Here is an 84,966-nt window from a genome sequence, read left to right as displayed (position 1 = left end):
CGTGAGCAGCCTGGCCGATGGCGAGCTGACGGTGACCATGACGGTGACCGATGAAGCCGGAAACCAGGGCAGCGTGGATGACACCGCGACGCTGGATACATACGCGGATGCCGGCACGGTCAGCGTGAACGACATCACCAATGATGACGTGATCAACGCGCAAGAAGCGGGTGAGACCATCACTGTCACCGGCAGCGCGAGCGGCGGCGACATCGCCGCAAACGATCCGGTCACCATGACCATCAACGGCACCGAGTACACCACCACCGTGGATGAAAATGGCCAGTGGAGCGTGGACGTGGCCGGCAGCGACCTGGCAGCGGACACCGAGTTCGAGGTTGTCGTGAGCTCGTCGGATGACGCGGGCAATACGGTAGACAGCACCGCGACCTCCACGCACACGGTTGATACCACCGTCCCCAATCCCCCAGTCATCACCAATATCACCGATGACTCAGCTGGTAGTGATTACAGTGACGTCACTATGCACGGAACGGGTGAGCCTGGTGAGACGATTTCGATTTATTTCGAAGGTGAGACTGGGACACCACTCGCTCAGGCAACAGTACAGGCAGACGGTTCGTGGACTGTTGATCTAGAAAGTATTGCCAGTATTGGCATTAACGAAAATGTTCGTTTAGAGGCGGTACAAAGTGATGATGCAGGAAATCAAAGCGAACTGTCGGAGGCGGTTCATTACTGGCACGGCAACTGGGCCAATGCCAATACCGAAACAGGTGATGATTACGTACTGACCGGCGGAGACAATGATACGGTTAATATCATTACTGATGATGCTAACGATCAACTCGTCATTGACGGTGGCGCAGGGAATGACAAGGCGGTATTTAATGCGAGTGTCGACAACCTATCGTTCAGCAAAGATAGTAATGGTTACGTCATTGTTGAAAACAGTGACACCGGAGATCGTGTTGAGCTGCGTGATTTTGAATCGATCAATATAGATGGCGATGACAAGAATATCGATGAACTCTTCACGCCGACTGTCGATATTGTCGAAGATGCCGATGATGATGGCGTGATTAGCAGTGCCGAGCTCGATGGCCAGGTCGACGTTAACGTCGAGTTGCCAGCCGGTGCGGTGGCCGGTGACACCATCCGTGTCAGCGATGGCACCATCACCAACGAGATAGTGTTGGTCGAGGGCGACATCGACAACGGCAGCGTATCGACCTCGTTCGATGCGCCAGCGGAAGGTGAAACCCTCACCGTGACCGCAGAGCTGGAAGACCAGTTCGGCAATACATCAGAACCAGGCAGTGATAGCGCCGTGATTGACACCCAGGCGGGTGACGACAACACTGCGCCGACGGTCACCATCACCGAAGACGCCAACAATGATGGCGTGATCAGCAGTGACGAGCTCGATGGCCAGGTCGACGTTGAAGTCGGCTTGCCAGCCGGAGCCGTGGCCGGTGACACCATCCGTGTCAGCGATGGCACCACCATCAAAGAGATAGTGTTGGTCGAGGGCGACATCGACAACGGCAGCGTATCGACCTCGTTCGATGCGCCAGCGGAAGGTGAAACCTTCACCGTGACCGCAGAGCTGGAAGATCAGTACGGCAATACATCAGAACCAGGCAGTGATAGTGCAAGAATAAACGCGACACCTGATTCAGACGACATACCTGTGTCGACTGATGAAGATAGCGTGTTAACGGGTAACCTTTTACAAGACGGTAATGCAACAGATAGCGATGGGGATTCGCTCACCGTCACCTCCTTCACCATTACTGGTCAAACTGAAACCCACGCCGCGGGTGAGTCAGTCGCGATCGCTGATGTCGGTGAAATTACCATTGGCGAGAATGGAGATTATACCTTTACACCAGCAGAGCATTGGAGTGGTGACGTACCGGATATCACCTACGTCGTTCAAGATGAATACGGCGACACCACGGAGGCAACGCTCGATATCAGTGTGACGCCTGTGGCTGATGCCCCTGAGCTCTCACTGGGTACGCTCGAGTTGGACTTTGTTTCCACATCTCTTAACGCATCAATTTGGAATTCGGTTGATGTGGGTAGTCCAAATGGTGCAGGTCAAGGTGTTGATGCCGAGACGCTGATCAATGCCGTGAATGGCGCTGGAGATCCAGACTCTGAGTCAACGACCAACGGCGCTTCTGTCGACTCCAGTTCGGGGCTCGATGCGAGCCAGGCCATGGTGACTTCAGGATTAATCTATCTAGAGGCAGGTAAAAGCTACAGCTTTGGCGGGTATGCGGATGACAGTGCTGCAATCGTCATTGGTGGCGAAGTGGTTGCGGAGGGTCGATTTGGCAGTCACGGTACCTCTCCAGGTGGTGCAAGTGGAAGGGGGCAATTCAGCGGCGAATTTACGCCATCAGAAAGTGGCTATTATTCGTTAGACGTTTACACCCATAACCAAAATGGTCCGGGTGGGTTCGACATTGAAGTCGCCGTAGACGATGGCGCTGCCGTTGATTTAAATACCAGCAACTTTGATCTTGTGCCCAATGTCGATGCGCTAGAAGACGGTGGCTTAAGTGTCAAAGATTACGAAGGCGATGGCACCGGCGGCTATTACATTATTAATGAACCGGGTGAAGGGCACGCTGGCCAACCGATTAAGTTACCACCAATCAATGCTAGCTTGGTAGATCAAGATAACTCTGAGACGCTGAGCCTCACGTTAGGTAATATTCCTGAAGGATCGACATTGTCCGACGGTAATCAGGAAGTGATTGTCGAAAATGGCTCTGTCTCTATCAAAGATTGGGATTTGTCTAATCTTTCCATCTCTGTGTCTGAACCGCATGAAGGCGAGATCAACCTGCAAGTGACGGCAACTAGCACCGAGAGTGGCAATGGTGACACGGCGAGCGTTACGGAAGAGATTCCAATTTCTGTACTGCCGATCTCGAACGGTTTGTCGGTCTCTGCTTCGTTGTCGTATTCAGGCGATAACCACTCGGCAAATGAGCTTATCGATTACGCAGAACAGCATGATGGTGGGTCATCTGACCAATATGATCAAATAGTTAGCGTTGGTGATAGTAGCTCAGGTGCTGTTGATGTAAATACGGGCAATGGGAATGATCTTATTGTTGGTGGTAATGGCGATGGTTCATATGCGTTGCGTGGAAATGATGGTGATGATGTCTTTGTATCACGAAATGCGAGTGCTGCCTCAACGGCTTATTATGGAGGAAGTGGTGATGACACTGTCTACCTCCAAGGAAACCGTGAAGATTATCAAGTAGAGACTTTTAACGGTTTTAACGATGCGGTTCGCTTAGTTTACCAAGATGACCACACGCAAAATGCTAATCATGATCTATACAGTATCGACACTGTCTATTTTGCGGATGGTAAGTATGTCGTTGACGATGGTGAGCTGACCAAAGTTGCGGATATTGTGCAGCTAGATGTTGATGTGACGTTGAACGATAACGACGGCTCTGAACAAATCACATCAGTGATTATATCGGGGCTGCCGGAAGGAGGCAGCGTACCAGATGGCGAGCAGCTTGATTCAGGTGATTGGCAAGTGCCGATTGATGCATTGCAGCCAAACCCAGGCTCGGATGCTGGTTTCTCCGTCACGCTTGAGTTGCCTGAAGGAAGTGCGCCTGATTTATCCGTGACTGTTGGTGCGACAGAAGTTGATGAAAACGGTAACCCTGTCGACTTGCCTGAATATACAACGGCGCAACCAGGCACAACCGTGCTGCCACCGAGTGATCCTAATGGTGATAACACAATTGAAGGAGGCTCAGGTGATGATGTTATTCTTAGTGATATTGGAGGGGTGGAAGATAACTCGACCGCACCAACAAACTACAATATCGCATTAATTGTTGATACATCAGGCAGCATGGGAGACCGCCTTGAGGATTGGAGTCATCAGTCTAAGCTCGATGTACTCAAAGCGTCGCTGAAATCAATGCTGGCGAATATCGCCGATCATCCTGGTGAGATTAACTTGTCGTTGGTGGACTTCAATAGATACGCAGATATAAAAATTGATGTTGATGATTTCACGGGATTGAGTGAGCACCAGTTTGAGCAGCGTATCGATAATGTGATCGACCAATTGCATGCTGGCGGAGGGACCAACTACGAAGCTGCCTTTAACAAAGCATCTGATTGGTTTAACAGTCATTCGAATGCTAACAGTGAAAATCTGTCTTTCTTCTTAACCGATGGCAAGCCTACTTTCTCAACCAGTAGTGGTATGCAGACTGGATGGGAAATGGATCGCGCTGAGCTCGTGGACTCCATTCAGGCCTATCAGCAATTAGCGCAACAGTCGACGGTGAGAGCCATCGGCATCGGTGATGGTATAAACGCTGATGTGCTAAAGTATTTTGATAATACCGATATATCAGGTACAGACACTGTTTATGATGAATACTATCACTCTCATACAGTTAATGTGGGTGAGGTTGAGGTTGTTTATACTGCCAATGATCTGAGTGCAGCACTCGATGAAGGCGCTAAAGAGATCAATATGCTTCCGGTCGGTGATGATGAGGTAATCGGTAATGCCGGTGACGATATACTCTTTGGCGATGTCATTAACACTGACAACCTACCTTGGGGTGAAAATGGTCTGACACGGCCTGAGTCGCTACCAGATGGATCGGGCGTGGAGGCGTTGACTACATTCCTTGAAATGAAAAATGGCGCAGCGCCTTCTGACATCGAGCTGTATCAGTACATTAAAGATAACCACGCGTTATTTAATGTCGATGGGGATACCCGAGGTGGCGACGATACTCTCGAAGGCGGAGAGGGTAATGATATCCTCTACGGCCAAGGCGGTGATGACACCCTCATTGGTGGGCGAGGTGAAGACACATTAATCGGTGGTACCGGTAGCGATAAATTCCAGTGGTCTCTCGAGGATATGCCATCTTCTGCCGACGGAGATGAGTTAGAAACCGATGTGATCATTGATTTTGACAACCAAGGTGATTCACAAGATACCCTCGCGTTTGTCGATGATTTAACCCAGCTCATTAAAGATGGCCAGGTATCTATTTCATGGCAAACCACAGACAGTGGTGAGGCTGAGGGCACGTTAACTATCGGTATTGATGCCGACGGCGATAGCCAAATGGATCAACATATTGATATTGAAAGCCTGAGCGTCGTCACCAACGGTGGTCAACAAGAAGTCGTGATCAACACCTTGATTGGTGGTCAAGAAGGAGAGCTACGATTGACGCAAGGTGATGATCATGCTGAACTTTCAGTAGGAGACAGCCAAGACCTCGAAATCAAAGTAGATACGGCGGACTGGTAATCGCCATCAGGCAGCGGCTATCATGTCGCTGCCTGTTATTTTTCGGTCAAAAGAGAGACGTAAGTGACTGACCAATCAAGTAATAATCAATCCGTGCAATGGAAGATAGCCGCGGGTGAGCAGCCTACCGACGATCCCTTGCTGGATTGCTTGGTATTGCTTACCGAACACTATGGCACACCCTGCTCGGGCGATGCGTTAGTCGCGGGCTTGCCGATGACCAATGCGTTACTCACTCCAGATATGTTTCCGCAAGCGGCGGGCCGAGCGGGTCTTGCTGCGCGTTTGTCACGCCGTAATTTGGATAATTTAGGGCCACTGCTCTTACCCTGTGTGCTCTTGCTCGCCGATCAAAAAGCCTGTGTATTACGAGAGATCGATAATGAAGCGGGTACCGCGTTGATTCAGTTACCAGAAAATGGTGGCGAACAAACCATGCGGCTCGAGGCGCTCGAGTCGATGTATGTGGGTTACTGCTTTTTGATTAAGCGGCAATATCGCGGCGATCAATCGGTCGACTTGCACCTTCACGACAATAAAATCCACTGGTTTTGGCAAACGGTCAAAGACGCAGCACCTATCTATCGCGATGCGTTATTAGCCTCTGTGCTAGTGAACCTATTCGCGCTGGTCTCGCCGTTGTTCGTGATGAACGTCTACGACAAAATCGTCCCCAATTTGGCGTTTGAGTCCTTGTGGGTGTTAGCCAGTGGCGCGACGCTTGCATATTGTTTTGACTTTTTAATGCGCAAGCTTCGTTCATATATGATTGATATGGCGGGTAAGAAGGTCGATATTATCGTCTCCTCTCGCCTGTTCGCGCGGCTGATGGGCACACCGCTTGTCAATCGAGGAAGCAGTGTCGGTGCAACCGCAAAGCAATTGGGTGAATTTGACTCAGTGCGCGATATGCTGACGTCAGCGACCATCACGACCTTGGTGGACCTCCCGTTTGCCGTCTTTTTTGTTGCCATTATCTATTTGGTGGCTGGGGATCTTGCGATCGTCCCTGTCGTGGCGGGTTTATTGATCTTAGGGTATACCGTCTCGGTGCAGCCTAAACTACGTGCGGCCATTGAAGAGAGTAACAAGTACGCGTCCGAGCGCCATGGCCATTTGATCGAAAGCCTCTCGGCACTAGAGGGCGTTAAAGCCAGTGGTGCGGAAGGGATTGTGCAGCGTAGTTGGCAACAAATGACCGCGCATACAGCCAATTGGAACTTTAAAGTCAAACAAATCACCAATAATGTCTCTTACATTGCTACCTTTATCACCCAAATGATGGCAATCGCGGTGGTGATCCTGGGGGTATACCGGGTGGCGGACGGGGATATCTCCATGGGCGGGATCATCGCTGCAGTGATGCTTTCCAGCCGGGCGGTGTCACCGATGGCGCAAATGGCCAGCTTGCTCAATCGTTGGAATCAAACCAGTACGTCACTGCGGCAGCTAAATGCGATGATGGAGCAAGAGGACGAATTTGCTGACAAAGGACACTTGGTCAGTCGCAAGCGCTTAAAAGGCGAGCTCAGTGCGGATAATCTGGCTTTTAACTATCCAGAGACAGAAAAGCCTGCCCTATATCCGCTTAACTTTCGGATTCAACCGGGTGAGGTGATTGCCATCTTGGGGAAGAATGGCTCAGGAAAAACGACCTTACTGAAGCTGTTAGCGGGGCTTTTTCAACCTAACCAAGGTAGCTTACGGTTTGATGGCGTGGATAGTCGCCAGATACATCCATCAGACCTGCGTCGCAACGTGGGCTATTTGGCCCAAGATGTGACGCTGTTCCACGGCACCATTCGCGAAAACATCATGTTTGGAACACGCCAAGTGACCGAACACCAACTGATGCGTGCGGTTCAGCTGTCAGGCGTGAGTTTGTTTACTGCGCAAGATCATGAAGGCTTGGACAAACAAGTCGGGGAGCGCGGTGAAAGACTGTCTCGCGGCCAACGGCAAGCGGTTTCCTTGGCGCGAGCATTACTTAACGAGCCCCCCATGCTCGTCATGGATGAGCCGACGGCCAGCCTAGATGCACATGCCGAAAACCAGTTTATTAAAGCGATGGAAGTCGCTGCGAAGTCGCGCACCTTGGTCATGGTGACACACAATATGGCCCTCCTTAACATGGCGCAGCGTGTGATTGTGATGGATAAAGGTCGAATTGTAATGGATGGCCCGCGCGATAAGGTATTGAGCAAGCTCAATAAAGGAAGTGTGTAATGGGCAAAATGGTTAAAAAAACGAGTCAACCCACCGATCTCGACATGGTTGATGACGTTTATGGCGCCATGATGACAGACACGCCGCTCAAGTACAGAGCCGTCGTTTGGGTGGCTTTGCTCCTTATCGTCAGTTTTATTGTTTGGGCCGCTTTTGCTGAGCTTGATCGTGTGACGCGCGGCAATGGCAAGGTTATTCCGCCGTCTCATGTTCAGCTTATTCAGAGCCTAGATGGTGGCATCTTACAAGCCATGTATGTGGATGAAGGTCAACTGGTTGAAAAAGGGATGCCTTTAGCGCGTATTGATGACACACGCTTTCGCTCTGACCTTGCTCAACAAGAGCAAGAGGTTGATAGCCTGCGCGCGTCGGTGACGCGGATGTATCATGAGCTTGATAGTGTCACGCTACAACCGGCCAGTAAGCCGTGGCAACAACAAATCGATGTCACCATGCGGCCGATGACGTTTCCTAATGAATTAACCAGCAGAAAACCGAATTTGGTTGCACGACAAAAATCGGAATACCGCAGTCGTCTTGAGAGTCTCAGTAACCAATTAGAAATCCAAGCTCGTCAAATTGTACAAAAAAAACAAGAGCTGGAAGAGGTCGCCTCTAAAATAAAAACCTTGACCAACTCGATGTCAATTATGCAGCGTGAGATCAATATCACACGTCCTTTAGTGGAAAAGAAGATTGTCTCAGAAGTGGAACTTCTCAAACTAGAAAGACAGATCAATGATATGGACGGTGAGCTGACCAACTTAAAGCTTTCACGGCCAAAGATAAAAGCCTCATTGGATGAAGCGATATTAAAACGCCGAGAAGCGGCTTTGCAATTTATCAGTGAAACACGGGCTAAACTGAGTGAAACAGAGGCACGTTTATCACGATTAACAGAAGCGAAAGTAGGCGCTCAAGACAAGGTGAATAAAGCGGTTATCACCTCTCCGGTTGATGGCACGGTGAAAACAATACATATCAATACCCTCGGTGGGGTCGTTGAGCCGGGCGAAGATGTGATTGAAATTGTGCCAACAGAAGATCAGCTGCTCGTCGAAGTGAAAATTTTGCCAAAAGATATCGCCTTTCTTCATCCTGGCCTGCCAGCGGTGGTGAAAGTAACCGCCTATGACTTTACTCGTTACGGCGGCCTGGACGGCACCGTCGAGCACATCAGTGCGGATACGACGCAGGATGAAGAAGGCAATAGCTTTTATTTAGTACGGATAAGAACGGAATCATCACACTTAACCAGGGAAGATGGTACGCCTATGCCGATTATCCCCGGCATGTTGACGTCGGTGGATATTATAACCGGGAAGCGTACCGTGCTTGAGTACATACTCAATCCTATCTTACGAGCAAAAGAAAACGCACTACGTGAGCGCTGAGAAATAGACTAGTAGGAGTAACAACGTGCTGAATTTCTCGCATGTGGTCAATAAAAAGCGTATCGCGACGCTTACCCTGGCAATGAGCTTAAGCTCGCCGGCTGTGATGTCGCAAACCCTAGAGCAAGCGGTGGCGCGCTCTTTGGAATCTCATCCGCAAATTCGCCAAGCGTTTGCACGATATAAAGCCAGTGAGCAAGCTATCGAGCAAGCACAAGCGGGGTATTACCCTACCTTGGATGCAACCGCGGGTATGGGCTGGGAGCGCACAGACTCACCAGCCACTCGCCGAGATACCACCACCGACGATGAGGTTGATTTGACGCGCCGTGAGCTGGGCGTGTCGTTGCGTCAGGTACTTTTTGATGGCTTTCGCACACAAAACGAGGTCTCTCGCACCGAGAATGAAGCCACTGCTGAACAGTGGGCACTGATAGCGACCGCTGAAGACAAGGCGTTGGAAGTGGCACGCGTGTATTTAGATGTACTTGTGGCTGATGAAGTGGTGACGTTGGCGGAGAAAAACTTGGAGAATCACCAAGAGATTTACGATGCCATCAAAGAGAGCAACGAAGGTGGATTTGCTAAAGCCAGTGATTTATCGCAGGTAACAGGGCGTTTAGCGCGAGCTAACGCTAATTTAATGTCTGCACGTAATAATTTAGCGGACGCGCGCAGTGCGTTCACTAAAATGGTGGGTGTAGCCCCTGAAGATCTTCACCTGCCGAGGCCAGATGAATCCATGTTGCCTTCGTCATTAGATGCGTTGCTGGCGCGCGCACTGGAGACACATCCAAGGCTACGCTCGGCACAAGCGGATATTGCGGCGGCGAATGCGGCTCGTGACGGCTCGCGTGCGGCTTACTTGCCTGAGTTCAATTTAGAAGTAGACGCTAACTGGAACGATAATGTGGGGGGAGAAGACGGTGCCGGCCCGCCAGATGTTGGCGGAGAGAACAACAATGTCCAGGCAATGGTGCGTATGCGTTACAACTTGTTCAACGGTGGCGCTGACCGAGCGCGTGAACGACAAACGGCCTATCAAACCATTGAGGCGCGTGAAATCAATGAAATGGCGCATCGTGATGTCATTGAGGGCGCAAAATTGGCTTGGAATGCTCGTACCTATCTTGAACAGCAACGCGATTTTATGCGTCAACATGTCGAAGCGGCAACGGACACCCGTAATGCTTACCGAGAGGAGTTTCGTCTGAATGCGCGCACATTGTTGGATGTGCTGGATTCGCAAAATGAGCTGTTTGAAACACGCCGAGAGTACCTGAGCAAAGAAGCGGACGAACGTTATGCGCAGTATCGTATTTTGAACGCAACAGGGCAGCTTTTAGCCTCCTTACGGGTCGATGTGCCTGCAAGTTGGGATACAGAGTCTTTGACGGGCCAGGAGCGTGAACAATGAAACAGCTAAGCATCGTTTTAATCACTGGACTATTGCTTGGTGGCTGTGCCCCGCAAACTGTTGAACCTATGGAAGACACTGTGACGCAAACTCGTGATCTAACGGATAGCGATAAAGACGGCGTGATTGCCGCTCGCGATCAATGTGGTGACAGTGTTGAACAAGCCAAGGTGAACAATGAGGGTTGCCCAAGTCAGCGAATCGAGCAAGAGTCGTTTGAACTCAACGTTCAGTTTGCGACTGCGTCTGCCCAAGTTCGCGAAGATCAGTATGCAGATATTCGCCGTCTTGCTGACTTTATGCGTCGCTATCCCCAAGCAACCGTGACAATAGAGGGTCATGCGAGCAAGGTGGGCAATGCGTCTTACAATATGCAGCTGTCTCAACGCCGAGCGGAAGCCATTGCCAATGTGTTAGTGACACAGTTCTATATTGATAAAAACCGCGTAGATGCGCAGGGATTTGGGGAAACCCAACCGCTGATTGATGACGAGAGTGACCGAGCGAATGAACAAAATCGCCGTGTGATAGCGTCTGTGTCAGGCGAACATGGGGTAACAGAGAAACGATGGACTATATATTCGTCAGAAGAGCAATAGTTCAGCGAGATAACCTAAACATGAAAAGAGGCGTGGAATGACGCTCCATCAACGTGTGCTCTCGTTTGTCATCACCGCTGCCGTGGTCATCCTTTTGGTGACCACGGCAGTGGTCTTTCATTTTGGTGTCGAACAGATAGAGCGAGAGCAGCAGCAACACTCACGTTTATTAAGCCAGTCACTCGCAGAGGCGTTACCTGTGGTGCTTGAACAGGGTGATACGCAAAGGCTCAATAAACTGGTTTCTCACTTTATCACGATGCCTCAGGTGGAGAAGATTATTGTCAAACCTATGCTCTCGGGAGACCGTCAAGTGTGGGAGTCTGACTCACCGAGCCTGGACGCACCGGGATGGTTTACCCAACTGACAGGGCTCACAACCCGTACCCGCTCAGTCTCAGTGACTAATGGTTGGACTCAGTTAGCGCAATTGACCATAGCGATAGGGCCACAGCGAAACATTGAGACCCTGTGGAGTCGGCTTTTACAGCTGGTCCTAGGGTTAATGGCAGTGAGTGTACTGATAAGCTTAGGGGCGTCGGTCATGTTCCTTAGCGTGACTGCACCGCTGGGTGAGCTACGAAAACGGTTGAAAGCATTAGGTCATGGTGATTTTCATCCCGCGCGGGCTAGGACGCGTGTTAATGATTTGGCGGCCTTACAAAGTGCGTTTAACCTTGCCGGTCAGCAAGTTGCCAAAGTCCAGCAATCGCAGCAAGAAGAATTGGCACGCTTGCGCGATAAATTGATGGTTGACCCTGTCTCAAGATTACCTAACCGAGGCTACTTCCAGCATCAGTTACAAAGTTACATAAAAGACGGCGTGGGTTGTACGCTTGTGCTCATCGAAGTTTCTTGGTTATCGCGACTGCGCGCACGTTATGGTTACCAATATCGTGATCAGTGTTGGCGCTTGCTGGGAGAAGCGTTAACACAAGGGGAGCTGGCACAAAGCCATCAATTAGTGGCGCGTCTAAGTCATAACGAGATCGCGATACTGCTGACGATTGATGAAGAGAGCATAGTGCGTCGCTACTTGAGGCAACTATTGCGCGCCATAAACCAAGAGCTGGAGCATATTGCTTTGCCTGTTAACCAAGGGTTTCATCTTGGTTTGGCGCAAACCCGTACGGATGATACGGCCAGCCTGATGGCCAAAGCGGATAATGCCTTACAACAGGCTAAGCGCCAAGGTGACGTCTATTTCTGGCCCTCTGATGAACAAGCTGACAGTCGTACTCGAGAGCAATGGCGGCAGATATTACTTGATGCGCTGAATAAAAATCCACTCGCGCTTTATGCCCAGCCGGTTCGCCATCGCGATAATCAACATAACTGGCACCAAGAGGTGTATGCGCATCTTTGGGTTGATGAGAGTTGGCTGGCCGCGGGGCAATTGTTGAACCGTATCTCGATGTACGCACTGGGTGAAGAGTTTGATAGGCATGTGTTGGCTCGGGTCGATGAATACGTAAAAGCCAACCCTGTTACGGATAAGTTAGCGGTCAACCTGACGTTAGAAAGTGTTAAAAGCCAGGCCTTCCATGATTGGCTGCAAAACTTTTTGTTGAAAACCTACTTGGCCAATAAATTGACATTTGAGGTGGCAGAAAGGGCAGTGCATCAAGACCTAGAAGCTTGCCAGGCGTTGTTTCAACTCATTCGTGATCAAGGCTTTGAGGTCGGCGTGGACCACTTTGGGCGTGATATGGATAACGTCGAATACATTAAAAATATCGAGCCTGACTACGTGAAGCTCGATATTGGTTTTGGTCAGCCGTCGAGTGATGTTGACGATGTGTTTATTCGTATGTTGGTGAATATTGCCGCGTCTCGGGAAATAAAGGTGATTGCCACGGGAATCGAGCAGTCAGAGCAGCATCAGTATTTTCATCGGTTGGGCTGCCAAGGGTACCAGGGATATATTCTCCCTCCCATTCGGCTTGATAGTGACCACGCGCACGGTGGTCACGAGCGTCGCGACTAAGTCAGTCGCTTTTCCATTATCCAAGCATCTTCACGGTGACCGTCGGCACAGCGGTAATACTGTTGCCGGCGGTGAACCACTCGGAAACCATGCTTTTGATAAAGTGCTTTGGCAGGTATGTTACTCTCTCGTACTTCTAGCCAAATACTGTCCGCCCCAGCACGACGTAGTGTCGCTATCATCCCGTTTAAAAGTACCCATCCCCATCCTTGCCCCTGATAATCAGGATCGATAGCGATATTCAACACTTCGCCCTCACCCGCGATACAGCGTGCATAAAAATAACCGATGATGGTTGAGGGCGTAGTGGCCAAGCGCAGCACGTAGTGATAGTCAAACTGGCGAGGCGAAACCGCCAATTGTGACGCAGACCATGGAAAGAGGTGGGCGCGCTGCTCGATAGCGCTGATCCTCTCAATATCGTCATGATCGAGTGGGGTAATCTGGTAATCACTCATACTGACAAATCTGACGCCAAAGATCGCGCTTAGCCATCGGGTTATCGTGCATCTGCGCTAAAGGAAGTGAATACAAGCTCTTGACGCCATCGACAATGATCTCGGGCGAGTCAATATACCAACACCAGCTAAGATGATGATCACCCAACGCAGCCAAGGCGGCATGGGGGAGTTGACGAGCTTGATCAGCGCTTAGTTTGATACTTTTGAGAATATTGCCAAATAGCCATGCGTCTTGATCAGTGAGTACGTGATCGCAGACCAACAATAATTGGCAGTGGTCAGGCAATTGAATCACTTCTTGCTCTCGGCCGTAGATTTCTGGGTGTCGCAATTGCCACACATCGAGATCCATGGCTTGTAAACGTTGGATATCCGTTAACATGGTTTGGTGACTCTTACGTTGAAGTCGCGGCGGCGAGTTGTTTATACCACCAAGTATCATCCGGGTCTAAGGGGGCAAATTCTGCCTTTTCGGCAACGTCACTGGGCGCAATTTTTAACAGGCTATAGCCCAGTTCAAACAAAGTAGACTCAGCCTCGTCTAACAGTGGCATCACCAAGTCTGCATCTGGGCTATGCCATAACGTAATTTCTTGGGTGTTATTGGCGGTTTGAGCGTCGGTGATGGCAATGTGCCCTAATATCTCTCCCATATCATCAGTTGCAAGGAGAGAAAGCGAGATCTGCCCCGTTTCGCGCAGCTGTTGGAGCTGATCGGCTTGCATGGGGCGCATTAGCGTCTCTCGCCACCAACCGTCTAGTCGAACCAGGTCGGCGGGCGCTTCTGTACGAATCATCATCACAGAGGTAGTGGTTATTAAATGGTGTAGCCAGAATAACGGATTCCCGATCCCGTGCAAGAGGTGACTGTCGTTTGTGTTTGATGCTTACGCAGCTAAATGCATAAATAGTCAGCAAATTGTGCAATATGGCGACACAGTCTCCCCTGTTTGCTGATTTTGAGTCCTTTATCTATTTTTACAGTAAAATATGCGGTATATAGTGATAAAAGCTTGAACCCATGACGCGTGCCTCATAAAGTGCTACTGACAACAAAGTTAAAAGTGTCTAATATATGAGACGCTTGTCTCGACAATGAGATGGTCGAGAGTGATTCCCAGATGTGAGCTTTTCATGCCAATATCGTCGTTAAATGATTGGTTCTACTGCTTAACCGATAACAGTCCGTTTCTTTTTGCCATTCTCGACAGCAATGATTGCTATCTTTACGCCAACCAACGCTACAGCGAGCTGTCTGGCTTGGCCTTGCCGTCGTTAAAGGGGTTATCCGATATCGATACCCTAGGCGAGGCGTTTTATCAGTCGGTCAAACCGCATTATGACAAAGCCAGACGGGGTGAATGCGCCGAGGGAGAGGTGCTTCTTACTGACAACTATCATAGTGCTAGCTTTCACTTCAGTGTTGCACCATTACCAAATGTCGCTGATGAAAGTGGTAAGCCCTGCGTGATCTTTCATGCCGCAGATACATCCGAACGCCAAGTATTAGCCAGTGCGCTCGAAGAGGCGGAGGAAAAATACCACCATCTTAGTCAACTTATCGATGACGGCTGCTGCGTGGTTGAAGATGGCTGTATATTATCAGCGAACCCTGCGGCGGCTGGGCTACTGGGCGTCGGTAGTATCGACGCGCTGATGGGTGAACCTTTATCAGACTATCTTGTGGTGGCAGAGGCAACGACCACCACTATTGACAGCCTATTGCGTGCGCCCCATGGGCAAGGTGTGTCGGTGGTGAGTGCAAAAAACAGCGTGCCGCTGACCGTGTGCCAATCACCGATCCACCTTTTGGGCAAAAAAGCGCATATGCTGCGCCTACAGCCGACAATCACTGACTCGTCGGTTAAGCGCCTAAAACCCACTGAAAAAGAGGATGTCAGCAAAGTCGGTGAGCAACAATCCGCTTATACGGATGCATTAACAGGTCTATATAACCGCTACGGCTTCAGTCGAGAGCTGGATAGGCTAATAAAAGCACAAACGCCATTGGCCATGTTGTACCTTGATGTCGATAATTTTAAAAATATCAATGACTCTCTCGGACACCATGTCGGCGATCGTGTGCTTCAGGATATTGCTCAGCGCTTACGCGCCTTGCTCTCGGCAGATACTATCATTGGCCACTTAGGCGGTGACGAGTTTGCGGTGTTGCTTCCTAAGCCTGCAACGGAAGATGCGCCTGATCAGTTGGCTGACAAAGTGGTCGGGGCCATTAGTCAGCCTTTTGAATTGCATTATTTTAGTAAGTACTTGGCGTGTTCAGTGGGGATGGTGCGTTATCCCAACGATGGAAAAGACGCCCGCCAGCTGCTGCAAAATGCGGATACCGCGATGTATGAGGCTAAAGAGCAAGGTCGAAACCGTGTGGTCGCCTATCATGACAGCATGAGTAAAGAGGCACGGATGCGCCTGTGGTTGGAAATCGAGCTACAAAAGGCCTTACAAAATAACGGCCTGGAAGTGTGGTATCAACCTAAGGTCAGTGCCAGTGATTATCGTATCAACGGTGCTGAAGCCTTAGTGCGTTGGAAACACCCAGTTGAGGGCTATATCAGTCCTGGGCGTTTTATTCCGGTCGCAGAGCGCTGCGGACTGATTGAAGCGCTCGGCCGTCATGTGATGCGCGAGGTCTTCCAAAACGTGCGTCGCTGGCGTCAACAAGGCATATTGCCGGGACGGGTAGCGATTAACTTATCGCCAGAGCAATTTAGCAGCCCCAAGCTGACCGAGCACATGGAAAAGCTGATTAAAGCCACGGGGGCGAAACCAGAAGATATTACTTTTGAGCTAACGGAAAGCGCGGTGATGAAAAACGATGAGCATGCGCTGAATATGCTCAATGCGATAAAATCACTGGGCTTCGCCCTCTCGATTGACGATTTTGGCACCGGCTACTCATCCTTGTCTTACCTTGCCCGTTTTCCGCTTGATGAGCTTAAGATTGACCGTGCGTTTATTCACGATATGGATGCCTTGAGTAAACAGGTGACGCTGGTGGAAAGCATTATTCATCTCGGCCGAGCCATGGAAATGACCGTGGTGGCAGAGGGGGTCGAAACCCGTCAGCAGGCGTCAGTGCTCACTAACCTGCACTGTGACACGATTCAAGGGTATTATTTTCATTCGCCCATGCCTAAGCATGAGTTTGAAAAGCTATTGCTGAAAAGTAAGCCCCACAAGCAACCACCACAGGCCTTGGCGCCCAGTGCGCAGACAAGCTAACCGGATACCTGTTGGTATTACTCATGATCAAAAATAGAGCAGTGAACCTGCTCTATTTTTATGCTTGAGGCGCTATCGAGTGAGGCGCTATGGTCGACGGTAGGCGAGTCGGTTGAGCTCAAGTAACGCATAGCGGTGTTCGACAAACTCATACACGTTGCCCGACATGGCAAGCTTATACAATGCCACGGCGCGATCGTTGTCGCCCTGGAATTGATAGCGTTTAGCAAGGTAAAAGTAAGCTTCACATAAACGTTCTGCTAGCAGTTCATTGTCTTCACCTTGCGAGGCAAGTTGCTCCAGCAGCTCACGCTCACTGAGCTTACCGAGGTACATATCGACAAGCTGCCAACCCCAACCCGAAGCTTCTGCATTCGCTTTTCGCGTTGCCAGCGCTTGTTGCGCCTTGGTTTCCCCCTTCCAATCGCGTTCCACTAAATAAAGCCAAATGAGGCGATAAGGATCGTCGCGATCTTCTTGGTAGTGATGGAGTAAGTCTTGATGGGCCAGGCGATAGCGACCGCCGTAGTACAAGGCGATCCCACGATTACGCGCGGCATAGCTGTGGCTATTATCCAGCTCTAACGTCGAGTCAAAGGCCTCGTAGGCAGCATCATAGTGGCCGTTTTGAGTAAAATAGACCCCAAGAATATTGAACACATCAGGTTGATCCGGCTTTAGTGAGAGAGACTGGTTAAAGTCCAATCGTGCCAAATCGCGCATCCCCAAGCTGTCGTGCATCAGCCCACGCTCATAATGCAATTGGGCGCGTGCGTCGTCACTCAAATCATTGCGCGCAAGCAGCTGATCAATCCGTGCTAGGTGCACTTCCTGCTGCAGGGTAGGCTGTAAAGGGACGGCCATAGGAGGAAATGTCCACTGGCTGGTGCAGCCTGTTAATAGTAACAGCGCCAGTATCGCCAGAGGCTTGTAAAACACCGCCCGTGGCTGAATAAAAAAGGTCATGAAGGCGCATCTCCGTGTAAAAAAAAGGGGGCCTCAGCCCCCTTTATACCATGAATGACGATATGACTCTAAGCGTCAGTGCTTGGTGCTTCTTCTGCTGGCGCAGCGTCAGCAGCGGGAGCTTTTTCTGCCGCCGCTTCTTTCATGCTCAAGCGGATACGACCTTGACGGTCAACTTCCAGCACTTTCACGTCCACTTCTTGGCCGATTTCGAGATAATCAGACACCTTCTCAACGCGTTGATCAGCGATTTGAGAAATGTGAACCAGACCATCTTTGCCGCCAATCACTGAGACGAAGGCACCGAAGTCAACGATACGCTGAACCTTACCGGTATAGATACGGCCCACCTCGACTTCTGCAGTGAGTGCTTCGATGCGTGAAATGGCATCTTTGGCGGCTTCACCGTCAGTGGCCGCAATTTTCACTGTGCCGTTGTCGTCGATTTCAATGGTGGTGCCAGTTTCTTCGGTAAGCTGACGGATCACGGCGCCACCTTTACCAATGACATCGCGGATCTTATCTGGGTTGATGCTCATGGTGTGGATACGAGGCGCGAACTCAGAGATATCGTCGCGTGCCGAGCCGATGGCTTGGTCCATCACATCCAGGATGTGTAAACGTGCGCCTTTAGCTTGGTTCAATGCGATTTGCATGATCTCTTTAGTGATCCCTTCGATTTTGATGTCCATCTGCAACGCAGTGACACCGTCATCCGTCCCGGCCACTTTAAAGTCCATGTCACCTAAGTGATCTTCATCACCCAAGATGTCAGAAAGCACAACGAAATCGTTGTCTTCTTTCACCAGACCCATGGCGATACCGGCCACTGATTTTTTCACCGGTACACCGGCATCCATCAGCGCCAAGGAGGTGCCGCAGACAGAAGCCATTGAGGAAGAGCCGTTGGATTCTGTGATCTCAGATACCACACGCAGTGTGTATGGGAATTCATCTTGGCTTGGTAGAACCGCTGCAATACCGCGCTTCGCTAGGCGACCATGGCCGATTTCGCGGCGCTTTGGCGAGCCAACAAAACCGGTTTCACCGACACAGTAAGGAGGGAAGTTGTAGTGCAGCATGAAGCCTTCTTGGCGCTCACCCATGATCGAGTCGATGGTTTGCGCGTCACGCTGAGTACCGAGTGTGGCGGTGACCAATGCTTGTGTTTCACCACGGGTAAACAAGGCGCTGCCGTGAGTACGTGGTAATACGCCCGTACGTACGTCGAGGGCACGAACCATGTCTTTTTCACGGCCATCAATACGGGGTTCACCCGCAATGATACGGCTACGCACGACTTTCTTTTCCAGGTCGCCAAGCATGCCTAGGATTTCACGTTCATCCAAGGTCTCGTCTTCGCCGAGTAGTGCAGCCACCACTTCCTGCTTCACCTGACCAATTTGCTCGTAACGGGCCATTTTTTCAGTGATTTGGTATGCCTGAGCCAGTGGACCTTGTGCCATTTCAGCCACACGGGTTTGTAGCGCAGCGTTAACTTCCGGCGCTTGCCAATCCCAAGTAGGCGTTCCCACTTCGGCGGCAAATTCTTTGATTGCGTTGATCGCGGTTTGCTGTTGCTCATGACCAAACATCACAGCTTGCAGCATTTGCTCTTCGCTTAGGCGGTCAGCTTCAGACTCTACCATCAGCACCGCACCTTCAGTCCCGGCCACAACGAGGTCAAGTTTACTCTCGTCTAGCTCTGCTGGGCTTGGGTTAAGCACGAGTTCATCATTGATGTAGCCGACGCGTGCAGAGCCGATAGGGCCGTTGAATGGGATGCCTGAGATGGCCAGTGCTGCCGAGGTACCCAGCATGGCAACGATATCAGGGCTAACCGCTGGGTTAACAGATACGACGGTTGCGATGACCTGTACTTCGTTTTTGAACGAGTCCGGGAATAGCGGACGGATAGGGCGGTCAATCAGACGTGCGGTCAGTGTTTCTGACTCAGAAGGGCGGCCTTCGCGCTTGAAAAAACCACCTGGGATTTTACCTGCGGCGTAGGTACGCTCTTGGTAGTTGACTGTCAGTGGGAAGAAACTTTGGCCTTCAGCCGCTTCTTTTTTACCGACGACAGAAACGAATACCGAGGTATCGTCCATGCTGACCATGACAGCACCATTGGCCTGACGTGCCATCACGCCTGTTTCCAATGTCACTGTATGATTGCCGTATTGGAATGTTTTTACGATTGGATTCACAGATTATTTCCTTGTTGCTAAGGGATAAACCCGTTGGTTTATCTCACTAAGTGTTGGCTTTCAGCTGCTCACCATCGCGACTAATGACAGCACGCTGCGCGGGTGTTTGGCCTTCGTGGGCGGTATGCTGTCAATAGTCGCGACCTTATGGTCGACGTTGTTGACTGTGTTACAGCTGAAAGTGGCGCTAATTATACACGTGCTTGGCCGATAACGACACCACGAGGCGGTCAAATGGCAACATTTGTGATGTGTTTGGCAAGCAATATTGACCCTAAAGGATGCAGATAACACGGCGAAGTCAGATTTGTGAATTGAAGCTGACTACAAGATCAGCGAAAATACGCCACCTTTGTGAATGACCTCCTCAGCTGGCGCCTGATTGCCGCCTGAAGCCAACAAGAAGATAACCTGCTATGTCAAATACACTGCTGCAACAGGAAGTTGATAAACGCCGCACGTTTGCGATTATCTCGCACCCAGATGCGGGTAAAACCACCATCACCGAGAAGGTGCTGTTATTCGGACGTGCCATTCAAACGGCAGGCACCGTGAAAGGGCGTGGCTCTAACCAACATGCGAAGTCTGATTGGATGGACATGGAAAAAGAGCGTGGTATCTCTGTCACCACCTCGGTGATGCAGTTTCCTTACAACGACTGCTTAGTGAACCTGCTTGATACCCCAGGGCACGAAGACTTTTCGGAAGATACGTACCGGACACTGACTGCTGTCGATTCGTGTTTAATGGTGATTGATGCGGCGAAAGGTGTCGAGGATCGTACCCGTAAGCTGATGGAAGTCACCCGTTTACGTGATACTCCGATCATCACCTTCATGAACAAACTTGACCGTGATATCCGCGACCCAATGGAGCTGCTTGATGAAGTAGAAAGTGAGCTCAATATTGCGTGTGCGCCGGTATCTTGGCCGATTGGTTGCGGGAAAGGTTTCCAAGGTGTGTATCACATTCATCGTGACGAAAGCATTCTATATCAATCTGGCCAAGGCCATACCATCCAGGAAGCACGTATCATCAAAGGCTTGGATAATCCTGAATTGGATGATGCGATCGGTGCAGACATTGCGCAAGATTTGCGTGATGAGCTGGAACTGGTGATGGGCGCGTCTCATGCGTTCGACCATGAGCTGTTTTTAAGCGGTGAACTCACGCCTGTTTTCTTCGGTACCGCACTGGGTAACTTCGGTGTGGATCATATGCTGGATGGCTTGACTGAGTGGGCACCCAAGCCCATGGCGCGCCCGACCCATGACCGTGAGGTCAAGGCTGACGAGGAGAAGTTCTCGGGATTTGTGTTTAAAATTCAAGCCAATATGGACCCACGTCACCGTGACCGGATCGCGTTTATGCGCATTGTTTCCGGCAAGTATCAGCAAGGAATGAAACTGCGCCATGTACGTTTAGGTAAGCAAGTAAATATTTCCGATGCGGTGACCTTTATGGCAGGGGATCGGTCACGGGCTGAAGATGCGTTTGCTGGCGACATTATTGGTTTGCACAACCATGGCACCATTCAAATTGGTGATACCTTTACGCAAGGAGAAGATCTGAAATTTGCGGGGATCCCGAATTTTGCCCCAGAGCTTTTCCGTCGGATCCGCCTCAAAGATCCATTGCGTCAAAAGCAGCTGCTTAAAGGTTTGATTCAGCTGTCTGAGGAAGGTGCGGTACAGGTGTTCCGTCCGTTGCAATCGAACGACTTAATTGTCGGAGCGGTTGGTGTCCTCCAGTTCGATATGGTGGTGGCTCGCTTGAAAGCCGAATACAACGTGGATGCCTTGTATGAGCCGATTAATGTGGCCACCGCGCGTTGGGTGGAGTGCAAGGATGAGAAGAAGCTGGACGAATTTCAGCGTAAAAACCAAGCGAACTTGGCTTTGGATGGTGGCGACAACTTGACGTACATTGCGCCGACCATGGTTAACCTGAACCTTACGCAAGAGCGCTTCCCGGATATTGATCTCAGAGCGACCCGCGAACACTAATCGGTAGAGGGCGAAGACTGAGTCACCCCCGTGTGGCGAAAAACACGAACCAGGGAAAGATAACGCTCTCCAAGTGCGCCCCCATGCTATACTGCCGTCTGTAACCAGACGGCTTTTTAATGGCATAAGGTTTACAAAGCAAGGATGCCAATAATGATGATTGCGCGTATTAAACGTTGGGTGGCACGTTACGATGCCTGGTGTCAGCGAATGGGGCTTGGCGAGGATAACCGCCGAAGCTGTGTGCCTATCAAGCGTTCAGAAAATACACCCCCCACACAAACGTCTCAGCATGATTGATACCCATTGCCATTTTGACTTTTCTCCGTTTCGAGACGCCCCGGAGCGATACTGGCAGGCGGCACGCGAAAGCGGTGTGATGCGGATGGTGGTCCCCGGTGTTAGCGAGAGTAACTGGTCAGCAGTGCTGTCGTTGACTGAACGCTTACAAGGCGTTTACGCGGGGCTAGGGCTGCACCCATGTTTTCTCGATGTTCACACTGACACCAGCCTAGATAAACTTGATCAGGCACTGGCCGCGCGTCCTGCGCGCTGTGTCGCTGTCGGAGAAGCCGGGCTCGACTTTTTTGTCGCGAACCAGGATGCCGCTCAGCAGCGCCAGCAAGCGCTATTGGAGGGGCAGCTTTGGCTCGCACGCCACTATGATCTCCCTATTATTCTGCATAGCCGCAAAGCGCATAACCAATTATTACGCACCGTTAAAGCCTACCCAGGCGTACGCGGGGTGTTACATGCGTTCAGTGGCAGTGAACAGCAGGGTAAACAGTTTATTGATGCGGGTTTGATGCTCGGGGTTGGCGGCACCGTCACCTATTCTCGCGCGCAAAAAACTCGCCGCGCCATTGCACAGCTACCTTTGGAGCACCTCGTCCTTGAAACCGATGCCCCCGACATGCCTTTGGCAGGATTTCAAGGAAAACCGAACACACCCTCTCAGGTATCACGGGTTGCTGATGTGGTGGCAGCGTTAAAAAGCTGTGACAGAGATCATCTGGTGGCTGAAACATCAGACAACACTGAAAGATTGTTTGGCTTTGATTGAGCGGGAACGGGCAAAAGACAAACGTTTGCGGTTGCATAAGCTCACAAAACTAGATCAAAGTCATACTTATTGATGCATTACAAAATAGTTTTACAGCGAACTGTGATTGGAATATTACTTTAATGTGACTGCGATGCGTATAATCTCTCCCGGAAACCAAATTCCACTTTGTCGAGACGCCAACTTTTTACTTTGAGGATGCCAATACTATGAGCCTGCTGATGAGCGTGATCGGGATGGTTGTACTGCTAGGGATAGCTGTTCTTCTTTCCGATAACCGCAAAGCCATTAACCTCCGTACCGTGGGTGGCGCATTTGCTATCCAACTCTTTTTCGGTGCTTTCGTACTGTATGTCGATGTCGGACGCGACATTCTTTACGGCGCATCACAATACGTTGCTAACGTCATCGCATACGGTGACGAAGGGATCAGCTTCATCTTTGGTGGGCTGGTTTCTGACAAAATGTTTGAATTGTTCGGCGGTGGCGGTTTCGTCTTCGCACTGAAAGTTCTGCCAGTTATTGTCTTCTTCTCATCACTGATCAGCGTGCTTTACTACCTGGGTATTATGCAGGTTGTGATCAACGTGCTCGGTGGTGGTCTACAAAAAGCACTGGGTACCTCACGTGCCGAGTCTATGTCAGCAACCGCTAACATCTTTGTCGGACAAACCGAAGCGCCATTGGTGATCCGTCCATTCGTACCTCGCATGACACAGTCAGAGCTGTTCGCAGTCATGTGTGGTGGTCTGGCCTCGGTTGCTGGTGGCGTACTGGCCGGTTATGCCTCTATGGGTGTTCCGCTTGAGTACTTGATTGCGGCATCATTCATGGCCGCACCAGGTGGTCTACTGTTTGCGAAAATCATCAAACCTGAAACCGACGAGCCGGTCGAGCAGATGGCTGACGCGACCGCTGAAGGCGCAGAGAAGCCAGCGAACGTGATTGATGCAGCCGCAGGCGGCGCTTCATCAGGTATGCAACTGGCGCTTAACGTTGGTGCTATGCTACTTGCGTTCATTGGTTTGATTGCCCTGATTAACGGCATGCTAGGCGGTATCGGTGGCTGGTTCGGTTACCCAGACATCACGCTGGAGCTGATCTTGGGTTACCTGTTCGCCCCGTTTGCATTCCTTATCGGTGTGCCATGGGAAGAAGCGGTGGTCGCAGGCTCTTTCATCGGTCAGAAGATCGTGGTTAACGAATTCGTGGCTTACCTGAACTTCACGCAATACCTTGGTGAAGGTGCGCAAGTTGTTGCGGCAACAGGTATGGAAATGACAGAGAAAACCAAAGCGATTATCTCCTTTGCTCTGTGTGGTTTCGCTAACTTGTCGTCTGTGGCTATCTTGCTAGGTGGCTTGGGTGGTCTCGCGCCAAACCGTCGTCCAGAAATTGCACGCTTCGGTGTGAAAGCGGTGATCGCCGGTACCTTGTCTAACTTGATGGCAGCGACCATTGCGGGTCTATTTGTTACCTTAACCTTGGCGGGCTAATCGTCTTATCGCGATAGCACATCATGTTAAGCAAAACGCCACACAGGCTGCCTGTGTGGCGTTTTTTTATTGCAGCCATTGGCGTGATACGCTCAGCCCACATCCTCTAGGGGTGTATACTCAGAGGTAGATACGAGCGAACAAAAAAGGTAACGATATGCAGGAAGTCCTTCTCGCCTTGGTGGCTGGTTTTTTGGTTGGCGTACTGTTTAGCGCGATAAAACTCCCCATACCCGCACCGCCTGTTTTATCCGGTGTGATGGGCATCGTCGGGGTGTATTTGGGCGGCGTCGGCTATCAGTGGATTGTGGCGCGTTTTTTCAGTTAGAAAGATTGGTTCCACCGCGCAACAGTGTATTTTTCAACATAAACGGTAAAATCTAGTTTTGCTGAAACGGCGTTGGTAAAATAAGTGAACGCCGTCAAAGTTTGCTGGCGCCACAATCCTTATTTTCCTCTCATGGTTAGCAACAAGGTGTGGCTAGCCCAATCGGAAACGTCCAACGGCGGAACCGCAAGCACATAGGTGTTTGCACGCGGCAACAAGGATGGTTGGTTGAAGGCGGCGCGATGTCCAGCCTCAAACTTCATGGAGCCAAGTCCGCTGAGCAATGACCGGAAAACAGAACCGGTTGTTAATACAGTGGCCAACCCTATACCTGTTTGGCAAAAGAATGAGGACTGGAGATAACCCATGAACGAATTACAAACCGCGGCCCTACGCGCACTAAAACTGATGGATCTGACGACACTGAACGATGATGATACCGATGAAAAGGTGATCAGCCTGTGTCAGAACGCGAAAACCGCCGTTGGCAATACTGCAGCGATTTGCATCTATCCGCGCTTTATCCCTATCGCCAAGAAAACACTGCGCGAACAAGGCACGCCAGAGGTGCGTATCGCCACCGTGACGAACTTCCCTCACGGTAATGATGATATTGATATTGCGGTGGCAGAAACGAAGGCAGCCGTCGCTTACGGCGCCGATGAGGTTGATGTGGTGTTCCCGTATCGCGCGCTGATTGCAGGTGATGAACAAGTAGGTGCTGAGCTGGTCAAACAATGTAAAGCCGCGTGTGGCAGTGATGTATTGCTTAAAGTGATCATCGAAACCGGTGAACTGAAAAGTGAAGCACTGATCAAACGCGCCTCAGAGATTGCCATTGATGCAGGCGCTGACTTTATCAAAACCTCCACGGGGAAAGTGGCGGTGAATGCCACTCCAGAAGCGGCGGAGATCATGCTCAACGTGATTAACGATAAAGGCGTGGCTGAGACTGTTGGCTTTAAACCTGCGGGCGGTGTACGTACCGCTGAAGACGCACAGCAATACTTGGCAATGGCTGACCGTATTCTTGGTGAACAATGGGCTGATAGCCGTCACTACCGTTTTGGTGCTTCTAGCTTACTGGCAAATCTGCTGCACACCTTGGGCGAAGGTGAAAAAGCAGCTGAAGGCGGTTATTAACTGTCGATTGTCAATCGATACCCAGGGCAAGGTAGGCCTTGCCCATTTGCCGGTAAGGAGGAAGCATGATCTTACCTCAAGAGATTATTCGTAAAAAACGTGACAACCTTGCGTTGAGCAAACAAGAAATCTACGCGTTTATTCAAGGTGTCGCCGATGAGTCGGTCTCAGAAGGGCAAATTGCCGCGTTTGCGATGGCGATTTACTTTAATGACATGACCATGGATGAGCGAGTGGCACTGACCTGTGCGATGCGCGACTCTGGCATGACCTTAGATTGGTCTCACATGCAATTTGATGGCCCTGTGGTTGATAAGCATTCAACCGGTGGGGTGGGCGATGTCACCTCACTGATGCTGGGGCCCATGGTTGCCGCCTGTGGGGGATATGTGCCGATGATCTCAGGTCGCGGTTTGGGCCACACTGGCGGCACGCTGGACAAACTGGAATCCATTCCTGGTTATAACATCATGCCAAGCAACCAAGTGTTTGGTGATGTGACCCGCGATGCCGGTGTGGCGATCATTGGGCAAACCGGCTCATTAGCGCCTGCGGATAAACGTGTGTATGCCACCCGCGATGTGACGGCCACGGTCGACAACATATCTCTGATCACCGCGTCGATTCTGTCTAAAAAGCTGGCCGCAGGCCTGGATGCTTTGGTGATGGACGTCAAGGTTGGATCGGGTGCGTTCATGCCGACGTATGAAGATTCAGAGGCATTGGCCAAATCGATTGTAGGTGTGGCAAACGGTGCCGGCACTAAAACCAGTGCGTTGTTGACGGATATGAACCAAGTATTAGCATCGTCGGCCGGCAACGCCTTAGAAGTCAAAGAAGCCGTTGACTTTTTGACCGGTCGTTACCGTAACCCACGTTTGTACAATGTGACTATGGCGCTATGCGCCGACATGTTGGTGGTCAGTGGATTGGCAACCGATGTGAATCAAGCAAAACAAAAACTGGATCAGGCACTGGATAGCGGTCGTGCTGCCGAGTGTTTTGCCAAGATGATCGCAGGACTAGGTGGCCCGGCAGATTTTGTTGAGTCGCCGGATCAATACCTCGCGACTGCATCCGTGATTAAGCCTGTCTATGCTGAGCAATCAGGCATTGCCAGTGCCATGGATACACGGGCATTGGGCATGGCTATTATAGAAATAGGTGGCGGCCGTCGGGTTGCCAGCGATAAAATTGATTATGCCGTTGGGTTGAACGAAATGATTCGTCTGGGGCAACAAGTGGATGAGCACACCCCGCTCGCCATGCTCCATGCTCAGACTGAAGAGCAATGGCAACAAGCGGCGAATGCGGTGCGAGCCGCAGTGAAAGTCGCTGATGAGGCGCCGAGTGCAACGCCAGACGTTTATCGTCGCATCAGCTTACAAGACGTCTAATGGAGGCGATCATGAAACGCGCAATTGTATTAGTTTTAGACTCATTTGGTATTGGCGCCACTGAAGACGCCGTCAAATTCGGTGACCAAGGTGCAAACACCTTGGGCCACATTGCACAAGCGTGTGCGAAAGGCGAAGCGGATAATGCGGATCGTCAAGGCCCATTATCTTTGCCTAACATGACCAAATTGGGCTTGGGTAAAGCGTGTGAAGAGTCGTCAGGTTACTTCCCTGAAGGCTTGGATTCACATGCAGAGATTATCGGTGCTTACGCACATGCTAAAGAGCTGTCTTCTGGTAAAGACACACCGTCTGGTCACTGGGAAATTGCCGGTGTGCCTGTCTTGTTTGACTGGGGCTACTTCTCAGACTTGACGAACAGCTTCCCGCAAGCGCTGCTTGATCGCATTGTTGAACGAGCGGGCGTACCTGGCTATCTCGGTAACTGCCATGCATCGGGCACGCAAGTGCTGGACGATCTGGGCGAAGAGCACATGAAAACAGGTAAGCCGATTTTCTATACCTCGGCGGACTCGGTGTTCCAAATCGCGTGCCATGAGGAAACCTACGGGCTAGATAACCTGTATGAGCTGTGCCAGATCGTGCGCGAGGAACTGGAAGACTATAACATCGGTCGTGTGATCGCCCGTCCTTTCATCGGGCCAGCGAAAGGTCAGTTTGAGCGTACCGGCAACCGCCGTGACTTGTCTGTCGAGCCACCTTCTCCTACCGTGCTACAAAAGCTGGTGGAAGAAAAAGGCGGTGATGTGATCTCGATTGGTAAGATTGCAGACATTTACGCGCATTGCGGTATCACCAAGAAAATCAAAGCCACAGGCCTAGAAGCGTTGTTTGATGCAACCAAAGACGCGATCAAAGAAGCAGGCAACAATAGCTTGGTTTTCACCAACTTTGTTGACTTTGACTCGGCGTACGGCCACCGCCGCAACGTTGCCGGTTATGCCGCGGCACTGGAGTACTTTGACCGTCGCTTACCCGAAATCATGGACATGCTTGAAGAAGACGATGTGCTGTTGCTAACGGCTGACCATGGTTGCGATCCAACTTGGCCTGGTACTGATCACACCCGTGAGCATATCCCTGCACTGGTCTACGGCAAAAAAGTGCCAGCGGGCTCACTCGGTCGCCGCGAAACGTTCGCGGATATTGGTCAGTCCTTGGCGGAATACTTTGATGTATCACCAATGGATTACGGGAAGTCGTTCCTGTAACGCGTTGACCACTTCCCTAGATAAAAAGAGATGGCGAACGGCCATCTCTTTTTTTATCTCGGTTTATTGCCCTGATCGCCGTGTCTTTGCCGTTTTACCAATTTGCCGTTTTACCAAGATAAACGCGCAGAACGACGAGTGAGTATTGCCATCAATAGCGCCCCCAATAGGAGTGCGAGGCCGATGAGGAAGCGAAATTCGGTCATGTTCGATTGCAGCTGCTTTTTGGCTTCATTGATAACGGAGTGATGCTCAACGGTGAGGCGGAGAAAACCGACAATGTCGCCATCACGGCTGATTGGTGTCATCAGTTGCTGTCGTCCTTGGCTTTCCAACCCCAGCGGAGTGGTCAACCCAACGGCTGTTTCCAACGGTAAGGCGTTGGTTGAGCGCACGACAGGGCTGCCGTTGAGCTGATAGAAACTGGCATCGCGAATTAACGGCTCGGTTGCCAGCTCATCAGCCATGGCTTGTAAAGGCTGATAATTCTTATCCACTAAGGCATCATAGGCTTGCACACCCACTTGGCGGGTCATTAGCTGGGCTAATTGGTCCGTTTGCTGGTATAGCGCTTGGTACTGACGCTGGCTGAGTGTGGTGCTGTAAAGCATCAAAGCGGCAATAGTCCCCATGGTCATGAGCAAAAGACTCCACCAAGTCACCCGCCGTAGTGTTTTGCGCGAAATTGAAAACATACCTTCCTCAAAGCCAGATAAACAGAGTCAATTAGCACTGGAGCTTACTACGGTTTTTATGGTATCACAGCCTCATTGTGATTGATTCATTCACCAAGCTTGCTTGGAAACCGAAAGGAAAATATTGACCATGGACAAGGCCAAACCGTTGGCAATTCACCGTTCACCGCAACTCTACTGTCGCTTTCCTTCCATCACCACGCCGTTTTTCTCTCGCCACCGGCATGGCGGGTGGATTGTGTTTGCTAAAGCCATCGACCCCCGTCAGCTTGACGATATCCGTTTTTTTACTGGGGAGGCGCTAGAGGTCGTCGATGGATGGCGTGTCGGGCCGTATGAGGTGTTATTGATCCGCGGTGAATTGACGGCTGAACATCGCACCGTGATTGAGGCGCTCAAGCTCGACTGCGCGGACTTACAGGCTCTGCCGGATTTAAGCAGACCTGGTTTGGCGGTGTTTGACATGGACTCCACCGCGATAGAAATAGAATGTATTGATGAGATTGCGGCACTCGCTGGGGTTGGAGACGCGGTGTCTGCGGTCACCGAGCGCGCCATGTTGGGCGAACTTGATTTTGAGGCAAGCTTACGTCAACGCGTGGCGGCGTTGAAAGGCGCTGACGCGGCGATACTTGAGACAGTGAAAGCGCAGTTGCCGTTGATGCCAGAAATGGCGAGCTTAGTGGCCAGTTTAAAAGCCCACGGCTGGTATGTGGCGATTGCCTCTGGCGGTTTCACCCATTTTTCTGATCATCTTCAACAACAATTAGGCTTGGATTATGCCGTGTCGAACCAGCTTGGATGCCGTGATGGTCAACTCACCGGCGAGGTAGACGGGGCAGTGGTGGATGCGCAACGAAAAGCGGATGTGTTAACCATGTTGGCACAAAAGTACGATATCGCCCCAGAGAACACGTTAGCTGTAGGCGATGGCGCCAATGACTTGGCGATGATGGACGCTGCGGGTCTCGGCATTGCGTATCATGCGAAACCCAAAGTGAATGCGAAAGCGCAAGCTGCGGTCAAACATGCGTGGTTGGGGGGTGTGTTGTGCGTGCTCTCTGCCAGTATTCGAAATCGCATTAGTTGGCAGCCACGCTAATAGGGTAAAGGGTGTGGCACCCACTTGGTGTGGCACTCACTCGGTGTGGTACCCACTGGGTGCCATCCTCTCTTTGCTGTTGCCCCGGTCGATATCGTGCCGATTCATTCGTATGTCGCCTGCGGTTATCGTCCCAGGCGCATTAGCACTTCATCGGTCACATCGACCAACTCACCGTAGGCACACAAGGCAACAAATTCGTCTTCTAGCTGGCGTGCTTTGTGGGTATCGCGTTTGAGTAACGTGGATAACTGCGTGGCATCAATATCTTGTTCAGCATGGGCTAGCGGTGTCATCCGATTGCGTAGCACCGCGAATGCGCCGCCTTTTTGCGCCAACTGGATGAACTTACGCCTTGCGTCGTCTGATTCAAATTCACTATCGGCAAAGGTATGGACGGCGCGCACCTTATCATCTTGCATGTCTATCCAGACAAAGTATTCGCGCACCAGCTCTTTAAGAGGCTGCGAGGGGCGAGTGACTTCATGAGTGCGGGTGAGAATCTTGTCTCCGAACACCGGATAAAAAGACAGTTGGCGACCGCCGCCTGCGCGCTCGAGAAAGCGGTGCAAACGGCTGGGTGGCAGGTTGATACCCACTGCGGGCACCGAGAGTACACCGTTGTCGCGTCGAATAAAGTAGGGTTGTACGGTTAAGCGCGTAAGCAATAATTGGTGCATGGCCCAAACCAAGGGAGGGTCGGGTAAACGCTCATCCAGCACGGTCAGTTTGTCGAGGTTGTGTTCAATCAAGCGGCGAAGGTACTGGCGACGACGGGTGTTGGGCGCTTCAGTGGTAAGCTTGAGTTGGATATTGTCTCGTTTGGGACTCACTCGAATGACTTGATACGGCATATCGACGAGAGGCGCACGAGGGTCAATATTGACAAACGCATCGAGTGATACAGACACCAAGTCATCTTTCGCACCTTGAAAAGGCTGCGCCAGTTTCAGGTTCAACCCACCCGAGGAAAAATCGACCAGTTTTCCCTTCAGCGCACCCTGTTCTGAATGCACCAGTGATACCTCAGAGCGATAGGCATAACGTGGTTCACGACGTTGTGGTTGACGGTCAGAAGAGATGAGCTGGGCAAGACAAACTGGATTACGTTGGTGTAAAAAGCGTCGCAAGGCTTGACTGGATAACGACGGTTTGGGGTGGGTTAAATAACTCTCCTTGCTTTCGGTATGAGTCACATCTTGCACCAACGCGACATGAGTCAGGGTTTTGAGCGTATTCAGCCAATCAGGCGACACATCTTGTAGCCGTTCAATGTCACCCGCGTTAATGGCTGACATGGTCACCTTAAACACCCGCCATGAATGGCGCTTGGCACCCAGTTGCCAGAACAGGTGGCGCTCATCTTCGCTCATTTCGCTGGGCGAAGCGGAATAGAAAAAACGCTGTTTGTTTTTCTCTACATAAAAGCAATATAACAATAGCTGGCTGGTTGACGCCCCTTCCACTTGCAGCAGTGACAAGCGCTGTGCATCGAAAATATGATTAATGACAGGTTGATTGCGGCTGTCGTGCCAGTAATCCCATAGCTCTCGATTTTGCCGCGTTTGTAATACGTACTCTAACTTGTCTTGCGCAAAGTAAAGCGGTAGCACGCTGGTGTGATGCAAGAAGGATTGTTCATAGCTTTGCAGCTTGAGAGTGAGTAGCTTGTCCTCCCCATCTTGTTTGCCACGAAAGTCGGGCGAGGCCATTTCTGCATCGAGGGCCTGCTTAATCGCGTCACTGCTGGTGTCAAGCCGTAAGCGTAGCCAAGCACTGCTGGTGGACTCTTTGTTTTGATCGACGCCAATAATGCGATAACTCAGCCCTTGTTCCAGATCGGGGTCTTGATACTTTTGCGCCAGTGCTGTGAACCGAACGATGACTTCAGCGCTAGGCGGGTAATCGAATGCCGCGGGGACACGTACTCGGCAGCCTGAGTTAGACAAGTCGCTGGTGACCCCATGTATCTCATAGCCGGTATTCAGTGTTATTAATACTTGGGTAGCAAAATGGATGCGGCTTTCACTACGCGCTAAATAACGTCCAAAGGTGAGTTTCTCGGGTAATAATGCCGCCTGGGCGCTATCACTGACTGGGCCTTTTCCTTGTTGCTGCGTCTGCTTTTCTTGTTCGTGTTTGACGCGAAAGTTATTAGGGGTATTGTGCAAATCTTCCCACAACCCTTGAGTCATTTGCCCGTTGTATAAAGGCAAACGCTCGTAATAGCGGTTAATCGCGACATCATCCAGCCAATGCTTTTTGCCGTTGAGCTCGTATTGATGACACTCACCATCCACTTTGCCACGCAGGTCGATGGTACGGTTGCATGGCGTCATCAAACGTCTGATCTCCATTTTGATCAGAAGTTTGGCAGAGCTTGGCTCGTTGGCGGTTAGCTTATCGAGCAGCACCTCAAATTTTGGGGTTTGGGACATCGGAAGCAGTTGCTCAATCAGTCCCTGGTAATCATCCTGCTTCATGGCAAAGTCTGGTAAAGTATTGTCCTTGTATATTAACGGCACGCGTCGGAAAAAGTGTCGGAATAATTAATAAGATAGCAATCATTTTGTGAATTAGCTGACATCATACGTCTTGGAGAGCGAATGGCAAAAACAAAACGAGCCTACGTATGTAACGACTGTGGCGCGGATTTTCCCCGTTGGCAAGGGCAGTGCTCAGCCTGTGGCGCGTGGAATACCATTACAGAAGTAAGACTGGCAGCATCGCCCCAGGTCGCGCGCAATGAAAAGTATGCCGGGTATGCAGGTAGCGCAGAAGGACAAGTACAAACCCTGCAGGATATCGATTTACAAGAAGTGCCACGCCTGAGCAGTGGTTTTAAAGAGCTGGATCGTGTGCTCGGCGGGGGGATCGTCCCTGGTGCCGCTATTTTGATTGGTGGTAACCCAGGCGCGGGGAAAAGTACCTTGCTGTTGCAAACTATGGTCGGGCTCGCACACCATTTGCCGACCTTGTACATCACAGGGGAAGAGTCATTACAGCAAGTGGCGATGCGCGCTGATCGGTTGGGGCTTGCCAAAGACCGCTTGAAGCTGTTGTCAGAAACGGGCGTAGAAACCATCTGCCAGGTGGCCAAAAAAGAACAACCGAAAATCATGGTGATTGACTCGATACAGGTGATGCATGTCGCGGATGTGCAATCCGCGCCCGGTAGCGTGTCGCAGGTGCGGGAGTCTGCCGCAGCCTTGACCCGTTATGCCAAGCAACACAATGTGGCGATTTTCATGGTGGGGCATGTGACGAAAGATGGCACACTGGCTGGCCCCAAGGTGCTGGAGCACTGTATTGATTGTTCGATTTTGCTCGATGGCTCCAGTGATAGCCGTTTTCGTACGCTGCGCAGCCATAAAAACCGCTTTGGTGCGGTCAACGAGCTTGGCGTGTTCGCGATGACAGGGCAGGGTTTAAAAGAGGTCAGTAACCCCTCCGCTATTTTCCTTTCACGTGGTGAGGAGCAAACCTCCGGTAGCTCGGTAATGGTGGTGTGGGAAGGCACGCGCCCTCTATTGGTAGAGTTACAAGCCTTGGTCGACTATTCACAATTGGCCAATCCACGCCGGGTGGCGGTGGGGCTAGAGCAAAACCGTCTTGCCTTACTTCTGGCCGTCTTACACAAACACGGCGGGCTGCAAATGTCTGACCAAGATGTGTTTGTGAATGTGGTTGGTGGGGTTAAAGTCACCGAAACCAGTGCCGATCTTGCCCTGCTGTTAGCGCTGATATCGAGCTTTAGGGATCGCCCGCTGCCGAGAGAGCTGGTGGTCTTTGGTGAAGTCGGTTTAGCCGGGGAGATCCGCCCTGTTCCAAGTGGGCAAGAACGTCTGATGGAAGCGGCAAAACATGGCTTTAAAAAAGCAGTCGTGCCCAAAGCAAACTTGCCGAAACAGCGTATTGAAGGGATGACGGTTTATGGCGTTAGCAAACTCTCCGACGCCCTGGATGTGTTAGAAGACTTGTAGTCGAGCGCAAGTACCAATAGCGAAGTGGTGGGCGATGATACGGCCAGTTAACCGAACAAAGACGCTCGGTTTTATCATCGCGCTACGGCCTCCATTACATGGAGGCTTTCGTCGGAGTGGTTTGTACATCGGCCTCACGCTGCTGCGCGGTGCTCAGTGGCGGCTCAGCGTCTGGCATATTGGCGACTTGTACCTGTGTTTCGACCAAGTTTTCCACCACCGCGACTAAATGTCCCCAACTGACGCGCTTCTCGTTTTCGAGCAAGGTATCAAACTGTTCAGCACTCCACTTAATAAACCGGCGCGGGTTAAGCGCCCGTCCTAAAAAACGCACTTCGTAATGTAAATGAGGGCCAGTGGATAAACCTGTGTTGCCTGACCAAGCAATCAAGTCCCCTTTTTTCACGAATTGCCCACTGCGTACGTTGAACTTATCAAGGTGGGCGTAGAGGGTCATAAAGCCAAAGGCATGGTCTATTTTTACAAAGTTGCCATAGCCTTTGCGACGGCTGGGTCTGACGTATTCCACCACGCCATCGGCCGGGGCATACACCGGGGTGCCGATGTCTGCGGTTAAGTCTAACCCCATATGGAATTTTTCTTTGCCAGTGACCGGATGCGTCCGTGAGCCATAACCGGAGGAGCGCCGATAACTCTGGATGGGTTTACCATTAGGAATGAGCTGAAGCATGGTGTAGCGCACAGCGGAGTTAATCGCTGCCACATCAAGCCGATGGGTCAGTGAGGCGTCTTTGGCCACCGATTGCAGCCCTAACATATCTTCTACCGTCACGACGCGTTGGGTGAGAGCGGTTAGCTCGACATCTTTGTTTTCGATGGTTTGTGACAGCTCATCGCGTTTTTGTTGCAGCATGGCCACTTCGTTATTCAATGCAGCACGCTCTTCACGTAAACGGTTAACGGCGGCTTCAGCTTCAGTAGAACGCTCGGAGAGTAAATAGAGGCTGGCGAAGGTCACGGTGAGAACGGCCAACAATACCAACGCCAACGTCTGCACTACCTTTTTGCGGGTAGGGCAAAGCGTATAATGCTTCACACCGTTTGGGTGTGAGATGGCGATGTGGATGTGATCTGTCATGACTGGTTACTGCTGGCCTGCGTTTGGTACCGCCCATGACGACACGGAACTAAGACTCGGGCTCCGTCATAGGGTCGGTCAACTGCGCTAGCTCGCGATGAAGGAGCTCATCGTTGCCAACGTTAAGTTCAACAAGCCTTTTTAAATGACTGGCACTATCAATGTCAATGTGATCAATATAAAGATGGAGGTAATTCTCGCAGTTATTGACGAGAATGCAGTCCATGTCTAATTCTACGTCAGAGTCATGCAGATAAAAGATCAGCGAAAACGTTGTCTGTTGTGGGTTGGCTTGCCAATTATCTGGGCGAGACAAAAGCACCCCTTTCAAAGAAAGGTCGAGTACATGTGCGTGCCACGACTGTTCATTTTGCTTGAGTATCGCGGGGGCACGATACATCACGCGGGAAAATTTTCTACGCTCTGGCATGATCGCATCTCCTCATTCCTTTGCTTAAAGTGTAGGCGATGCATGGCGAGCGACCTAATAATCTGTGTGGGCGTATCGATTCTGAAACATTTTTTGATGTCTTGGCGTTATTAAACGGATGGAATGCGGTTTGTGGGTGGGGAAGTTGGCCATATGACTGCGAGGGCGTGAGGCGCCTATTACATCGCCCCGAAAGAAAAAGGGCAGCGTTGGCTGCCCTCATGAGTGCGGCGTTACTTGGCAACGCGCTTGTATTTGATGCGGTGTGGCTCAGCCGCTTGTGCGCCCAGCGTTTTCTTCAACCAATCGGTGTATTCGGCAAAGTTACCTTCGAAGAAATTCACTTGGCCTTCATCACGATAGTCAAGAATGTGGGTGGCGATACGGTCAAGGAACCAGCGGTCGTGCGAGATAACCATCGCGCAGCCTGGGAACTCGAGCAGAGCTTCTTCCAAGGCGCGTAGGGTTTCAACATCCAGATCGTTGGTTGGCTCATCGAGCAGCAGTACGTTTCCGCCTGCTTTCAATAGCTTGGCCAGGTGGACGCGGTTGCGTTCACCGCCGGACAAATCGCCGATACGTTTTTGTTGATCGCTTCCTTTGAAGTTAAAGCGAGAGACATAAGCACGCGCAGGCAACTCAAAGTTATTGATGCGAATAATATCGGCACCTTCCGAGATCTCATCGTAAACGGTTTTGTTGTCGTCCATACTGTCACGGAACTGATCCACCGAGGCCAATTGCACGGTATCACCGACCTCTACTGTGCCCGCATCCGGTGTTTCGGTACCACTGAGCATTTTGAACAGTGTTGATTTACCCGCACCATTGGGACCAACGATACCGACGATAGCGCCTTTTGGAACGCTAAACGACAGATCGTCAATCAAGACGCGATCACCAAACGACTTGGTTAGGTTGTTAACTTCAATGACTTTATCACCAAGGCGTGGGCCGGGTGGGATAAACAACTCATTGGTCTCGTTACGGCGTTGGTAATCGGAGGTGTTAAGCTCTTCAAAGCGTGCCATACGCGCTTTTGATTTGGCTTGACGGCCTTTCGGGTTTTGACGTACCCACTCAAGCTCTTTCTCAATGGTTTTCTGGCGGGCTTTTTCTTGTGAGGCTTCTTGCTTCAAGCGGACATCTTTTTGCTCAAGCCACGATGAGTAGTTGCCTTCCCAAGGGATGCCTTCACCACGGTCTAGCTCAAGGATCCAACCAGCAGCGTTATCGAGGAAGTAGCGATCGTGCGTAATCGCCACAACCGTGCCGGTATAGTCGACCAAGAAACGCTCTAGCCATGCCACTGATTCGGCATCCAAGTGGTTGGTTGGCTCGTCGAGTAGTAGCATATCGGGCTTCTCGAGTAGCAAACGACAAATCGCCACACGGCGGCGCTCGCCCCCAGACAGGTTTTTGATTTGTGCATCCCACTCGGGCAGACGCAGGGCATCGGCCGCACGCTCTAACGCATTATCAAGGTTATGGCCATCTTTGGCTTGTATCAGTGCTTCAAGCTCACCTTGCTCTTGCGCCAAGGCGTCGAAGTCGGCGTCAGGATCGGCATAGGCCGCATAGACAGCGTCGAGACGCGTCAATGCATCCTTCACATCCGAGACCGCTTCTTCAACGGTTTCACGCACGGTTTTGTCTTCGTCTAGCGCAGGCTCTTGCGGGAGGTAGCCAATTTTAATGCCTGGTTGCACACGGGCTTCACCCTCAATCTCGGTATCGATACCGGCCATGATGCGCAATAGACTCGATTTACCGGCCCCGTTGAGGCCTAGCACCCCAATTTTGGCGCCTGGGAAGAAACACAAAGAAATATCTTTAAGAATTTGGCGCTTAGGTGGCACGATCTTGCTCACCCGCGACATGGTATATACGTACTCAGCCATTTCTGCTCACGCTAATTGTTGTGGTGTAAAAGACGCTATTCTAACGTTAACTTTGCCAAGTTTAACAGTGATTGTCATATTCGCTGGGTAATATAGCTCATGGGCGGCAAACCATTTGCCACAGCGCGAGGGAATTTGCTGATGGGATTGTTGTCTATTCGTTGTCACACATTTTGGATGTGACACATTCGTCACGGTGTTAATTGATTAGGAGCGACCTTTAACATGGAACGATTCATCGCTTTGTCCGGGCCTTTGCGCAATGCATCTTACGCAGCGCGTCGTGGTGTCCGTGCCTTCTCCCGTTCACTGCTACCAGGGCTTATTCTAGGGGCCGCTTTTTCTCCTTCTCTCACGCTGGCGTCGGCCAGTCCAGACAGTGGGCAAATGACGCCTGCACAGCGTCAATATGAGGCGGCCATTGATGCGATTGAGCGTGGTGAATTACGTCAATTTCGCCGTCTCAAAGCCAAGTTGCGTGATTATCCACTTTATCCATATTTAGATTATCGTGACTTTACTCGCAACCTTGCAGAAAAGTCGCATGACTCGGTGACCAACTTTATTCAGCGTTACACCACCATGCCGTTTGCTAATAGTTTGCGCGCCGATTACCTCACACTATTAGCAGATCGAAAAGATTGGGCAACCTTGGTCGCTTTCCAGCCCGATGTGCCAAGGGGAGAGCGTTATCAATGTCAGTATTACTATGCTCACAGCCAAGCTGGTAACCGAGCGTTGGCGCGCAGTGGTGCCAAGTCTCTGTACTTATCCGGCCAATCGGTCGACAGTGCATGTGACCCCTTGTTTGATTACCTCTCCGAGCAAAAGCAACTCACTGGTGATTTAATCTTACAGCGGATGTTGCTGACCTTTGAAGGGCGCAATCGCAGTTTAATGCGTTACCTACAAGGACAACTTCCCGACACCCACCAAGCGACGGGAAAGCAAATCATTGATCTTTACGACAAGCCTGATCAAGTCGCTGACTTTTCCAAGCGAAGCAAAGTGACCCCCTTTAACCAAACGCTTACTCGTCTCGCGTTTGAGCGACTGGCGCGCAAAGACGAAGCACAAGCCATTCGTCATTTCCGCCGCACCGTAGAAGGGCAACATTACGATAAGGATGAACGACAAGCCATTGCCGATTATCTTATTGGCCAATTGATGAATGACGATGAGCCTGCATTAGCTGCGTGGCGCGATCGTATGCTGAGACAAAGCGACGATGATGGTCTGCTCGAGCGACGGTTTCGCTTGGCGCTGGTGGAGGGTGATTGGCACGTATTGAATCAATGGCTTTCACTGCTCAGTGATGAGGCAAAACAGTCATTAAAATGGCGATATTGGCAGGCGCGAATTCAATTAGAGCTTGGCGACAGTCACGCGGCGAACCAGGCGTTTGAAACCATGTTGGGTGAGCGTAATTTTTACAGTGTGGCTGCCGCTCAGCACCTGGAAAAGCCGATTCATATCCCTTCGCGTACCGCCGTGTTAAAAGAGGCGGGACTGATGCCTGTCAATGATGTGCTGGCGCGAGTCGATGAGCTGATTGCGCTCGATAAAATCTACGCGGCTAAGCGCGAGTGGTATTATGTGTTGCAGCGCGCCAGTGATGAGCAAATTGCGCTACTGGCCGCCTATGCCAATAAACAGCATTGGTATCATCTCGCGGTACAAGCCACCATCGCTGGAAAAATGTGGGATCACTTGTCGTTGCGTTTTCCGCTTGCCCATCAGTGGTGGTTTGAATTTTTCAGTCGCGAGCGCGGGGTGGATAAAACCACATTGATGGCGCTATCACGCCAAGAAAGCGCTTTTTTCACTCGTGCGGTCTCTCACGTGGGTGCAAGAGGATTAATGCAATTGATGCCGCGTACGGCACGTGAAACCTCTCGTCGATTAGGGTTTGATTATCAAGGGCCGGCCAGTCTTAGCGATCCTGGCGTGAATATTCGCTTGGGCAGTGGCTACTTGAAAATGATGCTTGATCGCTTCGATAGCAATCGCGTTCTCGCTTTTGCGGCATACAATGCCGGACCACATCGAGTGAGTCGTTGGCTGGCACGTTCGAAAGGGCACATGGATGCCATTGCCTTTATCGAGTCGATCCCGTTTTATGAAACGCGCCATTATGTGCAGAACGTGTTGATGTTCGATATTTACTATCGCCAACTTTTAGGTGAGCCCGTGCAATTTTTGCGAGCCCACGAGTTGGCACAGCGTTATTAATGTTACAATCGCGACCATCACGTAAAGAGCGAGAGGAACCCATGTCGCAATCGCCTGCATTTTCTGGTTGGCAAGATGTTATCGCGCTAGTGCGCCGTGCTGGACAAGATGATAATGATGATGCCTTGTTGACGGCGTTACTGACCCCCGATGAGCGAGATACCTTGGTGGCCCGGATTAATATCTTGCATGAGTTGTTAGAAGGGAGAATGAGTCAGCGCCAGTTGAGTCAGTTGCTAGGCGTGGGGATCGCGACCGTGACACGCGGCTCTAATGAGTTAAAGCGGATGGATGACGAAACCAAAAACTGGCTGGCTGATTTATTGAAACGTGAAGCTGAACAGTCCACCTCATCGACCTAATCAACAAAGCCTTAAATAGACAAACAACGGCGCCACAGGGCGCCGTTGTTATTGGTGTTAGCGATACAAGTGTGGGTGCATAAACGGAATCAGCGCCATGATTAGCGCTTGATGGTAAACGCTTGAACGTGTAAGCCGATGCCCGGTGAGCATGCCAATGGCGCCCCCTTTTTGTTTTACATTTTCAGTGGCAAACATTCTGTCCATCACATCGCCAAGCTCTTCGCCTTGATGGAGAGCGTCTAACGCCTCTTGCGGCAGAGGCAGTGAGGCTGAGCACGCCTCGCCTTGCGTTGTCCCATCATCTATCACCATCCAAGCAAAGGTATGTTGGCCGTCTAAGCCGGCTTCTACTCCGACGTAAAAGTCTCCGTCATACTCCGCTTTGGCGTGACGAACGCGGTTACAGGCACCGGCATAGGTCTCTTGCGCGGTCATTGGTTGCTCTGCGACACCACTGGCAACGGAAACGCCCGTGAAGGTGAAAAGGGTATCGGGAAAAGCGTCACGAAAGGCGGCTTCAACGGCGGATAGTTTCGCGGGATTTTTGGATGTGACGATCACCTGGTTCATGCGCCCAGTGCTCCTTTTTATTCTGATAGGCGCGCTGCAGTATACGCCAACGGAGAGGTAAACGCAGCATTCCCCAAACACGACTAGCGTCCGTCGCTTGGCCGACTTCGTTTAGACCAATTCGCATGCCTTGATGCCCTTTACGTGGCTGTGGCACATAGCTATTAAACCAGCGATCCCAGCACGATAAATTAAAGCCGTAGTTAGCGTTACACTCATGAAACCGGGTGGAGTGGTGCACGCGGTGCATATCTGGCGTGACGATAACGCGACGCAGCCAAGCGTCTAGACGCTTGGGGAGGCGCACATTACTGTGATTGAACATTGCCATCCCGCTGAGTAGCGTTTCAAACACGATCACGGCGACAACAGGTGCACCCAGTAGCGCGACTAACACGCACTTAATGGCCATCGACAGCCAAATTTCCACCGTGTGGAATCGCGCGCCTGTCGTGACATCAATGTCCATATCGGCATGATGGACTAGGTGCAGCCGCCACAACCATGGTATCTGGTGGAAGAGTTTGTGTTGGTACCAAATCGCCATATCCATCACAACTAATGTGACGAAAACCGCGACCCATTCAGGGTGCGAAAACTGATTAAAAATGCCAAAACCAGAGGCGGCGGCAAGACTGGCCGCGCCCACCGCAGAAACCGGGGCGAGTACACGTAGCGTGAGAGTATTAAATACAGTCAGTAAGATATTACCGGACCAGCGTTCTCGCCGCGTCCGAGTCAGTTTGCGTTTTGGCCAGCGCCATTCGGCGACAAGCATCACCACAAGGACGGCAACGAAAAGGCTGAGTCTAAAACCGGCTTCGTGCGCTTCAATCCAATTCATAAGTACTCCTTATCCGCTTGTAGTTTACGCGATAAGTACGTGTAACGTTTCATTTCACGGCGAAAATAGTGGGTTGGATCCTCAGCGATTGGGCAACTAATCTGTTTACTAACCGTGCTGTATTTCTCCGCGCTAACTGACCAAGCAACGCGAACGAGGAGGGAGTGTGTCACCGAGCTTGCATGATGTATACCTTGCCCGCCAAGCGATACAAGCCGTGGCGGCGCGCACACCGCTTGTTTATTCCCCGATGCTGTCTCAGCGTTATCATGCCCAAATCTGGCTCAAGCTCGAAACAAGCCAGCCGACGGGCGCGTTTAAGTTACGAGGCGCGACCTATGCATTGAGTCGGTTGCCCAAGGCGCTGCGTGAGCGTGGTGTGATCACCTGCTCGACAGGCAACCATGGCCGTGCACTTGCCTATGCGGCCAAGCAGCTTGGGATCCCGGCGACCGTATGTCTCTCTTCGTTGGTGCCTGACAATAAAGTGGACGCTGTTAAAGCAATGGGCGCGCGAGTGTGGGTAGTGGGTCGCTCGCAGGATGAAGCCGAACAAGCCGCGCTTGAGGCCGTTTCGCGTGATGGTTTGTGCTATATCCCTCCCTTTGACCATCCCGATATTATTGCCGGCCAAGGGACCATTGGGCTTGAGATCCTCGAAGATGCGCCAGATGTTGATGTGATTGCTGCGGGCTTGTCGGGGGGCGGCTTGGTGGGAGGAATTGGCTTAGCGGCGCGTACCATCGCCCCACATATCGACCTGATTGGCATTTCCATTCGAGACGGGGCTGCAATGCATGAAAGCATCATAGCGGGGAAGCCAGTAGCTGTGCCTGAATCTGAATCGTTGGCAGATAGCCTCGGGGGAGGCATTGGCCTTAATAACCAATATACCTTTGCCCTGGTGCCCCAAGTGATGACGCAACATTATCAAGTGGATGAAGCGTATATCGCCCGTGCGATGATCGATATGTGGCAGTGCGAAAATAGGTGGGTAGAAGGTGCCGCGGTAGTGGGATTGGCCGCTGCGCGTCAACACCAGTTAGATTGGCAGGACAAGAAAGTGGTGATCGTGGTCAGTGGAAACAATGTGTCAACCGACACCCTAGCAGCGGTCACAGCATTAAGTGAGCAGGTTTGTCCTTAGCTCGTCGTTGAATCTTGATGCGTTTCAAAGGAGCCCGTATGCAGTTATATCACCGTCAGCAAATCGAATCTGTCGCCACGTTTAATCGGCACAGTCTCAGCGTGATTGAAAATGCGTTCAGTGCTTTAGGACGTGGCGAGGTAACTATGCCACCAGTGTTAAGCATGGCCATTCACGAGCACAACGGCGAAGTTGATGTGAAAACCGCTCACATTCAAGGTGCTGAGCGGTTTGCGATTAAAGTCAGTCCCGGCTTTTTCGACAATCCGTCGATAGGTTTGCCGAGCCTCAATGGTTTAATGGTGGTTTTCTCGGCGTCCACCGGTGTAGTGGACGCCGTGCTGTTTGATGAAGGGTATCTCACGGATGTACGCACGGCACTCGCGGGGGCGTTAAGTGCCAAGTATTGCGCGCGTGATAATGCCAAAACGGTCACTGTATTAGGCGCGGGCACGCAAGCAAGGTTGCAAGTGGCCGCGCTGAAACTGGTTAGAGAAATAGACACGGTTCATGTTTGGGCGCGAGACAGTGCACAAGCAAAGCGGTATCAAGCGGAGGTTGAAACTCTGCTGGGGGTGCGAGTGATCCCCCACCAAGATGTGGCGCAGGCTTGTCAACAGGCCGATATTATTGTTACCACGACGCCGGCTAAACAGCCGATTTTGCATTGGCAAGATATTCCTCAGGGTGCCCATGTCACGGCAATGGGCTCGGATAGCGCAGAGAAGCGCGAGCTTGATCCTCATATTTTACACAATGCGGATTGGGTGCTGGTGGATAGACGTGCTCAGTCGGAGGTGCTGGGTGAGCTTAAAGGGTTGGCACTGTCACGATGTGTGGAAGAATTAGGAAACACAGTGGCATCGGGGCGTCCCATTGCGCGAAGTGATGCGGCGATCACCGTGTGCGATTTAACAGGGACAGGGGTACAGGATACCGCGATTGCAAATTATGTGGTCAGTGAATTGTGTAAGACGGAGGGGTGACCCAGTGATTGATGCTGTCTTATAAAACAAAAAGGTATAACTTATTACATGATAAGTGTTTTCCACTTCACATTCCTTGCATGCCTATGTAACAAAGAGGTTAATTTTTGCAGGTTTTGTTCAACTAATTAGATCTTGTGCTCTAATAATTAGGCATAAGATCACGTTTCTTGTAATAGCCTGTTTCTATTGAGGTTGTTTCTTTTTACTAATGATGGGTCTCTCAGAATTGAGACACGTCTAGTTAGTGTAAAAAGGAATGATAAATGCACAAACACAGCTCTCTTGCGCTGATTATCAGCGCACTATTTCATACCTCAGGGGTATGGGCGATGGCCCAAGTGCCAGATCCTGTCGATCCTCCTACCGAACCAGACCCACAAGCTTGTGTCTCACTGGTTGGCAATAATAGCATCGATGGCAGCCGCACCAGTGAAGAGCGTTGCTTGCCCGGTGACGATCCCTTTACGGCCGAACAATGGCATTTGCTTAACCGTGGTCAAAATGCCTTTGCTCGCGAAGGAGGCCAACCTGGCAATGACCTCAACGTATGGTTAGCCCATCGTCAAGAAGTGCTTGGACAAAACGTTAACGTCGCCGTTGTCGATGATGGGTTAGAAATTGCGCATCCCGATCTGGCCGCTAACGTCCGCGCTGGAAAGTCCTATGACTTTGTAGAGCGTGATGATGATCCTACACCAGAGGGGTGGAGCAGTCGCAATACTGCCCATGGTACGTCGGTCGCGGGGATTATCGCGGCGGTTCGTGATAATGGTATTGGTGGGATGGGGGTTGCACCGCTTGCCAACCTGCAAGGCTATAACTATCTCGAGTACCAAAGCCAGAATGCGTGGGAAATCAGCCATGGTCGCGAAGGCTATTCGGATGATGTCCGCGTATTCAACCAAAGCTATGGCGGCTCTGGTATCCGCAGTTATCCTTACAGTGATGATCCGATGAGCTATGATGGCCGTCAAAACGCCCAGTACAAAAAAATGAGCACGGAAGCCTTTGGCGGACTTGGCGCAGTTTTCATCAAATCAGCGGGAAATGGTTATAAGCGTACCTCATTTAATCGTGAGCGCTTCCGTCCAGCGGACGATAACCATGGGTTACCGTGGCAAAACAGCAACCAATCATCCAGCAATGCGAATTACTGGAACGTGACGGTGAGTGCGTTGAATGCCGATGGTGAGCGTTCATCCTATTCCTCAGTAGGCAGCAGCGTCTTCTTGACCGCGCCGGGTGGCGAGTATGGGACCGATAAACCGGCGCATATCACCACAGATTTGACCGATTGTACCATGGGCTATAACCGCGACGATCGTATTCCTTATGAGTCACACGATCTACACGGTGGGACAGAGATAGACAACACCTGTGATTTCAACAGTGTGATGAATGGTACGTCTTCTGCAGCGCCAAATACCTCAGGGGCATTTGCGTTGATGATGTCAGCCTATCCAAATCTGTCGCAGCGCGATATTCGCCACCTATTGGCGACAACCGCGACACGCGTGGATGCAGACGATGCCGATGTGCTTTTAACCTATCAAACGGCACTTGGTGGCGAGCGCACGGTGACTGGCCTAGAAGGTTGGAAGCAAAATGCCGCGGGGCGCTGGTATAGCCCAACCTATGGATTTGGTTTGATTGATGTTAATGCGGCACTCGAAGCCGCGAAGACATATCAGCCACTTCCTGCACAAGTGTTCACCGATTGGGCGTGGTCTTATCACAACCAAGAGGGTGAAACTGGACTCGCGATTGCAGATGCTGGGGCGGTGGCGACAGCAGACAGTGTGCAAGTCGCTGATAACCTCACTATCGAGGCGGTACAAGTGCGGGCTTCGATCGAACACAGCCGTATGTCTGATCTGCTCATCGAGTTAGAGTCGCCCGCAGGGACTCGGAGTGTATTGATGTCTCCACGCAATAGCATGCTATCGAATACGCTAGATAGCACCTACCCAGAAGGCTTTACTGACCACTTGATGCTCAGCCATAAGTTCAATGGTGAAGTATCGCAAGGGCAATGGACACTCTACGTCACAGATACAGACGGCAAGACGCGTCAATACAGCCTAGGGGGTGAGGTGAAGTCGATGGCGAATAACAGCGTGAATGGTAAATTGACGCAATGGTCACTGCGTGTCATTGGTCACCGTGGTTAATAGGAGACGAAGTATGAAAAAATTAATGATAGCCCTCGCCGTCATGGGTATCAGCCTTGGTGTAAGCGCAGGCACGGTACAGCTAAATGGCAAAGATTATGTGGTCGTCGAAACCGACAGCAACGCGCGTAATATGAGTGGCGAGCAAATGGGTGTCATGGTCGGCGATAAAGTCGCTGTATCGGCACAAAGCACACCATTAACGGTCACTGGCTCGATTTTGGTCAAAGTCAGTGAGGCAAGCGCCAGCCAGCTCGCACAAAAATACGGCCTCGACTTTGTCAGTTACCTTGATGGCGTGGCGTTGCTGGAAGCGACCCCAGGCACCAATGTTGCTGAGTTAGAAAAAGCGTTGAACCAAGAGTTAGAGACCCCTGTTAACCTTGAGCTCAATCCGCAAAATCAGCGTCCCCAATAAGCAAAAATAGTGCTTATCAACAAGCCCGTCTTTTTAGGCGGGCTTTTTATCATTGTCTGTCCCCATTTTGTAGCGAAAAGTGTGGCCAAACTTTCCAACTAACCATTTTGTTACTAGATATTCCAGATTGTTCATAATTTTTACATGAGCCCAGTCTGACAGCTTGGTATGCTTTATCGCTTCTTGGCGCCAAAAAAATAGACAAATCATCATTATGCAGCTGCAATGCTGCCAGTAGGGAAAAGACAATGTGGAAAACCCTTAGACATTCTTTGCCATTGCAAATTGCGGTGGCGGCCGCACTAGCTTGGCTGGTGGGCACGGTATTCGGCCCCATTGAGAACGCGGAACAGACCACTTGGTATCCGTTGCTTATGCTTGCCAAGGTCAGTTATATCGGTCTACTCAAAGCCGTGGTCGGCGTGATGGTATTGCTCTCGTTACTGGAAGGGATCAGTAATATTGGCAATGTGGTTCGCCTTAAGCGCTTAGGTGGTGCAACACTTTTGTTTTACGGTTTTACCACCACCATTGCGATCACCATTGGTCTTGGTGCAGCGCTGATGATGCCCGAATGGCAACCGCTCACCAATGCACCGCCTGTGGATGAGAGCATTAGCTTTATCAACCAAGAGGCCGCGGGTGCCGGAGCCATTGCCACCAAACTTATCAATATGGCGTTGGTGAACCCGTTTGCCGCGGTGACTCAGGGTAACCTTTTGGCAATTGTAGTGTTCACCATTTTGTTCGGCATTTCGCTGATTGTCGCGCTGCCAGAGTCGCACCCATTATTCGAGACCATTCGCGGGCTGAATAAAGGCATTAACACTATGGTGGCAGGGATTATCAAGCTGGCGCCGTTTGCGGTGTTTGCAATTGTTTTCCAATTCTCCCATCAAGGGGATAACGATCTATTTGGCCAGTTATTCAGTTTCGCCGCCCTGGTGTTTGGACTCACGATGGTCCATGCAGTGATCGTGTTGCCGCTTATTGCACGCGTTGCTGGCGGCATTGGCTTTGTGAGCCTGTTTCGCGCCATTTCTGCACCGCTGGCGATGGCGTTTGCCACCTCATCCAGTGCTGCGACACTGCCCGTTTCGATGCAGGCGGCTAAAGACGAGCTCAAGGTTACCTCGTCGACCGCGAGCATGGTCTTGCCGTTGGGCGCGGTGATGAATATGGATGGCACCGCGTTATTTGAAGGCATTGCTGCAGTGTTCTTGGCACAACTGTTCGGGATTGATCTGTCAACGACCGGCATTGTGATGATCTTCATTATGGCGATGGTTTCGTCGGTAGGCGCGCCGGGCATGCCGTCAGGCTCGATGTCGGGTATGCAGTTGGTGTTGCTGGCTGCGGGGATCCCACTGGAAGCCATTGCTATTTTGCTGATCATTGAGCGCCCACTCGACACCTTCCGTACTGCGGTCAATGTGCAAGGCGATTTGATAGGTGCCACGGTGATTGATAAGTGGCAAAAGCGCTTTGGCTAATGGCTATATCGCAAAAAACCGCTCCCAACCACGGAGCGGTTTTTTTAGCCCTCTTCAATCACATGAAAGGCGCGGTATTCGTCGAAAGCGTATTGGTCCGTCATACCGCTGATATAGTCAATCAACAGGCGAGTACGAAAATAGAACTCTCGCGCAGTAGAAGAAGGGATCTGCTCCGCCAGTGCCTGTTTTCGTACCGCGTCGCGATAGGCTTTTTTATGTTTTTCAGGCAGCTTTTTAAATAGCCGCTGGGTGTATATCGACGCTTGTAGCTTGACCGGCTCGCCGTTGACTAAAGCCGTAAACACCTCACTGGGTAAGGTGAGGAGTGGACGATAGATGCTCATCAAACCATGGATGACGCGATAACCTTGTAGCTCGCGGCGTTCCACTTCAGGGTGGCAAAAGGCATGCGCTTTGGCGACGTTTTTAAAGGTTTGCACAAGTAAATGATTGACGCTGTTATCTTCAATTAGCGCGTGATTAAAGGTGCCATCAATAACAGCGGGTAAATGGTCGATAAAGCGTTGGGCGGCATGGCGAGGCAGGCGTTTATTGACCTCCACACGCAAGAAGACAAAAAACTGACTGTCACTACCGTGGCTGCGCTTTTCCGCGTTCTCTAACATGGTCGCCATGGTGTTGGCGTCATGCCCTTCACTGGCCTGGGTAAGCTGTACAAAGGTTGCTTTTAGGGCCGCTTTCAAATCCGCGAGAGTCAGTACGCCTTTTTCAACGGCGTCCTCTAAATCGGCAATGCCATAAGAAATATCGTCGGCCGCTTCCATGATGTAACTGACTGGGGCCCGACAGCCGGGCGAGATGGCGAGCGTTTCTTGTAAATCGCCGATGTACGCTTGTTCACTGAGAAAATAGCCGACCTTCTTTTTCAGGTAAGCGCGCGCGTCGTCATTCGCAGGTTTCGGCTCGCTACCACACCGAGTGTATTTAAGAATGCCGGAGACTTGCGAATAGGTGAGGTTCAGCTGTTGTAAGGTATGGATCAGCCGTATGCCTTGTGCGTTGCCTTCAAAATGACAGAGGTCGCGCTGTACCTCTTCAGGCAGTTCGTCATTAAAATGTTGGCGGTAGATAGACGGGACGTGCTCACTGAGCCAATCACTGAGCGCTTGTTCGCCAAAGTGTCCAAACGGTGGGTTACCTATGTCGTGCATGAGGCAAGCCATCTCAACCAAGGTCTCCAAGCAGCGGTCGAGCGGGGGAGCGAGTTGCGAGGCAGACAGTTTGTCGGCAATCAGTTGACTGATATAGCGCCCGACTTGCTGGACCTCTAAAGAGTGGGTGAGACGGCTGCGCACGGCGGCATTGCGTTCAAGAGGGAAAACTTGGGTTTTTTGTTGCAAACGGCGCACGGCAGCAGAGTTAATGATCCGTCCACGATCGCTTTCAAACTGCTTCATCAAATCGCCGTTTGTTTGCGTTCTAAAAGGCCGATCTGGACGGATTTTTTGCTTAAAATTCACAGTCATCATGACACCCAGCTTGTCCACTTTTTAAGATAGAGTGCGGCGGATTTCACTGACTGTCAATCCGCCGCTTGGCATAGCAAGACGGCGGCGACATAGATTAATGCATATACATCTGCGCCGAGCGGGCAGGAATGGTGATGGTGTGAAAATCCGATGAGACGGTGGTGGTCGCATCACTTAACACATCATAATAAGGGCGATACCAGTTAAGTGGGTATTCGCGTGTATTGATGGTGTAAGATTGAGGCTCTCCACACTTATTGATCGCCACAATACCGGCTTGGTCGCGCTTAAATAACAGCAGACATTGGGTGCTGCCAATTACCGTCATTGGCTCACCATGCATTGCATTATGAAAGCGGAGCATGGCCTTCATCGCAGGCTGCTTCCACACGCCTTGCCACCGGCCGTTATCTTTGTCTTCGTTTGCAGAAAGCTCATCACTATAGATCAGAGGACTCCCTCCGTCTTTGCCAAGAATATAGGCATAGGCGAGCGCTTCATCAGTGGGGTTCATGATTTGGTAGCGAAAGCCATCGTTAGTCGGTATGTCGTGGGTAATGGTAAAGGTGATCGCGCGGTGTTTATCCAGCGCTTGACCAACACTTTCAGGATGATGCAACTGAGTGAGGCTACCTTGGAACGAAAACGCGCGACGCATTTGTGAAAATAAAGGAAAGTCATAAGCGCTATGGGTGGTTTGTTGTAAATAAGGCAAAAGAAACGCCTCATAGCTTTGATCGCCGGCCCCACCGCTGGTGATCACCTCGCCAAAAATATGCATGCCTTCACGAATGGCATCCGTAAAGACCTGATTGATGTGATACATGCTCATATGTTTGACTGCATCGACCCGAAAACCTTTCACGCCCATGGCTTTTAGTGCTGATAGATACGTACGCTGTTGTTCAACCACCCACTGATTCGGGTCTAAATCGGGTAAGCCTGCATCTCCCTCTCCACCACACAAACGCCAATATTGCACATGGCCTGGGTCATGCCACTGAGTGATACAGCCTTCAGGATGAAAGTCCGTGCTGGAAAACAAATGCTGCGAGAGCTGCCCAAACAGCTTTTGCTGCTCGAACGCTTCTTGGTTTTGTGCGTAGTGTTCTAAGACGTGTGCGCTGGGGTAATTAAGATCGTCACGTAATCCGCTTTCATTCGCCATGTGGTTGAGCACCACATCGGCATAAACAGCCACACCATGCTGGTCGAGGGCAGTGATCATGGCTTGAAAGTCTTGTTTATTTCCGAGAGGAGAGTCGATAACACGCAGATCTTGAGGTTGATAGCGTGCCCACCACGCTGTGCCGGACGACTTCATGGCCGGCGCCACTAACACCTTTTTGTAGCCAGCCTCAGCAATGTGTTCCGCTCTTGCTTCTACAAGCTGATACGGCCAATTAAAAGCGTGTAAAATGGCTGTCGCGTTGGTGTTTAAGGATACAAAGAAAAAAAGAGGAATTAACGCATAGTGTATTATTTTCATTATAAGCACCTTAGTTATTGGATGTGCTTATAATGTATTGACTATTTTGTTTTTAGGCGCGAGATAAAAACTGAGTCTAGAAGAAAAATCACATTCGGTAGGGGAGAAAAAATCGATAGTTTGACTGACTTATCAAATGTGGTGTTGGTAGAGGAGAAAAGAAGCACTGCAGGAAAAAGGCAGTGAATTTGCCTGCAGTGTATAGCGTTTACTTGATGGTGAAGCCTAAATAAGCTTGGAACTCATTATTATCGAAGATATCTTTGTCTTTTTCATTTCCTTGGGCATCTTTGAATTCCCAGTTAAATGCTTCATAGGAAACACCTGCATGCCAAGAGAAATGTTCATTTACCGCTTTTTTAAATTCTAATTCAGGCTGGATATGCGCATAGGCCAATGTTGTATCTGAGTCTGGCGTATGATAGGCCTCAACATAGTTCTCGATATTAAACATGAAGCCAGCAGGAAGTGGTAGCGAGTAAGTTAGATAGTTTTCGGTACCAATCTGATAGTCGTACTCTTCCTCCTCTGTGTCGTAGTAATCGAAGTTATACCAAGCGAGTTCGAGGTTCCAGTGCTTAGACAGATCGCCGGATAGGTAAAAGTTAGTTTCGACGCCACTTTTATTTTTCAAACTATCATCATTAGCGTTACCAAGCTGAGCCCATAATTCGATACCGAATGAAAAATCTTTTCCACCCAGAGTGACATCTTTACTGAAGTAAGGTGCAATAATATATTGTTTAGTATCTGAAGAGTCGGACTCATCACTGGCTTTCCATGATGCGTCGTAGCGGAATAAATAATACATGGTTGCATCAAAACTGCCGACACTTCCTGCACCTTGTGCTAAGCCAAATTGGGTATCCCAACCTTCTTTTCTTGCTTCACCTTCATTTTTAATGAAGTCTTTGTCGACATCAAAAAGAAAGCTGTAATCGTCGCTGAGTTTATAAGACCCTTTACCAATAGTGACTTCGGTTTTAGTGAGGCCTTTTTCATAATCATTAATCTTGACTTCACTAGTCAGTGAACCGAGCTCTCCAGCAAAACTGGTGGCACTGACAAGCGTGATTGCAGCGGCAACCGCTGTTTTTTGGATAGTATTACTCACTTTAAAGTATCCCTTCTTTAAAAAACATCTGAGTACTGTCGCGTTTTAATTATTCCTCGTGCACGCATTACTCCATTGAACGCAACGATACACGTATCGGCTTTTTATCCGATAAATAACACTTAGCGACAGTCTATTCCTTGACGTTCGCTTATGTATTAGCGATGTAAGCGTCATCCACTTGTGTCGAGTGAATGTGGATTTATGCTAGCAATGCGTCAGTAACATGACAACGGTGTTAATAATGAGTTAAGTGTCAATTAGTATTTTTGCTCTATTTTTTCTGCTGGAAGTCGCACCAATCACCATTCAGGTTTTGTTCAGCTCGAATAAATGACCAATATAAGGGATAAAAAAAGTACTAACCTCTATGTGATTGAATTTTTAGTAATCGATTACTCGATAAGTGCTCTTTTTAGTAGTGATAAGCATCGTTTGTGAATTTTTATTCATTTATAGCAGTAAAGAGAGTAGAAGGTTCTCTTTATAATTAGGAGTTATATAAAAATGGAAAGCATAATTATCCAGCGATTAATCAGGCCATAGTGGAAGCAGGCTGAAGAGTAAGATGATAATTTTGTGTACTCTCCGAGCGTTTGTTAACCCAACGCATACCAAGAGGGTGTGTTTTGTGGTGTATTGGAGAGACTATTCATATTGGATTGTCATGTAAGTGTGGCTATGGAAGTAGAAGAGATCTATCGGCGAGACTTAAACCTGCTGGTTGCACTGCGCATTTTAGTCGAGGAGCGTAGTGTGAGTCGTGCGGCAATGCGCTTAAACTTGAGCCAATCGGCAATGAGTCGCGTGTTAGGACGGTTGCGTGATTTGTTAGCTGACCCATTGTTTAGTCGTCAGGGGCAGTCGCTTATCCCGACAGAAAAAGCGTTGTCAGTCAATCGTGCTCTGGATGAACCGCTCGCATCGTTACAGCAAATGTTAGCACCGAGTGATTTTAACCCCGGCACGTGTGATCATACCTTTACCATCGCGACAACTGACTATGCGATGCAAACAATCTTGCCATTTGCGCTGCCGCGTATCTATCAGGAAGCCCCTCAAGTGGCATTTGATTTTCAACCGTTGCAGAACGAACAGTTAAAAGAGCAATTGACATACGGCCGAGCGGATTTGGCTATTTGTCGGCCGAGTAACCCGCTTGATCCCCTTCATCATGAGACGCTTGGGCGGGTTGGGGTACAATGCTTGGTCTCACAGCAGCATCCACTGGCAGGAAAGTCCATGACGCTGGATGACTATTTGCGATTCCCCCATGCGATGATTGCCATCAGTGATGGGGTGAAAGCACTGATTGAAAGCGCGCTAGCTGATAAACCGAAACGAAGAATGGTGCTCCGAGCTTACCACTTAGAGGCAGCACTCGCGATTATCGACACGATGCCTTTAATTATTACCGTGCCAGCTGACCTAGCTTATCTCGTCGCGGAGCGTCATCAACTGGTGGTAAAGTCGCTACCATTTCATTTTACCCCCTTTGACTACTCGATGATTTGGCATCCACGCTGTGAATATTCACCTGAACATGAGTGGCTACGAAGTGTGGTGAAAGAGGAGTGCGGGAAGTTGATAGCGAAGCGAGTCGAAGACATACAGTTAGACCAAGTAAGGCTCTAATGAGCCTTACTTGCGAGTACTCAGACTATTAAAGCTTTATCACGGTGCGACCAGAGATTTGTCCTCTAATAATTTTTTCTGCAAATTCAGGAGCCTCACTTAAATTGATCTCATGGCACGCTTGCTCAAAGTAGCTCTCAGGCAAGTGGTTTACCAATGCTTGCCACGCGGCGATGCGCTTTTTTCTTGGGCAGCTGACGGAGTCAATGCCTTGTAGGCGTACATTACGAAGAATGAACGGCATGACGCTGGTAGGAAGGTCAAACCCACCGGCTAAGCCACAGGCAGCCACAGTACCGCCATATTTGACTTGGCTGAGTGTTTTAGCCAAGACTTTGCTGCCTACGGTATCAATAGCGCCTGCCCAGCATTGTTTTTCTAATGGTTTTGCCGGTGTTTCCATCGTACTGCGTTCAATAATCTCTGAGGCGCCTAATGCTGTGAGGAACGGTTGGTTCTCGTCAGCTCGGCCTGTGACTGCGCCGACTTGGTAGCCGAGTTGAGCTAATAAGGTGATCGCGACCGATCCCACACCACCACTGGCTCCTGTAACCAATATCGGTCCATCTTCTGGTTTGATATTGGCATCGAGTAAGGCCTGAACACAGAGCATGGCGGTTAAGCCAGCGGTACCTACCATCATGGCTTGCTTAGGTGTCAGTGCATCGGGCAAAGGAACAAGCCAATCGGCTTTTAAACGCGCTTTTTGAGCCATTCCGCCCCAATGGGTTTCACCGACCCCCCATCCTGTCAGAACGACATGGTCGCCTTCTTGGTAGCGGCTGTCTTCAGAGTGGATTACCTGACCAGCAAGATCAATGCCTGGTACCATAGGAAATTCGCGAACAATTTTCCCTTTGCCAGTGATAGCCAAGCCATCTTTATAGTTAAGGGATGAATAATCGACAGCAACGAGTACGTCACCATCAGGGAGTTGAGACTCATCAAGTTGCTCGAGAGATGGAAGGGTTTGCTTGTTTTCTTGCTTAAGAACGAGCGCATTAAACATATCAGTCTCCTAGACGATAGCAATGGTGGAATGGCTCTCAGTCTAACGCTGACACATCTATGAACTAAATGAAACTTAAGCATTGCCTGTATGCGTTTTAGTCATGACTTGCTCGCTTGAGAGTAACGATGTGCTACTTTCCCAGCTTGTATCACAGGTATGTAGCTCACTGGCATACAATGTGGCGACCCAGGGCGAGATTGCGAACGCTTTTTGACCTGCTCTTTGCTTCATTGTGTGCGGTTATTGTGGGGGTTAAACAGATATTAGATGCAACCCCTCCATATAAAAGCTGGTTGGATTCAGTATCGATTTATATTTGGTTATTTGATTCAAGCGTCCGAAAGGGCGCTTTTTTGTTAGAGGTCGCTGTCACCACAAGAGCCGTAAGGTACAATCTCCCCAATTTTCGTCAGTTTGATTATAAGAACTTATGACCAACAACAACTTCTCCCAAACCGCTGCCTTCATTTGGTCGGTGGCTGACCTGCTTCGCGGTGACTTCAAACAATCTCAATACGGCCGTGTGATCCTGCCATTTACCCTGCTTCGTCGTCTTGAGTGTGTGCTTGAGCCAAGCAAAGATGCCGTGGTTGCCGAATATGAGCGCATCAAAGCGATGAGCCTGCCAGAGGATGCGCAGGAAAAGTTCTTGCTGCGTGCAACAAAATCGCCAGCTCAGCCTGATGGTTTGTCATTCTTTAATACCTCGCCAATGAACCTTGGCAAGATGGGACAAAGCAACATCAAGGCGAACCTTGATAAATACGTGCAGTCATTCTCAAAAGATGCGCGGGAGATCTTCGAGCACTTCAAGTTTGATGAATTTGTCGGGCTGCTGGAAGATGCCAACCTGCTTTACAAAGTGGTGAAGACATTCGCCACCACCGACCTTAGCCCAAGGAAAATCTCAAACTATGAGATGGGCTTGGTGTTTGAAGAGTTGATCCGCCGTTTTGCGGAGAGCTCGAATGAAACGGCGGGTGAGCACTTTACGCCGCGTGATATCGTGCGCCTGACCACCTCGTTGGTCTTTATGGCCGATGATCAGGCGCTCAGCCAAGATGGGATTATTCGTACCATTTACGATCCAACCGCCGGTACGGGCGGTTTCTTGTCTTCAGGCATGGAGTATGTGGCGGAGATGAACCCTAACGCGGTGATGCGCGCGTTTGGTCAAGAGCTAAACCCAGAATCCTACGCGATTTGTAAAGCCGATATGCTGATCAAAGGGCAAGACGTTGACCGAATCAAGCTAGGTAATACCTTATCCAATGATCAACTGCCTGCCGACAAATTTGATTATATGTTGTCCAACCCGCCGTTTGGAGTGGATTGGAAAAAAATTGAAAGTGACATCAAAGATGAGCACCAGCAAAAAGGCTTTGATGGGCGCTTTGGCGCAGGCTTACCGCGTGTGTCTGATGGTTCGCTGCTGTTCTTGATGCACCTTATCAGCAAAATGCGTGACAAGAAGACTACGGACAACCAAGTTACCGATGGTGGTCGTATCGGCATTATCCTCAATGGTTCACCACTCTTTACCGGTGGCGCGGGTAGCGGTGAGAGTGAAATACGCCGCTACATCCTTGAAGCGGATCTACTTGAAGCGATTGTCGCGCTGCCAACCGACATGTTCTACAACACCGGCATTGCGACCTATGTTTGGGTACTGACTAACAAGAAAGACCCAGAGCGTAAAGGCAAGGTGCAGCTTATCAACGCGGCTAACCTCAGCACGAAAATGCGTAAATCATTAGGATCTAAGCGTCACTATTTAACGGATGACGAAATTCGCACCATCACCAAAAACTTTGGTGACTTTGAAGAAATTGATACATTGACCCAAGATGGTGTGACGGACAATAAAAAACACTTCGCCAGCAAAATCTTTAATACGCATGAGTTTGGCTATCGTCGCCTCACCATCGAGCGTCCATTGCGTCTCTCCGCACAAATCACCGATGAAGCAGTAGAATCATTGCGCTTTGCACCTAAGCCGTTTAATGCCGTCATGCAGGCGGTCTTTGAGCAATTTGGCACTGAGTGGACGGAAGACACCTACGGCTCATTGATTGACGTGGAAAAGGAAGTTCGCGTCTTGATCAAAGCCGACTTCCCAGAGCTGAAAGAAAAGCAAATCAAAGACGTGCTGGATAGCAAGCTGTGGCTCAATCAAAAAGCCCTGATGGATGCGGCAAAAGCCCTGCAAATTGCTGTGGGTGACAGTCTTGGTGGAAAATCGCAGCAATCCGACGATTTCAACCAGTTTGAACTGACGCTAAAAGGCGCGTTCAAGGCTACAGGCATCAAGTTCGATGCCAAGCAGAAGAAGCAATTTATTGATGCGGTAACGTGGAAGAACCAAGATGCCGAACCTGTGATCAAAAAAGTGCTGAAAGAAGAGGCACAGCCGCTATACGGTGCATTTGATTACAAAGGCAAAGTGGTTGAGTTCCAACAAGATGGCGAACTGCGTGATAACGAGAATGTACCGCTTGACCCAAGTGTCACCACCATTCGCTTGATTGAGAGATACTTTGCACGCGAGGTGCAACCACACGTTGCCGATGCGTGGATCAACGCGGATAAGCGTGATGAAAAAGACAATGAGATTGGTGTGGTGGGTTATGAGATCCCATTCAACCGCCATTTCTATGTTTACCAACCACCACGTGCACTGGAAGCCATTGATGCTGAGTTGGATGCGGTCAGTGCAGATATTATGAAGTTACTGCAAGAGGTGCATTCGTGATCCATATGTATCGTCTAATTGCTTCATTTCGTGTTGCTAAACGGTTTTGTCAACAATTTTACTTGACTAAAAATGACGGTGTGGTCGATAATGTTACTAACACGCCCACCAAGCCTATGCACTGCAAGCTCAAATTGAGTGGGCTTTTTTCTGCCTATAATTTTCCTCAACTGGCTATTTGTTTCGCACCACTCATGGAGGCGAACTGATGGCAACCTTTACCAAAACCGCTAAAGCATTAGATGAACAAATCGCTTTGTTGCAAGAGCGTGGTCTAACAATTCGCGATCCAGAACGCGCCAAGCGTTACCTTGAGGTGATTAGCTTCTTTCGTCTTTCTAGCTACATGCGCCCTTTCCAAGTACCGAATGATCAGACTCACCAGTTTAAAGCTGATGCAGAGTTTAAATCAGTGGTTGAATTGTATGCTTTTGATCGTGAATTGCGCTTACTTATCATGGATGCGATTGAGCGCGTTGAAGTCGCTGTACGCGCAACATTTAATAACCATATGGGGACGAAATACCAAACCGAAGAACCGCATAGCGGCTCACATTGGTACTTGAACGAATCTCTGTTTAAGCGTGATTACAACCATAAGCGGATGTTGAGTGAGGTCGAACGATGCCAAAGTCGTGACACCAGCGATTTGCAAAAAGACATCAATAAGATTAACCGCAGCAGACAAAGCAAAGAAGAAAAAGCAAACAGGATTGAGAAAAGAGTGCGTGAGCGCTACCCACGCTTTTATCAGCACAACTATCAACATCCACGCTTGATGCCAAGCTGGGCAATGGTCGAAGAGTTGACCTTCGGCACCATATCACACCTCTATGAAGGGCTAGCGAAAGATGCTGATCGTAAAGGCATCGCCAAACGTTTTGATGTACCTCAAGAAGTGTTTGAGAGTTGGCTGCGTACCCTTAACTTTGTTCGTAACTGTTGCGCGCACCATAGTCGTCTGTGGAACCGTGAACTTTCTATACCGCCCAAAGTGCCTCATGGCGAGCACTGGCAGCTTCCGCATCGATTAGAGCCAAGCAAGGTGCAACCTAGCCGTCGTATCTATATGGTGATGTTGATGCTGGCGCATTTGATGCGGCAAATTAGCCCAGATAGCCAGTGGCATAACAAAGTCAAAGCTTTAGTAACCGTAATGTACCCAAATGTGCCTCTCGCACCGATGGGATTCCCTGAAGATTGGCGTACACATATTTTTTGGGGTGGGGAAGATGAGTAAGTATCAGGCGTATCCAAAATACGAACCAATAAACGCAGAGTGGCTGAGCGAGATTCCGATAGGTTGGAGTACAACACCACTTAAACATGTCGCAAGTATCAACATGGGTCAATCGCCAAGTTCGGACGATTGCAATATTGATGGTATTGGTGTTCCTTTCTTACAAGGTAACGCTGAGTTTGGTGTTAAATCTCCGACAGAAAAGCAATTCTGCCCTATTCCCAAAAAAGTGGCTAAGGCAGGAGATTTGCTGTTTTCCGTTCGTGCTCCAGTAGGGTCACTGAATTTCGCCAATAAGGATTTTGGTATAGGTAGGGGACTTTGCAGTATTAGAGGAACCAATGCGATATCGCAATCTTTTCTTTGGTGGGTATTGCCATCATATAAATATCAATTTGATGCAATAGCAACAGGAAGTACATTTGAGGCAGTATCTGCGGAAGAGGTAGGAAATCTCAACTTAGCGTTACCACCTATTCTCGAACAAACCCAAATCGCCAACTTTCTCGATCACGAAACCGCCAAAATCGATACCTTGATCGAAAAGCAGCAGCAACTGATTAAACTGCTGAAAGAAAAGCGCCAAGCGGTGATCAGCCATGCGGTGACTAAAGGCTTGAACCCGCACGCACCGATGAAAGATTCTGGTGTGGAGTGGTTGGGGGAAGTGCCAGAGCATTGGGGTGTGCTGCGTCTAAAGCATCTAATTGAATCATTAGAGTCAGGAGTTAGTGTAAACGCTGCTGATATTCCCGCTCGCACTGACGAAGTTGGTGTTTTAAAAACTAGTTGTGTATATACGTGTACATTTAGGGCTGAAGAAAACAAGACAGTTGTGCCAGAAGACCTCCATCGCGTGAAGTGCCCTGTTAGGAAAGGGGCGATTATTATTAGCCGAATGAATACACCTGAACTTGTCGGAGCTAGTGCACTCGTCACCGAAGATGTTTCAAATGTCTACTTGCCTGATCGATTATGGCAAACAAACTTTAATCAAAAGGTTGATTTAGATTCTGAATACTTAGCTCATTTTATGACTGTCGAGGGTTTTCGGGTTCAGATTTCTCTCGCAGCAGAGGGGGCAAGTAGCAGTATGCAGAATATTGCAAAAGAGGACTATTTAAGTATCAACTGCCTTCTTCCACCATTGAGCGAACAGCAGCAGATAGTCCAACACATTAGACAGCGACTTGAGTATTTCTCAAAGTTGGATAGTAATGCCAATGATGCTGTAAGTCTTTTAAAAGAACGCCGCACCGCCCTAATATCAGCTGCGGTCACTGGCAAGATTGATGTGCGCAACTGGCAAGCACCAACATCTCAAGAGCAAGCGTTGGAACAAACCGCCTAATTAGAATAAGAGAATGGTTATGAAAGACACCACACAAGAACGGATATTTCAGGACGACATCATCCGCCAGATGGTGGCTAATGGCTGGGTGCAAGGTACTGGCGAGGGCTACAACCGCGAATCAGCACTCTATGAAGCGGATGTGCTGACCTTTATCAAACAGACGCAGCCGAAAGAATGGGAGAAGTTCTGCAAAGTCTTCCCAACCGACTCAGAGCGTCACTTCCTTGATGCCTTGGTGGCTCAGCTTAAAAAAGCCGATGAGAACGCCACTGATCGTGCGTCACGTACCTTTGGCACTTTGGGCGTTTTGCGTCATGGTTTGAAAATCCGTAATGCTCGTTTTGAATTGTGTCAGTTTAAGCCCGAGCATAACCTCAACCCTGAAACCTTGGCACGTTACCAACAAAACATCTGCCGTATTGTGCCAGAGCTGGTTTATAGCCCGTATGCCACGCAGGCGGAATTTGAAGCGACAGGCAAGCAAGCCAAGAAGTGGCGTATTGACTTGGTGTTGTTCGTTAATGGTTTGCCCGTCTCTACCCTTGAACTGAAATCCGAGTTCAAACAAGCAGTCGAAAACGCCATTGCGCAATACAAGCTAACCCGTTTACCGAAAGACCCAGCCACCAAAAAGCCAGAGCCGCTTTTAAGCTTTAAACGCGGTGCGTTAGTGCATTTTGCGGTAAGCCAGTATGAAGTCTACATGGCAACCAAACTCGCGGGCACCAATACCTTCTTCCTGCCGTTTAACAAAGGGACGCATGATGGCGGTAAGGGTAATGATATTCCTGAAGATGAAAATCGCTACGCCACCGACTACCTGTGGAATGAAGTATTAACCCCAGATAACCTGCTCAACATCATCGGGCGGTTTATCCACCTTCAAATAGAAGAAAAGGAAGATTGGGAAGGGCGCAAAACCAAGAAAGAAACCCTGATCTTCCCGCGTTACCACCAGTGGGATGTAGTCACCAAGCTGGTTAATGCCGCAATTGAAGAGGGCACTGGCAATAAGTACCTGATTCAACACAGTGCAGGGTCGGGTAAGTCCAACTCGATTGCATGGACAGCGCATCAACTCTCGACCTTGCATGATGCCAAGGGCAACAAGCAATTTGATTCGGTGATTGTGGTGACTGACCGCACCGTATTGGATGACCAGCTACAAGACACCATCTATCAGTTTGAACATGCTGATGGCGTGGTGGGGCGCATCAACCGTAAAGAGGGCGATGGCTCGAAATCAGAGAAGTTGGCTTCGGCTCTGGAAACCTCTCAACCAATCATCATCGTGACCATTCAAACCTTCCCGCATGTTTTAAAAGCGATTGAGAATTCAACGTCATTGAAAGCGCGTCGTTATGCCGTCATTGCCGATGAAGCGCATTCGTCACAAACAGGCGCAACCGCTCGTCAGCTTAAAGAAGTGTTGATGACGGATGAAGTCGATGATGACATCGAATTATCGTCTGAAGATATTCTCGATGCTACTGTTGCGGCTCGTCGAGGCAGTGCCAACCTGAGTTATTACGCCTTTACCGCCACACCAAAGCAAAAGACGCTGGCGTTGTTTGGTCGCAGGCCTGATCCAGAGCAGCCAGCATCTAAACGCAACTTGCCGGTGGCTTACCACATTTATTCGATGCGTCAGGCGATTGAAGAAGGCTTTATCCTTGATGTGCTGAAGAACTACACCAACTACAAGGTGATCTATCAGCTCAAGCAAAAGCTGGAAGCGGAAGATAAAGAAGTGGATGCCGGCAAAGCCAAGGTGAAGCTTAACAACTGGGTACGCCTGCATGACCACAACATTTCACAGAAAGTGAAAGTGATCATAGAGCACTTCAAAAAGAACGTGATGGGCTTGTTAGGTGGTCAAGCTAAGGCCATGGTAGTCACCAGTTCACGTAAAGAAGCGGTGCGCTACAAACTGGCGTTTGATAAGTATGTGTCTGAGCATGGCTACGCGGGCATTCGCGCCATGGTCGCCTTCTCTGGCGAAGTCGAGTTTAACGCTTCCGATCCAGACAGCACAGCGTTTATGGATCAGAAGTTTACTGAGCATAGCATGAACCCTGACCTTAAAGGGCGTGAGATGCGCAAAGCCTTTAACACTGATGATTATCAAGTGATGCTGGTTGCCAATAAATTTCAAACGGGCTTTGACCAACCGAAGCTCTGCGCCATGTATGTCGATAAAAAGCTGGCTGGCGTTGAGTGTGTGCAGACGCTTTCTCGCCTCAACCGAATCTATCCGGGCAAAGCGGAGTGCGGTACGTTTGTGCTTGATTTCTACAACGAACCGCAAGATATTTTGGATGCTTTCCAGCCTTATTATCAAGTGGCAGAGCTTGAGGATGTCACTGACCCTGACAAAATATTCGATCTATCAGAGAAGCTACGCGCTAGCGGTATCTTCCTTTGGTCGGAGGTCGAGCAGTTCATTGATGCCTTCTTTACCAAAAACAAGTCTAATGCGGCGATCAGTAATATCTGTAAGCCTGCGATAGACCGTTGGCGCAAGCGCTACACTTCTGCAGTAGACGAATACATTCACGCCAAAAATGTGTTTGAACGCACCAAGAAAACAGGCGATGCGGTATTAATCGCTAATGCGGAAAATGCCTTCAAAGAGAGCAAGCAGGAGAAAGACCGTCTTGAGATCTTTAAGAAAGACTTAGGCAGCTTCGTCCGCTTCTATGAGTTTATGTCCCAGATTGTCGATTACGACGATAAAGAGCTAGAGAAGCTGAGCCTGTATGCGCGTCACTTGCGCCCAATGCTGCGCGAGAAGGTGATTGAAGAGGATGAACTAGATCTTGGTGACGTGGTAATGAGCCACTATCGCTTATCAAAAATCCGTCAGCAGGACATTCAGCTTCAAGAGAATACGCCTGAGTATAAGTTGCACCCAAGTAACGATGTAGGTACAGCTAAGCCAAAAGACAAGAAAGAAGAGTTTTTGTCTCACATCATTGAGCGATTGAACGAAGTATTTCTCACTGACAACCTGACCGACAAAGACATGATCAACTATGCCTTTACGGTGCGTGACAAGCTCACGGAAAACGAAACGGTGATGAGCCAAATCGCCAACAACACTCGCGAGCAAGCCATGCTGGGTGACTTCCCACGTGCGATTGATGATGCGATCTTGAATAGCAATGAAGCCCACCAAGAGCAGATGATGCAGTTGTTGTCTGATCCGAACAAAACCAGACAATTTGCGCGGGTGATTTTTGATATGTTGAGTGGCGTTAAATAGTGGCTATCTATCAACTATCGAATGATGAGCTAGTTTCTGTTGAAACAACTTCATTTGAGGTAGAACAACTCAAGGAAAGGCAAGACATTCAGCGGCTATTAAGAACTAATATTGCCGCTATCAGCGAAGAAACGTTGGTTATAGCCGAAGAGTATGGTCACTTCGTGGATTCTAACCGACGTATTGATCTTCTTGGTATCGACAAAAATGCCAATCTCGTTGTTATCGAGTTAAAGCGCGATGATGATGGCGGACATATGGAGCTTCAAGCAATCCGCTATGCTGCCATGGTTGCAAACTTAACTTGGGAGCAAGCGGTCAGTGCCTATGGCGACTTTCTTACCCAGACTGAGCAGGATTTGGATGCTCAAAGCTCATTGCTTGACTTTCTCGGTTGGGATTCCCCGCAAGAGGATGATTTTGGTAAAGAAGTACGCATCGTGCTTGCTGCTAGAAACTTTTCAAAAGAGATCACTACCTCTGTCTTATGGCTTAACGATATGGGGCTGGATATTACCTGTGTCCGCCTTAATCCCCTTCGTTTGGGAGAAAGGTTGTTGCTTAACGTTGAGCAAATAATTCCTCTGCCTGAGGCCCTAGACTATCAAATTGAAGTTCGCCATAAAAAGCGTGAAGAGAGGGCGGCGCGCAGTGGTAGTAAAGATAGGTCAGTGCTAAGCCTGTTCGTTGGTGGTGAGTTGTTTGAGAAAGACTTTAAAAAGTCGGATGTTGGTTTGTTTACAGTCTTAGCTCTCGCCCAAAATAACCTGATTGACGAAGACGCTTTTCAATTCCTACGTCACAACAAAACCTGCTCTTTCCAGCTTTTGAAAAAGCGCGAAGAGATCAAAGCTACTGAAGATAAATATAAGAAGTATCGTACTCATCTCGAACCTGAATTTACTTATCAAGGGCAGGAATATTATGTAGCTCGCAACTGGGGATTGCCAAACACGAAGCGATTTATGGAAGAAATCCAAAACAGGTTCTCCAGCTTGCGCTTTGAGTGGGGGGTAGGCTGCCTATGACATGTCAAAAAGGGCGAGAAGTCAGTGACTTGTCCTTTCCAATCGATTGGTGGGCTGGCGTAACTTGAGCTCGTGATATAAGTTCATGTGTTTGCTAATTTCTCCCGGCTTGACTTTCGTAAGGTTTACCATTGGGTTGAAAGTGAAATAGATGAGTGTTTAGCTGGAAGGTGACTTCGTGCCTCTTTTTTTCAGAGGGAGTCGTCACACTCTATCATTCTTCTTACATTCTCTATCGCCTTATGCAACCAGGCTGTATATCATCGTAAATTAATGATGTTTGATGGTAGTGTAGGTTTTGGTTAGTGGAGAATAGAAAAAAAAGCTTAGTTAATGTATTGAAGTCCTGGCATTTAGTAGAGTTTTTTCAAGCCTACACAGTACCAGACAAAGACGACAGTAAAATTGCTCCAGTAAACGTGGCTGGTCACGAACTGCAGTCGTACGGTAATTACTTACTTCCGTGGTTAAATCCCGCCGCTCGTGACAAGCTCGGCCTCACTCCGGGAAAAAGGTGTGTTTATACCCTATATCTAGGGTTGTTCGATAAATCGGCGATAGATAAAAAAGTTTCAGAGTATTTTTCTACCAACCGCCAGGAGGACTGCTTCTCTGAAGAGGTAGAGCAAAGAAGAGACAATGAAGGGGCATCTTGCTTTGCCAAATTGATGTTGGATGAGTTTGGTTCTCCCCGACTCGATACCTTTTCGGTAAGTACACTACCATGGGCTTTAGCCGAGTTACTCGGGGGAAGGGCTGGGTCGATATCTCAGGAACGATTTGAGAGTCGGTGCGACGATCTTAATGAATTTGTGGATCGCTGGTATAAAACTTTGCCAAGCCATCCTCGCTCAGAGGGAAGACATACTCTTTGTGTGAAAAGCCTAATGAACTTGATTGAAGGGCTTTATCAATGGGCTGGTATTTCCAATCAGGAGTTATTGCTTTCAGATAATTCAAAGGTTTACCCGCTTCAGATGGCTTTTTATGAGTACGAGGCGAAGTCAGACAATCTTTTGGAGAATAAAAACAAGTCAGCAAAAGCTGAAGACGATAACGAAGATGACCCTAGCGATGACGAATCTCAGTTACCCATCCTGAACAGCTTTTACATTCGAGATATAGAACGTGCCATTAATGCAATTTCTACTAGCAGGACTAGCAAGCCCCTTCAAACCTATCTGGGGCAATCCGGTCACAAGCATGTCGATCTGTACACAAACGATTCTATGCCATTGATTCATAAGAATCTTAGCCCTAAAGAAACGCCAGAAGGAAGGTGGTTGACAGAACCTGCGCACAACATGTCCTTAATGCAGCAGTTTGCTATAAATACCGTATTCAAAGAGCTAGATACTGGCGGTCTTATCTCAGTTAATGGTCCGCCAGGAACAGGTAAAACGACGTTATTGCGGGATATAATTGCGCAAAATATTGTTGAGAGAGCGAAAGTATTAGCTTCCTTTTCGAAAGCTCGTGACGGGGTAAGTCCTGAAGGATTTCTTGTTGAAGAACTTGCTGATTTTGAAATGGTCGTAGCGTCCTCTAACAATGCCGCGGTTGAAAATATCTCAAAGGAGCTTCCTCAAGTAAAGTCGGTAGCTGGCAGGTATGCTGATACTGGTTTTTTTCGCTCTGTTGCCAATCAAGTAAGTGCTGATGAAAAGAAAGGTCGTTTACAGCCTTTGGACGACAAAAAGCAGAGCTGGGGGAATATTTCAGCTGTCATGGGAGCTTACAAAAAGAGGTATAAGTTTCTTGATCGTTTTTTCTTCAAGAATCATTACGAAAAAGGCAAAGAACCAGCAGTTAGAGAACCTTCTTTAGACTTCTTGAACTTTTGGAAATATCGCTCAACTTATGCAGGACCTTCTTTTAACACGGCTAAAAAAAATTTTAAAGAGAAGTTATCTCGTTTCCATGAACTGAATGACAAGTTAGCCTATTTTGATAGCCTGAAAAATACTTTCGATGCACATAAATTTGATGGTGAACTACATCGGATGAACCTAGCTCTCAATGAGCTAGAGAACTACGTTCATTCGCTTTCTATGGAGTTAGATGCCCTTAATTCGATAAGAAATGCTGAAGTAAAAAGGGAAGAAGAAATTGCAGTCTCCATAGAGTTGATGAAGGTGAACACGCCTAGTTGGTTTAGTCGGCTCTTTAACACTAAGAAAAATAAACAATATAAGGCCTCACTATCCCAAAAGCTTGGCGAGTTCGAAAGTGTCAAAAAAGCTATCCGGTCGGCTGTTGGTGATGTTGAAGCCAAAGAAATCGAGATAAAAACATATACAAAGAAAATTTCACAGCAGCAGGTTGATATTCAAGCTTTAGAGCTTGAAAAGAAGAAGCTTCTAGATGAGTTAGGAGCCTATAGAAAGGAGTTTGAAGAGTATCATTTACCTGAAATTACTGATGACATTGAGGGGCATGACAGACAGAGGCACGCATGCTGGCAGCACGAAGAGATCAATGCATTGAGGTCTGATGTATACGCGGCAGCGTTACTGCTTCACGAGGCTTGGTTGATAGAGGCTAGCAATCTGAATAGTTTTCTCTCGCAGATACATAAAATTAATGATGTTGTATTAGGGAAGAGTCGCGAGAATGCTCTGGCGATTTGGCAGATACTATTTATGTTTGTCCCTGTGGTTTCGACGACTTTTGCTTCATTGGGAAATATGTTTTCTAAGTTGCCCCCAGAATCTCTAGGTTGGCTCATGATTGATGAGGCCGGGCAAGCAATACCCCAAGCAGCGGTTGGTGGATTGCTTCGTGCTAAGAGGGCTGTGGTTGTTGGAGATCCTCTGCAAATCGAACCTGTTTTTACTTCTCCACCAGAGCTTATTGACTATCTAATGCAATCTATGTTGCAAGAGGAATCCGAGAAGTGGGACCCTTGTAAGTGGTCAGTTCAGACGTTAGCCGACCGCGTTAACCCATATGGCTGTATGATAGATATGGACGGTGAAGACCAATGGATAGGTATACCGTTGTGGGTACATCGTCGATGTATAGAACCAATGTTTAGCATTTCTAATGAAATAGCTTACAACAATCGAATGATACATGGCTCTGAAAACAATAAAGATGTTGAGCCAAGAAATCATAAAGCCTTAGGACACAATCGATGGAATGATTCACAAGGAGACTGTGTACTCAAACAGTACAAACGTGAGTTGGGGGAAGATGTTAAAGCTCTTTTACTCGAATTAGCAGCGCATAATGGTGACTTAAGCAGCATCTACCTGATAACACCGTTTAAAGCGGTAAAAAAAGAATTGAGAGAAGATCTACGGCGTAACAAGTCTGAGCTGTTGAGTAACTCGAATTGGAAAGAGAAGGATTTTAATAACTTTTTGAAACACAACGTGGGGACTGTTCATACCTTCCAAGGCAAGGAGAACGATACCGTTATTTTGGTACTTGGTTGTGACACAAGAAACAGTGGTGGGGCGTCTTGGGCTTCTTCAAAACCAAATTTGTTGAACGTAGCGGTTACCCGAGCCAAAAAACATTTGTATGTCATCGGTGATCTTCAGGTTTGGTCCGACAAGCGCTATTTTGATATAACATACATGAAGTTAAGCTACGTTAGCTCATGTAACCCTCCCCAAAAAACTGGTCATTAGCAATTAGAGTTTTCCGTTTATACTAAAACAATCTCAAACGTATAGATACAAAAAGCCCCGCTGGACTAGGAGCTCAGCGGGGCTTTCAAACGTTCTAGAACGTCTTCGTATACGAATTTGGTGGAGCTGGCGGGAGGCTATTTCCCAATCCAGCACGCTGCACATAACCTTTTGATTTAAAGGCTTTATTTCGTGTGTCTTCGAGCGTGTGATACCAAATTTTCCCCGAATTGTAGCTCAGCTATGTAGGTGAGTAAATAGTTAAGCTGATTGGCTGTCTTGTAATGAGTACAGATGGGCTTTCAATCACAGCATGCTTGCTATGTTGATGGTCTAATAAAAAAAGCAAATGTATTAAAGCTGTTGCATCTGCAAGCACACTGAAGCAGATATAAGGAGAGTGAAATGGACTTTATAGAGCGACTACAAGCTTTGTCCAAAAAGGTGGGACAGCTATCTGACTCGATAGAAACAGAAGAGGCGACAAAGACTGCTTTGGTGATGCCATTTCTTCACAATGTGCTTGGATACGATATCTTCGACCCCAGCGAGGTTATCCCTGAGTTCACTGCTGATACAGGCACGAAGAAGGGAGAGAAGGTTGATTATGCTCTGATGAAAGACGGGGATGTTCAGATCTTAATCGAGTGTAAGAAAGTGAATGAAGCGCTCTCACCAAAACACTCTAGCCAACTATACCGATATTTTTCAGTGACCAATGCTCGTATAGCTGTATTGACTAACGGTTGTGAGTATCAGTTTTTCACTGACCTCGATGCGCCAAATAAAATGGATGACAAACCGTTCTTGATTCTAGATATGTCCGAGGTCGACGAGCATGTAGTCCCAGAGCTGAAAAAACTGACGAAGACTTCTTTCGATGTCGATTCCGTGGTCGATGCGGCTGGTGAATTGAAGTATCTCAATCAAATAAAAAAGGTGTTAGCAGAGCAGTTCCAAGATCCAGAGGAAGACTTTGTAAAGCTTTTGACTGCTAGGGTCTACGATGGTAAGCAAACAGGCAAGGTAAAAGCGCAGTTTACCGAGATAACTCAGAAAGCTCTAAAGCAATTCCTCAACGACAGCATAAACGCTCGTTTGAAGTATGCCATAGGCAGTGAGGAGCGTGAGGCGAGAGGAGCCAACGAACAACCAGAGCCGGATGAAAGTGCTTCCGAAGCTGATGGTAGCAACCCTAAGATAGTCACCACAGAGGAAGAGCTCGACGGTTATAATGTCGTCAAAGCTATTCTGAGAGAAAGAGTCGATGTATCGCGAGTCGCTCATCGAGACACACAAAGTTACTTTGGGATTCTGCTTGATGATAATAATCGTAAGCCATTGTGTAGGTTACACTTTAATGGTCGACAGAAGTATGTAGGAATCTTTGACTCAAACAAGAAAGAGACTAAAACTCCCATCGACAGTGTTGATGACCTTTTCCAGCTGGCTGGAGAATTAAAGGCATCGGTAGACCTTTACGAGTAAAACTCGTTGGTAGCTCTAGGTAGCCGCAATGAGCTACCTAGCGGCACCCGATGGCGTGACATTAACTATTTACGAGTCCTTTGCTCTTCTTTTTCGCTTTGTCGCGTCAAGAGTCTTTACTACGCCAAAAAGAGAGTTCGCAGTCATATGAGTATACCTAGCTGACATGGACGGCGTCTTATGTCCGAGCCATAACATTATTTTTTGAACAGAAACATCATTCTCGGCCAATCTGGTTGCGCAGGTGTGGCGCATCATGTGAGGTACAAACTCTTGACAACTACCAAATCCTAATGACTCTCTCATTACTTTCCAGTGCCAACTCAGTGAGTCTGGTGTAATATAAAAGATTGGCTGATTTGGATCGCTGTCTTCCCTCTCGAGTAACTTTCTTTCAAGCACCTGCCTCGACCTTTTAACAAGTGGTATGGTTCGTGACGTTTGGTTTTTTGAGTTCTTAATGAATATAGAGCTATTCTCCTCATTGTAGTCTTGCCATTTTAGACGGAGGAGCTCGCTTACCCTTGCCCCTGTGTCGATTGCTAAGCTTATAAAGTCAACAAAGTCTAAGTATCCTCTCTTTTGGAAAAACTCTAATATTTTTTCTTCCTCTTTTATTGTAAGAATTCTTGTGCGAGCATTATTTTCTCTTGTCCATGGGAATAGAGGGATATTGTCAATGAAACCGAGTAAAACAGCATGCTTTAATACGACCCTTATCTTGCTGAGATTTCGGTTAATCGTTGCGTTTGACAAACCCCTTGCCCTTAAATGTGCTACATAATCAACAATCTTTCTTGATGTCACATCGGCTGGTGGAGTGTCACAGCCAAAATACTCAATGCAAAGATAAGCCTTTCTTCTTGTTGCTCTGTAGTCTTTAATGTTTTCTGGTGTCCACCTTGTTTTACAGGCTGACTCGTACGCCTCTTGTAATGTCCCCTCAGATGTTTTACTCGCCTCGACCACTCGAGGGTCTAACATGAATGATTCACTGAAATATAGTTGCTTTTTAGGGTTTAGCTTTAAGAATTTCAGATTGTTTATTAGGTGAAATGCCTTTTCATTCTCGCCTCTCTCATTGATGATTTCCCGAATGGCATGTCTTGGGTTATCCCTCGAAATAACCTTATTCTCTCCATCTATTTGGTAGTCTAATATATAGGTGTTGCCTGACTTGTCTAAGTGTATGTCGTAGTGTTCTAAGATTCTTTTAACGTTGGAATGTATTGGTTGTTTCATTTTTCACCTCGTTATCTGAGGGTTTTATTTTTGTTTTTATTTATATATTTTTGAACCTATGAAATATATTTCATTCACTTGTGACATTTTATTTTCTAAGGGGAGTTTGTTTTTATTTCAACGACATAAATTAGTTTTTAGGTTTTTTGTTATTAGTATTTTTCATGGTTTTTCTGCTTTGTTTTTATGTAAAAAATCCTCTCTCGTTTTTGATAATACATAGTGTATTAAATTTCCCCCATACGCCCTGTAATAAATTTAACTATCTGTATTGGTGGTGTGGAAAATATTTTTATGAGTGCTAATGCCCCTAATGAGAACCTTTGGTTATTTATTGCTCAGATTTATAGGTCTCTTAATGTTGCCTTTTGAACCTACCTCAAACAGCTACGGCAGGGTGGTCTATAAGTCCCATTTGACAGTTTTAGACCTATATGAAATTATGAGTCCATCTTATAGACCAAGATGAAGAGTAAGAAATGGCTGTTATTGCGTATTACCGTGTTTCAACTGACGACCAAACAATCGAGAACCAACGAAGAGAGCTCAATAAGACATACCGTATAGACAAGGAGTTCGCTGATTGTGGAGTGAGCGGGACAGTTAGCACTGAGAAGAGGCCAGAGTTTAAGAAGTTACTCGACTATGTGCGCGAAGGAGACACACTTGTGACGGTCGATCTTGATAGATTGGGGAGAGACAGCATTGATGTGCAAAACACCGTGAGAGAGCTTCTGAGAGGCGGTGTGAACGTCATTGTGACAAGGTTAGGGGTAGACCTCAGCACAGACGCAGGAGAGCTTCTCTTGACCATTCTGTCCAAGGTTGCAGAGATGGAAAGAAGGAAGATGTTAGAACGCGCAAATGCAGGCAGAGAGCGTGCAAAGGCAGAAGGTAAGCATATGGGTCGCCCTCACACTATAAGCAAAGAGCAGGTGCATGAGCTTCGCTCAAAGGGGTACTCTATTAATGCCACAGCTGAGGCCTTGGGCTGCTCTGTGTCGTCGGTGAAGAGGTTACAAAAGTCATAGGTGAAATATCGATCGATGCATCGCTGACTTCATGTATTAATGTTGTGCTGGCAGCTTGATTTACAACGCCTAATTGAAGACCCCTAGGGAAAACTCTTAGATATACATTGAGAGAGGTTAACCATTGATAGCCTCGTGGATAGCTCTCTTCATGGTTCCTTACGTAAGCACTAGGGCATTTACAACGCCTAATTGAAGACCCCTAGGGAAAACTCTTAGATATACATTAAGAGAGGTTAGCCATTGATAGCCTCAACGATAGAGCCTTGTTGTCGAGTCTTCACGCCCTCACTAAGACATTTACAACGTCTAATTGAAGAGCCCAAGGAAAACTTTTAGATATACACTAAGAGTCAGTCTCACTGCCTCCCCCTCTCAGGCTCTTTCTCATCAGAAGTCTCTGTCTAATCGAGCCATTTACAACGTCTAATTGAAGAGCCCAAGGAAAAACTCTTAGATATACATTAAGAGCCCTCTGTGACATCAAACCACTGCTGCTGTAGTCGTAGCAGATACTAAATAGACCACCAGCACAACACTATCGCACCTTTGCTTACATGGATGAGTAGCTAAGTAAAGCGACTCTGCGTTGACTGTTATTTCACTTGATAGAAGGAATTATCATTGTGAGCTGCAGTCGATTAGAGCGTGTCTGAGCTGTATGGTCTGTAGGCACTAGTGGAATATTGTATGGACACAACCAAGAGGGAAGCTTTACGTCTCTTAATATCGTTGGTCTGAATACCGTTATCTGCTCTAGTAAGCTAGGCGGTGATAGCTGGAGCAACACTGACGCTACACGGGTACATCTGAGCTTTAAGTTCCTCTTCGAGCACTGCGTTAAGAGAGTGGTCTAGGTATCATAATGATTCAGGTTAGCGTCAGAGAGGCTGTATTAAGACCAATCCCTAGCTAACGCTCTCATAAGAAGTAACTTGGTTATATACCTTAGTGTGCTGACTTACACACAATCTGACACCTATGGTGGCGAAGCGTGACCTAATCGTACAGACTGTCTTTTATACCACCAAAATAGCTTTTGAACAGAAACGTGCTAGCAAGGTGCCATAAATTAGCACTTGCGTAATCACCTATGGCGTCGCAAAACATTTAATCAAATCGTAATCTTATTCACAACACAGTCATTGAGCAAGACGTATCTATCATTTTACATTTGTTCGAACATCTACTGCAATAGAGTAAATAGTCTTATTTCCGACAACTTGCAGTTTTTTAAGGCCTTTAGAGAAATCATTTTTTCTAGCGTCGAAAACAACCAGATACCCTAAGTATGCACCCGTATTATCTTGGTAGTGAATGATCTGGTCTTTACCAGATATAGCATATGAGCTAGTGTAGCCTGCACCACACATTTTCAGTTCAATAACAACTTTTAAACCACCAGTGAATAGCAGCAATAAGTCAATAAAGCCAGCCCCTGCACGAGATTCTTGGATTATTGTCACATTATCTTTACCAAACTTTGCAGATAAAGATTGAATTAAAAGCTGTTTAGAAGTTTCTTCAGGTTTGCTACTCCACTTGTAAAGTTTCTTCACTTTGTCATATTTCCAAAAGTACATTCTGGAGTTTGCTGAAACTGATTCAGAAAACTGTTGAAGAGCATGCAGTATATCTTCACTAGTTATATGCTTTACGCACTCCGGCCTAAGTCCTGTAATGACAGTGGAGGTTGCTAAATTAGAAATACAATCTTCAATCAACTCTGGTACGCATTCCATATCTGATTTCACTTTTCTGAAATACTCTAGAGCTTCTCGATATCTGTGCTGGCGATGCAAAGATTTTGCATAAAGGAAACAATGATTTGGAAGCTCACCAAGTAACTGTATTCTCTTAAAAAAGAAGTGTTCTGCTTTTTCCCAAGACTCATCTTCCATATAAATAAAAGCTAAATTGTTAGCCGATGATTGATTGTACGGATTGCAGTCCAACGATTTTAGATAGTATGACTCCGCATCTCCTTTTAGGCCTTGTTTTTGATAAATTAATCCAAAGTGAAAGTAAACTAAATCAATGACGTTATTAGAATCCTTTATCTTTAACTGCTTGAGTGCATCCTCAAGTAGCGAAACAGATTGTTCAGTTGATAATTCTTGATTGAGTGATTGCTTCAGTAATACTGTTCCAATTAAAGAGGGGTCTCCTGAGTCTAATACTTCCCGTAGAATTTCGCCGTCTAACTCGTCTCTGTTAAAGCAGGTTCTCGCAACTTTCTGTTGAAGGGTGAATAAATTATCTTTAATCAAAGAGGCTGTTTTCTCAGCTGACTCATTAAATCGCACTGACTTATCCTCATATTGAAGTGCTGAAGAAAAGTGCTCAGCTAATTTATATGACGAATGCAAGCTGACCTCAGCGCCCAACACTTCCTTCTCAAGCTCAATAGCTTCTTCTGCGGCTTCTAGCGCTTCACTCACTTTACCTAGTTGATGTAAATATTTAGCTTTCAACTGTAAAAGTTGTGCTTTTCCATGCCTATCAAATAGCTCTTCTGAGCTCACCAGTGTTAGGGACTTTTCTAGTGTCTCTAATGCTAAGTTAGGTTGCTCCTTAGCTTGTAACTTTGAGAGTTCTAATAAGTTACCAATCGCATCCTTTTTAAGACCTGCCTCCAAAAATTTATCAGCACTCAACCTATGAAAATATGCTTTATCGTTATCAACACTTGAAAGGTGGGCCAAACCTTGAAAAGAAATTGCAACCTCTCTAGGTTTAGCTGTGCTTTTTTCAGACAATAACTTGTATGAGAGAACTGCGGAACTTCTACGTCCTTCATCTAGAGCTAACCTAGCCCTCTCTAAAATAAACCCATTCACGAGTTCCTCATCTAAACTATCTTGAAACTCATTTTCCAGAAGCTCAATGTACTCAACCGTAATCTCGTTTGCACCAATAAAAGAAGCGTAAGCAACACCGAGCATTAGATGTTGTTTTCTTAGTTCTTTATCTAAACCAGAACTATCAATCGAATTAATGATTTCTATTATATGCCAGTCTTTCAATCTTGGAAGAAAGAATGAATTTTCCATTAATGACTTTACAGCTTCAGCATGGTCGCCCGTACTGATCAATTTCTCGGCTTCCTTGACGGATTCGGTAGCAATTTTAATCGGTATATCTTTGATTGACTCATGCACTCTTCTTCCTATTTCTAGAAGTTCAGGAGAGCTATTGTCTATCTTTCCTAGTGATAGGGACTTACTTGTATCAAAGGCAGTTTGAAAATTTATCTGGTTTTTCTCTTTCATAAAATGCCCCTAATGAAATGTGACTATTGACATCAATCGTCAAAGAATAAGCATAGCGTATCATTAGATACACTATACCTATAGACCTAACGAAATTCAGCGATTAGTCCACTAATCAAATACTATTTCTAAAAAACTTGAGGTAAGTACGGCCTTGAAAGGAGTCATGAGCATTAGCTCTAAATGATTTTTAGGGGAAGTGAGCTAGAGTAATCTGTTAGATCTGATTACATCGCTGTTAAACAACTGTCAGACCACGTCCTGATTAATCCAGTTTCAGTCATCAGAGAGAGCAGACTACAAACCGACACAAGGGTTTTAGCCTCAAACGGCTTCCTCCTGTGCATTATGACTGCTCAAAGGAAATGCTTAGAGAAATCATGGGGCACTGCTGCGTGCTGCAATAATCGAAATCTAAACCACCATCAGTCGAGCAACAGTGCTTCCACTTGGCTGTTATAGGCTTCCTGAGAGTCCATATAGAAGCCACAGAGAAGCTATCCTGCCGCTGAGAGTCAAGTATCAACTGACTCATGTTCGTCGATGGGGTAATCTATGGTCTCTACATGCTTCTTGAGACTAGCTATCGTCAGGCCTGAGCCGTAATTACCACTTACAGAGCTTTCTGACCATCCACCAAGTTGCTTATAAGCTACTTCAGGCACTCCAGCATTCAACGCGAGGTCTTTGAAGTTGTGTCTCAAGCTATGGAAAGTCACACGGTCTGCTCTTAGTTCATGCTTACGACAGAAATAGGCATAGCGCTTACTGTATATGTCTGAGCGGTATCCGCCCTGTTTTGGAAGAGGAATATCGAATAGCGTCTCTGTACTCAATGACTGTACAAACTCGATGAAACCGAGGTTTAACAGTGTGTCAGGCAGAGGCACAGATCTGGCCGAAGAGCTAGTCTTTAACGCCTTGTCGTCCTCTTCATTTACAGAGATATACCAAATGCCTTCGTGTTGCCTGATGTCTGAAGGTCTCAACTGGACGATTTCATTCATACGTAGACCACAACAAAGTGCTATTCGTACAATCCAATAGTGCTCTGTGCCTTTGGTCAACTGAAGCAACCTGTCGAGCATCTCTGGTGAGTATGGTCTCCGTGCGTCCTTGTCCGCTATTTTTTTCTTGAGCTTCACGTTCTCTGCAGGGTTGAATGTGATATATCGTTCTTGCATAGCGAACTTAAATATTGCAGAAATCGCTTCTAAGCGCTGATTGATGCTCGTGATAGAAAGAGGGGGAAGGTGCTTCAATTGCCCACTACTCACCACAGCAATAAGCTCAGGAGTCGTGAGATTCTTGGTCTCCTTTAACTTGGCTGAATTACTTGGCGTGTCTATCAGTACATTCCTCAGATTTCTTATATCTAGTGCCAAGACCTCTTTGACAGGATAGTCAGCCCCCATAAAACCAAGAAGGAACTCAATAGATACTTGATAGCGCTGCTTGAGCTTCTCACTCATTGGCTTACCAGTTGCTGCCATTTCTGTTTGCTTGTTCTCTAAGAACTCACTAGTGACATATTCAAGTGTTGGAGCTTTTTCTATCTTAGGAATTGGTTTGGTGATGGTCTTAATGTCGCTCGAGAAGCCGCTAATCGAGCCTAGGAGAGTCTTTGTCTGGGCTTTTAGGTGCTGAGCGAATTCGATGAATACACGCGCTTTCTGTGGCTCTGTGAGCGCGTTGTACTGGTCGATAATCCGGCTAGGGATGGCTCCCTCAAAAACATGGTGTGCGCGAGGTGCATCAGCTAGTTTTAGGCTGTCGTGTAGCATGCCTGCTGCATGTTCTTGAATGGCGTCTAGGCTTGCTTCTAACCCGTTCCGTATACCCTCAACATCGACAGAGCCAGTCAGCATGTTGTCTTGCTTGTCTTTTACCCACGTATTGGCGGCTTCAATGGCAATGTTCTGAAGGTCGACCAGCTCAACTCTCTTCTCTGGTACAGAATAGCCACTGAGCTCCGCGAACTCTTTCATCAGGCGACCAGCCTCGATGGTGGCTAGTTGTTTGGCTTGTGTCTTGTTCGAGGTCTTCAAAGAGAAGCGAATAAGGCGCTTGCCATAGTGCTCGACTAGGCGGCTAGGAACTCGCTTTTGGAAATAGTAAACGCTGCTGTTTTTACGTTTGTATATGTGCAAATCGTCGCCCGTGTAGCTCAGCTGCGTATCACACATATGCTTTTTAACTGCTTGAAACAAAAGAATTTTTAATAAAAACAACAACTTAAAGGAAAGTGGTGGGCTGGCGTAACTTGAATTAGAGTGGTAAGTTTATGTATTAATTGGATTTTTATGGTTTGACTTTGGTGTGGTGTACCATTGGGTGTATCTAAAGTACGGACTGTATCAAGAGTCCACAATGAGACACCCAATCAATGTATGTCTAGTCTATAACAGATTACTGTCGAGGAGTGACTTCTACTTGTCTGTGCTGTTTACTGGGTACGACTTCTTGTCGTTAATCCTCTCCAAGAGATCTTAGTACGGCAGCGTTCGCATGGATTGCTGTGGTATCAAACAGTGGCACATTAGTGTGCTTTTGCTGAACAAGTAGCGCAATTTCCGTGCAACCTAGGATCACCGCCTCCGCCCCTTCATGCTTCAGCTTATCAATTACCTTCAGGTACCTGAATTCAGATAATAAGTTCAACACTCATGGTTAAACTGTCGAGAGGAAGTCAACTGCTGATAGTGGTACGCTTCTCATCGCCAAAATCAAAACGTGATTACCATGAGCTACCAGCAGTTGACCGAAGGACAACGATACCAGATTTCTGTCCTTTTGGCCCGTGGCTGTTCACAAACAGTCATTGCCGAAACCCTTTGTAAGTCAAAATCAACAATATCGAGAGAGCTAAGTAGGAACCGATTACCAGACGGCGGTTACGAGCCCGCTCAAGCTCAGCAGCTAGCGACAAGTCGACGTATATATGCCGCCAAAAGGCGCATCTCTTCGATGACAATCGATTTTGTTAACCTCTGCCTAAACGTTGATTGGAGTCCAGAGCAGATTAGCCATGTGAGCACGCGGTTAGACATGCCTGTCAGCCATGAATGGATTTATCAATATGTGGCAACGGATAAAGCGGCTGGCGGCAAACTGTATAAGTCATTGCGCCAAGGGCACAAACGCTATCGTAAGGGCAAAACAAGCAAGCGCTGTGTGATACTAGACCCCGTCTCTATCGATGAGCGGCCAGCCATTGTTGATACTCGTGAGCGTTTTGGTGACTGGGAAATCGATACTGTTTTGGGCAAACACGGCACAGGCGCGCTTGTCACTATTGCTGAACGAACCAGTCGCTTTTACTTGGCAAAAAAGGTGAGCAGCAAAAACGCTGATGTCTTCCGTGATGCCATCATTGAGCTACTTCGACCGTACGCCGCGTATGTGCACTCAATCACAGCAGATAATGGTTCAGAATTTGTCGGACACAAGGCAATAGCCGAGGCATTAGAGACAGATATTTACTTTGCTCACCCTTATTCATCCTGGGAGCGAGGTTTAAACGAAAACAGTAACGGGCTGCTCAGGCAGTATATTCCCAAGGGCACTGACCTGCGTGAAATCACTGAAGAAGAGGTGATGCAAGCTGTGCCCCGTTTGAATTCTCGACCAAGAAAATGTCTTGGTTTTAGGCAGCCTAGCGTTATCTTTAACAAGTTATGTCAGGCTACAGATGAGAGTGTGCACTTCGCGGTTGAACCCGCGGCTGCATTGGAACAAATAATGTCCTTCAAAAAAATCTCCAATTACCAAGGTGATGGTTTTTATAGTCATTGTTAATGTTACCTTGTTCACAACAAACAAGGAGAATGAACATGTCTAAATCAAAATCTACCCCGATGACATCAGCTGCGGCAGCACGAATTCAATCTACTCAATCCAAAGCAACGGGAGGGCAAACGCCTAAAGGAAGCTTTGGTGCGCGTGCACAGTCTGCTGCCGCTAAAAACGGTAAGTAAGCTCGAGGGATTGGAGGGTAGGGGCAGTAATGCCCCTATAACTAAGATTGCAAAAATACAGCAGCGATAAAGACATACATCAGTTAATCTGCAAGCTAATTAAAAATGATTGGCATTACCAACGACGGAAAAAACATGGGCGCTTATATTCCCCATCTGGATATTCCATCACGGTTCCAGGTAGCCCAAGTGATAAACGAGCATTCACTAACTTTTCTAAAGATATCGAGCGTACAGCATGACTAACCCAAGAATAGAAACGCCTTATTACACCATTCAATATCTACTCCGAGAGTTTGCTAATGGTTTAGGTACCAAAGGTATTGATCCTCATGTTGCTAAAAAAATTGATGATGCTTGCAAAAAGAATGAAATTACACCAGATATATATTATGAACTCAAACATAAGTTGATCTTCGAGCCACTTAGAGGGTTTGTTAATGAATCAATAGCGCATAGGTTTGTTGCTGGATTTGATAAGCTTATTGATAAATATCGTGAATTAATGAAAGTTGCACCATTAGATGGCGTAAGTACAGATGATGGGCATGCATTTTTAGAAAGGCATTTTTTAACTTTTACGATTGCTTTATTCTGTGACGACATGCTGGGTGATGTCTATATTAATTCCAGAGTTGTGGCACAAAGTGGCCAGTCGTTCGTATCTATTGTCGTTAATGAAATTAAACAACTGCCCCAATGGCCAGAACACTATAAAAAGCTTTCTGCTGAAACCAAAGAACGATTACGAGTTTGGTCTTTGGCTGAGGGTGCAGAACTGCCGAGTATCAAGAGTATTAATCTTATTGGGCATAAGTTTCGATCGGAACAATTATGGCTTGCGCTAAAGGTAAACTTTTTGGTTGCTCGTTTATGGGATTACTTCTTTAAGAAATTCCCTAGAATGGATGCATCTTTGTTGTGTTCAGTTAACCCTCACGATTTAGATTGTTCTTATCGTCAGTCTTTAATGGCGTTATTGGAAAAAGCGAAGAAAAAACATCAACGCACTATTCCGTTAGCACTGGAATTAGATCATGAACTGCGCTTGCGATTTCCTAAAAAGAACGATTCGGAAGAATCTTGTCTCATTCTACTAGATAGATTTAAACATGAAACTAAAGCAGATATTAATCATGAATCAACCTATTTCTTCCATTGGATGAAAGCTAGGTTGGAGTTACAGAGTGGGCATTTAGAGTTAGCGGTTGAAGAATACAAACAAGCATTCGAGAAAGTGATTTATCGGCAAGGTGAAAATGCTATCTGTATTATTCGAGAAGCTCTTATCTCTGCATGTCGCATGGCAAAGCCAGATAAACCCTTTATTAACCGTTTACGGCGAATGGCTGCCATGTTAAATATTGATTTGATACCTGATGGACCAGAGAACGAAACAAACAAGAAAAAATCGGCGGATATTGAATATTGGGAAATAGCAGCTTATTCACAACTGTTTGACTCCTATTTTACTAAAGAATCATTTTTCCCTAATTCGAATTATCCGGACAACCCGCATAAAGCGGTTGGGTTATGGTACGTGGACGATAACGATTTCACTATTGATTTAAAAAAACCAAACAAAAAACTGAAAGTAGGTAAGTTTGGTGGGCTAGAGAAAAAAATGCCGCAATTAGTTTATTTTTCTATGGTACACAATACCAAAGCTGTCAGTGAGTTGTTGAGTAAAGGGGCAGATGTAAATCAGTTATCCTCAAGCAATGAGTCGGCATTGCTTTTTGCTGTGCAAGAAATGCAAGTGAACTTATTCCCAATTAACACAATGCAGCACGATAATTTTTGGATGCTGACAGAGCATGATCATACGGCTAAAACGTTAGATACAGTCACGACTAAACGCAAGTTGACACCGTTAGGTTGTGGTGTACAAACAGGTAGCCTTGAGATTGTTCAAAAGTTGGTGGAAATGGGAGCTACGGTAGATCGCCGCCATGATATCGGAAATGAAACACCATTATTCACAGCTATTGCCATGATTAGCCGCCATACTCGCCCACAAGAAGTTGCTAAACTGGGAAAGAAAATGCAATATTCCGATTTGAACTTACAATCTATGCGCGCACACGGTGCTGGAATTGTTCCCCATGATTTGGAGCACCTAAAACTATCGGTTCAGAAAATGCAGCAAGATGAGGGTTTTCAGAATATCGCAGCAGCAATAGAGAAAATTCAACAGGAAAACTATATCAAGTATTCCACTGCTCAAGGGTTTCGCGATATCGCCCAATACCTTATCGCAGAGGGTGCAAATCCGAATGCAAAACACAACACGGCTTTGGAAGGATATACACCACTGATGCTGGCAGTAGAGCTTGATGAAGTTGAATTAGTGCATGCGATGCTCCAATCAACCCGGCATAAAGGTGATTTGTCCGATACGTGTTTTTATCGCGAGGCTAACTTACGGGCAGGGTTATTTGAAATTGCCTGCAAATGGAATGCAAAGAAAGTATTGAAGTCGTTATTTCCACAACTAAAAGAACACTCGCTGTATCGCTAACTCACGCAAGAGCCTTATGATAGGCTCTTTTCTCTACCATTCAACCTCACACTCACTCCCCCCCACGCTTTCTTAAAGCACTCATTTTCATATATAACCGACCGCAATTACCATACGGTTTCACGTACGCCTCATTGAAAAAGAATGCACAATCATGGCAAAAGCACCAGTAAAGAAAAAACGTTGCGTATTTCGGTGATTGCGATCGCTCGTTTCGGTTTATTCCGGTCACCGGATCCTGCCGTTTTTCTCTCTCTTATTTTTAACTCTATTCTTTTTTGCGCTCCAGGCACGTCTGAATTTATTTATAAAGTCTTTTTTTTCATTTTCAGGAGTGAGGTCATAAAACGCTACAAGGACTGACTTTATATCTTCATTGCTAGACGGTGTCCAAGTGTACTTTATTCCTTCTCTTTTTTGAATGTATTCATAAGCCCATATAAGCTGACTGTAGTGGCAGCCATCTAACCATTTTATCATTTCATTTTTATCAATGTTTGTTCGCCACTCATCTTTTAAATGGTTAGATACCATTTTCTCCCCTTCTTCTGAGTAGGGAGAGAAAATTAAGCACCGCTCTATTTGTATCCTTTTTTCCTCTGCCTTATTTTGTGGGAGGTCTTCCAGGTAACTATCGTCTAGCTCAAGATTTTTGAATATAATTTGCTTGGTTGGCTTGCCTTTTATATTTTTTTTGTATCTTAAATGTCTCACCTTTTTGTTCGCTTTTTTTCTTATGTAGCACCACAGCCAGTTTGTTTTTCTATCTTCATCGCAAAGACTATTGAAGTCATAATTTTTTAACTTTTCATCATATAGCTTTTCCTTTGTGTTTGCTAAGAATCGTGAAGTTTTACCTTTGTCACGCTGGCTTTTTTGGTGAATTACATTAGAAAGGGCTCTAATTGTTTTTTCGGATATGGGGTTGTCTTTAATGTATGTTTCTATTTTTTCTTTTTCTTCATCTTTTAGTTCTAGAAGAGACTCCTTGAGTATTTCATTCCAAAAGAAAAATAAATCTCTTTTCGTCTTCACAGCTGTTGAAATGTGTATGTCTATGACGTTTTTTGGCATTGTTATATCGACTGTCTTGCTCTTTTTAACCTGTTTTATCACCTTTTCTAAGTTAGCGAAAGTGAGCTGTTCGCCTCTTGATTCAAGTGTGACTGGTGTCACAAAAGTAGTTTAATTAAGCTTTTTTAGTAGTAATAGTGTATATAAAACGGCGCTGGGGTTATGATCTCCCTTGGAGCAGGATCATAACTTCCACATACTCTGATCGTCGATGACGGAGGGAGAGGCCAGGTTGGCTGGTGGGTGACATGGTCACACTGAGAGGGGTAAGTTGTCGGTATAGTAATATACGTACTAGCTCTTCTCTTCATATACCCATCACCAGTAAACAAGATAAGGTAAAAATTAATGTGACCAGTGTTCCTTTGTAGAACTCACAGAGGAACATGAGATGGACACACATACCTATAAAGGCTTTTCTATCCTTCTACCTATCAATGAATGCAATGCACGTTACTTAGAGAGAATACGCAATATGTTAGCTGATGGTTATCAGGACTATAGTAACCTCACTGTTGCTCGTATTGACTTAAGGTTCCCAGCTACTGATGAGTCTGGTGACTTTCTGACTCGTGATGAAGTCGCCTCCTTCGAGCGAAGGAAAAAAGGCACGATTAAACGATTTATTCGAGCTATTGAATTAGAAATGGCAAAGCAAGAGTGTGAGAAGCGAGCGAAGGGTAAACGGGTGCATCGTTGTAAGGTGCGATATGCTTGGGCAAGGGAGCGTAATCATTCACACAACGATCATTATCATTTCGCGTTGGTTTTAAACAAGAGTAGGTTTCATTGCTGGGGTAAGTTTGAGAACGTCGAGTGCGGTGATGGTTTATATAATATCATTGTCCGTGCCTGGGCGCAGGCAATCGGCCTGTGTAACAATCAAGCGATGGGGTTAGTGCATATCCCTGATAATAGCATTTACTACCTTCACGGTCGCCCTGAGAGCTCTCAGAGCTCTGAGAAGGAGTATAAAGATATATTCCATCGACTAAGCTATTTAGCCAAAAAAAGAACCAAGCGTCGCAACGAGGGGTTTCGTTGCTTTGGTTCTAGCACCAAGTAAATCGTGCACAATCGTTTTTTATTGATGATATATATTTAAAATCCCGTCGGCCGTACTGTCATGGTGCGGCCTTACCTCATATCTCTAAGGCAATAAAATCATTGTCGACATCCTCCTGCGTGATCCCGATATAACGAAGCGTGATGCCTTCTGAGGTATGGCGCAGCATTTTCATCACCCGACCAATATCTTTTGTGGCTTGATACAGCATATAACCGCGTGTTTTTCGCATTGAGTGCGTCCCTAACGAGAGGTTGAGCTCTTGCCCGACCTGTTGAAAGGTGAGAGTAACAGCACGCCGAGAGAGCGGTTTAGGCGGCAACTGCTTAATCTGCTGACAGCGGTGAGATTGAAACAGGTAGACGTGGTCAGGATGGTCGGCCCGTATCTTTTCAATGCGCGCCAGTGTTTTCGGGTTGAGCTGGATATCAGCAATCTTACCTGTCTTACGCTCTTTGATTCGCAACCGGTCACCGTGGATATCGTCGAACCGAATGGCAAGCAGATCGGAGATACGCAACGCCAGGTTTAATCCGATATACCAGACGTCGGCCATTTGGCGATGATAACGAATACTCAATAGGTGGCCGATAAGCTGAACAGTCTCAGCATCTTTGATGGCTTGAACTTCTGACATGGCTTACTTCCTTTTTTCTTCACAGAGGGAGGTTTTGAGAAGCACAGCACGACAGCGACAACCAGACCCTTGTTGCGCCTGGGTTGGCTGCTTCCCGTTTTAACATAATGAGAAGCAGGGAAAGGTATCGCTGCCTGTGTGCATGTGTGGCGTGTGAAAATGGCCTTTGAAGCCGCTACACGACTGGGATCCAGCCTCGCTCGGCGAAAGACACACAGTCTTCACCGACAACCACATGATCTAAAACGCGAACATCGATAAGGCCCAACGCTTTGATCAATTTGTCAGTGATATGACGGTCTGCTTGTGACGGCTCGGCAATCCCCGAGGGATGGTTGTGCGCAAAGATAACGGCGGCTGCATTGTGACTCAGTGCTGCTTTCGCCACTTCGCGTGGATAGATAGACGCGGCATCAATGGTGCCAAAGAACAGGATATCGAACTGGATCAGCCGGTGTTGGTTATCCAGCAGCATCAACGCAAACACTTCACGATCGTACGCGCCGAGTTTGAGCTTTAAGTACTCCATCACGTTTTTAGGGCTCGTGAAGGTGCCTTCGCGTTTGTACTTTTGGGCCAGCGCTTCGGCCGCGTGCTCTAAGAGCTGGTTTAAATCAGATGGCTGGTGGGCAGGGTAGTTGTCTGCAGGGGTGAACAGGGGAGTGTGTGACGTACGCATAGGGAGTCTCCTTTAAGTGATTGATGTGGCTATGCGTATCGATGACATATATCTGA

General features: G+C 48.1%; 58 protein-coding genes and 2 pseudogenes. 37 read left to right on the top strand and 23 right to left on the bottom strand.

The features are described from left to right. The 6 genes from BZG25_RS12910 to BZG25_RS12885 form a co-directional block, all read left to right on the top strand. On the top strand, positions 1-5,299 hold a 5,299-nt coding region (locus BZG25_RS12910; RefSeq protein WP_131826116.1), incomplete at its 5' end, for an Ig-like domain-containing protein. A gap of 63 nt (positions 5,300-5,362) precedes the next feature. After that, the gene (locus tag BZG25_RS12905; RefSeq protein WP_077639208.1) at positions 5,363-7,525 is read left to right on the top strand and encodes a type I secretion system permease/ATPase; all 2,163 of its coding nucleotides are present in this window, start codon (positions 5,363-5,365) and stop codon (positions 7,523-7,525) included. Continuing rightward, entirely contained in the window at positions 7,525-8,919 is a 1,395-nt protein-coding gene (locus BZG25_RS12900) for an HlyD family type I secretion periplasmic adaptor subunit (protein WP_231637435.1), read from the top strand. Before BZG25_RS12905 ends, BZG25_RS12900 begins: the two co-directional genes overlap by 1 nt. Before the next feature lie 25 nt (positions 8,920-8,944). Continuing rightward, entirely contained in the window at positions 8,945-10,336 is a 1,392-nt protein-coding gene (locus BZG25_RS12895) for a TolC family outer membrane protein (RefSeq protein WP_235606063.1), read from the top strand. Beyond that, positions 10,333-10,935, top strand: a complete 603-nt coding sequence (locus BZG25_RS12890; RefSeq protein WP_046075127.1) for an OmpA family protein — start codon at positions 10,333-10,335, stop codon at positions 10,933-10,935. The genes BZG25_RS12895 and BZG25_RS12890 overlap by 4 nt, the downstream gene beginning before the upstream one ends. A 37-nt stretch (positions 10,936-10,972) precedes the next feature. Then, positions 10,973-12,922: an EAL domain-containing protein gene (locus BZG25_RS12885; protein ID WP_077639207.1), complete on the top strand. Its 1,950-nt coding sequence runs from the start codon at positions 10,973-10,975 to the stop codon at positions 12,920-12,922. On the opposite strand, the gene rimI is transcribed toward BZG25_RS12885, so the two are convergent. Genes rimI through BZG25_RS12870 form a run of 3 tightly spaced genes read right to left on the bottom strand, consistent with a single transcriptional unit; the run spans position 12,919 to position 14,183 of the window. Next, a complete protein-coding gene (gene rimI / locus BZG25_RS12880) occupies positions 12,919-13,380 on the bottom strand; it encodes a ribosomal protein S18-alanine N-acetyltransferase (protein WP_077639206.1) in 462 nt (153 codons plus the stop codon). The two genes, BZG25_RS12885 and rimI, sit on opposite strands and share 4 nt — an antisense overlap. Further along, positions 13,373-13,765, bottom strand: a complete 393-nt coding sequence (locus BZG25_RS12875; RefSeq protein WP_046075130.1) for a DNA polymerase III subunit psi — start codon at positions 13,763-13,765, stop codon at positions 13,373-13,375. The genes rimI and BZG25_RS12875 overlap by 8 nt, the downstream gene beginning before the upstream one ends. A gap of 13 nt (positions 13,766-13,778) precedes the next feature. Further along, the gene (locus tag BZG25_RS12870) at positions 13,779-14,183 is read right to left on the bottom strand and encodes a GNAT family N-acetyltransferase (protein WP_131825923.1); all 405 of its coding nucleotides are present in this window, start codon (positions 14,181-14,183) and stop codon (positions 13,779-13,781) included. Positions 14,184-14,517: 334 nt separating this feature from the next. Between BZG25_RS12870 and BZG25_RS12865 the strand changes: the two genes are divergently transcribed. Continuing rightward, a complete protein-coding gene (locus BZG25_RS12865) occupies positions 14,518-16,626 on the top strand; it encodes a bifunctional diguanylate cyclase/phosphodiesterase (protein ID WP_077639204.1) in 2,109 nt (702 codons plus the stop codon). A gap of 87 nt (positions 16,627-16,713) precedes the next feature. Here BZG25_RS12865 and nlpI read toward each other — a convergent pair whose 3' ends face one another. Together nlpI and pnp are read right to left on the bottom strand one after the other, a co-directional pair. Next, positions 16,714-17,592 (bottom strand): lipoprotein NlpI, encoded by an 879-nt coding sequence (gene nlpI / locus BZG25_RS12860; RefSeq protein ID WP_046075133.1) that lies wholly within the window; start codon positions 17,590-17,592, stop codon positions 16,714-16,716. Positions 17,593-17,660: 68 nt separating this feature from the next. Beyond that, positions 17,661-19,799, bottom strand: coding sequence for a polyribonucleotide nucleotidyltransferase (gene pnp / locus BZG25_RS12855; RefSeq protein WP_077578323.1), 2,139 nt, complete (start codon positions 19,797-19,799; stop codon positions 17,661-17,663). 416 nt (positions 19,800-20,215) lie between these two features. Between pnp and prfC the strand changes: the two genes are divergently transcribed. The 8 genes from prfC to BZG25_RS12820 all read left to right on the top strand — a co-directional run bounded on the left by prfC (position 20,216) and on the right by BZG25_RS12820 (position 28,464). Then, positions 20,216-21,805, top strand: coding sequence for a peptide chain release factor 3 (gene prfC / locus BZG25_RS12850; protein WP_046075135.1), 1,590 nt, complete (start codon positions 20,216-20,218; stop codon positions 21,803-21,805). A 153-nt stretch (positions 21,806-21,958) separates the two neighbouring features. After that, positions 21,959-22,105 carry a hypothetical protein gene (locus BZG25_RS15990; RefSeq protein WP_158010268.1) on the top strand — a complete coding sequence of 49 codons (147 nt, stop codon included), beginning with the start codon at positions 21,959-21,961 and terminating at the stop codon, positions 22,103-22,105. Beyond that, positions 22,098-22,868 (top strand): TatD family hydrolase, encoded by a 771-nt coding sequence (locus BZG25_RS12845; protein ID WP_077639203.1) that lies wholly within the window; start codon positions 22,098-22,100, stop codon positions 22,866-22,868. The genes BZG25_RS15990 and BZG25_RS12845 overlap by 8 nt, the downstream gene beginning before the upstream one ends. 209 nt (positions 22,869-23,077) lie before the next feature. After that, a complete protein-coding gene (locus BZG25_RS12840) occupies positions 23,078-24,364 on the top strand; it encodes a NupC/NupG family nucleoside CNT transporter (RefSeq protein WP_046075137.1) in 1,287 nt (428 codons plus the stop codon). A 157-nt stretch (positions 24,365-24,521) separates the two neighbouring features. Then, entirely contained in the window at positions 24,522-24,692 is a 171-nt protein-coding gene (locus BZG25_RS12835; protein ID WP_046075138.1) for a XapX domain-containing protein, read from the top strand. Between the two features lie 366 nt (positions 24,693-25,058). After that, a complete protein-coding gene (gene deoC, locus BZG25_RS12830) occupies positions 25,059-25,835 on the top strand; it encodes a deoxyribose-phosphate aldolase (protein WP_046075139.1) in 777 nt (258 codons plus the stop codon). A 65-nt stretch (positions 25,836-25,900) separates the two neighbouring features. Then, entirely contained in the window at positions 25,901-27,232 is a 1,332-nt protein-coding gene (deoA, locus tag BZG25_RS12825; protein ID WP_046075140.1) for a thymidine phosphorylase, read from the top strand. An 11-nt stretch (positions 27,233-27,243) separates the two neighbouring features. Continuing rightward, complete coding sequence (locus BZG25_RS12820; protein WP_077606454.1) at positions 27,244-28,464, top strand: phosphopentomutase; 1,221 nt, start codon at positions 27,244-27,246, stop codon at positions 28,462-28,464. A 110-nt stretch (positions 28,465-28,574) separates the two neighbouring features. On the opposite strand, the gene BZG25_RS12815 is transcribed toward BZG25_RS12820, so the two are convergent. Then, on the bottom strand, positions 28,575-29,159 hold the full coding sequence (locus tag BZG25_RS12815; protein WP_077578328.1) for an AhpA/YtjB family protein: 585 nt from the start codon (positions 29,157-29,159) through the stop codon (positions 28,575-28,577). Between the two features lie 130 nt (positions 29,160-29,289). Between BZG25_RS12815 and serB the strand changes: the two genes are divergently transcribed. Continuing rightward, the gene (gene serB / locus BZG25_RS12810; protein ID WP_077639202.1) at positions 29,290-30,261 is read left to right on the top strand and encodes a phosphoserine phosphatase; all 972 of its coding nucleotides are present in this window, start codon (positions 29,290-29,292) and stop codon (positions 30,259-30,261) included. 125 nt (positions 30,262-30,386) lie between these two features. Here serB and BZG25_RS12805 read toward each other — a convergent pair whose 3' ends face one another. Beyond that, on the bottom strand, positions 30,387-32,744 hold the full coding sequence (locus BZG25_RS12805; protein ID WP_077639201.1) for a PilZ domain-containing protein: 2,358 nt from the start codon (positions 32,742-32,744) through the stop codon (positions 30,387-30,389). Between the two features lie 123 nt (positions 32,745-32,867). Between BZG25_RS12805 and radA the strand changes: the two genes are divergently transcribed. Beyond that, positions 32,868-34,244, top strand: coding sequence for a DNA repair protein RadA (radA, locus tag BZG25_RS12800; RefSeq protein ID WP_046075145.1), 1,377 nt, complete (start codon positions 32,868-32,870; stop codon positions 34,242-34,244). Between the two features lie 94 nt (positions 34,245-34,338). Here radA and BZG25_RS12795 read toward each other — a convergent pair whose 3' ends face one another. The 3 genes from BZG25_RS12795 to ettA all read right to left on the bottom strand — a co-directional run bounded on the left by BZG25_RS12795 (position 34,339) and on the right by ettA (position 37,674). Continuing rightward, positions 34,339-35,343 carry a M23 family metallopeptidase gene (locus BZG25_RS12795; protein WP_046075146.1) on the bottom strand — a complete coding sequence of 335 codons (1,005 nt, stop codon included), beginning with the start codon at positions 35,341-35,343 and terminating at the stop codon, positions 34,339-34,341. 49 nt (positions 35,344-35,392) lie between these two features. Further along, the gene (locus tag BZG25_RS12790; protein WP_046075147.1) at positions 35,393-35,773 is read right to left on the bottom strand and encodes a PilZ domain-containing protein; all 381 of its coding nucleotides are present in this window, start codon (positions 35,771-35,773) and stop codon (positions 35,393-35,395) included. Positions 35,774-36,006: 233 nt separating this feature from the next. Next, positions 36,007-37,674: an energy-dependent translational throttle protein EttA gene (gene ettA, locus BZG25_RS12785; protein ID WP_077458796.1), complete on the bottom strand. Its 1,668-nt coding sequence runs from the start codon at positions 37,672-37,674 to the stop codon at positions 36,007-36,009. A 225-nt stretch (positions 37,675-37,899) separates the two neighbouring features. Here ettA and sltY point away from each other — a divergent pair, with 225 nt between their 5' ends. Together sltY and trpR are read left to right on the top strand one after the other, a co-directional pair. After that, a complete protein-coding gene (sltY, locus tag BZG25_RS12780) occupies positions 37,900-39,906 on the top strand; it encodes a murein transglycosylase (protein WP_077639200.1) in 2,007 nt (668 codons plus the stop codon). Between the two features lie 41 nt (positions 39,907-39,947). Further along, a complete protein-coding gene (gene trpR, locus BZG25_RS12775; RefSeq protein ID WP_046075150.1) occupies positions 39,948-40,268 on the top strand; it encodes a trp operon repressor in 321 nt (106 codons plus the stop codon). A 57-nt stretch (positions 40,269-40,325) separates the two neighbouring features. Here trpR and yjjX read toward each other — a convergent pair whose 3' ends face one another. Continuing rightward, positions 40,326-40,841 (bottom strand): inosine/xanthosine triphosphatase, encoded by a 516-nt coding sequence (yjjX, locus tag BZG25_RS12770; protein WP_046075152.1) that lies wholly within the window; start codon positions 40,839-40,841, stop codon positions 40,326-40,328. Then, on the bottom strand, positions 40,789-41,685 hold the full coding sequence (locus BZG25_RS12765; RefSeq protein ID WP_077639199.1) for a sterol desaturase family protein: 897 nt from the start codon (positions 41,683-41,685) through the stop codon (positions 40,789-40,791). Before BZG25_RS12765 ends, yjjX begins: the two co-directional genes overlap by 53 nt. A 166-nt stretch (positions 41,686-41,851) precedes the next feature. Here BZG25_RS12765 and eutB point away from each other — a divergent pair, with 166 nt between their 5' ends. From eutB to BZG25_RS12735, 5 genes are all read left to right on the top strand, one after another. Further along, positions 41,852-42,832, top strand: a complete 981-nt coding sequence (eutB, locus tag BZG25_RS12760) for a hydroxyectoine utilization dehydratase EutB (protein ID WP_077578333.1) — start codon at positions 41,852-41,854, stop codon at positions 42,830-42,832. A 38-nt stretch (positions 42,833-42,870) separates the two neighbouring features. Continuing rightward, positions 42,871-43,818 (top strand): cyclodeaminase, encoded by a 948-nt coding sequence (locus BZG25_RS12755; protein ID WP_077606446.1) that lies wholly within the window; start codon positions 42,871-42,873, stop codon positions 43,816-43,818. A 266-nt stretch (positions 43,819-44,084) separates the two neighbouring features. Beyond that, positions 44,085-45,992 (top strand): S8 family serine peptidase, encoded by a 1,908-nt coding sequence (locus tag BZG25_RS12750; RefSeq protein WP_198535230.1) that lies wholly within the window; start codon positions 44,085-44,087, stop codon positions 45,990-45,992. Positions 45,993-46,005: 13 nt separating this feature from the next. Continuing rightward, complete coding sequence (locus BZG25_RS12745; protein ID WP_046075156.1) at positions 46,006-46,410, top strand: hypothetical protein; 405 nt, start codon at positions 46,006-46,008, stop codon at positions 46,408-46,410. 248 nt (positions 46,411-46,658) lie between these two features. Then, positions 46,659-47,903 carry a dicarboxylate/amino acid:cation symporter gene (locus BZG25_RS12735; protein WP_077639198.1) on the top strand — a complete coding sequence of 415 codons (1,245 nt, stop codon included), beginning with the start codon at positions 46,659-46,661 and terminating at the stop codon, positions 47,901-47,903. Positions 47,904-47,947: 44 nt separating this feature from the next. Here BZG25_RS12735 and dgt read toward each other — a convergent pair whose 3' ends face one another. The 3 genes from dgt to BZG25_RS12720 form a co-directional block, all read right to left on the bottom strand. Next, positions 47,948-49,393 carry a dGTPase gene (dgt, locus tag BZG25_RS12730; protein WP_077578352.1) on the bottom strand — a complete coding sequence of 482 codons (1,446 nt, stop codon included), beginning with the start codon at positions 49,391-49,393 and terminating at the stop codon, positions 47,948-47,950. 97 nt (positions 49,394-49,490) lie between these two features. Continuing rightward, on the bottom strand, positions 49,491-50,885 hold the full coding sequence (locus tag BZG25_RS12725) for an alpha-amylase family protein (protein WP_077578336.1): 1,395 nt from the start codon (positions 50,883-50,885) through the stop codon (positions 49,491-49,493). Between the two features lie 208 nt (positions 50,886-51,093). Further along, complete coding sequence (locus BZG25_RS12720; RefSeq protein WP_077578337.1) at positions 51,094-51,999, bottom strand: hypothetical protein; 906 nt, start codon at positions 51,997-51,999, stop codon at positions 51,094-51,096. Between the two features lie 681 nt (positions 52,000-52,680). Here BZG25_RS12720 and BZG25_RS12715 point away from each other — a divergent pair. Beyond that, entirely contained in the window at positions 52,681-53,634 is a 954-nt protein-coding gene (locus BZG25_RS12715; RefSeq protein ID WP_077578338.1) for a LysR family transcriptional regulator, read from the top strand. A 28-nt stretch (positions 53,635-53,662) separates the two neighbouring features. Here BZG25_RS12715 and BZG25_RS12710 read toward each other — a convergent pair whose 3' ends face one another. Beyond that, the gene (locus tag BZG25_RS12710; RefSeq protein WP_077639197.1) at positions 53,663-54,643 is read right to left on the bottom strand and encodes an MDR family oxidoreductase; all 981 of its coding nucleotides are present in this window, start codon (positions 54,641-54,643) and stop codon (positions 53,663-53,665) included. 433 nt (positions 54,644-55,076) lie between these two features. Here BZG25_RS12710 and BZG25_RS12705 point away from each other — a divergent pair, with 433 nt between their 5' ends. From BZG25_RS12705 to BZG25_RS12670, 7 genes are all read left to right on the top strand, one after another. Continuing rightward, positions 55,077-57,398 (top strand): class I SAM-dependent DNA methyltransferase, encoded by a 2,322-nt coding sequence (locus BZG25_RS12705; protein ID WP_077639196.1) that lies wholly within the window; start codon positions 55,077-55,079, stop codon positions 57,396-57,398. A 208-nt stretch (positions 57,399-57,606) separates the two neighbouring features. Next, positions 57,607-58,638 (top strand): Abi family protein, encoded by a 1,032-nt coding sequence (locus BZG25_RS12695; protein ID WP_077639194.1) that lies wholly within the window; start codon positions 57,607-57,609, stop codon positions 58,636-58,638. Beyond that, positions 58,631-59,989, top strand: coding sequence for a restriction endonuclease subunit S (locus tag BZG25_RS12690; RefSeq protein ID WP_077639193.1), 1,359 nt, complete (start codon positions 58,631-58,633; stop codon positions 59,987-59,989). Before BZG25_RS12695 ends, BZG25_RS12690 begins: the two co-directional genes overlap by 8 nt. Before the next feature lie 19 nt (positions 59,990-60,008). Then, positions 60,009-63,257, top strand: a complete 3,249-nt coding sequence (locus BZG25_RS12685; RefSeq protein ID WP_077639192.1) for a type I restriction endonuclease subunit R — start codon at positions 60,009-60,011, stop codon at positions 63,255-63,257. After that, the gene (locus BZG25_RS12680) at positions 63,257-64,285 is read left to right on the top strand and encodes a hypothetical protein (protein ID WP_077639191.1); all 1,029 of its coding nucleotides are present in this window, start codon (positions 63,257-63,259) and stop codon (positions 64,283-64,285) included. Before BZG25_RS12685 ends, BZG25_RS12680 begins: the two co-directional genes overlap by 1 nt. A gap of 305 nt (positions 64,286-64,590) precedes the next feature. Beyond that, positions 64,591-67,923: an ATP-binding protein gene (locus BZG25_RS12675; protein ID WP_077639190.1), complete on the top strand. Its 3,333-nt coding sequence runs from the start codon at positions 64,591-64,593 to the stop codon at positions 67,921-67,923. Positions 67,924-68,328: 405 nt separating this feature from the next. Then, positions 68,329-69,411 carry a type I restriction endonuclease gene (locus BZG25_RS12670; RefSeq protein WP_077639189.1) on the top strand — a complete coding sequence of 361 codons (1,083 nt, stop codon included), beginning with the start codon at positions 68,329-68,331 and terminating at the stop codon, positions 69,409-69,411. A gap of 69 nt (positions 69,412-69,480) precedes the next feature. Here BZG25_RS12670 and BZG25_RS12665 read toward each other — a convergent pair whose 3' ends face one another. Further along, the gene (locus BZG25_RS12665) at positions 69,481-70,653 is read right to left on the bottom strand and encodes a site-specific integrase (RefSeq protein WP_077639188.1); all 1,173 of its coding nucleotides are present in this window, start codon (positions 70,651-70,653) and stop codon (positions 69,481-69,483) included. 479 nt (positions 70,654-71,132) lie between these two features. On the opposite strand from BZG25_RS12665, the gene BZG25_RS12660 reads away from it, so the two are divergent. Beyond that, positions 71,133-71,684 carry a recombinase family protein gene (locus BZG25_RS12660; RefSeq protein WP_077639187.1) on the top strand — a complete coding sequence of 184 codons (552 nt, stop codon included), beginning with the start codon at positions 71,133-71,135 and terminating at the stop codon, positions 71,682-71,684. Positions 71,685-72,847: 1,163 nt separating this feature from the next. Here the strand turns inward: BZG25_RS12660 and BZG25_RS12655 are convergent. From BZG25_RS12655 to BZG25_RS12645, 3 genes and pseudogenes are all read right to left on the bottom strand, one after another. Next, entirely contained in the window at positions 72,848-74,956 is a 2,109-nt protein-coding gene (locus tag BZG25_RS12655) for a lipopolysaccharide assembly protein LapB (protein WP_077639186.1), read from the bottom strand. Positions 74,957-75,471: 515 nt separating this feature from the next. Further along, positions 75,472-77,142, bottom strand: a complete 1,671-nt coding sequence (locus BZG25_RS12650; RefSeq protein WP_077639185.1) for a site-specific integrase — start codon at positions 77,140-77,142, stop codon at positions 75,472-75,474. 283 nt (positions 77,143-77,425) lie between these two features. Next, positions 77,426-77,593 (bottom strand): annotated as a pseudogene (locus tag BZG25_RS12645) (aspartate/glutamate racemase family protein); the annotation flags it as partial. Positions 77,594-77,698: 105 nt separating this feature from the next. Between BZG25_RS12645 and BZG25_RS12640 the strand changes: the two are divergent. The 3 genes and pseudogenes from BZG25_RS12640 to BZG25_RS12625 form a co-directional block, all read left to right on the top strand. Continuing rightward, a pseudogene (locus BZG25_RS12640) lies at positions 77,699-78,643 on the top strand (IS30 family transposase); the annotation flags it as partial. A 146-nt stretch (positions 78,644-78,789) separates the two neighbouring features. After that, complete coding sequence (locus tag BZG25_RS12635) at positions 78,790-78,933, top strand: hypothetical protein (protein WP_077639183.1); 144 nt, start codon at positions 78,790-78,792, stop codon at positions 78,931-78,933. Between the two features lie 238 nt (positions 78,934-79,171). Further along, complete coding sequence (locus tag BZG25_RS12625) at positions 79,172-81,454, top strand: ankyrin repeat domain-containing protein (RefSeq protein ID WP_077639181.1); 2,283 nt, start codon at positions 79,172-79,174, stop codon at positions 81,452-81,454. 228 nt (positions 81,455-81,682) lie between these two features. Here the strand turns inward: BZG25_RS12625 and BZG25_RS16085 are convergent, their stop codons facing one another. Then, positions 81,683-82,630 (bottom strand): hypothetical protein, encoded by a 948-nt coding sequence (locus BZG25_RS16085; protein WP_198535229.1) that lies wholly within the window; start codon positions 82,628-82,630, stop codon positions 81,683-81,685. A gap of 289 nt (positions 82,631-82,919) precedes the next feature. Here BZG25_RS16085 and BZG25_RS12615 point away from each other — a divergent pair, with 289 nt between their 5' ends. After that, positions 82,920-83,594 (top strand): inovirus Gp2 family protein, encoded by a 675-nt coding sequence (locus BZG25_RS12615; protein ID WP_077639179.1) that lies wholly within the window; start codon positions 82,920-82,922, stop codon positions 83,592-83,594. A gap of 76 nt (positions 83,595-83,670) precedes the next feature. Here BZG25_RS12615 and BZG25_RS12610 read toward each other — a convergent pair whose 3' ends face one another. Beyond that, positions 83,671-84,231 carry a tyrosine-type recombinase/integrase gene (locus tag BZG25_RS12610; protein WP_077639178.1) on the bottom strand — a complete coding sequence of 187 codons (561 nt, stop codon included), beginning with the start codon at positions 84,229-84,231 and terminating at the stop codon, positions 83,671-83,673. Positions 84,232-84,406: 175 nt separating this feature from the next. Beyond that, on the bottom strand, positions 84,407-84,910 hold the full coding sequence (gene radC, locus BZG25_RS12605) for a DNA repair protein RadC (RefSeq protein ID WP_077639177.1): 504 nt from the start codon (positions 84,908-84,910) through the stop codon (positions 84,407-84,409). Positions 84,911-84,966: the final 56 nt, after the last annotated feature.

This window comes from Salinivibrio sp. ML198, assembly GCF_001996015.1.
GTDB classification, from domain to species: Bacteria; Pseudomonadota; Gammaproteobacteria; order Enterobacterales; family Vibrionaceae; genus Salinivibrio; species Salinivibrio siamensis.
This window is presented reverse-complemented; position numbering and strand designations above follow the sequence as displayed.

What these genes read in the sequence shown, in the direction of transcription:
- radA (WP_046075145.1), top strand. Translation starts at nt 32,868, where the DNA reads ATGGCAAAAACAAAACGAGCCTACGTATGTAACGACTGTGGCGCGGAT.
- deoA (WP_046075140.1), top strand. Translation starts at nt 25,901, where the DNA reads ATGATCTTACCTCAAGAGATTATTCGTAAAAAACGTGACAACCTTGCG.
- BZG25_RS12690 (WP_077639193.1), top strand. Translation starts at nt 58,631, where the DNA reads ATGAGTAAGTATCAGGCGTATCCAAAATACGAACCAATAAACGCAGAG.
- BZG25_RS12670 (WP_077639189.1), top strand. Translation starts at nt 68,329, where the DNA reads ATGGACTTTATAGAGCGACTACAAGCTTTGTCCAAAAAGGTGGGACAG.
- BZG25_RS12840 (WP_046075137.1), top strand. Translation starts at nt 23,078, where the DNA reads ATGAGCCTGCTGATGAGCGTGATCGGGATGGTTGTACTGCTAGGGATA.
- nlpI (WP_046075133.1), bottom strand. Translation starts at nt 17,592, where the DNA reads ATGACCTTTTTTATTCAGCCACGGGCGGTGTTTTACAAGCCTCTGGCG.
- BZG25_RS12725 (WP_077578336.1), bottom strand. Translation starts at nt 50,885, where the DNA reads ATGAAAATAATACACTATGCGTTAATTCCTCTTTTTTTCTTTGTATCC.
- BZG25_RS12735 (WP_077639198.1), top strand. Translation starts at nt 46,659, where the DNA reads ATGTGGAAAACCCTTAGACATTCTTTGCCATTGCAAATTGCGGTGGCG.
- BZG25_RS12665 (WP_077639188.1), bottom strand. Translation starts at nt 70,653, where the DNA reads ATGAAACAACCAATACATTCCAACGTTAAAAGAATCTTAGAACACTAC.
- trpR (WP_046075150.1), top strand. Translation starts at nt 39,948, where the DNA reads ATGTCGCAATCGCCTGCATTTTCTGGTTGGCAAGATGTTATCGCGCTA.
- BZG25_RS12845 (WP_077639203.1), top strand. Translation starts at nt 22,098, where the DNA reads ATGATTGATACCCATTGCCATTTTGACTTTTCTCCGTTTCGAGACGCC.
- BZG25_RS12695 (WP_077639194.1), top strand. Translation starts at nt 57,607, where the DNA reads ATGGCAACCTTTACCAAAACCGCTAAAGCATTAGATGAACAAATCGCT.
- BZG25_RS12660 (WP_077639187.1), top strand. Translation starts at nt 71,133, where the DNA reads ATGGCTGTTATTGCGTATTACCGTGTTTCAACTGACGACCAAACAATC.
- BZG25_RS12865 (WP_077639204.1), top strand. Translation starts at nt 14,518, where the DNA reads ATGCCAATATCGTCGTTAAATGATTGGTTCTACTGCTTAACCGATAAC.
- BZG25_RS12685 (WP_077639192.1), top strand. Translation starts at nt 60,009, where the DNA reads ATGAAAGACACCACACAAGAACGGATATTTCAGGACGACATCATCCGC.
- BZG25_RS12650 (WP_077639185.1), bottom strand. Translation starts at nt 77,142, where the DNA reads ATGTGTGATACGCAGCTGAGCTACACGGGCGACGATTTGCACATATAC.
- BZG25_RS12710 (WP_077639197.1), bottom strand. Translation starts at nt 54,643, where the DNA reads ATGTTTAATGCGCTCGTTCTTAAGCAAGAAAACAAGCAAACCCTTCCA.
- BZG25_RS12625 (WP_077639181.1), top strand. Translation starts at nt 79,172, where the DNA reads ATGACTAACCCAAGAATAGAAACGCCTTATTACACCATTCAATATCTA.
- radC (WP_077639177.1), bottom strand. Translation starts at nt 84,910, where the DNA reads ATGCGTACGTCACACACTCCCCTGTTCACCCCTGCAGACAACTACCCT.
- BZG25_RS12835 (WP_046075138.1), top strand. Translation starts at nt 24,522, where the DNA reads ATGCAGGAAGTCCTTCTCGCCTTGGTGGCTGGTTTTTTGGTTGGCGTA.
- deoC (WP_046075139.1), top strand. Translation starts at nt 25,059, where the DNA reads ATGAACGAATTACAAACCGCGGCCCTACGCGCACTAAAACTGATGGAT.
- BZG25_RS12745 (WP_046075156.1), top strand. Translation starts at nt 46,006, where the DNA reads ATGAAAAAATTAATGATAGCCCTCGCCGTCATGGGTATCAGCCTTGGT.
- BZG25_RS12805 (WP_077639201.1), bottom strand. Translation starts at nt 32,744, where the DNA reads ATGAAGCAGGATGATTACCAGGGACTGATTGAGCAACTGCTTCCGATG.
- BZG25_RS12875 (WP_046075130.1), bottom strand. Translation starts at nt 13,765, where the DNA reads ATGTTAACGGATATCCAACGTTTACAAGCCATGGATCTCGATGTGTGG.
- BZG25_RS12890 (WP_046075127.1), top strand. Translation starts at nt 10,333, where the DNA reads ATGAAACAGCTAAGCATCGTTTTAATCACTGGACTATTGCTTGGTGGC.
- BZG25_RS12870 (WP_131825923.1), bottom strand. Translation starts at nt 14,183, where the DNA reads ATGATGATTCGTACAGAAGCGCCCGCCGACCTGGTTCGACTAGACGGT.
- BZG25_RS12655 (WP_077639186.1), bottom strand. Translation starts at nt 74,956, where the DNA reads ATGAAAGAGAAAAACCAGATAAATTTTCAAACTGCCTTTGATACAAGT.
- BZG25_RS12755 (WP_077606446.1), top strand. Translation starts at nt 42,871, where the DNA reads ATGCAGTTATATCACCGTCAGCAAATCGAATCTGTCGCCACGTTTAAT.
- BZG25_RS12820 (WP_077606454.1), top strand. Translation starts at nt 27,244, where the DNA reads ATGAAACGCGCAATTGTATTAGTTTTAGACTCATTTGGTATTGGCGCC.
- sltY (WP_077639200.1), top strand. Translation starts at nt 37,900, where the DNA reads ATGGAACGATTCATCGCTTTGTCCGGGCCTTTGCGCAATGCATCTTAC.
- rimI (WP_077639206.1), bottom strand. Translation starts at nt 13,380, where the DNA reads ATGAGTGATTACCAGATTACCCCACTCGATCATGACGATATTGAGAGG.
- BZG25_RS12900 (WP_231637435.1), top strand. Translation starts at nt 7,525, where the DNA reads ATGGGCAAAATGGTTAAAAAAACGAGTCAACCCACCGATCTCGACATG.
- BZG25_RS12815 (WP_077578328.1), bottom strand. Translation starts at nt 29,159, where the DNA reads ATGTTTTCAATTTCGCGCAAAACACTACGGCGGGTGACTTGGTGGAGT.
- BZG25_RS12610 (WP_077639178.1), bottom strand. Translation starts at nt 84,231, where the DNA reads ATGTCAGAAGTTCAAGCCATCAAAGATGCTGAGACTGTTCAGCTTATC.
- BZG25_RS12750 (WP_198535230.1), top strand. Translation starts at nt 44,085, where the DNA reads ATGCACAAACACAGCTCTCTTGCGCTGATTATCAGCGCACTATTTCAT.
- serB (WP_077639202.1), top strand. Translation starts at nt 29,290, where the DNA reads ATGGACAAGGCCAAACCGTTGGCAATTCACCGTTCACCGCAACTCTAC.
- BZG25_RS12790 (WP_046075147.1), bottom strand. Translation starts at nt 35,773, where the DNA reads ATGCCAGAGCGTAGAAAATTTTCCCGCGTGATGTATCGTGCCCCCGCG.
- BZG25_RS15990 (WP_158010268.1), top strand. Translation starts at nt 21,959, where the DNA reads ATGATGATTGCGCGTATTAAACGTTGGGTGGCACGTTACGATGCCTGG.
- yjjX (WP_046075152.1), bottom strand. Translation starts at nt 40,841, where the DNA reads ATGAACCAGGTGATCGTCACATCCAAAAATCCCGCGAAACTATCCGCC.
- BZG25_RS12795 (WP_046075146.1), bottom strand. Translation starts at nt 35,343, where the DNA reads ATGACAGATCACATCCACATCGCCATCTCACACCCAAACGGTGTGAAG.
- dgt (WP_077578352.1), bottom strand. Translation starts at nt 49,393, where the DNA reads ATGACTGTGAATTTTAAGCAAAAAATCCGTCCAGATCGGCCTTTTAGA.
- ettA (WP_077458796.1), bottom strand. Translation starts at nt 37,674, where the DNA reads ATGGCTGAGTACGTATATACCATGTCGCGGGTGAGCAAGATCGTGCCA.
- BZG25_RS12885 (WP_077639207.1), top strand. Translation starts at nt 10,973, where the DNA reads ATGACGCTCCATCAACGTGTGCTCTCGTTTGTCATCACCGCTGCCGTG.
- BZG25_RS12715 (WP_077578338.1), top strand. Translation starts at nt 52,681, where the DNA reads ATGGAAGTAGAAGAGATCTATCGGCGAGACTTAAACCTGCTGGTTGCA.
- BZG25_RS12765 (WP_077639199.1), bottom strand. Translation starts at nt 41,685, where the DNA reads ATGAATTGGATTGAAGCGCACGAAGCCGGTTTTAGACTCAGCCTTTTC.
- prfC (WP_046075135.1), top strand. Translation starts at nt 20,216, where the DNA reads ATGTCAAATACACTGCTGCAACAGGAAGTTGATAAACGCCGCACGTTT.
- BZG25_RS12635 (WP_077639183.1), top strand. Translation starts at nt 78,790, where the DNA reads ATGTCTAAATCAAAATCTACCCCGATGACATCAGCTGCGGCAGCACGA.
- BZG25_RS12615 (WP_077639179.1), top strand. Translation starts at nt 82,920, where the DNA reads ATGGACACACATACCTATAAAGGCTTTTCTATCCTTCTACCTATCAAT.
- BZG25_RS12705 (WP_077639196.1), top strand. Translation starts at nt 55,077, where the DNA reads ATGACCAACAACAACTTCTCCCAAACCGCTGCCTTCATTTGGTCGGTG.